The organism is Streptomyces sp. AN091965 (assembly GCF_022698285.1).
In the GTDB taxonomy this organism is placed as follows: Bacteria; Actinomycetota; Actinomycetes; order Streptomycetales; family Streptomycetaceae; genus Streptomyces.
This window is the reverse complement of the sequence record NZ_JALDMY010000001.1, coordinates 7,860,247-7,974,039: the sequence shown is the minus strand read 5'-3', so window position 1 is coordinate 7,974,039 and position 113,793 is coordinate 7,860,247. Positions and strand designations below refer to the sequence as shown.

Genomic DNA, 113,793 nt, shown 5'->3' with positions numbered 1-113,793 from the left:
GGCAGGATGGGCGGCCGTGTCATCGCGCGAAGAGGTACGCGCCACCGGACACGGAGCGAACCGGCCGACCACGGGAGCCCATTGATGGACCGAGCCCTCACCCTGCACGACCTGATGTTCGCCGGGATCGCCGTGGTCTGCGGCATCGCGGCCGCGCTGCTCTCGCGGACGACGCTGCGCTGGCTCGGCGTGCGCGCCACCCGCACCCGGTGGAGCGGCGACGACGTGATGGTCGACGCCGCGCGCGCCATCGTGCCGTGCGCCGCGATCGTCGCGGGCCTGGCCGCGGCGGCCGCCGCGCTGCCGCTGACGCCGCGTACCGGGCGCAACGTCACGCTCGTCCTGACGGCGCTGCTGATCCTCGCCGCCACGGTCACCGCGGCGCGGATCGTGGCGGGGCTCGTCAAGTCCCTGGCCCAGTCGCGCTCGGGCGTGGCGGGCTCGGCGACCATATTCGTCAACATCACGCGCGTCGTGGTGCTCGCGATCGGCTTCCTCGTCGTCCTGCAAACCCTCGGCGTGTCCATCGCGCCGCTGCTCACCGCCCTGGGCGTCGGCGGTCTCGCGGTGGCGCTCGCACTCCAGGACACTCTCGCGAACCTCTTCGCGGGCGTGCACATCCTCGCCGCGAAGACCGTGCAGCCCGGTGACTACATCCGGTTGACCAGCGGCGAGGAGGGCTACGTCGTCGACATCAACTGGCGCAACACGGTGGTGCGCAACCTCTCCAACAACCTCGTGATCATCCCGAACGGCAAGCTCGCCGGCACCAACATGACCAACTACAGCCAGCCGGAGCAGGAGCTGTCGATCCTGGTGCAGGCGGGCGTCGGCTACGAGAGCGACCTGGACCAGGTCGAGCGCGTCACCATCGAGGTCGTCGACGAGGTGATGACCGAGATCACCGGCGCCCTGCCGCACCACGAGGCCGCGATCCGCTTCCACACCTTCGGCGACTCCCGGATCGGCTTCACGGTGATCCTGGGCGTGGGCGAGTTCAGCGACCAGTACCGGATCAAGCACGAGTTCATCAAGCGGCTGCACCGCCGCTACCGGGCCGAGGGCATTCCGGTCCCCGCGCCGACGCGGACCGTGACCGTCCGCCAGGGCGAGCTGCCGGTGGCCATCCCCCACCAGCGGAGCTGACCGGACTTATCGAAAGCCCTTGCATAAGCGGCGCTTTAGGGGTCGCAAAAGGTTAGCAAGGGGGCATATTTGGCCGCATATGCCGAGTGCAGGTGTCCGGCCGGGCGAGCGGGGCAGGGCTTTGCCGCCGTACCGGGCCGGACCGGCCCGCCATCGGCTCCCAAGTTCGGCTTTTTCCAGCCGAACACCAAAAGTGATTGAAAAGTCACACCTTGTGGTCATGGGGCCACGAGAAGACGATCGGCCCTGCCCGATCCCGCTCTTCGTTTCCCTCCTGGGAGGTCCCCGTGAACGACCGCCTTTCGCTCGCACCGGATGCGGCACGGCAGCTCGCGACCGCGACCAAGACAGCACCGCAGATGCTCGGCACCACCCCGCGCTATCTGCTGCGCGCACTGCCGTGGGTGGACCTCAAGTCCGGTGTGTACCGCGTCAACCGGCGCCGCACCTTCGTGCTCGGCGACGACCGCATAGCCACCCACAGCGACGGCGGCTCGCCCCGCGTCGTCCCCGGCGACCTGCGCGAACTGCCCTATCTGCGCGAGGCCGACGAGTCCCTCCTGACCGAACTCGCCGACGCGTTCACCGAGGTGCGCTTCGAGTCCGGACAGGTCCTCGCGCAGGAGGGCGACCCCGCCGACCGCCTGTGGATCATCGTGCAGGGCCGCGCCGAGAAGCGCGTGACCGGGCGCTACGGCGAGGAACAGCTCATCGACGTGATCGGTGACGGCCAGTTCTTCGACCTCGGCGCCTGGACCCGCGAGGAGGCCACGCCCTACCGCGTGCAGGCCCTCACGCCCGGTCTCGCCCTGTGCGCCGAGCGCCGCGCGCTCGCCGCCCTCGCCGACCGCGACGAGAACGTACGGGGCTCCCTGGCCGCCTACGCCTCCGGCAACGGCCTGCGGCCCGGCTCCGAGGTGCCCGTCGACCTCACGTCGGGCCACGTCGGCGAGGTCGACCTGCCCGCCACGTACGTCGACTACGAGGACACCCCGCGCGAGTACCACATGACGCTCGCGCAGACGATCCTGCGCGTGCACACCCGCGTCCACGACGTGTACAGCGGCGACTTCGACCAGACGCGCCAGCAGGCGCTGCTCACCATCGAGGCGCTGCGCGAGCGGCAGGAGGCCGCGCTGCTCAACCACCCCGAGTTCGGCCTCTTCCACAACGTGGCACCCGGCCAGCGCGTGCAGACCCGCACCGGCTCGCCCACGCCCGACGACCTCGACGAGCTGCTCGCCCGGGTGTGGAAGCAGCCCGGCTACTTCCTCGCGCACCCCAAGGCCATCGCCGCGTTCGGGCGCGAGTGTACGCGGCGGGGCGTGCCCCCGGTCACCGACAACAGGTTCGGCAGCCCGCTGCTCACCTGGCGCGGCGTTCCGCTGATCCCCTCCGACAAGGTGCCCTTCAGCAACGGCGTACGCGCGGACGGCGCCAGCGGCTCGGCCGCGGCCGTCGGCACCACGGAGATCCTCCTGATGCGCCTGGGCGAGGCCGACCGCGGCGTCGTGGGCCTGCGTCCCGGGGAGGTCTCCGACGAGGTCGAGCCCGGTCTGTCCATGCGGAACATGGGCACCGACCAGAAGGGCATCACCTCGTACCTGATGACGGCGTACTTCAACACGGCGGTCCTGGTCGAGGACGCCATCGCCGTGCTCCAGAACGTCGAGGTGAACAACTACCATGACTACTCCTGACGTTCCCGACCTCAGGACCCTGCTGCGGGCACCCGCGCAGACCCCCGCGCAGACGCCCGTACCGGCGCCCGCGGCCGTGCCGACGCCCGTACCGGCCGACGTGCCCGCCGCCCCGGCGGAAGTGCCCGGCGTCCCGGCCCCGGTGCCCGCCGGAACGCCCGCCGCTCCGGCCCCGGTGCCCACGGCGGCCCCCGAGGACGCCCTCGCGGCCCTGCCCGCCACCGCGCCCGGCGGCTTCACCCCGGAGCAGGCCCGCAAGGACGTCCCGATCCTGCACCGGACGGTGAACGGACACCCCCTGGTCTGGCTCGACAACGGAGCCACCACCCAGAAGCCCCGCCAGGTCATCGAGGCACTCTCCGCGTACTACGGCGCGGCCAACTCCAACATCCACCGGGGCGCGCACACCATGGCGCGCGAGGCCACCGAGCTGTACGAGGCGGGCCGCACGGCGGTCGCGGAGTTCCTCGGCGCGGCGTCGCCGGAGAACATCGCCTTCGTCCGGGGCACCACCGAGGGCATCAACCTGGTGGCACAGAGCTGGGGCCGCTCCGTGCTGCAACCGGGCGACGAGATCCTCGTGCCGGTCCTGGAGCACCACTCCAACATCGTCCCGTGGCAGCTCCTGGCGAAGGAGACCCACGCGCGCGTGGTGCCGGTGCCGCTCACGCCCGAGGGGGAGATCGACCAGAAGGCGTACGCCGACCTGCTCTCCGCGCGCACCCAGCTCGTGGTGGTCAGCCAGGCGTCGAACGTCCTCGGCACCGTGCCGCCGGTCGCGGAGATGGCCGCGCTCGCCCACCGCTACGACGCGCGGGTCCTCGTGGACGGCGCGCAGGCGGTGGCCCACATGCCGGTGGACGTACGGCGGTTGGGCGCGGACTTCTACGTGTTCTCCGGGCACAAGCTGTTCGCCCCGACGGGCATCGGCGCGCTGTACATGACGCCCGAGATGATGGGGGCGATGCGCCCGTGGCAGGGCGGCGGCAACATGATCGAGTCGGTGAGCTTCGAGCGGACGACGTTCGCGCCGGTGCCGCACCTCCTGGAGGCGGGCACCGGGCACATCTCCGGTGTGGTCGGGCTCCTGGCGGCGATCGACTGGCTGCGGTCCTTCGACCGGGAGGCCGTCACCGCGTACGAGAACGCGCTCATGACGTACGCGACGCAGGCCATGGCGACGGTCCCCGGCCTTGAGGTGATCGGCTCCGCGGCCGAGCGGATCGCGGTGCTCACCTTCACGCTCGCGGGCCACGACCCGGCCTCGGTCGCGGACTGGCTCGACCGGGACGGGATCGCCGTGCGCGCGGGTCACCACTGCGCGCAGCCCGCGCTCGCGCACTACGGCCTGGAGTCCGCGGCCCGCGCGTCGTTCGCGCTCTACAACACCTCCGATGAGGTGGACCAGTTGGTGGCGTCCCTGCGCCGGTTGCAGGCCGGAGCCTGAGCGGCGCGGGGACGCCCGGGGCCCGGGCCGCCGTCACCGCGTGGGGCGGCGGCTGCGGGTCCTGAAGTGGAAGACGACCAGACCGACGAGGGCGAAGAACGCCGCCCATGCCAGGCCGAGACCGAGGTAGCGCCACAGGACGGTGTCGCCGAGCGCGCCGCCCGCGGAGAACTGCATCGGCCCGAACGACGGGAAGTACTGCAGGACCGGCTTGTTGGCGGCCGGGTTGCCGAGCGGGTTCTGCAGGAACGTGTCGGTGAGCCCGCCCATGATGATGAGGAAGAAGCCCTCCAGGTCGTTCTTGACCAGGACGCCGAGGACCAGGCCGAGCGAGCCGTAGGTGAGGGTCATGGCCAGGAACCCGGCGAGGATCGTGGCCCAGCCGGTGAACCCGGGGCGCCAGTAGAGCAGCAGGGCGAGCGCGGTGTAGAGCGCGATCGTGCCCGCGACGATGCCGATGGCCAGCATCTTGGCGCCGATCAGGGTGGACTGGCGGTATCCGGCGAAGGCCAGGCGCCGGTCGAAGGCGAGGGCCTTGCGCACCGCGTCGAAGACGACGAAGCCGGAGATCATCGTGAGCGAGTTGAGGCCCGCGGTGATCAGCGTGATGTGCCTGCCGTCGACGTGCAGCACCTCGCCCGTCGCGTACAGCTTGAAGTCCAGGGCCTTGTCCCCGGCGATCGAGGTCATCAGCAGGTACCAGACGGGCACGAAGAGCACGAGGAGCAGGGCCGCGAGGCGGTTGCGGCTCTGCTCGCGCACCGAGAACCGCAGGGCGGTCGGGAACTGCCCGTACAGCGGCCGGTCCGTGAAGACGTCAAGCTGCGGCATGGCGGCGCTCCCGTTCCTCCTCGGAGGTGCGCGGTGCGAGACGGCCGTCGACGAGGTCGGCGAGGACGTCGAACCGCTCCTGCTCGAAGACCAGATGGGTGATCACGACGACGGCCTTGTCGCGCTCGTGCAGCGTGTCGACCAGGTCCCAGAAGCGCAGGTACGTCTCCCAGTCGAAGCCCTGGTACGGCTCGTCGAGGAGCAGGACGTCCGGATCGTGGAGCAGGGCCAGGGTGAGGTTGAGCTTCTGCCGGGTGCCGCCGGACAGGTCGCCCGCGGGCGTGCCGCGGTACTTCTCGAAGCCGAGGAGCTCCACCAGTTCGTCGGCGCGGCCCAGGCCGCTCAGGCGGTGGGCGGCGGCGAAGTACTGCACGTGCTGGTCCACGGTGAGGTTGGCGTTGAGCACGGGGTCCTGCGGGCAGTAGCCGAGCTCCCCGCCGAGCCGGACCTCGCCCCGGTCCACGCGCAGGGTGCCCGCGATGGCCTTGAGGAAGGTGGACTTGCCCGCGCCGTTCTCACCGACCACGGCGACCAGTTGGCCCCGTTCGACCGTGAGGTCGGCGCCGCGCAGGACCTGGTGCTTGCCGAACGCCTTGTGGATGTCCCGGGCGGTGAGTGCGGGCTCTGGCCTTGCGGTCATGCCTGGCCTCCTTCTGCTTCCGGTGCTGTGGGCTCCGCGTTCAGCCCGCCCGCGTAGATGCTCAGGAGCTCGGGGCCCCAGCGGGCCAGGCCCATCGCGGAGAGCGGGTCGACGCCGAGGACCGCCGTGAGCTGCTCCCGCAGCAGGAACACCGAGAGGTCGTTGACGAGCAGCAGCGCGGCACGCACCTGCGGGTCCCTGCCCCGCGAGGCGGCGCCGGCCTCGGCGAGGCCGTCCAGGGTCTCCCTGCTCATCGCGTACAGGCGGTGGAACAGGCCGCGGCCCGCCTCCGTGTCGGACAGCAGGAGCCTGCGCAGATAGCCGGGCAGCGGTGAGCCGACGGGCAGATGGCGCAGGAAGACCTCGCCGAGCGAGCCCGCCGTGGCGGACGCCGACTCCTCGAACAGGTCCGGCCCCTCGCTCCCCGTCAGCTCGCCGAGCAGCTGCTCGAAGACGGTGAGGACGTATTGGTCGACCTCCTGGCGCAGGCCGTCCTTGGAGCGGAAGTGGTGGACGACGAGCCCCGGGGAGACGCCCGCCGCCGTGGCGATCTGGCGGACGGTGACGACGTCGGGGCCCTGTGCGGCGAACAGCCTCAGGGCCTCGTCTCGGATGACCGCCCGGGTCGTGCGGTCATCGGGCATTGAACGCATGTACAGCAGACTAAACGCTCGTTCAATGGCTTGTCCAGGGAGCCGGAGCCTCCGCCTCCGGAGGCCATCCGTTGAGAAGGCCCCGACCCGCATCAACGGATGACCGATCCGGCACTCCAAAAATCGACGCGGCATTCGGCGGGGAAACCCGTCAGGCGGTCGATGGCACCGACTTCCCGACCCTGGAAAACTCGTACGCGACCGAAAAGGAGCGGGGCCGGTGGTGCCCCTGAGCCTTCTACCGCCGTGCCGCCTTTCGCCGCCCGTCCGCGCCTTCTGCTGTCTCCTGGCACTTTTCGCTGTTCATCGGGGGAGGAACGACATGCACATCACTGTTCTGGGACCTGTTTCCGTGGCCACCGGGGGAAAACGCCACGGAATCCAGGCCAACAAGGTGCGGTCGATGCTCGCCGTCCTCGCCCTCGACGCGGGCCGGGCCGTCTCGCACGCGGACCTCGCGGACGAGCTGTGGGCGGGCCAGCCCCTCGGCAACACCCGCAACGCGCTCCAGGCGCACGCCACCCGGCTGCGCAAGGTGCTCGACAGCGGCGCGGAGCGCCCCCGGGGGACGACCGTGCTGCGCGCGGTGCGCGGCGGCTACCTGCTCGACGTGCCACCGGGCTGCGTCGACGGCAACACCTTCCTCGACCTGGCCTCGCGCGGTGCCGCGGCGCTCGACGTGCGCCCGGAGCGGGCGATCGAGCTGCTCAGGGCCGGGCTCGACCTGTGGCAGGGGCCCGCGCTGCTCGACGCCGGCGACGGGCTGCGCTGCCGGGGCGCCGCCGCGCTCTTCGACGAGCGGCGGCTCACGGTCCGGGAGGACCTGATCCGCGCCCGCCTCGCCGTCGGCGACGCCTCGCGGGCGGTGGCCGAGCTGCGCCGCCTGGTCGCCCAGCACCCGCTGCGCGAACGCTTCTGCGAGCTCCTCATGCTCGCCCTGTACCGCACCGGGCGGCAGGCGGAGGCCCTGGAGCTGTTCCACGTCACACGCCGCCGGCTCGACGAGGAACTGGGCGTACAGCCCGGAATCGTGCTCCAGCGCCGCCACACGGAAATCCTGTCGCAGGACCCGGCCCTTTCCCTGACCACCGTCCCCGCCGCCTCATAAAACGCACCCGCGACCGCCCGCACGCATTCCCGCCCTTTCCCTTTCTCCCATGACGCCTCATCCGCCACGGCGGTCACCACGCCACGGCCTTCCCCGGTGAGACGCACGGCGCCCGCCCCTATGCGGCCGCGCATTCCTTTCCCGCTCTCCGGCGGGGCCCCGACAACCGCAGGAGCAGCCGCGACATGACGTCCGATTGGCAAGCCCGCCGGGCCACTCCCGCGCGGCCCGGCGAGCCCCTCGCGATCGTGGGGCTCGCGGAACTCGACCCCGACGGGCTCGACGACGTCGTGGTCGACGTCGCCCGGTTCGGCATCCCCCCGATGCAGGCCAGGTCCATGAACCGCATGCAGCTCCTGATGCTGGAGGCCGCCCGGCGCTGTCTGGCGGACGCGGGCCACCCCGCGCGGCCGCTGCCCGCCGAGCGCACCGACGTCGTCACGGGCCTCTGCTTCGCCCTCGACCGCCAGCACGCCAACGCCGTACGGATCGAACTCCCCCGGTACGCCCGCGAGGTGGAGCGCGCCGCCCGCGTGGCGGGGGCGGCGCCGGACCGGGCCGCGCGGGCCGCCGCCGAGCTGCGCGAGCGGCTCGCGCCCCGCCTCGGCGGCTCGCCGCACGACCGCGTGGGCGAGATGGCGAGCACGATCCCGGCGCGGATCGCCGCCGCCTTCAAGCTGCGCGGCCGCACGCTCGCGGTGGAGTCCGCCGAGGCGACGTCGTTCGTGGCGCTCGCGCACGCGGTGGACCAGCTGCGCGCCGAGGCGTCGGACGCGGTGCTCGTCCTGGCCGGGCAGCGGCGCGAGAGCCCGTTCGTCGCCGGGGCGCTCGCGGCGAAGGGGGTGTACGGCCCCGGCGGCGGGCGCGCGTCCGCGGCGGAGCCGGACGGCGCGCGGGGTGCGGCCGACGCGCCGCGTTCGGGCTCGGCACCGCCGCCGGGCGAGACATCGGACCACCCCGTCGCCGAGGGCGTCGGCGCCGTGCTCCTGAAGCGGCTCTCCACGGCCGTACGCGACGGGGACCGCGTCTACGCCACCGTCCTGGACTGCACGCTGCGGCACGACCCGCGCCCCGGCACCTTCCGGCACTCGCACTCCGTCGCGCTGCGGCAGGAGGCGGCCGCCGACTCGCTGCGGGCCGCGGGCGCGGCGCCCGACACCGTCCAGTACGTCGTCCGCGCGGGCTCCGCGGCACCCCGGGAGGCCGCCGCCGAACGGGAGGCCCTCGCCCGGCTGCACGCGGGACGCGCGCCGGGGGCGGTGGTGCTCGGCATGGGCGAGGGCCGGGCGTTCGCCCACGCCGGGCTCGCGTCGGTGAGCCGGGTCGCCCGGGGGCTGCGCGAGGGGCGCTATCCGGGGCCGCCGGTGGAGAACGCCGGGCCGGTGGAGGGTACCGAGCCCGTGGAGGGCACCGAGCCCGTGGAGGGCACCGAGCCCGTGGAGGCGCCCTTTCGGCGGGCGCGGGCGGGTGAGGCGTGGGTCGCGCGCCCCGGGACGCCGCGCCGGGCCGTCGTGCACGGGTCCTCCCTGACGGGGACCTTCTGCCACCTCGTCCTCGAAGAGCACCGCGGCCCCGCCCCGGCCGGGCCCCGCGCCCGTTCCCGGAGCGGGCCGCGGGCGGTGCCGGTCGCGGTGGTCGGGCTCGGCGGGCGGTTCGCCGGAGCGCCCGACGCCGCCGCGTTCTGGCGGGTCGTCGGCTCGGGCCGGACCCGCATCGGTCCGGTGCCGGACCACGTCCTCGACCGGGACCTCTACCACTGCCCCGGCTCGCTCAGCCTGACCCACTCGTACACCGACCAGGGCGGCCACGTGCCGGTGCCCGACGAGCCGCCGGACGACCTGGCGGTCCTGCCGCTGCGGTACGCGGCGATGGACGGCGCGCAGCGGCTCGCCCTCGACGTCGCGGCGGAGCTGTTCGCCGGGCGGCGCGCCCTCGCCGGGCGCGGCGTGGTCGCCGTCGGCACCACGCTGGGCCTGACGAAGGAGCGGCGCGCCCACACCGACCTGTTCCTGGAAGGGCTTGAGGACACCGTCGCGGCGCTGCCCGCGCTCGACGGGCTCTCGGCACTGCGCAAGAAGAAGCTCCTGGAGCGGCTGCGCGAGCGGACCGCGCGCGACGCGGCCGAGCCGTCGCCCGCCCTGCTCGACGGCTGTCTGGCCAGCGGCGTCGCCGCGCTGCTCGCCAACGAGTACGGCCTCGGCGCGGTGCCGCTCGCGGTGGAGGCGGCCTGCGCGTCCTCCCTGGCCGCCCTCGACGTCGCCGTGGGCGCGCTGCGCTCGGGCACCGCCGACTTCGCCGTCGCGGGCGGCGTCGAACTGGCCTGCACCACACGGGACATGGTCCTGTGCTCCGCGCTCGGTCTGCTCTCGCACAGCAGGAACGCGCCGTTCGACGCGGCCGCCGACGGCTTCACACCGGGCGACGGCTGCGGGCTCTTCCTGCTGAAGCGGTACGAGGACGCGCGCCGCGACGGGGACACCGTGCACGGGGTGATCCGCGCCGTCGGCGCCTCGAACGACGCCAAGTCGCTGATCGCCCCGGACGTCGCGGGCCAGGTGCGGGCCATGCAACGCGCCTTCGCCCAGGTGGACTTCGAGCCCTGCACCGTGGACTATCTGGAGGCGCACGGCACCGGCACCAAGGTGGGCGACCGGGTCGAGATCGCCGCCGCGGCCCGGCTCTACGCGGGCGGCCCGCGCGCGGGCGCGCTGCGCATCGGCTCGGCGAAGTCGTTCTTCGGGCACACCTTCGCGGCGGCGGGCAGCGCGGGCCTGCTGCGCACGCTGCTCGCGCTCAGGGCGGGCACGCTGCCGCCCAACACCCTGTTGCGCACGCTGAATCCGGCGCTCGGGCTCGCCGCCATCCCGGCCGAGATCGCCACCCGGGCCGAGCCGTGGCCGCGCCCGCCCGGCAGGCCGCGGCGCGCGGCCGTCAGCTCTTTCGGCACCGGCGGCATCAACTACCACGTCCTCGTCGAGGAGGACCGGGCGCGCCACGAGAAGGGGTCAGGACCGCGATGAACTTCGCCTTCGACGACGACACCGAGGACATGCGCGAGGCCGTCGAGCGGTTCGCGCGCCGCGACCTGGGCGGGCCGCCGCCCGCGGCCGGGGCCCCGGACCCGGCGGAGTTCCGGCGGCGCTGGCAGCTCGCGGGCACACAGGGCCTGGTCGGCAGCGTCGTACCGGAGCGCTACGGCGGCAGCGGCCTCGACGCGGTGACGGCGGCAGCGGTGATGGAGGCGCTCGGCTACGGCTGCCCGGACACGGGCTTCGCCTTCTCCGTGGCGGCGCACCTGTTCGCGGCGGTGATGCCGGTCGTCGAGTTCGGCACCGAGGAGCAGAAGCGGGCCCTGCTGCCCGCGCTGTGCTCGGGCGAGCGGATCGCGGCGCACGGCATCACCGAGCCGGAGGCCGGTTCGGACACCCTCGCGCTGCGCACCCGCGCGGTGCGCGACGGCGACGCGTACGTGCTCGACGGGGCGAAGGCGTTCACGACGAACGCGCCGGTCGCCGACGTCTTCGTGGTGCAGGCGGCGACGGCGCCCGGCGGCGGGTACTTCGGCCTCACCGCCTTCGTCGTGGAGGCCGACACTCCGGGTCTCACGGTGGGACCCCCGTACGACAAGGTGGGCCTGTGCGGTTCACCGACCGCGGATGTGCGCCTGGACGGCTGCGTGGTGCCCGCGAGCGCCGTGCTCGGCGCCGAGGGCGCGGGCGCGAGCGTGTTCGCGGGCTCCATGAAGTGGGAGCGCACCTGTCTGTTCGCGGCCTACCTCGGCGCGATGCGGCGGGTCCTGGAGTCCACCGTCGCGTACGCGGGTCAGCGCGAGCAGTTCGGGGTGCCGATCGGCGGCTTCCAGGCGGTGAGCCACCGCGTCGTCGACATGACGCTCGCGGTGGAGTCGGCGCGGCTGCTGCTGTACAAGGCGGCGTGGGGGCTGGCACGGGGCAGTGAGGACGAGGTGGCGCCCGCGCTCGCGAAGCTCGCGGTGAGCGAGGCGGCCGTGCGCGTCGGCCTGGACGCCGTCCAACTCCGGGGCGCGCTCGGCGTGGTGAGCGGGGAGGCGGAGACGCTGCTGCGGGACGCGCTGCCCTCGCGCATCTTCTCCGGCACCAACGAGATCCAGAAGAACAACATCGCGCGGGCGCTCGGCCTGGGCGGCAGCCGCCGCGCGGGCACCCGCCGCCGAGCCGGGACACCGTGATCCCAGGACCGTGGTCCCAGGGCCGTGGTCCCGGGACACCGTGATCCCGGGACGCCGAGAATCGAGAGAGGACGCCTCACCATGGCGGTCATCGTTCACCGCATCCGGCTGCACGACGGCGTGGCGCCGGAGCGCTTCGAGTCCTGGGTGCGGGACGTGGACTATGCGACCTGTCCGGAACTGTCCGCTGTCCGCGCGTTCGGCGTGCAGCGCCGGGCCTCCGGCGAGGGCGGCGGCGCCGTCGAGTACTTCGAGATCATCGAGGTGACCAGCGCGGCGGAGTTCGAACGCAATATGCGGTCGGAGCCATTCCGCCGCCTTGTCGCCGATTTCGAGAAGATGGCCGCTGTGGTCGACGAGTGGTCCGGGGAACGGGTGGGAGCAGGTTACCGGGCCGAATGATGGGGCGGGCCCACGGCAGGGGGTCCGGGAACCAGGAACCGGGAAAGCAACCTCCGGTGAATATCGCTCGACTCCTGGATCCGCGACCGCCGTGTCCGGCACTCCCGGAGGCGAACACCCGGCCCGTTCATCCTTCTTGGCCGCGGAATTCAGCGGTCCGCCCAATTGCCGCCATCAATCCGGTTTCATAAGCAATGGCAACGGCCTGGGCGCGTGTGCCGACACCCAGCTTTCGGAGCACGTGGTGGACATGGGATCTGACGGTCGCCATGGACACCGAGAGCTTCTCGGCGACCTCGGCGTTCGACTTGCCCTGGGCGAGCAGCACCATCACCTCGGACTCGCGGGGGGTGAGGTCCGCCGCCATGCGCGCGGAGCGGCGGGACATCCCCTGCTGCGGCAGGCGCTCCAGGGTGCGCCGGGCGGCGGCGGGCATCACCATCGTGGCGCCCGCGCTGACCGTCCGCAGCACGTGGATCAGGTCGTCCGCGGAGGAGTCCGGGGCGAGGACCGCGCGTACGCCGATGCACAGGGCCTCGACGGAGCGGTGCGCGGCCTCGGCCTTGGTGATCAATATGATCTTGGTCAGGGCGGCCAGCTCCGCCAGCTCGCTCTTGTCCTCGAAGCCGAGCGCGGGGGCCACCACGATCATGACGTGGGGCGCCAGTTCGGCGACGGCCGCGGCGGATTCACGGCCGGTGGTGAAGCCCATGACCTCGATGTCGGGCTGCTGGTCGAGCAGCGCGCGCATCGCGGCGGACATGATCGACTCATCACAGCACACCAGGACGCGGATCTTCATGCCTCGCCGCCTCACCGCATCTCGTCCGGGCGCGGGCCGCGGCGGCGGGCGGGCCGGGCCGCACCCCTCGTCACGGTGTCACGTGTCACGGATGTCACGGCGTCACATGTCACGGCATCACGCCCGCGCGGGCCGGCCGCGCCGGCCTCGTGCCCGCGTCCGGCAGGTGCCCCCTGCAGCAGTGCCCCATCTCGCCGCCCCCTTTTTGAATGACACGACCATGTGCCTTCGGGTACCCCTCGTCGCTGCTGCGCGCTATCGGACCCGGCTGCTCTTCGATGGTGCGCTTCACCCCGGGCCGCCGCGTCTCCTCTCCGGAATCGGTGCAGGCACGTGGACGCGGAATATTCCGTCCGCACTGCAACAGTATGTGCGCGCAACTGGCATCAGGGGGAGCTTTATTGGAAGAAGCATGAAAATGGCTCGAAACCTCGCGGGGGAAATGTCAGATCGTCCGCAGGGGCGCGTGTGCGGGGCGGCGGTGCGAGCGCGGGAAGGCCGATACACCCGTGGTGGGGCGGCCCAGCCTGCTGAGGAATATCGCCTGTCCCGGAATGCGGAACCGATCCTCCAGGGCGCGCCGCAGGTCGTCGTGCTGAAGGACGGCGCTGATGGGGTGCAAGGCGAGTCCGGCCACCGTGGCGGCCAGCCAGTAATCGGCCACTCGTGCGCCGCCCTTGACGCCGTCCGCGAGCGTCGGCGGCCGCGTACCCGTGAGGCTCAGGACGGCGAGGGCAGGCGTGGGGCGCACGATGCGCGCGAGCTGCCGGGCGAGCAGACCGGGGTAGCCGACGTGCCGCAGCAGGCGCATCGTCGTGGGCGCGAGCGCGAGCCGCCGCGCCCGCTCGTGCGGCCGGGACAGCGGCCCGAACAACTCCTCCAGCGTGAAGCCGTCCCCGCGCGCGGCCGCGTCGGCGGCGCTGAACCGCAGGTAGGAGTGGGTCTCGCGCCAGGCAGGGCCGTGGCTGAAGTCCCGTCCGGCGTGCCGGGCCACGAAGGCGGCGAGTGCGGCGCGGTCGGCGTCCGACGTCAGATGGCGCACACTCACGTCCGCGTCCCGCGCGAGGGCGGTGTCCGTCGGCGCCGCCAGGCGGTCCAGGACCTCGGGCGCGACGGGCTCGCGGCGGTAGGGCGCGCGGTGGGTGCGCCGTGCCGCGGCGGTGGCCCGCAGGGCACGCGGGTCCTCGGCCGCTCCCCCGGCCTCGTGGCGCAGCCGTGCCACGCCCAGCGGCGCCCAGGTGCGGGGCCAGTCGGCGGGGCCCGGCCGCGCCCACGGCCAGTCGGCGACCAGGGGCCGCGTCAGGGCTCCGGGCGCGTACCGCAGGGCGTCCACGGTCCACCCCCGCGCGCCGAGGGCCCGGAGCAGGAGCTGCGCGTACGCGCCGCAGCTGATCAGCATCTCCACGTGCAGGGCGGGCAGCGCACGCAGTCGGCGCTCGCGGTCGAGGGCGAGGACGAGGTACTGGTCGGCGGCCTCCGCCGTCCCGCCCACGGCCCGTGCGGCGGCGGCGCGGGCGTCGCCCCCTCTGGCCCAGGCCACGGCCCAGGGCTGGCAGTTGTGGGAGGAGGGGCTGAGCGCGGCGACGCGCACGGCGTCGTCGAGGGCGGCCTCGAAGCCCGGCTCCGTGGGCACGGCGGGGGCGGCCGTGCGGGGCGCCCGGGTCCAGTCAGCGGTCATGGGTGTCGCACTCCTCGGGTTTCCCCAGGTCTCCTCGGCGGCGCGGGTCAGCGGTCCACGGGCGGCGGCAGCAGGAACGGGTACGTCCGGCGCCGGACCTTGCGGTGCCAGAACCGGTCGGCTGCGCGCAGCCGCTGGATCAGCTCCCACATCCGGGCGTCGGCGCGGTAGTAGGCGGCGACCTCGTCGGCGGTGAGCGGCGTGGCCAGGCGGGCGTTGGCCTCCTCCAGGAAGGCGGGGACGAGCGGGCCCAGGCGTTCCTTGTGGAGGTTGCCGAGGAAGTCCAGGAGCACCCCGCGGGTCTCGTAGAACTTGTCGAAGATCGACTTGGCCATGGCCAGGCGGACGGCGTCGCGCAGGATCCACGGCAGCGAGGTGAAGAACAGGCGTACGTCGAGCTCCTCGCGCCCCCGGGCGTCGCGCATCAGGGGCGTGGTGACGTCCAGGTAGGTCAGTTCGCCGTCGGTGTCGATCCAGTTGGAGGCCTGCGCGTCCAGGCCCGTGGTGGGGCCGACGGCGGCCTCGACGCGGTCGAGGAAGCGGACGAAGAAGCTCTTCGCCCAGGCCTCGCCCTCGGTGTGCAGCAGGCGGGAGCACAGCCGCTCGGGCGGCAGTTCGCGCTGGACGCAGTACGCGACGATCCGCCCGCCGGGGCCGGGGGTGTGCCACACCTCGGTGGGCGCGACGGTGAGCCCGCGGTCGGCGAGGCGGCGCAGATACGCGTCGAGGCCCTCCCGGTAGCGGTCGAAGCGGGCCCGGTCGGGGAAGGCGGGCAGGCGCTTGCAGGCGAAGGGGCCCGCGTCGGTGCGCAGCCGCAGGACGAGGGTGATCTCGCCGTGGCCGAGCACGTCGAGCGCGCTGTCGTCGGCGGTGCGCAGGGCGTGCCGCACCCGCCGCTCCAGGTCGTCGAGTTCGGCGCGCGGCAGCGGGAAGGCCGGGGGGTGCCGAAAGGTCATGGGGTGTCCTCACTCAGGTGTCCGGCGGGTGTGGACGCGCGCGTGGACCAGGAGGAGCCGCCCGCCCGCGGCGACGAAGGCGGCGTCGAAGAGGAGGATCTGCGGGACGCTGGTGACGAGGACCGCCACGAAGCAGGCCAGCATGGCCAGTTGGGCCCACAGGGCCGCGACGACCAGCCGCCGGTCGCAGTCCGCCACGAGGACGGCTCCGCTCGCGGCCATCGCCACGCCGACGAGGGCGGCGACGGCGCTCGGGTGCGCGGCGAGGCGGTCGCTGAGCGGCCCGAGGACGGCGAGCCCTTCGTTGGCGTCGGCCGCGGCGTCGAGGCGGCCTTCGACCGACTCGATCCCGGGGACGAACTTGGCGAGTCCCGCGAGGACGTAGAGGACGCCGAGGACACGCTGGAGCAGCAGGTTCCGGCCGGACACGAGGGTGAGTCTCCTCCGGCCGCGGCCGGGCGGCCCGCCCCTTTCCGGCCTTCGCGGGCGGCCCGGCTCATGCCGCCGTCACCACCAGGACCGCGTTCTGGCCGCCGAAGCCGAAGGAGTTGCTGACGGCGACCTCGACGGGGCGCTCGCGCGGCGCGCCGGTGACGACGTCCAGGTCGATGTCGGGGTCCTGGTGGCGCAGGTTGGCGGTCGGCGGGACTGTGCCGTGCTGCACGGCGAGGACGGTGAGCGCGGCCTCGATCGCCCCGGCCGCACCGAGGGTGTGGCCGAGGACGCCCTTGGTGGAGGTGACGGCGGGGCCCGTGCCGAGGAACTTGCGCAGCACGGCGGCCTCCGCGGCGTCGTTCAGGGGCGTGGACGTGCCGTGCGCGTTGACGTGGTCGACCTCGTCGGGCATCACGCCCGCGCGGGCTAGGGCCGTGCGCAGGGCGAGCAGGACGCCGGTGCCCTGCGGGTCGGGGGCCGTCAGGTGGTACGCGTCGGCCGACGCGCCGTACCCGGCGATGCGGGCCCGCACGGCCGCGCCGCGCGCGCGGGCGTCGGCGGCGCGCTCCAGGACGAGCATGCCGCTGCCCTCGCCGATGACGAAGCCGTCCCGGTCCCGGTCGAACGGCCGGGAGGCGGCCGCGGGTTCGTCGACGCGCCGGGACAGGGCGCCCATCTGCGCGAAGCCCGTCACCATCAGCGGGGACACCCCGGCCTCGCCGCCCCCGGCGACCACGACGTCGCAACTGCCGTCGCGCAGCAGCTGGAGCGCGGTGCCGATGGCGGTGGCGCCGGACGCGCAGGCCGTCGCGGTGACGAAGTTGGGCCCGGTGGCCCGCAGGTCCATCGCCAGGTGCCCGGCCACCATGTTCGGTACGAGCATGGGGATGAGCAGCGCCGACACGGCCTTGGGCCCGTCGTCGACGAGCCGCCGGTGCTGTGCCTCCCAGGTGGCGACGCCGCCGAGGCCGCAGCCGACGACGACCCCCACGCGGGCGCCGTCCCAGGTCGCCGGGTCGAGGCCGCTGTCCGCGACGGCCTCGCGCGCCGCCGCGACGGACAGCTGGCTGAACCGGTCCTGGGTCAGGGCGCTGCGCCGCCCCACGTGGCGCCGGGGCGAGAACCCGGGCACGGTGCAGGAGATGTCGACGGGCAGCCCCGCGAGCGCCGGGTCGCGCGCCGCCGCGGACTCGCCCGCGCACACCCCCGCCCAGGTGGCGGCCGCCCCGATCCCCGCGGCGGTGACGAGCCCCACCCCGGTCACCACCACGGCGTCGCCCTCGGGGGCCGCGGCGCCGGTGGCGGGACGCGGGGTGGGGTGCTCGGCGGGGGCGCCGGGCAGCGGGCGCGCGGGCCCGGCGGCCCCGGCGGCCCCGTCGTGTCCGCCGTGCCGGACGGCCGGTCCTGCGTGCGTCATGCCCATCGGATGCGCCCCACCTCTCGGTCGCTTGGGTCGAGTCTGCGGGCCGCGGCTGACCGGGGACCGCGTACGGCGCTGACGGACGGCTGACCGCGCGGGCACGCGGCCGCTGCGGCGCGCCCCGGGCGGGGTCGATCAGCGAGCGGTCAGCGCCCCGTCAGCACGGGTGGCCCCGTCCCGTCAGCCCGCCCCGCGAGACTCGACGTCAGCTTCAGCGTCCTGCCGTCGGCGTACCAGACGAGACCGAGGAGCACGCGTGACCGCACCGCCACCGAGCCACCCGCCGCCGCACCGGGCCGCGGTCCTCGCCGGAGTGGGCGGCTGTCTGCCGCCGACCGCCGTCACGAACGACGAGCTCGCCGAGCGCCTCGACAGCTCGGACGCGTGGATCCGCTCGCGCACGGGCATCCGGCAGCGCTACTTCGCCCCGGCCGGCACCGCCACCTCCGACCTCGCGGTCGGCGCGGGCGCCAAGGCCCTCAAGTCGTCGGGCCATCCCGACGCGGACGCCGTGCTGCTCGCCACCACCACCCCGGACCGGCCGTGTCCGGCGACGGCGCCGGTCGTGGCGGCGCGGCTCGGTCTGACCGGAGCCGCTGCCTTCGACGTGTCGGCGGTCTGCACGGGGTTCGTGTACGCCCTGGCGAGCGCGGCGGGCCTGATCGCGGCGGGCGCGGCCGACCGGGTCCTGGTGATCGGCGCGGAGACGTTCTCCACGCTGCTCGACCCGGACGACCGGTCCACGGCCGTCATCTTCGGCGACGGCGCGGGCGCGGTGCTCCTGCGCGCGGGCGAGGCGGCGGAGCCGGGCGCGCTCGGCCCGTTCGACCTGGGCAGCGACGGCGGCCGCGAGGACCTGATCACGGTGCCCGCGGGCGGCTCGCGCCAGCGCTTGTCCGGGGTGGCGGCCGCGGCGCGCGAGCACTACTTCGCGATGGACGGCAAGGAGGTGTTCCGGCACGCGGTGCGGCGGATGTCCGCGTCGGCGCGCGCCGTCCTCGGCCGGGCCGGCCTGCGGCCCGAGGACGTGGACCACCTGGTCGGCCACCAGGCCAACCTGCGCATCACCAACCACGTGGCCGACGAGGTCGGCATCCCCCGCCGGCGCTGCTTCAGCAACATCGCCGAGGTCGGCAACACGGCCGCCGCCTCCATTCCCCTGGCCCTGGACCAGGCGCACGCGGACGGCGTCCTGACGGTCGGCGGGCGGGTCCTGCTGACCGCCTTCGGCGGCGGGCTCACCTGGGGCTCGACGGTACTGACCTGGCCGCGGCTCGACCGCGCCTGACGGCCCGGGGCCCGCGCACGCACGGCCCGGGCACGTGAACACAGAGGGAGAACCGCATGAGCGCGATGTACGACAGGCTGGCCGACCTCCTGGTCGACCGTTTCGAGGTGGACCGCGCGGAGATCGGTCCCGACACCAAGTTCGAGGACCTCGACATGGACTCGCTGTTCCTGGTCGAGCTGCTCCTGGTGATCCAGTCCGAGTTCAAGGTCGACATCGCGGAGGACGCGGCGTCGCCCGGCGACACGATCGCCGCGGTCGCCGGTCTGATCGCGCGCGCGAGCGCCCCCGCGGCGACGGCGACCACCTCAGAGCGAGCCTAGGACGGCCATGAGCACCCAGCAGTCGATCATCAACTACATCGCCGACGTCTGGCTCGACGGCGACACCGAGGGGCTCGACGCGCAGCTCCCCCTCGCCGAGCTGAACATCATCGACTCGGCCGGGATCTTCGACCTCGTGCACCACCTCCAGACCGACTTCCGCATCACCGTGCCGCTGCGGGAGATCTCCCCGGCGAACTTCCGGACCGTCGACACCATCGCCGCGCTCGTCGACCGGCTGCGGGACACGGTCAGGCCCGAGGGGGAGGCCGTGCGATGAGCAGCGTGCACCGGCAGATCGTGGACATCGTGGCCTCGCGGACGCTGTACGACACGTCGTACCTGCTGCCCGAGAGCCACTTCGAGGCCGAACTCGGCATCGACTCCGTCATCTTCGAGTCGATCCTCGCGACGGTACGGGAGCGCTTCGCGCTCGCCACGGAGCTGCCCACCGGACTCGCGACCGTCCAAGAGCTCGTGGCGGCCGTCGAGGAGGCGCTCGCGGTGGCGGCGCCACCCGCCGCGCCGCCACCGGCCGACGCCACCGGCGACCCGCTCACCGAGGCCGTCGTGGGCGCCGCCATGCGCCACACCCAGTACAGCCGGGAACAGCTGCCCCTGGACGCCGACTTCGAGGGCGAGCTGGGCATCGACTCGGTGGTCCTCGTGTCCGTCGTCGCGGACAGCGCCCGCGACCTGGGGCTGCCCGACCATCTGGCGGGCACGGTCACGGCGCCCTCGCTGCGCGCCCTGATCGCCGAGCTGCGCCCCTTCCTCGACGGCACGGCGGCGGACGACGAACGAGTCGGCGACTGTAACGAACGTTCTACCCAGTGGGACGAACGCTCCATGAAGGACTTCGTGGAGGAGCGCGACCCCGACCTGTTCACCAAGGCCCGCAGCTTCCGCTCCCATCTGCGCGGCCGCGAGGCCGAGCACCTCTACTGGTACGGGATGCCGCTGCACTCCCGCTGCGGCAACCGGGCACTCATCCTGGACGAACACACCGGACACAAGCGCGAGTTCCTGATGTTCGCCTCCAACAACTACCTGGGGCTCGCCAACCACCCGCAGGTCATCGAGGCGGTGTGCGATGCCACCCGCACCTTCGGCGCGACCCACACCGGATCGCGCTTCATCGGCGGCACGAACATGCTCCACAAGGAGCTGGAGCGGCGCCTCGCCGCGTTCAAGGACCGCCCGGCGTGCATCGTCTATCCCGGCGGGTACGCCGCGAACCTCGGCGCCATCTCGGCGCTCGTGAAGAGCTACGACACGCTGGTCGTCGACAAGCTCAACCACATGAGCATCGTCGACGGCGCCCGGCTCTCCGGCGGCGTCCGCAAGATCTACCAGCACAACGACATGGCGGACCTGGAGCGCATCCTCAAGCGCCGCGACGACCGCTCGGGCGGCGCGCTCATCGTCGCCGACGGCGTGTTCAGCATGCACGGCGACCTCTGCGACCTGCCGCAGATCGTGCGTCTGGGCAAGGAGTACGGCGCCCGCGTCATGGTCGACGACGCGCACGCGACGGGCGTGCTCGGCGCGCGCGGCACCGGCACCGCCGAGCACTTCGGCCTCAAGGGCGAGGTGGACCTGGAACTCGGCACGATGAGCAAGGCCCTCGCGGGCATGGGCGGTTTCGTCGTCGGCGAGCACGAGGTCATCGAGTACTTGCGGTACTACTCCCATTCGTACGTGTTCGCCGCCAACATCCCCGCGGGCGTCGCCGCCGGGCTCATCGCCGCGCTCGACGTCATCGAGGCGGAGCCGGGGCGCGTCGGGCTGCTGTGGTCCAACATCCGCTTCCTGCACCGGCGGCTCGTCGCGGCGGGCTTCGACCTGGAGAACACCGAAAGCGCGATCCTGCCGCTGGTCATCGGCGACGAGCGCAAGGCCATGGAGATGGGCCGCGCGGTGCGGGCACGCGGTCTGTTCTGCCAGACGGTGGTCTTCCCCGGGGTGCCGCTCGGCGACGCGCGGCTGCGGATCAGCGTCACCTGCGAGCACACGCGCGAGGACCTCGCGGCGGCGGCGGACATCTTCGTCGAGGCCGCCCGCGAGGTCGGCGTGCTGCCGTCGGCGGGGTGAGCGCGATGCCGACCGGGACCGGGGCCGCGCACACCGCCGAGCCCCCGCCGACGCGCGACGGCGCGCTCTCCGACGTCGCCCTGATCCGCAAGCCGTGGCCGCTGGACGCCGAGCGGGCCGCGCGGCCCGCCTTCGTGGGCGCCCGGCCGCGTACGTACGGCGCGTTCGCGGCGCACGTCGCGGCCGTCGCCTCCGGCCTGCTCGGCCTCGGCGCGGTGGTCGGCGACCGGGTGGCGATCTGGCTGGACAAACAGCCGCGCTACGCGGAGGCCATCCTCGGCGCGCTGCACGCGGGCTGCGCGTACGTGCCGCTCGACGGCGGGCAGCCGGTGGCCCGCGTGGCGACGATCCTCGCGGACGCCGAGCCGGTGGCCCTCTTCACGGACCGCCGCCGCCTGGCCGCGCTGAGCGAGGGGCAACTCCCCTCCTCGGTACGGGCGATCGTGCTCGCCGACGAGGAGGAGGACACTGCGGCGGACGGGGCCGGCGAGGGCTCCGCGCACACCTGGACCGCCTTCACCTCGTCCGCAGCCGGGCGCGTCGTGCTGCTTCCGCCCCTGGAGCGCGACGACCTCGCCGCGCTCCTCTACACCTCCGGCTCGACCGGCACGCCCAAGGGGGTGCGGATCAGCTACCGGAACCTGGCGGCCTTCATCCGCTGGGCCCGCGAGGAGCTGGCCGTCGGCCCCGGGGACGTCTTCGCGGGCCACGCCTCGTTCAATTTCGACCTGTCCACGTTCGACCTGTTCACGGCCCTGTCCGTGGGCGCGGCCGTGTGGATCGTGCCGGACGGGCAGACCCGTGACGTGGGCGCGCTCGCCGCGGGCATCCGCGAGCACGGCGTCACCGTGTGGTACTCGGTGCCGTCGGTCCTGCACCTCCTCACGGTGTCGGGCGCGCTCACCCCCGAGACCGTACGGAGCCTGCGGTACGTCCTGTTCGCGGGCGAGGTGTTCCCCATCGCGCACCTGCGGGCACTGGCCGCGCTGTTGCCCGACGACGCGGCGCTCTACAACCTGTACGGGCCGACGGAGACGAACGTCTGCACCCGCCACCGCGTACGCCCCGGCGATCTGTCCCGGCAGGAGCCCGTGCCCATCGGCACCCCGCTGCCCGGCGCCGAGGTGTCCGTCGTCGACGCCGACGGGCGCGTCGTGACCGGCCCGGACGCGTTCGGCGAACTGATCGTCGAGGGCGACTGCGTCACGCCCGGCTACTGGCGCCGCGAGTCCGAGCCCGCCGCCGCCGGGCACCGCCGGGGCCACCACGCCACCGGCGACCTGGTCAGCTACGACGGCGCGAGCCTCGTCTACCGCGGCCGCAAGGACCGCATGGTCAAGCTCGCCGGCTACCGCGTGGAGCTGGGCGAGATCGAGGCCGCGGTGCTGCGCCACCCCGGCGTCGCCCAGGCCGCCGTCGTCGCCGAGACCCGCGCCGGCGAGACCGGTGTCGCCCTGTACTTCACGCTCACCGGCCGCACCCCGCGCCCCGGCCTCATCGAGCTGAAGCGGCACTGCGCCCAGCACCTGCCCCGCTACATGCTGCCGCGCACCGCCACCTGCCTCGACGAGCTGCCGCGCAACGCCAACGGCAAGACCGACTACCACCGCCTGGGCGGCGCCACGCCCGCGCCCGCCCGCGCCCGGCGGGCCGAGCCCGGCACCTGACCGGCGACCGACGGAGACGTACATGACCCACGGCCCGACCGAGACCCCCCGGCACGGCGGCGCGGCACGGGCGCCCCGGCACCTGGTGGCGCTGGTGCGCGACCACGCCGCCCGCCGCCCGGACGCGCTCGCCTACCGCTTCGTCGAGGGCGCCGACGCCACCGCGACGGCGTGGACGTACCGCGAACTCGACCTGCGCGCCCGCCGCGTCGCCGCCCTGCTCCAGGCCGAGGGCCTCACCGGCGCGCCGGTGCTGCTGCTCCGCCCGCCCGGCCTCGGCTATCTCGCGGGGTTCCTCGGCTGTCTGTACGCGGGGGCCCTCGCCGTGCCCGCCTATCCCCCGGACACGCGCCGCTTCGGCCAGACCACGGCGCGGCTCGCGGCCATCGCGCGGGACGCGCGGGCTGCGCACGCGCTGACCACGGGCGACCTCGCGCGCCTCGCCGACGAGCGCAAGGCCGACCTGACCGCGCTCGGGCTCGGCGGGCTGCGCTGGCTGCCCACGGGCGGGCCCGACACGGCGGAGGGCACGGACGGGGCGCCCGGCGCGGACGACTGGCGCGAGCCCGACCTCGGCGGCGACTCGCTGGCGTTCCTCCAGTACACCTCCGGTTCGACCTCCGCGCCCAAGGGCGTGATGGTCAGCCACGGCAATCTGCTGCACAACCTCGACGCCATCCACCGCAGGCTGGAGCACGACGAGCACTCGGCGATGGTGTCCTGGCTGCCGCCGTACCACGACATGGGTCTGATCGGCGGCATCCTGTCGCCGCTGTACGGCGGCTTCCCCGCGCATCTGATGGCGCCGATGTCCTTCGTGCGCAAGCCGCTGCTCTGGCTGCGGACGCTCTCCGACACGCGGGCGTCCACCAGCGTCGCGCCCAACTTCGGCTTCGAGGCGTGCGTCCGCCGCGTCACCGACGAGGAGCGCGCCGGGCTCGACCTGAGCCACTGGCGCCTGGCTCTGAACGGCGCGGAGCCGGTGCGCGCCGACACCCTCGACCGCTTCGCCGAGCGGTTCGCGCCGTGCGGGTTCCGGCGCGCCGCGCTGCTGCCCTGCTACGGGCTCGCCGAGGCCACCTTGATGGTGACCGGCGTACGCGCCCACGAGCCGCCCGCCGTCGGCACCTTCGACGCGGCGGCGCTCGGCGCGGGCACCGCCGTCCCCGCGGACGGCGGCCGCGTCACCCGGGTCGTCGGGTGCGGCCCCGCCGTCGACGGACTGGACGTGGCGGTCGTGGACGCCACGACGCGCCGCCGGATCACGGCCGACGGCACCGTCGGCGAGATCTGGATCGCGGGCGGCAGCGTGGCCCGCGGCTACTGGCGGCGCCCGGAGGCGACCGAGGAGACGTTCCGGGCGCGCCTCGCGGACGAGGGCGACACGCCGTACCTGCGCACCGGCGACCTCGGCTTCACGCGCGCCGGACAGCTGCACGTGGTCGGCCGCACCAAGGACGTGGTCATCGTGCAGGGCCGCAACCACTACCCGCACGACGTCGAACTCACCGTGGAGCGGACCGACCCGGCGATCCGCGCGGGCTGCGGCGCCGCGTTCGCCGTGGAGGTCGACGGCGCCGAGCAGCTCGTGGTGGCGTACGAGATCGACGGCAGGCGCGCCGAGGACGCGCCGGGGCTGCTCGCCCGGCTGCGGACCGCGATCGCCGAGGAGCACGAGGTCGCGCCGCACGCGGTGCTGCTGCTCAAGCGGTCGACCGTGCCCAGGACCACCAGCGGGAAGATCCAGCGGCAGGCGTGCCGGCGGGACTTCCTCGGGCTCGGCCTGAAGGTCGTGGCGGCGAGCGTGGCTCGCGACGCGCGCCCGAAGGGGCGCGGGGAACCGCGCGACCAGCCACCACGGACCCGCGGGCGGCAGGCGGTCCAGCACGTCCTGGAGATCCTGCACGACCACGTCGCCGACACGTCCGGCGCCCTGGAGCGCGAGTTCGCCGATGTCGACCTCGACTACCCCCGACTCCTCGACGTCGTAGGGGCCTTGGAGGCGCGCTACGACACCGTGCTGCCCGTCGGGGAGTTGCTGGCCCGGCCTCGGGTCGGCACGCTCGTCGAGCTGCTCGCGGGCGCGGCGCGCCCGGACGAGGTCTGGGCGTCCGACGCGGTCGAGGCGTGGCTGACCGCGCGGGTCGCCGAGCGCCTCGGCCTGGCCGCCACCGCCGTGGACCCCACGAAGCCCCTCGCCTCGCTCGGCCTCGACTCCAAGCGGGCCGTGGCCGTCCTCGCCGAGCTCGGCGCGCGCACGGGCCGGGAGATCCCCGCGTCCGTGGTCTTCGACCATCCGACGATCCGCGCGATCGCGGCCCACCTCGCGGCCACCCGGGCCACGGAGGCGGCCGACGGCGGCGCGCCCGAGGACCGGGACGCGCACGAGCCCGTCGCCGTCGTCGGCATCGGCTGCCGCTTCCCCGGCGCCCCCGACCCGGGCAGCTTCGGGCGGCTCCTGCGCGACGGCCGGGACGCCGTCACCGAGGTGCCGCCGGACCGCTGGGACGCCGAGCGGGTCGCCGCACCGGGGTTCGGCGGGTTCCTGGACGGCGTGGCGGAGTTCGACGCCCGCTTCTTCGGCGTGTCGGCGCGCGAGGCGGTCCGCATGGACCCCCAGCAGCGGCTCCTGCTCGAAGTGGCCTGGCAGACCCTGGAGGACGCGGGCCTCGACCCGACGTCGCTGGCGGGCAGCGCCACCGGTGTGTTCGCGGGCCTCTCCAGCCACGACTACAGCGAGCTCCAGATGGGCCGCCTGGACACCGTCGACGTGCACGGCGCCACCGGCAACGCGCACGCCGTCGCCGCCAACCGCCTGTCGTACGTCCTCGATCTGCGCGGCCCGAGCCTCGCCCTGGACACCGCGTGCTCGTCGTCCCTGACCGCGGTGCACCTGGCGTGCGACAGCCTGCGCAGGGGCGAGTGCTCCCTGGCACTCGCGGGCGGCGTGAACCTGATGCTCACGCCCGGCCTCTCGGTGGCGTTCGCGGACGGCGGCATGCTCGCCGCCGACGGCCGCTGCCGCACCTTCGACGACGCGGCGGACGGCTACGTGCGCGGCGAGGGCGCGGGCCTGGTGCTGCTCAAGCCGCTGTCCGCCGCCCTCGCGGACGGCGACCGGGTGCACGCGGTGATCAAGGGCTCGGCGACCGGGCACGGCGGCCGCAGCAACGGCCTGACCGCGCCCAAGGGCTCGGCACAGCGCGCGGTGATCGAACAGGCCCTGGCCCGCGCCGGGCTGAGCGGCAAGGAGGTCGACTACGTCGAGGCGCACGGCACCGGCACCCCGCTCGGCGACCCCGTGGAGTGGGAGGGCCTCGCGGGCGCGTACGGCATGGGCCGCCCGGACGGCGCGCGCTGTCTGGTCGGCTCGGTGAAGACCAACATCGGGCACCTGGAGGCGGCCGCGGGCGTCGCGGGCCTGATCAAGGCGGTGTTCGTGGTGCGCGACCGCGAGGTGCCGCCGACGCTGCACCTGCGCACGCCGAACCGGCAGCTGGACGGGGCGGGCGCGGGGCTGGACGTGCCGACGCGCCGGACGCCCCTCGCGGCCCGGGGTCCGGTGCGGGCCGCGGTCAGCTCCTTCGGGTTCGGCGGCGCGAACGCGCACGTGGTCCTGGAGTCACCGCCCGAGCCCGAGTCCGCTGCCGTCGCGCAGGCGCGGCCCGCGCGGCCGGTGCACGCCCTGTGTCTGTCCGGCCACACGCCGACCGCCCTGACGACGCTGGCCCGGGCGTGGCGCACCCATCTCGCCGCCCACCCCGACACGCCGGTGGGCGACCTGTGCCGGGCGGCGCACACCGGCCGCGCACGGCTGGCGCACCGCGCGGTCGTCCTCGGCGGCTCCGCCGCGGCCCTCGACTCCGGCCTCGACGCCCTGGCGCGGGGCGAGGCGGCCCGGGGCGTGGTGCGCGGGACGGCCCCGCACGGCCCGGCGCCCAAGGTCGCGTTCCTGTTCACCGGCCAGGGCACGCAGTATCCGGGCATGGGCAAGGGCCTCTACGACACGCACGCCGCCTTCGCCCGCGCCATCGACCGAGCGGACCGCGTGCTGCGGCCCGAACTGGGCGTGCCGCTCCAGGAGTTGCTGTTCGACACCGCCCCGGAAGCCGCCCCGGAGACGGAGACCGCCGCGGAAGCGGAGGCCGCCGCGGACTCCGCCGTGGCCCCGGCCGAGCGGCTGCGGTCCACCCGGCACTGTCAGCCCGCCCTGGTGGCCCTGGAGGTCGCGCTCGCCGAGCTGTGGATGTCGCTCGGCGTGCGGCCCGCCGCCGTCCTCGGGCACAGCGTCGGCGCGTACGCCGCCGCGTGCGTGTCCGGCGCGCTCTCCTTCGAGGACGCCCTCACACTGGCCGCCGTGCGCGGGCGCCTGATGGGCGGGCAGCCCGGGGACGGCGCGATGATCGCCTGCGTCGGCGACGCGGCCACGGTGCGGGCGGTGGCCGACGGCCTCGGCTCCGTGGCGGTGGCCGCCGTCAACTCGCCCACCCACCTCGTCCTGTCCGGCGAGCGCGAGCAGATCGAGCGGGCGGGCGCGGCCCTGCGGGAGCGGTCGGTCACGGTCAAACCGCTCGCCGTGTCGCACGCCTTCCACTCACCGCTGATGGCGGGCGCCGCCGAGCCGCTGCGGGCGGCCGCGCAGGGGGTGCGGCTCGCCGAGCCCGACATCCCCTGGGTGTCGGACGCCACCGGCGCGCCCGTGGGGCGGATCGACGCCGACGCCCTGGTGGCACACCTCCTGGGCACCGTGCGGTTCGCCGACGGCTGCGCGACGCTGCGCGGCCTCGGCTGCACCGCCTTCGTGGAGGTCGGCCCGCATCCGACGCTGCTCGGCCTGGCCCGGGCCGCGGCGCCCGCGGCCCCCGCCGACGGCGAGCGGCCCCCGCTGTGGCTGCCGTCGCTGCGCCGCCCGCCCTCCGGGACGGCGACGGGCGCGGGCGCAGGCCCAGCCGCGGCCTCGGACGACTGGGAGACCCTGCTCCAGTCCCTCGGCCGACTGCACTGCGCGGGCGGCGCGGTGGACTGGGCGGCGCTCGACGAGGGCTACCGCGGGCCCCGGGTGCCGGTGCCGCACGCGGTCCTGGAGCGGGAGACGTACTGGTTCACACCGCCGGTGGCCACGCCCGCGGCACCCGAGGCACCACCGGCCTCCGAGGCACCACCGGCCTCCGGGGCCGCGACGCCCGGGCCGGTGCCGACGCCCCGCTCGGAGACGGCAGCCGTGCCCGGTGCGGAGACGGCCCCCGTCCCCGTGCCCCGGCGCGCACCGTCCCTCCCGCACGCCGCCTCCTCCACCCGGCACGAAGTCGTCGCCCACGTGGCCCGCGTCTGCGGGTACGACGCCCGCCGGATCCCCGGCGACGCGCGGCTCGGCGCGGACCTCGGCTTCGACTCGCTGATGCGCCAGGAGCTGGAGCGCGCGCTCGCGCGGCGGTTCCCCGACCGGCTCAACGGCAACCGCGAGCGGCTCCCCGACGACCCGACCGTCGGGCAGCTGGTGGACCTGCTCGACGGGGCCGCGCCGCCGCCCGGCCCGCCGGAGCCCGCCGCCCGGACCGCTCCCGTCCCGGCGGTGCCCGAAGAAGCCGTGCCCGAAGAAGCGTCACCCGGCGCAGCCCCCGACCTCCGCCCCGCCCCCGTCCGCCAGGAGCGCGTCTTCGAGGAGTGGCCCGAGTACGCCGAACTCCAGGGCAGACTGCGGCAGGCCACCGCCGACGGAGCGAACCCGTACGGCCGTACGCACGAGGGGTACAACGGCGGCCGGGCGCGCGTGAACGGCGAGTCCGTCCTGAACTTCTCCGCCTTCAACTACCTCGCCCTGTCCCACCACCCCCGCGTCCGCGCCGCCGCGAAGGCCGCCGTCGACCGCTACGGCACGTCGTGCTCGGCGACGCCGCTGCTGTTCGGCGAGACGCCGCTGCACCACGCGCTCGACGCCGAGATCGCCTCGTTCCTCGGCACCGGGGCGGCCGTCGTCTTCGCGGGCGGACACGCCACGAACGTGGCGACGATCGGACACCTCCTCGGACCCGAGGACCTGATCCTGCACGACGAGTGGATCCACGACAGCGCGGTGCGCGGCAGCGTCCTGTCCGGCGCGCGGCGCAGGCCCTTCCCGCACAACGACTGGCGCGCCCTGGACCGCGCGCTCACCGCGGCGCGCGGCCGGGCCCGGCGCGCCCTGGTCCTGATCGAGGGCGCCTACAGCCAGGACGGCGACCTGCCGGACCTGCCGAAGTTCATCGACGTCAAGCGGCGGCACGGGGCCCTCCTGATGGTCGACGAGGCCCACTCGATCGGCGTGCTCGGCCGCACCGGCCGGGGCATCGGCGAGTACTTCGGCGTGGACCGCGCCGACGTCGACCTGTGGATGGGCACCCTCAGCAAGGCGATCGGCAGCCTCGGCGGCTATGTGGCGGCACGTCAGCCACTGGTGGAGTACCTGAAGTTCACGGCCCCGCTGCACATCTTCAGCACCGGCATCTCGCCCGCCAGCACGGCCGCCGCCCTGGAGGCGATCCGCGTCATCCGGGACGAGCCGGAGCGCGTGGCCCGCCTGCGGACGCTCGCCGAGCACTTCCGGGACTCGGCGCGCGCCCGCGGCCTCGACATCGGCGTGTCGCGCGCCTCGGCGGTGGTGCCGGTCGTCATCGGCGGCTGGGAGGAGACCATGGCGCTCTCCAACGCGCTGCTTCGCCTGGGCGTGAACGTCATGCCGATCGGCCATCCGGCTGTCCCGCGCGACGCCTGCCGTCTGCGCTTCTTCATCAACGCCGACCACACCCGGGACGAACTCGACCGCGCCCTCGACCTGTTGGGACGAGCCATGGCAGAGCAGCAGCACACCCCGGAGACCTCCCGCACCGGTGCGGGAGCGGCATCGGGGACGTCGTCGGCACCGGCCTCTCCGTCGGCGTCCCCCGCTGTCGTGGGCCCGGCCGCGCCGGGTCCGGCCGCACCCCCCGACGTGCTCGTCGCCGGGGCGAGCGGATTCATCGGCGGGCACCTCACGCGCCGCCTCGCCGAGCGCGGCCACCGGGTCCGGGCCCTGGTCCGCGAGGGCAGCGACCGCTCCGGGTTCGCCGGGGTGGACGCCGACGCGGTCGAGGTGGTCACCGGCGACCTCACCGACCCGGACAGCCTGCGCCGCGCGGCCGCCGGGGTCCGGCACGTCTACAACTGCACGGGCCTGTCGGCGGACTGGGGGCCGTGGGCGCACTTCCAGCGGGTCAACGTCGACGGCAGCCGCAACCTCGTCGAGGCCGCCGCGCACGCGGGCACCGTCGAGCGGTTCCTGCACGTCAGCACCACCGACGTGTACGGCTACCCGGTCCGGCCCGGCGACGAGAGCACGCCGCCGCGCGACATCGGCCTGCCGTACAACCGCAGCAAGCTCCTCGGCGAACAGGCCGTGCGCGAGGCCGCGGCGCGCGCCCTGCTGCCGCTGACCGTGGTGCGGCCGGTCAGCGTGTACGGGCCGCGGAGCAAGGACTTCGTCGTGGAGATCGCGACGCTGCTCCTGAGCCGCCAGATGGTCTACATCCGCGGCGGCGACGTCCCGGCGGGCCTGCTGTACGTGGGCAACGCCGCCGACGCGATGATCGCCGCCTGTGCCGCCGGCGCCGCGGCCGGGCGGACGTACAACCTGCGCGACCCCGACCGCACCACGTGGCGCGCCTACGTCGAGGCGCTCGCGCGCGGCCTCGGCGTCAAGCCGCCCGCGCTGAGCCTGCCCGCGCCGGTGGCGCGGGGCGTCGCGACCCTGTCGGAAGGGGTGTACGGGGCGCTGCGGCTGAAGTCACGGCCGGTGCTCACCCGGCACGCGGTGCACCTCTTCGACCGCGACCAGTCGTACGCGATCGACCGCGCCCGCGACGACTTCGGCTTCAAGAGCGAGGTGGGCTTCGAGGAGGGCGTGCGGCTCACGCTCGCCTGGCTCGACTCGCCCGAGGGCCGCGCCCACGTCACCCGCTGACCCACCGCCTTGCGAGAGGAGCCCGTTCCCGTGCATCCGACCGAGCGGCAGCGGCCCGCGGCCCACGCCTGGTTCCCCGGGCCCGGCCCCGACCCCGCCGCCGGGGCACCGCGGCTGATCTGCTTCCCGTACGCGGGCGGCACGGCCTCCGCGTACCGCGACTGGCGCGCGCTGCTGGGGGCGCCCGTGGCGGCGGTGCAGCCGCCCGGTCGCGGTCTGCGGCTCCGCGAGCCGCCGTACACGGACCTGGACGCGCTGGTGTCCGACGTGACGGACGCGCTGCTCACGGCCGGACTCGTGCGCGACTACGTCCTGTTCGGGCACAGCATGGGGGCCCTCGTCGCGTACGAGGTGGCGTGCGCGCTGCGCGAGCGCGGCGCGCCCGGGCCGCGCCACCTGTTCGTGTCCGGCAGCCGGGCCCCGCACCTGTACGCCGACCGCGCCGACCACGCCCTCGGCGACGAGGACCTGCGCCGGCTCGTCCACGACCTGGGCGCGCTCGCGCCCGGGGACCGGGTCGCGGGCGCCTATCTGGAGCGCAGGCTCCCGGTCCTGCGCGCCGACCTCACGGCCTGCGAGCGCTACCGGTGGCGGCCGCGCCGCCCGCTCGGCTGCCCGATGACCGCGTACTCCGCCGTCGGCGACGCGCTCGCGCCCGCGCCGCACGTCGAGGCGTGGCGCCCGTACACCAGTGGATCGCTGCTGCGCCGGCACGTGGCGGGCGGCCACTTCTTCCTCAACGGCCCCGGGCGCCGCACCCTCCTGCGCGACCTGCGCGCCGAACTCACCCGCACCACCGAGGAGAGGGAACCCCCATGGACCTACTGAGCCTGGCCAGGGCCGTCAAAGACCGGGCGCAGGAGCCCCTCACGGACGTGCTCGCGGCGGCGCGGATCGTCACGGACCCGCGGGTGCCGCTGCTGCTCGTGCTGAACCGCACGCTGTTCACGCCGCTGTACCGGGCGTCGTTCCTCGCGGCGGCCGCGGGCTCGGGCGTGCTCCAGTGCCTCGCCGTGCGCCCCTGCGACCTGGAGAGCATCGCCGAGCGCATCGGCTGCGGCACGGAGCCCGAGGACCGGCGGCGGCTGCGCGCGTGGCTGGAGATCGGCGTGCGCCTCGGCGAGCTGCGTACGAAGGAGGGCTGCTACCTGCTGCGCAGCCGCACCGCCAAGGCCCTCGCGCAGGTCGCCAACGACCCCGTGGCGGCGGCCCTTGAGGAGCTGTTGCGCTTCCACGTGCCCGCCCTGCGCGACGCGCCGCGCATGCTCGCCGACGGCAGCCGCTTCACCCTGTCCGACCAGGACGGCCTGGTCATCGCCCGCTCCTCGCTCGTGGTGCGCGGCTTCGTCGAGGAGGCCGTGCACCGCACGCTGCCGCGCACCGCCCCGGTGCGGCTGCTCGAAGTGGGCTGCGGCAGCGGCGCGTACGTCCGCCACGCGGCCGGGCTCAACCCGCGCCTGACCGCGCTCGCGGTCGACCTCCAGGTCGAGGTCGCCGAGCAGGCCGCGAAGAACATGGCGCAGTGGGGGCTCGCCGACCGCGTCGAGGTCCGCCAGGGCGACGTGCGCACCCTGGACCTCCAGCCGCAGTTCGACGTGGTGACCCTGCACAACAACATCTACTACTTCCCGCCCGGGGAACGCGCCGAGGTCCTCGCCCGGGTCCGCTCCTTCCTGGCCCCGGGCGGCACGCTGCTGCTCACCTCGTCCTGCCGGGGCAGCCGCACGCTCGGCATCGAGGTGCTCAACCTGTGGTTCGAGTACGCCTCGTTCGGCGGGCCGCTGCCGCGCGAGGACGAGCTGCTCGGCCAGCTGCGCGAGGCCGGGTTCGACGACGTGCGGGCCACGGGCGTGCTGCCGGGCCAGCCGTTCCGCGTGTTCACCGGCGTCAACGCGCACGCGGGCCCGGTCAGCACCCGCCCGGCCTCCCCCGCCCCGCTCCCGCCGACCGCCGAGGAGGCCGCGTCATGACCACGAAGGCCACGAAAGCCGCGAAGGAAGCGGCACAGGCAGCACCTCCCCGGGACGCCGCCACCGGACTCGTCGCCGTCATCGGCGGCCCGCACACCGCGGCCCCTCAGGAGCTCGGCGGCAAGGGCGCCCGGCTCGACGAGCTGACCCGGGCGGGTCTGCCGGTGCCGCCCGCGTTCTGCCTCACCACCGGCCTGTTCGACCTGTTCCTGCGCGAGAGCGGGCTCGGCGCCGCGCTGCGGGCGGCCGAGGCCAGGGGTGAACCCCCGGAGACAGTGAGGGAGTTGGTGCTGACGCGTGAGATCCCGGAGTCCCTCGCGCGCACCATCGTGGCCGCGTACGACGAGCTCGGCCGCCCGCGCGTCGCGGTGCGCTCGTCGGCGGTGCGCGAGGACTCCGCCGCGCGGTCCTTCGCGGGCCAGCACGACACGGTCCTCGACGTGGCGGGCGACGCGGCCCTGCTCGACGCCGTCAAGGTCTGCTGGGCCTCGCTGTGGTCGGACCGCGCGGCGGCCTACCGCTCGGGCGCCGGTCCTGTCGGCTCGATCGCCGTGGTCGTCCAGGAGATGGTGAACGCGGACGTCAGCGGCGTGCTCTTCACCGTCGACCCGGTCGGCGGCAGGCCGAACCGCCTGGTGGTGGAGGCCTGTTGCGGGCTCGGCGAGGGCCTGGTGTCGGGGCGGGTCTCCAGCGACTTCTTCGTGGTGGACGACCGCAGCCTCGACGTGGTCGAGGAACGGGTGCGCTACAAGGTCACCAAGTGCGCCCCCCTCGCGCCGGGCCGCATCGGCCTGACGAAGGTCGACGCCGCCGAGCGGGACGCGCCCTGTCTGACCCGCGAGCAGCTGACCTCCCTGGCCCGGCTCGCCCTGGAGGTGCGCGACCAGTACGGCAGCGAGCAGGACATCGAGTGGGCGCTGCGCGACGGCACCCTGCATCTGCTCCAGGCCCGGCCGATCACCACCCGGGCGCGGCCCGACGCGGCCGAGGGCGCCCGCAGCCCGTACCTGCCGCGGCACTGGCGGGAGCAGCCGGAGGAGGTCCGGCAGGGCACGCTGTGGTCGCGCATGGACATCGGCGAGATCTTCGTGGGCCTGATGTCCCCGCTCGGCCTGAGCTTCGCCCGCTACTACCAGGACCATGTGCACGGCGACTGCGCGCGGGCCCTCGGCGTGCGCGACATCGGCGACGTCGGCCTGCACATGGGCTACTTCCAGGGCCATGTGTATCTGAACATCTCCTACACCGCGTATCTGCTCGGCCAGGCCGTGCCGACGCGCGACCAGCGCCACTTCACCCGCCGCTTCGTCAGTGAGGAGGTCGACCTCGCGACGTACGCCAACCCCTTCGGGACCTTCCCCGGCGGCCTGGAGGACCTCCTTTCGACCGTGCACTGGCTGCGCGGGACGGCGCGCGAGATGGTGGTGATGAAGGGCCGCGCCCGCGCGATGGTGGACACGCGCCTGTACGAGTTCGACCGCGCCCGGCGCCTGGACCTGACCCGGATGTCCCGCCGCGAGCTGCACGCCGAACTCACCCGCTACCTGGACTACTTCCACGACGCGCACGTCGGCTACATGCCGTACTACATCAACGCGTTCGGGTTCTACGGCATCCTCACCGAGCTGTGCGCGAAGTGGCTCGGCGCGGCGGGCGACAACCTCCAGAACCGCATCAAGACCGATATGTCGAGCCTGCGCACGGTGGCGTCGGCGCAGGAGATCTGGGCCGTGGCGCAGGCCGCCAAGGCCAGGCCGCACGTCATGGAGATCATCGAGGGCGCTCCCCTGGAGGAGGTCGCGGACCGGCTGCGCGCGGACGCCGAGGGTCGGGTGTTCTGGGAGACGCAGATGGAGCCGTTCCTGCGCGCCAACGGCACCCGGGGGCGGCAGGAGATGGAGCTGACCCACCAGCGCTGGATCGACGACCCCTCGTACCTCTTCCAGATGATCCGCCGCTACGCCGCCGACGGCTTCACTGCCGACGACATCATGGGCCGCAGCCGGGCGCGCCAGGAGGGCGACGTCCGCGAGGTGCTCGGCGACCTGCCGCTGCCCCGGCGCAAGACGCTCGAAGGCCTGATCTCCATGTACGCGCTCTGCAGCGAGCTGCGCGAGACCACCCGCATGTCGATGATCACCTCGATCTGGCTGGTCAGGAACGTGGTGTACGAGGTGGGGCGGCGGCTCGTCGACGCGGGCGTGCTGCACTCCCTCGACGAGGTCGCCCAGCTGGACTTCGAGGACGTACGCCGGTACGTGGCGGGCGAGTTGTCGCAGGCCGAGGCGTTCTCGCGGGAGGCCGTCGAGGAGCGGCGGCGTGTGCACGAGTACCACAACCGGCTTCCGGAGCCGCCGCTGACGTTCGTCGGCGAGTACGACAGCACGCGGGCGGCGCGCCCGGTGAAGGACGGGGCGCGGCTGACGGGGCTCGGTTCGTCGCCGGGGCGGATCGTGGGCCGGGCCCGGATCGTGGAGGACCTGGTGTGGCAGGCCGACGAGTTCCAGGCGGGCGAGATCCTCGTGACCCGGCACACCGACGCCTCCTGGACGCCGCTGTTCGCCATCGCGGGCGGCGTGGTCACCGACATCGGCTCGATGCTCTCGCACAGCTCCATCGTGTCCCGCGAGTTCAACGTGCCCTCGGTGGTCAACACCAAGCACGCCACACAAGTGATCAACACCGGCGACATGGTCATGGTCGACGGCGACACCGGGGTCGTCGAGATCGTCGAGGGCTGAGCGGGCCGAGCGCCCACCGGCTCCGCACGGACGACGGGCCCGCGAGCAACCAGAGAGGAAAGCGAGAGGCGACCAGATGATCCCGAACCAGTGGTATCCGATCCTGCGGACCGAGGACGTGAAGCGCGACGCCCCGACGGGTGTGAAGCGCCTGGGCGAGGAGCTCGTGCTCTGGCGCGACCTCAGCGGCAAGCTGGTGTGCCAGTCGGCGCGCTGCCCGCACAAGGGGGCGAACCTGTCCGGCGGGCGCGTCGTCGGCAACTCCCTGGCCTGCCCCTACCACGGCTTCCGCTACGACGCGGGCGGTGCCTGCCGGCTCATCCCGGCCCTCGGCACGGAGGGCCGCATTCCGGCGTCCCTGCGGATCGACACCTACGAGGTGCGCGAGCAGCACGGCCTGGTGTGGCTGTGGTGGGGCGAGCAGCGGGAGGAGCTGCCGGACATCGAGCTGCCGCACGAACTCGCCGAGCACCCCAGGCCGTACCGGACGATCACCTGGAGCAGGCCGGTCCACTACACCCGCTACATCGAGAGCCTGCTGGAGTTCTACCACGTGACGTTCGTGCACCGGGACCACTGGGCGAACATCATCGACTACACGTTCATGTACGGCAGTTGGCGCAAGCTGTGGACCGACGGACGCGAGCGCTACATCGCGGCCAACAAGATCGTGAACCATCGCGTGGACGTGGACGGCACGACCATCCGCTCCACCTTCGACCAGTGCGAGGAGGGCAACCCCTCCAACATCTGGCACTTCGACCTCATCTACCAGGCGCCCTGTATGACCCACGTCCGCCAGGGCCTCCTCGAGGTCACCACCTGGCTCACGCCCATCGACGAGGAGAACACCCAGGCCATCATGCGTCTGTGGGAGTATCCGCTGCTCAAGCGGATGGTGCCGGTCAAGGCGCTGCGCACGTTGATCCTCAAGGCCTCGCTCCAGATGGAGAAGCACGTCCAGGACCAGCAGGACAACGCCATCATGGCGCGCCAGGAGCCGAAGGTCAGCGAGCGCGGCGTCAACAAGCTCATCGCGCCGGACGAGATGAACGCCAAGTACCTCCAGATGCGCGACCGGCTGAAGGCGGAGGCCCGCGCGGACGCCGAGGCCCGGGCGGCGGAGCGGGCCCGGGAGGCCGCGGCCGGGGACGCGACGGCGCCCGCCCCGGCGGACAGCGGCAACGGGGCCTCCCCCGCGAACGGATCCTCCCCCGCGAACGGGACCTCCGCAACGAACGCGGCCTCCGCCGCGAACGGGACCTCCCCCGGGCAGGCCCCGGCGGCCGCGCGGCCGGGTAAGGCGGCGGCGCGCGCGGGAGGCGTCAGCGAGAGCGCGCCCTGAGCCGGGCGGGCACCCGGCGCCCCGGCGCGGCGCACGCCCCGGGGCCCGGTGTCACGACGTGGCCACGCGCAGCGGCGCCACGTCGGCGGGGGCCTGCTCGCCGTCCTCGCCGAGGTCGTCCCACCACTGCGGGCCGTCCTCGATGTGGCGCAGCAGGACGCCCTCGCGCAGCGCCCAGGGGCACACGGCGGCCGACTTCAGGCCCATGAGCTTCATCGCCGTGTGCCCGACCACCGCACCGGCCAGGCTCTGCCCGGCCCGCGGCGCCGAGATGCCGGGCAGCTGCGCCCGCTCGGCGGCGGGCAGCACGGCGAGACGGTCGCGCGCCTGGCGCAGGCCCGAGCGGTACAGCGTCCTGCTCACGAACGGGCCGTGCCGCCCGGGGGCCTCGCCGGTCAGCCGGGCCAGCTGCTGGAACGTCCGCGACGTGGCCACGGCGGTGTGCGGCCCCTCCCAGCGGACCCGGGCCGCCACGTCCCGCAGCTGGTGGCGCACCCGGCGCCGCAGGGCCTTGACGGCCTCCTCGGTCGGCGGGGCTTCGGCGGGGAAGAACTCGTGGGTGAGCCGGAGCGCGCCGAGCGGCACCGACACCGCGAAGTCCGGCAGGCGCCCCCGGCCGAAGGCCACTTCGAGGGAGCCGCCGCCGATGTCGATGAGCACGAGGGGGCCGGCCCGCCAGCCCAGCCAGCGCCGGGCGCCGAGGAACGTCAGCTCGGCCTCCAGCTCGCCCGGCAGCGTGCGCAGCCACACGCCGGTGCGCGTGCCGACGGTCCGCAGCACCTCGCGGCGGTTCGGCGCGTCGCGCACGACGGCCGTCGCGAAGGCCAGGGGGCGTCCCGCGCCCCATCGTTCGGCGGTCGCCGACGCGGCCGTCACGGCTCTCGCCAGCCTCCGTACGCTCTCGTCGCCGAGTGGCCCGCCGGGCTCCACCTCCTCTCCGAGGCGCAGCTTCCACTTGGCGGTGTGCACGGGCAGCGGCGCACCGCTGCCCGTGTCCACGACCACGAGCCGCGCCGTGCGCGACCCCACATCCAGCACGCTCACTCGCATGAGCGCTCAGTACCCCGTGCGCACTGCCGCACGCTCACGGTTCCGGCCACACCTGGCATATGCCGCTCCCCCTTGTCGTCCGGTGCCTAGCGTAGGTCCATGACTCCAGCCACCCCACCGCCCGTTCCCGTGCACGATCTGGTGCTGCGCCGCGGCCGCGTCCTGGACCCGGAGAGCGGCTTCGACGCCGTGGCCGACGTCGGCGTGACGGGACGGTCCATCTCCGCCGTCTCCACCGAGCCGCTGACGGGGCATCAGGTCCTCGACGTGGCGGGCCTCGTCGTGGCGCCCGGCTTCATCGATCTGCACAGCCATTCGCACACGGTCGCGGGCCACCGCCTGCAGGCGCTCGACGGGGTGACCACGGCCCTGGAGCTGGAACTCGGCCTTTCGCCCGTCGGCGAAGCGTACCGCCTGGCCGCGACGGAAGGGCGGCCGCTCAACTACGGCTTCTCCGCGTCCTGGGCGCAGGCCCGCATGGCGGCCGTGGGCGGCCTCCCGCACGGCGGCGGCGCGCTCGCGGCCCTGGCGCACCTGGGGGCCGCGGCCTGGCAGCGCCAGGCGACCCGGGCCCAGGAGGACGCGCTGCTCGGCCTGTTGGAGCGGGATCTGGCCGACGGAGCCCTTGGCATCGGCCTCATCGTGGGGTATGCGCCGCGCGTGCGGCCCGAGGAGTACCTGGCCGTGTCCCGGCTCGCCGCGGCCGCCGGGGTGCCCACGTACACGCACGCGCGCGGCCTCGTGGAGCAGGATCCGCTGACGCCCGTCGACGGCGCCGAGGAGATCGCCCGGGCGGCGGGCGAGACGGGCGTGCACGCCCACTACTGCCATCTGCCGTCCACCTCGCACCGGCACGCGGACCGTGTCCTCGCCGTCCTGGAGCGCGCCAGGGCCGAGGGCGCGCGCGTGTCCACGGAGGCCTATCCGTACGGCGCGGGCATGACGGCCATCGGCGCCGCGTTCCTCGACCCGGGCGCGGTCGCGGCCTCCGGGCGCGAGGTGTCGGACATCGTGCACGCCGCCACCGGGGAGCGCCTGCGCGACCTCGACCGGCTCCGGGAGCTGCGGGCCGCCGACCCCGGAGCGCTGGCCTTCCTGCACTTCCTGGACGAGTCCGACGCCCACGACCGGGCGTTCCTCGACCGGGCCCTGCTGGACCCGCACACGGTGGTCGGCTCCGACGCGATGCCGCTGACCTGGACGGACCCGGCGGCCGACCCCCTGGCGTGGCCGCTGCCGCCCGGCGCCGTCACACATCCGCGCACCGCGGGCACCTTCTCCAAGACGCTGCGCCGGTACGTGCGCGAACTCGGGTCCCTGAGCCTGCCGGAGGCGGTCGCGCGGGCGAGCCTGCTGCCCGCGCGCGTCCTGGAGGAGGGGGTGCCCGCGCTGCGCAGGAAGGGCCGGGTCCGGGCCGGGTGCGACGCCGACCTCGTCGTCTTCGACCCCGCCACCGTCAGCGACCGGGCGACGTACGCCGACAGCACCCGGCCGTCGACGGGCCACGCCCACGTCCTGGTCGGCGGCACCCCCGTCGTCCGGAACGGCGAACTCCTCCCCGACGCGCTGCCGGGACGTCCGGTGCGCCGCTGACCGTACGCCGCGGCGCTCTAGCGACCGTGGCCGGTCAAGGACAGGAAGACGTCGTCCAGGTCGGGGGTGTGCACGGTGAGCGCCTCCGCCTGGATCCCGGAGCCCTCCAGGACGTCCAGGACCGCGCGCAGCACGGGAATCCGGCCGTCGCTCGACACCTGGAGCGTGAGCTGCTCGTCGTCCCGCGTGAGCGTGCTCAGGCCGAGCCGCTCGGTGGCGGCGTCCAGCTGCCGGACGTCGGTGAAGCGCAGCCGGATGTGCCCGCCGGGGATGCGGCGCTTGAGCTCCTCGGCGGTGCCCTCGGCGACGATCCTGCCGCCGTCGAGCACCGCGATGCGGTCGGCCAGCTGGTCGGCCTCTTCCAGGTACTGCGTGGTCAGGAAGACGGTGGTGCCGCCCGCGGCGAGATCGCGGATCAGGTCCCACAGCACGCGGCGGCCGCGCGGGTCGAGGCCGGTCGTCGGCTCGTCCAGGAAGACCACGCTCGGGCGGCCGACCAGCGCCATCGCCAGGTGCAGCGTGCGGCGCGTACGGCCGCAGAGCGACCCCGCGCGCTTCCGCCCGACCTCCGACAGGCCGAAGCGCTCCAGGAGCCCGGCGGTACGGCGTCGGCCCTCGGCCCGGTCGAGGTGCAGCAGGTCCGCCATGAGGAGCAGGTTCTCCTCGGCCGTCAGGAGCCGGTCCACCGCCGCGTACTGATCCGACACAGCGATCGCGGCGCGCACCGCGTGCGGGGCCCGCCGCAGGCAGTGCCCGGCGACCGTGGCCCGGCCCCCGTCGGCGCCGGTCAGGGTGGAGAGGATGCGCACGGTGGTGGTCTTGCCCGCACCGTTCGGACCGAGCAGGGCGAAGACCGTGCCGGGCATGACGTCCAGGTCGATCCCGTCGAGCACGACCTTCCCGCGGTACGCCTTGCGCAGCCCTTGAGCGGTGATTCCCCGGGGCTGCCCGGCCGTTCGCATGGTGGCGGTCATGGTGCCCCTGCTCGTTCCCTTCGGTGCCTCACGGTCGTTCCCCGCGCGCGACGGGCCACCGGACCGCCCCGCGGCGCTCTCCGCCCGCCCCGGCCGGGCGGGGCGGGCCTCTGAGGCCGCCGACCTGCTCGGCGGGCGCATGAGCTGCGGACGCATACCGGCATCATGCTACGGCGGTGGCGCCACGACGAGCCACCGTGGCGCCATCTTCGGTCCAGCCGTGGGCGCCGTCCGCGCCCGAGGGCGGGGGTGCAGGCCGACCACCGCTGTCCCGGCCACCAGCACCGCTGTCCCGGCCACCAGGACAAGATCACGTCGGTTCGCCCCGCGACCCTGCATCGCCTCAACGGAGCGGACTGCCCGGCGACTTGACTTCGGGGCCAGCACGAGGGCGCCGCGACCGGGGACGGGACCACAGGAGCCACTCGCACCCCCTGCGGAGCGCACCCCCTCCTTCGCGAGGAGCATTGGCGCCACACTGACGCCACCACCAACCGAACTGGCGCACGGAAGGTGCCATGTTCGCGCCAACCCGCCTCTCCATCGCCGCGGCCGGGCGGCACAGGACGCGACCGGACGACCCACCGAGCACGTCGCCACCTCGGGCGACACCGGGACGCCCTGCACTCGGAACAGAAACAGCAGGCACGACTCCGCCCTGATGATGCCCTTTCGTCGGCCATCAAACGGAGGGCAGCGTTCAGAATCAGCCACCCCAAAGGGCCCAGGCCGGGACACCACTTGAATGGCGCCACTCATGTGCCATCATGGCGTCATGAACTTCACGCCATACGTCGATGATTTTCGGCACGGGTTCGTCGTCGCAGCGGACGCGGGCGGGGAAGGAGGGTGGGCCCCCGGCGGAGAGCGCCGTGCGGCGCCGGACCCGTCCGCGCCGCACGCCGAGGACCTCGCCTGGCACCACCGCCCGTCCGAACCGCCGCCGGGCACACCGCCCCGCGGGATCCCCCTCGGCCTGCTCAGCGCGGCCCTCTCCGGCGGCTACATCCGGCTCCAGCTCTCCAGCCCGGGCGACCTGGACGCGGCCGCCGCCCTGTTCGACAGCGCCGTGCCCGACCACGAGGTGCTCGCCCTCCACGTGCCCGGCGACGGCACCGCGGCCACGCTGCGCGCCGCCCTCGGCGTGCTCGACGAGGCGGGCATCGAGATCACCGCGATCACCGTGCACACGCCCGGCCTCGGCGAGGTCGTCTCCACGTTCCTGGACCCCGAGGACCCGGGCCGCTAGCTCCGGCGCGGCGCTCGGACCGCCGTGAGCAGCGGCAGCGTCCGTGGCCCCACCACCTCCGGCGTCGTCTGGAAGACCGGCGGGCGGTGCGGGTCGGTGCGCAGCCCGGGGAAGCGCGCGAGCAGGATCTCCAGGGCGATCCGCGCCTCGAAGCGGGCCAGCGGCGCGCCCAGACAGAAGTGGATGCCGCGACCGAAGCCCAAGTGCGGGTTGGGGTCGCGTTCCGGCCGGAAGCCGTGCGGATCGGCGAAGACGCGCGCGTCCCGGTTCGCCGCGCCGAGCCACAGCGCGACGACCTGCCCCGCGGGCAGCCGCCGCCCGCCGAGTTCCACCGCGCGGGTCGTCGCCCGGTAGAAGATCGAGAAGGGCGGCAGCAGCCGCATCGCCTCCTCGATCACCCCCGGGACGAGGGCCCGGTCCGCCCGCACCCGCTCCCGGGCCCCGGCGTGGGCGTCCAGGCAGAGCACCGCGTTGCCCAGCAGTATCGTCGTCGTGATGTGCCCGGCGACGAGCAGCAGTTGGGCGAAGTTGCCGAGGGCCGCCGCGCTCAGCCGCTCCCCGTCCACCTCGGCCCGTACGAGCGCGGTCAGCAGGTCGTCCTGCGGGCGCCGCCTGCGCTCCTCGGCGTGCGTGCCGAAGTACGCGCTCATGCGCGCCGACAGGTCGAGGACGGCCGTGACCGTCTCCGCGGTCTCCGCCGTGCCGCCGGCCGCTGCCACCTCGGTGCGCGCGAGCAGCTCCTCGGCCCACTGCCGGAACAGCTCCCGGTCCTCGCCCGGCACCCCGAGGAGCTCGGCGATGACGGTCACCGGCAGCGGATGGGCGAGATCCGCCACGAGGTCCATCGCCGGGCCGCCCTCGACCCGGTCGAGCAGCTCGTGGGTGAGGGCGCCGATCCGCGGCCCGAGCCCGGCCACGAGCCGGGGCGTGAAGGCGCGGCTGACGATCCTGCGCAGCTTGCGGTGCTCGGGCGGGTCCAGCTGCGTGAGCATGCCGCCGCGCTCGTACTCCGGTGCGTCGGGCGCGAAGTGGCGTACGACGTCGGACGAGTAGGCGCCGGGGTCGGCGAAGACCTCGACGGCCTCCCGGTGGCCGTACACGTTCCAGACGCCGAGCCGCTCGTCGAACTCGACGGCCCGCGCGGGCTCCTGACCCCGCAGCCAGAAGTGCAGCGGGTGCGCTCCCCACTCGTCGACGAGCAGGGTGAGCGGCGAGGAGCACGTTGAGTGATACGTCATGAAAAATCACCTGTTTCAGATCGCGCGTTGTTCCAGAGCGCGCGGAGGCGGGGGCGCGGTCCTGCACCGCGGGACGCGAGGGGGCGGCAGCGAGGACGCGCAAGGCCGTCAGGCCGAGGGGGCGGGCCGGGCGGGCGCGGCGGAGGCCGCCGTCACCGTGGATGCCGTGGGCGTGAGCATGGATGCCGCAGGAACAGCACCGTCACGGGCGCCGCGCGGGCGTCACCAGGCGCGGTCCACCGGAGTCGGGGCCGCCGGGCGAGTGCCGTGGCCGGAGCCCGGCGCGGTGCTCAGACCCGGCGTATGACGATGTCGCCGCGGCTGGTGGCGGCGTGTATCTCCACGGCCTTGCCGGGCTCCTCCGGGGCGGCGGACGCGCCCAGGGAGTTGCGTATGTGGCCGACCTTGGTGTGGATGTCGAGCCAGGCGGCCGTGCCGCTCCTGACCCCTATCTCCAACTGGCCCGTCGCGGCCCGGAGTTCGACGCGGCCGCGGGACACCTCGCCGAGGCGGACGTCACCGGTCACGGAGCGCGCGGCGACGGCGTCGTGGACGCGGCCGATGGTGATGTCGCCGCGGTTCACGGTCGCCCGCAGCGGGCCCGTGACCTCTTCGATGGCGGAGTCCCCGCTGGAGTTCCTGAGGGTGAGCGGACCGTCGATGCGGCCGACCGAGATGTCACCGGAGGCGACGCGGATGTCGGCCTCGCCGATGGCGCTGCCGATCCTGACGTCGCCGTATCCGGTGTTGAGCTGGAGGCGTCCGGCGCGCTCCAGATGGATCTTGCCGACCTCCGTCTTGAACGCGCACTCCCCCAGCTCGCCCTCGACGTACAGGTCGGCCACGAGGGCGTCGCCCGACACGTCGGAGCCCGCGGGCAGGTCGACGGTCACGTCGACGGAGCCGCCGGAGCCGAAGAGGCTGCGCCGCTTGGGCGCCCTGATCAGGAGCCGGCCGTGGGCGAACTCGACCCGGGTCTGCTCGGCGGCGTTGCGGTCCGCCTGGCTGAAGCCGCTGCTCGGGCTCACCTCGACGACGGTGCGGGCGCCGGCGCCCGCGGTGAAGCGCAGGACCCCGGCGTTGAGCTGCAACGAGACCGAGATCGGCTCGGGGGTGTCGAAGGCTGGCATGGCTGCCCCGTCCTCATGGGTTCTGCCGGGCGTCCCCGGTGGGACGGCGAGGGAAGGCGGCGTGCCGACAGGCGGCACGCGCTCCGCGACGCCATGATGGCATCACTCTGGCGCCACGGCAAGCCAGAGCTGGCGCGCGCCGACGCCTGGCAGGTGCCAGTGGGTGCGGCGGGGGCCGTTCCGGATCGCCGGAAGGCCGCCCGCCGACGGCGAGCGGCCCTGGGTCGGCTGTCGGTCAGCGCGTGGCGCCGCGCCGCGCCCGCTCGAGGATGCCGGGCAGGGCGCGCAGGAACGCGGTCACCTCGTCCTCGCCCACGATCAGCGGCGGGGCGAGCCGGATCGTGTCGGTCCCGACCGCGTTCACCAGGAGACCCGCGTCCTGGGCCGCCTGCTGCACCTGCGCGGCGAGCGGCTCGGTCAGCACGATGCCGAGCAGCAGCCCGGCCCCGCGGACCCGGTCCACCAGCGGGTCGCCGAGCGCCTCGATGCCCTGGCGCAGCGCCTCGCCCTGGCGCTTCACGTGGTCGAGGAGGCCGTCGCCGTGGATCGTGTCGAGGACGGCGAGCGCGGCGGCGCACGCGACGGGGTTGCCGCCGAACGTGGTGCCGTGCGCGCCGGGCGCCAGCAGGTCCGCGGCCGGGCCGAAGGCGAGCGTCGCACCGATCGGCAGCCCCCCGCCGAGCCCCTTGGCGAGCGTGAGGACGTCCGGCTCGACGCCCTGCGCCTGGCACTCGAACCAGTGCCCGGTGCGGCCGATGCCGGTCTGCACCTCGTCGAGGACGAGCAGCGCCCCGGCGGCGCGGGTGATCTCGCGGGCCGCCGCGAGATAGCCGGGCGGCGGCACGACGACGCCGTTCTCGCCCTGGATCGGCTCGATGACGACGAGCGCGGTGTCGGCGTCGACGGCGGCGCGCAGCGCCTCGGCGTCACCGAAGGGCACATGGGTGACCTCGCCGGGCAGCGGCTCGAAGGCCGTGCGCTTGGCGGGCTGCCCGGTCAGGGCGAGCGCGCCCATGGTGCGGCCGTGGAAGCCGCCCTCGGTGGCGACCATCCGGCGGCGGCCGGTGAGCCTGCCGATCTTGAAGGCCGCCTCGTTGGCCTCGGCGCCGGAGTTCGAGAAGAACACCCGGCCGGAGCGCCCCGTGAGGCGAAGCAGCCGCTCGGCGAGCAGCACCGGCGGCTCGGCGATGAACAGGTTCGACACGTGGCCGAGCCGGGCGATCTGCTCACTGACGGCACGGACCACGGCCGGGTGCGCGGTGCCCAGGGAGTTCACGGCGATGCCGCCGAGGAAGTCCAGGTACTTCTTGCCGTCCGCGTCCCAGAACGCGGCGCCCTCGCCGCGCACCAGCGGCACCCGCGGCGTGCCGTAGTTGTCCATCAACGACGCCTGCCAGCGCTCGGTGAGCGCCGCTGCCTGCCCGCCCGTGCCGGTCCCGGCCGCGCGTCCGGCGTCGCTTATGTCCTCGCTCATCGCGTCCCCTCTTTTGCGGCCGCGCCCGTCGCGGCCCTCGTGCGGCGGCGCCCGTGGCCCCGGGTCGCGGGGGCGGGTCGCCGTCGTCCTTCGGACCCGATCATCGCAAGCCCTCCTCGATGTCCGGCATGACGAGGGTGCCGATCTCCTCGCGCGTGAACATCTCCAGGAGCACCGAGTGCTGGACGCGGCCGTCGATCACGCGCGCGCTGCCCACGCCGTTGCGGACCGCGTGCAGGCACCCGGCCATCTTCGGCACCATGCCGTCGTGCAGATCGGGCAGGACCTTCTCCAGCTCGCTCGCGCTGAGCCTGCTGATGACCTCGTCGCTGTCCGGCCAGTCCCGGTACAGGCCCTCGACGTCGGTGAGGAACACCAGCGTGTGCGCGTTGAGGGCGGCGGCGACCCCGGCGGCGGCGGTGTCGGCGTTCACGTTGTAGACGTACTCGTCGTCGACGCTGCGGGCGATGGGCGAGATCACCGGGATGCGGCCGTCGTCGAGCAGGGCCTCGACCGCGCCGGGGTTCACCCCGACGATCTCGCCGACCCGGCCGATGTCGACGCGCTCGCCGTCCTCGTTCTTCGGCCGGTGCTTGGTCGCCGTGATGGTGTCGGCGTCCTCGCCGGTCAGGCCGACGGCGAGCGGTCCGTGCTGGTTGATGAGCCCGACGAGCTCGCGCTGCACCTGTCCGGCGAGAACCATGCGGACGACGTCCATGGCCTCCGGCGAGGTGACCCGCAGGCCCTCCTTGAACTCGCTCGGAATGTCGTGCAGCCGCAGCGCGGCGCTGATCTGGGGGCCGCCGCCGTGGACGACGACGGGCTTGAGCCCGGCGTGCCGCAGGAAGACGACGTCGTGGGCGAAGGCGGTCTTCAGCTCGTCGTCGATCATGGCGTTGCCGCCGAACTTGATGACGCAGATCTTGCCTTGGTGGCGGTTCAGCCAGGGCAGCGCGTCCATCACGGACTGCGCCTTCACCAGTGCGGGGTGTTCGTGGGTGGCGATCCTCATGACGAGTACGCGCTGTTCTCGTGGACGTACTCGGCCGTGAGGTCGTTCGCCCACAGCGTGGCCCCCTCGGTGCCGGCCGCGAGGTCCGCGGTGATGACGACCTCACGGCCGCTCATGTCCACGCCGTCGCGGTCCGCGCCGATCGAACCGTCCTTGCAGACCCACACGCCGTTGATGGCGACGTTCAGCCGGTCGGGCTCGAAGGCGGCGCCGGTGGTGCCGATGGCCGACAGGACGCGGCCCCAGTTGGGGTCCTCGCCGTGGATGGCGCACTTGAGGAGGTTGTTGCGGGCGATGGACCGCCCGGCCTCCACCGCGTCGTCCTCGGTGGCCGCGTTGACCACGTCGATGCGGATGTCCTTGCTGGCACCCTCGGCGTCGCCGATCAGCTGCCTCGCCAGGTCCTCGCAGACCGCACGGACCGCCTCGGCGAACGCGGCGTAGCCGGGGGTCTTCCCGGAGGCACCGGACGCGAGCAGCAGCACGGTGTCGTTGGTGGACATGCAGCCGTCGGAGTCGACCCGGTCGAAGGTGAGCCGGGTCGCCTCGCGCAGCGCCCGGTCCAGGGTCTTGCGCTCCAGGTCGGCGTCCGTGGTGAGGACGACCAGCATGGTGGCGAGGCCGGGGGCGAGCATGCCCGCGCCCTTGGCCATGCCGCCGACGGTCCAGCCCGCGCCCTCGAAGACGGCCGTCTTGTGCACGCTGTCCGTCGTCTTGATGGCGATGGCGGCCTTCTCGCCGCCGTCCTCCGACAGGGCGGCCACCGCGGTGTCGACGCCCGGCAGCAGCCGGTCCATCGGAAGCCGGGTGCCGATGAGCCCGGTGGAGGCCACCGCGACCTCTCCGGCGCGGTGGCCTTCGAGGACCTCGGCGACCTTCTCGGCCGTGGCCCGCGTGTCCTGGAATCCGGGGGCGCCCGTGCAGGCGTTGGCCCCGCCGGAATTGAGGATGACGGCGCTCACGGTGCCGCCCCTGATGACCTGTTCGCTCCACACCACGGGGGCGGCCTTCACCCGGTTCGCGGTGAAGACACCGGCTGCGGCCCGGCACGGGCCGTTGTTCACGACGAGGGCCAGATCAGGATTTCCATTGCTTTTGATTCCGGCCGCGACGCCTGCGGCCGAAAAACCTCGTGGTGCCGTGACGCTCATGGCTCTGCTTCTCCTCAAGCGGAAGTTCCCGGCTTCCCGGGAAGGCCGAGGGGGGCCATTGGCAAGGGCGTCGACCACGGCCCTGACATTGCCTGGTCGACGCCGCCCCATTCCTCGATTCTGACGACTCCGACGGCTCGGCGTCGAAACTCAACAACGTGCTGCCGGTTCCTTTGCGTTGCCCGCCCGCTGACTGGCCGCGCGGCTCGCCGACGGGCTTCGGGGAAGTGCGCGGAACGTCGGGTGGGGCCGACCGGCAGCTCGCAACAAACTACCCGCGAATCCGGCGCGCGGCACCGGTGCGTTGTCCTGTCCACAGGACGTGCGGCGGGCGGCGGGCGCCATAGCGGCGGCGGCTCCGCCGGTCTCCGTAGTGGTGGGGGCCGGGGCGGTCCGGATTCGCACCTGACTTTTCACCCCGGCGTCGATACGGATTTCCCGTCGGCGCAGTATCGTCCCGGGACGGTCCCGGCAATTCCCCGGCGACGGGCGGATCTGGACGCCGGGGCCGCATCGAACGACAATGGCGGAGCCGGTACCCGGCCCGCGGACGGCTTGGCCGCGGCGGCGGGCCCCGGCCCGCCGGGGGGGTTTCTCCTTCGCCGGTGCACCGCGGCAGACGGATTCCGCGGGGCCCGAGGACCTGTCCGGCCGGTGACCAGACCTTTCGAATTGGAGTGACTATGAGCAGCAACCCGTTCGACGACGCGGACGGCCGGTTCTACATCCTGGTGAACGACGAGGAGCAGCACTCGCTGTGGCCGTCCTTCGCCGAGGTGCCCGCCGGCTGGCGGGTCACGTTCGGTGAGGCGAGCCGCCAGGAGTGCCTGGACTACGTGGAGCAGAACTGGACCGACCTGCGTCCCAAGAGCCTCCGCGACGCCATGGCAGCGGACAAGGCTGCGTGACGCGCTCCGCGCACCCCTGAGGGCCCCGACGCCGGAAACGGTGCCGGGGCCCTCTCGTCTGCCCCTCGTCCGCCCGTACCCGTACGCGTTCGGCCCGCCAGCCGGAGGGCTGACGGGCCGCGGTGCGGAGCGGGTGCGGAGAGCCGGTGCGGAGGGACCTGGTGGGCGCCTAGGCCTCGCTGCCGACCCGGGCGGGCTCCGCGCGGCGCTCGACGATGGAGTCGGCGATCTCACCGCTGCGGATGGCGAGGTTCGAAAGGAGCGACGAGGTCAGGCCGTGCGTGTGCTCGGTGCCGCCCTGGAGGTAGATGCCGCAGGACAGACCGGGCTCGGTGACCACGCGGTAGTCGCGCTCCACCTGGTGGCGGCCCTGCGCGTCGCGGCGGCAGAAGCGGTCGAGGTCGCCGAGCAGGTTCGTGGCGTCCATGCCCTCGTAGCCGGTGGCGAAGACGAGCGCGTCGACGTCGATCTCCTGCTGGGCCTCGCCGCCCAGCAGCGAGTGCAGCACGACACGGGTGTCGTCGCCGGAGCGCTTCACCTCCTTGACCCGGGTGAGGTTCAGGAAGTGCAGGCGCTTCTCGCCCGCGACCTCTTCCTCGTAGGAGCGCCGGAACAGCTCACGGATCACGTCGTCGTCGACGACGGAGTAGTTCGTGTTCTTGTGGTAGCGCCAGAACGCGTCACGCGTCGTCTCGCTGCCGAAGTAGTAGTGGTCGACCGCGTCCGGGTCGAACACCTGGTTGGCGAAGGGCGTGTCGTCGGCCACGGAGTAGCCGTACGACGGGAGGATCGCCGACACCTGCGCGTGCGGCAGCATGTCGTGCAGGTACTTGGTGATCTCGGCCGCGCTCTGCCCGGCGCCGACCACCGCCACGTTCCGCAGCTCCTGCGGGTCCATCCGGCCGTACTTCGCCAGGAACTCCGAGCTGTGCCAGACGCGTTCGTCGCGCTCCATGCCCTCGGGCATGCGCGGCACGAGGCCCGTCGAGACGGCGACGTTGCGGGCCCGCACGACGCGGGTCGCACCGCTCGCGGTGTCCCGGACCGTGATGTCGAGATGCTGCTCCGGGCCCGCCCCCGCGTCCTCGGGAAGCCGGATGTCCGTCACTTCCGAGTTGTAGGTGACGCGGTCGCTGAAGTTCGACTCGGCCCATTCCAGGTACTGGTGGAACTCCTGGCGGGTCGGGAAGAAGTCCTGGTTGTTCACGAACTGCACGAGGCGGTCCGAGGCGTGCAGGTACGACACGAAGCTGTACCGCGACACGGGATTACGGAAAGTGGCCAGGTCCTTCAGGAACGAAATCTGCATCGTCGCCTGGGGAAGCAGCATGTTGCGGTGCCAGCCGAAGGCCGCCTGGCGCTCGAAGAAGGCGGCCTTGACCGGCCGGCCCGACGCGTTGTTCTGGTGTTCCTCCAGGGCGATGGCCAGGGACAGGTTGGACGGGCCGAACCCGATGCCAACGATGTCGTATATCTCGTGTTCACGAGTACCCATAGATAATCTCCCGCTGGTGTAGCTTCGACAGGGACTTCCGCGTAATCGCTGAGGTTTCAGTGCTGCGGTTGCCCGAGAGGACCTCGGCCGGAAATGCTGTCAACTGTCGTTTCTGAAGTGCGGCTGATGGTCTCGAACATCTCGACCGGTGGTCCGGAAGAACACGCATTGAGTATTGCGCTGGAGAACACCGCCACGCCAACTTAGAGGGGCCGGGCGGACCTTTCAAGAGGCCCCGGCAGCCGCGGCTGGCCGGGCACCGCTGTCCCGTCGACAGGACAGCCGAGCCGCTCGTCCCCAATTCGGGTCGTGCCACGCGAAGCGTGGGTAACGTCGGCGACTTGGCGCGCCGCACCGTGAGTGATTTCAACGAAAGGTGAGCTCCGGATGTTTGTTCCGAGCCAGTACCGCCAACCGGACAGTTCATGGATGGTTGACCTGATCCACGGCAATCCCCTGGCGCTGTTCGTGAGCAACGGCACCGCGGAAGCGGGTCCGTTTGCCACGCATCTGCCGGTAATCCGGGACCCGGAGTGGAACGGGGAATGGTCCGAGGACCTCTCGGGCGGCCGGCTGCTCGGCCATATGAACCGGGCGAACCCGCACTGGAAGGCGCTCGAGTCGGGCACCGTGAACCTGCTGACGTTCACCGGACCGCACGGTTACGTTTCCCCGACGGTCTACGACGTGACGCCGGCCGCGCCGACGTGGAACTTCACCTCCGTCCATGTGCACGGCGTCGTCGAGAAGATCGAGGGCATCGAGAACACCCTGGACGTCGTGAAGGCGACGGTGCAGGCCTATGAAGGCGCCTTCGGTGACGGCTGGGACATGTCCGAATCGTTGGAGTACTTCCGGAAGATCGTGCCTGCCGTGGGCGCCTTCCAATTCAGGGTGACCAGCGCCGAGGGCATGTTCAAGCTCAGCCAGGAGCAGCCGGACGAGGTGCAGGAGCGGGTGCGCCGTTCGTTCGGCGGGCGCGAGTGCACCCGGCACCAGGCGACGGCGAGCCTCATGAGCAAGCTGCCCTGAGGTTCCACCCCCGGATACGGCCGACGGTACGGGCAGCGCCCGCCACACTCACGGGCCCGAGGGGCCCGTACCGTCGGCACCCACCGCCGCGCACATGAGGCGCGCGCACGACGTGAGACGTGCGCGCGACACGTACGACGCGGCCGTCGGCGCGCACGTGTAGGGCCCGCACCCTCCCGGGTGCGGGCCCTACACGTGTGGTGCGTCGGATCAGGCGCTGATGCCCGCCTTCTCCTGCTCCTCTTCCTCCTCCAGGGCGCGCTCGGCGGCGGTGTCGAGCGTCGCGAGCACCCACTGTTCGAAGTCGATGCCCGACTGCTCGGCGGCCTTGTGCCACCACTGGAGGCGACTGCCCGGAACCGCGAGGCGCCGCATCGTCTCAGGGGTCGGCGTGCCGTCGCGCACCTCGTCCTCGCGCGCCATGCGGATCGCGCTGCGCAGCTGCTTGGTGGTCCACTGAAGCTGCTCCGCGCGGTCGAGCCACAGCTCCTGCTCGTCGACCGGCAGGGACGCCAGTTCGGCATGGTGCTGGAAACTCAGCGCCGCGCGCCGACGGCTGAAGTCGAAACGCCGCGAAACCCACGCGTAGTTGCGCAGCGTCTGGTACTGGAGCCCCGCCGCGCGAATTCCCCGCTGATAGCGGTCGGTGTAGTGGTCCTTGCCGTATACCAGCCAGTCCCCCAGCCACCAGGAAGAGGAGTTCACAATTCCGGAGAGCTGGCGTCCGGCCCGCTCCCAGTCCTCGAAGGTCAGCCCGGCGGGCATTTGGAGGCCCACCTTCGTCGTCAGTACCTGGCCACGACGCTCGTCCACTCGGCGCTGCCGCGGGACGGAATTCGCGTTTCTACGGAACAGCACAACCTTCGAGCCCTCGAGGTCGCTGACCTGGTTCGTCATCATGCCTCCATGTGAATGAACTTCGAACGAACGCGGGCATAACGGACCGCGCTCGATCGGGAAAAAGCCATGCGGGCTTGGCAGCCGTGTCCAAGATCCCCTGGGGATCGGTCGCCGTCGCACAACGCGAGGCACAGGCATGCCAATCGATCACAGCCGATCGGCCGGATGAAAGCTCGTTCGAGCCGCTCTCCGCAGCAGGTCGTCACAGTTCCGTCAACGGACGGATGGACCTGTCGGAGTGGCCACGCGCGCATCCCGCCGTCAGGCAGCCTCTAGCCGAGGCGGCCTCCGGCGCTGAGCACGGGCAGGTCCGGCCGTTCGGCGCACCCGTCAAGGCTGCGCGGAAGGCATTCAGTCGGCATGTGTGTGGATACGTACATCAACTACTCGCCCCGTTCAACTACTCGCCCCGTTCGCCTGGACCACTCCGTTCCGTCCCGTCGGTCCCGACGTGTCCCCCGTCGGTCCCGACGACCCGGATTCGCAGTGGTCTCTTCCAAAGGCCTACCCGAGTAGAACCCGGCACCTGTTGGAGATTCAAGGAAGAGGCCGTCGCTCGTCGCGACTTTTCGAAGTCCGAACAAGCTAGCCCAACTTCGCTATCCCTGTCATGGGTGGCGTGGACCTCTCCGCAGCGCTCACGGGAACCGTATTGACGATTGCCTTCCGCCAGTCAAGGCAAGAATTAAGCCAAATCCACGACAGGGCAAACAGTTGCACACGAGAAGGGGGCACACGGGAGGGCGGGGCGGGTCCTCAAGTTTGCTGGCTCAGCCATGGCAAACAGTGCCGACCCTCACCACTTCTGCGCCATAGCGGAATCTCGGGCTCGTCAGGGAACACTAGCATTATCCATACGGATTCTTAACGCCCTTTACGCGCCCCCTGGCGCCACTGCGCCACCAGCTCCCGCCGAGAGCAACTACGAGAAGGGCCATGCGGAGTTCGAGTCCTCCGGCGACCCGGGAGGTGAAAAGGGAGGAAGCGGTGCGTGGCGGAGGCGCCCGGACGGTCGCCCGATGTCGGAATCATGAATTCCGCCGTGCGGGCGAGGGTGGCCAGGACCGGTGGAATCGGCAAGCGACATTCCGCCCGGCTCGTGACCGGGGCGGCCGTCGACCGCGCGACACGGCGGTGGAGGGCTCGGGCGCGGGCGGTCCGCCGACGTGCCGAGTGCCCCGAAGAGGCGTCTACGCCCCAATTTGCAGCCGTGGTTGTCACATCTGTCACGCCCGCAGCAAGATGGTGCGCGGCGCTCTCGGATCCTAGACTCAACGCTCGGCAGCCGCCGCTCAGGGATGTCCGGGAGGGATTGCAGCATGGTTGTGCCCTGCGCATTGCCAATATCGACTCCGGTCAGCGAGGTACCCGACCCCCATCTCGCGTCACCTTTCAGCGACTTCACCGACCAGGTCTTCCAGAACCTGCGCCGCGCGGACCAGCGTCGCTGGGCCGGCGCCTATCTGGCGGGGCTGCTCATCACTCCCGGCAAGAAGTCGGTGCGCCGCCTCGCCGGAGCCGTCTCGGCCTCTCCCACCGCGGTGCAGTCCCTGCGTCAGTTCGTGAGCCTCAGCCCCTGGGACTGGGACCCGGTGATGCACGAGCTGACCCGCTGGGCGGAGAGCCACGGACCCGCTCCCACCTGGGCGATCGGCCGTGCGGTGCTGCCCAAGCGCGGCGACCGCTCCGTGGGCGTGCACCGCTACTTCGACCCGGCCACCGGCCGCACCCTCAACTGCCAGCTCGGTCTCGGCGCGTTCCTCTGCATCGGGGCCCTCCAGGTCCCGGTGGACTGGCGACTGCTGCTGCCCGCGCCCTGGACCGAGGACCCGCAGCTGCGCCGTCGCGCGCGGATCCCCGACGAGGTGTGCCACCGCCCGCTGTGGGCGCAGGCCCTGGACCTGGTCGACACCCTGGAGGCCAGGACCGAGCCGACGACCGCGCCGGTCGTCGCCGACATGAGCGACGACCCCGACGCCGCGCTCTTCCTGCGCGGTCTCAGCCTGCGCGCCCGCGACTTCGTCGTCGCCGTCCCGCCGCACCTGAAGGTCCTGCCCGTCGGCGAGCGCATCCCCAGCGGCCCGGAGCCGGTCAGCGCGCGGACCCACGTCTCGCAGGGCAACACCGAGACCGTCCTGGTGACCTCCCCGGACGGCCGCCAGCAGGAGCTGATGGTCCAGTCGATCCTGGTACGGATGCCGGGAGCGCGGGCCGGGGCCACCCCGGAATACCCCTACAGGCTCTTCACCGAAGTACTCCCCGAAGGCGGCCAAGGCGTCATGTGGCTCACCAGCCTCACGCATCGCCGTCTCGACAACGTTGCCTCACTGGCCACCCGTCGACACGGCACCACCGCGGCCGTCGCGGGCATGGAGCGGCACTTCGGCCTCCTCGACTTCGAGGGCCGTTCGTTCCCCGGCTGGTATCACCACATGACCTTGGTTTCGGCCGCGTACACGTATCAGCGGCTGACGCATCGGCCCGCCCCGCGACACCTTCCGTGCTGTCCGACGCCCCTGCCGCAGAACGGCTGGGAGCGGTTGCACTTGGCGGAACGCTAGCCCTTCTCGCGGCCCGCTCGCCGCCTTTCCGTTTCCGTTCGTTAAGTGGAATTTCCCGTTGGCCACGTTGACAGCGCCGCCCCTCCGCCGCCATGTTCCGCTACGCAATTGAAGCCCCGCTCAAGGGCATATGCGCGTACGCCGAACACCGAACTCGGCACAAAGAAGCGGCATACGGCGGCGCCCCCATGGATATGTCTCAGTTGCGGGGTCTGGCCGAAAGGGGAGCACGGCGTCGGCAGTTCACGGGGAAGCCGCTCCGCGATGGCGCGGGACCGCCCGGGGGATTTCCCAACAAGGGCGCCGCGCGGCTGAGTTCACAGGAACGGCGTGCATAATCAATGCACCGGCCCGCGCCGGAAGGGTGCGGCCCTGGAAACCGCCGGGGGAGGTCGGTCTCCAGGGCCGCTGGATCGGTCCGCCGCGCGGCAGCACAGCGGGCCGAAGCTCTAAAAACGCGGCCCGCGCCGGGGTCGAACCAGGCGCGATACCGCTCGGCCGCGCGTCACCGGGTCAGTTCACCCAGCCCGTGAAGCGCTGGGCGCTCGCCGGAGCGCCCTGCGGGACGCGCTGGTCGGCCCGACGGCCACGGTCGTCGTACTCCAGCGTCGCGGACACCGCCCGGACCAGCCAGGCGTTGACCGACAGTTGTTCCCGGCCCGCGGCCTCCTCGATCCGGGCCTTGAGGTGCTCCGGCGGCCGGAAGTTGATGCGGGATGTCGCCCCCTCGTCCCCGCCCGCCGTCAGTGGCGCCAGTGACACCAAGGGTGGCACCACGCCCGTGTGCCCACGGTCATGGTCCCGGTCGTCCTCCCCACCGAAGAAACGGTCCTGCGGGGGCAGCTTGACCACGAACGTCGGATCGAGGCCGCGCAGGCGGATCTCGACCGACCCCGGCGCCATGTCGCGGGTGATCTCGTCCACGGCGGTCGACAAGGCATCGAGCAGCGTGAGTCGTACAGCGGAACCCAGCGGCGCGACCAGCCGTCCGGCGAGGTCGCGCGTCTCCTCGTCGCCCGCCTCGACCGCTGCGGCGAGCTCCTGCCACAGATGATCGACGTACCGCGTGAGTTCCATGGCGCCATCGTCGCACCATTGTGGCACCACGCGCAAGCTTTCGAATCATTGCGCCTGGAAGGCGGCCGCTGCCCGGCGGGCCACCGGTGGCCCGCCCCGGCCGTGTGCAGGGCACACACACCTCCTGGCCGTTGGCCGGTTGTCGCTCCTGGGCCTAGCGTGGAAGGGAGCGCGGGCTGCGGGTGCGGGGCGCACCGCCTCGCGCCCGGAGCGCGCTGTCCCATCCCAGGGGGGCGGGAGGTCGGAGCACCATGTCCACGAACCCTGAGGGCACCCCGTGCTGGGCGGACGCCATGTTCCCCGACATCGGGGCGGCCAAGGACTTCTACGGCGAACTGTTCGGCTGGACCTTCGCGGAGGGGTCGGCCGAGTTCGGCGGCTATACGCAGGCGTACAAGGACGGCAGGGCCGCGGCGGCGGTGATGCCGCAGATGCCGGACATGGCCGGGCAGCCGCCCGCCTGGAACCTGTACTTCGAGACGCCGGACATCGCCGCCGCCGCGAGCAGGATCCGCGACAACGGCGGCTCCCTCGTGATGGAGCCGATGCCCGTCGGCGACTTCGGCACCATGACCACGGCGCAGGACCCGAGCGGCGTGTACTTCAGCGTGTGGCAGCCGGGCAGCCACCGGGGCTTCGAGCTCGTGGGCGCCCCGGGCGCGTTCTGCTGGGCGGAGGTCACGACGCGGGAGGCGGAGAAGGCGGACGCCTTCTTCCCCGCGGTCTTCCCCTTCGAGGTCAAGCGCATGGAGGACGAGCACGTCGACTTCCACGTCTGGCAGCTCGACGGCCGGCCGGTCGTGGGGCGCATGAAGATGCCGCCGGAGGTGCCGGCCGAGGTGCCGCCGCACGTGAACGTGTACTTCGGCGTCGACGACTGCGACGCGGCCGCGGACCTGGTGAAGCGGAGCGGGGGCCGACTGCTCTTCGGGCCGATGTCCTCGCCGTTCGGCCGCTTCGCGACGGTGACCGATCCGCAGGGCGCGGCGTTCTCCGTCATCGACCTGGCGACGACCGAGGGCGAGATGCCGAAGATGACGTGACGCGCGCCACGCGCGGCGCCCGGTCGGGGCACGGCCGTCCCGGCGGGCCCTGACACGGGGCCGCGGGCACGACAAAAGGCCGCTTCCGCATCGCTGCGAAAACGGCCTTCGACCCGCTGTGAAGCTGGTCGGGACGACAGGATTTGAACCTGCGACCCCTTGACCCCCAGTCAAGTGCGCTACCAAGCTGCGCCACGTCCCGTTACCCGCTGACCTGGGGTTTCCCCTGGCCGAACGCGCACCGAAACCATACCGCACTCCGGCCGGTGATCGCTCCCGCCTTTCCCCCTTGACCTCAAGCAGGCTTGAGGTTGCAGGCTCGTCGGCATGACGACCACAACGGCACGCACCTTCACGTACGCGGACCTCCCCGGCCTGATGGGCCTGATGACGGGCGACGAGAAGCACGGCCCCGCGGCGACGTCCACGCTCGACGCCCTCTGGGTCCTCTACGACCGTGTGCTGCGGGTCACACCCGAGGGCGTGGACGACCCGGGGCGCGACCGCTTCCTGCTGTCCAAGGGGCACGGGCCGATGGCCTACTACGCGGTCCTCGCCGCCAAGGGCTTCCTCCCCGTGGACTGGCTGGAGGGCTTCGGCGCGTACGACTCGCCGCTCGGGCACCACCCGGACCGGGTGCTCGTGCCGGGCGCCGAGATCGGCAGCGGCTCCCTGGGGCACGGCCTGCCCCTCGCGGTCGGGACCGCCCTCGGCCTCACGGCGCGCGGCCTCACGGATCCGCACGTGTGGGTGCTCGTCGGGGACGCCGAGCTGGACGAGGGCAGCAACCACGAGGCCATCGCCTACGCCGGGCCCGCGGGCCTGGAGCGGCTGCACACGCTCGTGATCGACAACGCCTCCGCCTCCTACGCGCGCCCCGGCGGCATCGCCGCCCGCTTCGAGGCCGCGGGCTGGTCCGCCCTGACCGTCGACGGCCGTGACCACGACGCCCTGTACGCGGCCTTCACCGCGCCGCACCCGGGGCGCCCGCACGTGGTCGTGGCCCGCGTCGAGCCCAAGGAGTTCGCGGGCGAGCCCGAGTCCGCCTGAGCCCCGCGCCACCGTCCCGCACCCGCCTCCTCCCGGAAGGACCCCTCCCCCATGGACACCATGCGAGACCGTTTCGCCCCCGTCATGTCCCGGCTGCTCGACGAGGACCCGCGCGTCGCCGTCGTCCTCGCCGAGATCGGCGTCGACGCCTTCAAGGACGCGATGCGCGCGCACCCGGACCGGGTGATCAACGTCGGGATCCGCGAGCAGCTGCTCGTGGGCACCGGCGCGGGCCTGGCGCTCGCGGGCCTCAGGCCCGTCGTGCACACCTTCGCGAGCTTCCTCGTGGAGCGGCCCTTCGAACAGATCAAGCTCGACTTCGGGCACCAGGGCGTGGGCGGGGTGCTCGTCAGCGCGGCGGCGTCCTTCGACTGGCCCGAGGGCGGCTTCACGCACATGGCTCCGGGCGACGTCGGGGTCCTCGACACCCTGGACGGCTGGGCCGTGCACGTCCCGGGCCACCCGGACGAGGCCGAGGTGCTCCTGCGGCACGCCGTGGGCCCGGGGGCCGGGGCGGCGCCCGCGGACGACAAGGCCTACGTACGGCTGTCCACGCAGTCCAACGCGGCGCCGATGCCCGTCGACGGCAGGCGCTTCCTCACCGTGCGCGAGGGGCGCGGGGGCGTCGTCGTCGCCGTCGGCCCGCTGCTCGACCACGTCCTCGCGGCGACGGAGGGCCTCGACGTCACCGTCCTGTACGCGACGACGGTGCGGCCCTTCGACGGGGACGCGCTGCGCCGGGCCGTCGGGGCGGGCACCGCCGCCGATGTCGTCCTCGTCGAGCCCTACCTCGCCGGGACGTCCACGGCCGCCGCGAACGACGCGCTCGTCGACGTGCCGCACCGGGTCCTGGGGCTCGGCGTCGGCCGGGCGGAGCTGCGGCGCTACGGCCGCCAGGACGAGCACCTCCGCGCCCACGGCCTGGACCCGGCCTCCCTGCGCGAGCGCGTCACCGGCTTCCTCCGCGCGGGGGCCTGACCCGGGGGCCGCGCAGCCCCGGGCCCCGCTCTTCCGGCGCTCCGCCCCCAGGAACCGGGAAGGGGCGGGCCCGGGGACTCCCGGTAGGGCCTACTCGGCCGGCACGCCCAGACCCGGGTGGGCCTCAAGGAGGCGCGTGGTGGCGGCCTGCCGCCAGGAGTCGGCGAGGATGATCCCCAGCTCCTGCTCGTCGAGCGCGGCGAGCCGCACCCGCACCCACGCGAAGGACGCCTCGTGCTCGGCGATCCAGAACTTCTCGGGCTCCGCGAGCACCAGCTCGTCCCGCTCCACCTTCGGGCAGCGCACGGCGATGGACGTCTCGTCCTCGGGGAGCGTGGCGAACATCTTGCCCGCGACCCGGAAGGTCGGCATGCTCCAGGCGATCTTCTCCGTCGTGTCCGGCAGAGCGAGGGCGGTGCGGCGTACGTCGTCGGCGTTGACCATGGAACGAACGGTAGCCAACGCCACTGACAGCCACCCGCCGAGGCCTCCCTCACCCCACGCGCGCGTCCAGCCAGTCCGTGAGGTCCCGCTGCACCTCGTCCCGGTCGGTCTCGTTCAGGATCTCGTGCCGCGCGCCCTCGTACGCCTTCCAGCCGAGGTCGCGCACGCCCGCGTAGCGGAGGTCCTCCAGGAGCTCGTAGACGAGCGTCATGCCCTGGTTGCAGGGGTCCTCCGTGCCGACGGCGACGTGGACGGGGAGGTCCGCGGGGATGCGGGCGAGGTGCCGCGGATCGTTGATCTTGCGGACGGCGCGCACCCAGTCCAGCGAGAGCCCCGCCGAGAACGGGAAGCCGCAGCGCTCGTCGGCGGCGTACGCGTCGACCTCGGCTTCGTCCCGCGAGAGCCACTCGAAGCCGGTGCGGTGCGGGTAGGGGTCGTTGAACGCGGCGAACAGCTCCCGGACGAAGGACGAGCGGGCCGCCCGCCCGCCGGCGGCGACCTCGGCCCGCAGCCGCGCGAGCGCCGACTCGGTCTCCGCGCCGGGCAGCGAGCGGAACGTGCCGGACAGGATGAGGCCCGCGAGCCCGTCGGGGTACTCCTGGGCGTGGTCCCGGGCGAGCATCGAGCCGAGGCTGTGCCCGAACAGCACCACGGGGGTGCCGGGGTGGAGGCTGCGGACCTGGTCGCCGACGGCCTTGAGGTCGTCCACGATCGCCCGCCAGGCGTCGGGCCCGTCATCGGACGTCTCCCCCGCCGCCGCGCCGCCGGGGCCCGCCTCCGCGACCCCGTAGCCGCCCGTGGCCTGGGCCGTCGCCCCGTGGCCCCGGTGGTCGGAGGCCACCACGCCGTAGCCGTGCGCGGTGAGGTGGCGGGCGAACCGGTCGTAGCGCAGGGCGTGTTCGGCGGCTCCGTGGGCGATCTGGACGAAGGCGCGGGGCCTGCCGTCGCGGGGCTGCCAGGTGTAGGTGGCGACGGGTACGCCGTCCGACGCGGTCAGCAGCCCCGCGGTGTAGGTCACGGGTGTCACGCGCGCGTGGTCGTGGTCCGGCATCGAGGAGCTCCCTGTCAGGCTGCGACTGCGTCCTGCCCACGTCTCCCCCGCACGCGGGGCGCCAACCCTCCGCCTCCCCCGGGCGGCGGCACGCGCGGTCCGGGCGGGCCGCGAACTACGCGCCCGCGGCGAGGAGTTTGTAGAAGAAGGTGGTCGGGCTCAGCGCGCCCCGCGGGTCGGCCGCGTGGTCCGGCACGACGCCGAGCCGGGTCCAGCCGGACGAGGCGTACAGGGACTCGGCCGGGCTGTCCGTCCGGGTGTCCAGGAGCAGCAGCGTCACGCCGGAGCGGGCCGCCTCCCGCTCGGCGAGGCCGAGCAGGGTCCGGCCGAGGCCCCGGCCCCGGGCGTCGCGGCGCACGAGGAGCTTGACGAGTTCGGCGCGGTGGCGGGCGTTGGGCTTGTCGGCGAGGGCGAGGCCCACGGTGCCGGCGAGCCGTGGGCCGTCGTGGACCACCCAGGTCTCCAGACGGCCCGCGGCCAGCTCCGGGGCCCGGCCGCGCCACCAGCGGGCGGCCTCCTGCCGGTCGAGCCCGGCGAGGAAGCCGACGGAGGCGCCGCCCTCCACGGCGTCGACGAGCAGGCCGGCCAACTCCTCGGCGAGCGCGACCAGTCGCTCCGGCGTCAGCCGCTCCAGGGCGAGCTCCGCGGTCACGGCGCCACCACCAGGAGCGCGTACCGTACGGGCCGCTCGCCGAGGCAGCGGAAGCGCGTGCCGCCCCACACCCGGAAGCGCAGGCAGTCCCCCGCCGCGAGGGCGTGCGTGACCTCCCGCACGGTGACGGCGAGGCCGCCCTCCAGGACCCAGAGGTGCTGTTCGAGGCCGGGCACGGGCGGCCGGTCGTAGCTGAGGTCGGCGCCCGGCGCGAGGGTGGCGTCGACGACCTCGCCGCGCAGCCCGGTCTGCGGCGGCGAGACGGACCGGCGCGTGAAGCCCGAGGCGGTGTCCGTCCACACCGCCTGGTCGGCCGCGCGGACCAGTTGGGCGGGGGCCGCCTCGACCTCGCTGAGGAGCTGCGACATGGTGCGGCCGTAGACGGCGCACAGCCGGTTCAGGAGGGCCGCGGTCGGGCTGATCTCCGCGCGCTCGGCACGTGACAGGGTCGAGCGGCTCACACCGCTGCGGTCCGCGAGTTCGCCCAGGGACCAGCCGTGGTCGGCGCGCAGCTCGGCGAGGCGGGCGGCGAGCCGGGTGTCGACATCGGCGGCCCCCATGTCATCGTTTCCCATATTCGGGACCCTATCCCAGATATGAGAATCGCGGCTGTGCCGTCGGTGTTCCGGCGGTCGCGCGTCGCCGCCTCAGTCCTCGGCCGCCGCGTCCTTCAGGGCGCCGAGCACCGGCGCGATCAGCGGGTGCGCCTCCGCGCCGCAGCGCACGGCGGCGAACACCCGTCGCGTGGGCGCGATCCCGTCCACGGGCCGGACCGCCACCCCGGTCACGTCCATGCCCCGCAGGGCGGAACGGGGCACGAGGGCGACCCCCGCGCCCGCCGACGCCAGGGCGACGACCGCGCGGAAGTCATCCGATGAATGCTCCATGACCGGCTGGAACCCGGCCTGCTCACAGGCGAGAACCACCACGTCGTGGCAGGGGTTGCCGGGGAAGGGGCCGATCCACGCGTCCTTGGCGAGGTCGGCGAGCGGCACCCGGCCGCCGTCGGCGAGCCGGTGCGTCACGGGGAGCACCGCGTCGAAGGGCTCGGCGTACAGCGGTACGCGCGTCAGGCGCGGGTCGTCGGCGCCGGGCGCGCCGCGGTACTCCACGGCCACCGCCACGTCCACCTGCCGGTCGAGCACCATCGGCAGGCTGGCGTCGCCCTCGGCGTCCTGGACGCGCACCCGGATGCCGGGCGCCGTCTCGGCGAGGCGGGTCAGGGCGGGCGCCACGACCAGGCCGATGCCCGTCGCGAACGCCGCGAGCGTCACCGTCCCCGCCGCGCCCGAGCTGTACGCGGCCAACTCGGCCTCGGCCCGCTCCAGCTGGGCAAGGACGGCGTTGGTGTGCGTCAGCAGGATCTCGCCCGCGGGGGTGAGCCGCACCCCCCGGGCCGAGCGGTCCACGAGCCGGTGCCCCGTCTCCTGCTCAAGAGCCGTGAGCTGCTGCGACACGGCGGACGGGGTGAGGTAGAGGGCGGCGGCCGCGGCGGTGACGGTGCCGTGGTCGGCCACCGCGCGCAGGATGTGCAACCGCCGGGCTTCGATCATGCCCCGATTCTCCCACCCACCCGCCCGACGACGAACGCGCCAGCGGCCCAGCAAGCCCGTCCGGCGTGTGGGGACGAGCGCGCAGCGCGACGCAGGGGCGGGCGGGTGGGGAGATCAAGCCCCGGCAGGGCGGGGCAGGGCAGGGCGCTAGGCCCCAGCCGCATCCAGTTCGGCCCGCGCGGCGACGAACGCGTCGACGGCCCGCCCCACGTCCTCCGTGGAGTGCGCCGCGGACAGCTGCACGCGGATCCGGGCCTGGCCCTGCGGCACCACCGGGTAGGAGAAGCCGATGACGTACACGCCGCGCTCCAGGAGCAGCTCGGCCATGCGTCCGGCCTTCGCCGCGTCCCCGATCATGACGGGCGCGATGGCGTGGTCGCCGGGCAGCACGTCGAAGCCCTCGGCGGTCATCCGGGAGCGGAAGAGCTGGGTGTTCGCCGCCAGGCGCTCGCGCAGGTCACCGGCCGCCTCAAGGAGGTCGAGGACCTTCAGCGAGGCCGCGGCGATCACCGGGGCGAGCGTGTTGGAGAACAGGTAGGGGCGCGAGCGCTGGCGCAGCAGCGCGACGATCTCGGCGCGCGCGGCGACGTAGCCGCCGGAGGCGCCGCCGAGCGCCTTGCCGAGGGTGCCGGTGATGATGTCGACGCGGTCCATGACGCCGTGCAGCTCGGGGGTGCCCCGGCCGCCGGGGCCGACGAAGCCGACGGCGTGCGAGTCGTCGACCATGACCATGGCGTCGTACCGCTCGGCGAGGTCGCAGATGTCCGCCAGCGGGGCGACGTAGCCGTCCATGGAGAAGACGCCGTCGGTGACCACGAGCTTGCGCCGGGCGCCGGCCTCGGTGGCCTCCTTGAGCTGCTTCTCCAGGTCGGCCATGTCGCGGTTGGCGTAGCGGAAGCGGCGGGCCTTGGAGAGCCGGATGCCGTCGATGATCGAGGCGTGGTTGAGGGCGTCGGAGATCACCGCGTCCTCGGGCCCGAGCAGCGTCTCGAAGACACCGCCGTTGGCGTCGAAGCAGGAGGAGTACAGGATCGTGTCCTCCTGGCCGAGGAACGCGGACAGGCGCGCCTCCAGCTCCTTGTGGACCTCCTGGGTGCCGCAGATGAAGCGCACGGAGGCCATGCCGTAGCCCCAGCGGTCGAGCGCCTCGTGGGCGGCGGCGATCACCTCGGGGTGGTCAGCGAGGCCGAGGTAGTTGTTCGCGCAGAAGTTCAGCACCTCGCCGGGGCGGCCTCCCGCGGTGACGGCGACGGTCGCCGACTGCGGGGTGCCGATGACCCGCTCGGGCTTGTGCAGGCCTGCGGCGCGGATCTCGTCGAGGGTGGCGGCGAGGTCGGCGCGTACGGAGTCGAACATCGAGGAGTCCTTCGGGAGTTCGGAGGAGGTGGGCGGGCGGGGCCCGGGTCAGACGGTCCAGTCGAGGATGACCTTGCCGCCGCGGCCGCTCGCCGCGTCGTCGAAGGCTTCCTGGAAGTCGCGGTGGCCGTAGCGGCCGGTGATGACGGGCGTGAGGTCGAGGCCGCCCTCGAGGAGCACGGACATCGCGTACCACGTCTCGAACATCTCGCGGCCGTAGATGCCCTTGATCGTGATCATCGAGGTGACGATCCGCGCCCAGTCGACCGCGAACTCCTCGGACGGCAGGCCGAGCATGGCGATCTTGCCGCCGTGGGTCATGTTGGCGACCATGTCGCGCATCGCGCGCGGGTTCCCGGACATCTCCAGGCCCACGTCGAAGCCCTCGCGCAGGCCCAGCTCGCGCTGGCCGTCGGCGATGGCGGCGTCGGCGACGTTGAGGGCGAGGCTGACGCCGACCTTGCGAGCGAGCACCAGACGCTCCTCGCTGACGTCGGTGACGACGACGTTGCGGGCGCCCGCGTGGCGCGCGACGGCGGCGGCCATCAGACCGATCGGCCCGGCCCCGGTGATCAGTACGTCCTCGCCGACCAGCGGGAACGACAGGGCGGTGTGCACGGCGTTGCCGAACGGGTCGAAGATCGCGGCGATGTCGAGGTCCACCGGCACCCGGTGCACCCAGACGTTGCCCGCGGGCAGCGCGACGTACTCCGCGAACGCGCCGTCGCGCCCCACGCCGAGCCCGACCGTGGCCCGGCACAGATGGCGCCGCCCGGCCAGACAGTTGCGGCACTTGCCGCACACCAGGTGGCCCTCGCCGCTGACCAGGTCGCCCGCCTTGACGTCCGCCACGTCCCGGCCGGTCTCGACGACCTCGCCGACGAACTCGTGCCCGACGATCAGCGGCGCCGAGATCGCCTGCTGCGCCCAGCCGTCCCAGGCCCGGATGTGCAGATCGGTCCCGCAGATCCCGGTGCGCAGCACCTTGATCAGGACGTCGCCGGGCCCGATGACCGGCTCCGGTACCTCCATGAGACGGAGCCCGGGCTCCGCTTTCTCCTTGACCAGCGCCTTCACGCGACGGCTCCTGTCATGCGACCTAGGGAAGTGGCTGACCGGCATCCCACCGGCCACATCCGCACAGCAATCTTCCGTACGTCACGGCACGGGTCCATCGAGGTTTTCTTAACCGCGGCCGCAGCTTTCCTTCAGACCCCAGGCGCACCGGGCCCCGCGCCGGTCCCGGGGCGCGCGTCCGCTAGCGGATCTGCCCCCGTTCGAAGTACGCGATCAGCTCCGCGTCGAGCGGCGGCACCTCCCGCGGGCCGCCGCCGTCCCGCAGCGACCGGGTGGCCCCCACGCCCGCGGCGACGGCCATGCGCGCGGCCACCGGCGAGGTGTCGGTGCGCCCGCCCTCGCGGGCGAAGCGCAGGAACTCGTCGATGATCAGCGGGTCGGCGCCGCCGTGTCCCGACTCGTCGACGGAGCCCCCGATCGGGTACTCGGCGTCACCTTCGCCGCGGTGGAGCGAGCGCCCGCTGTTCCAGACCCGGACCACGCCGCCGGGGCCGTCGCCGAAGTTCTCCAGGCGGCCCGCGTCGCCGATGACGGTGTAGTTGCGCCAGTAGTCGGGGGTGAAGTGGCACTGCTGGTAGGCGGCGAGCACGCCGTTGTCCAGGCGCAGGTTGACCAGGGACACGTCCTCCACGTCGATCACCGGGTTCAGGTCCCGCTGGGCGCGCGGCGGCCAGGCGCCGTCCTCGACGGGGCCGCCGTCGGGCTTGGGCTCGCCCGGCGCGCGGCGGTGCGGGATGCCGCCGTAGACCATGAGGTCGCCGAGCGCCTGGACGTGCCGGGTGTAGCCGCCCGCGATCCAGTGCACGACGTCGAGGTCGTGGGCGGCCTTCTGGAGCAACAGGCCCGTGGTGTACTGCCGTTCGGCGTGCCAGTCCTTGAAGTACCAGTCGCCTCCGAAGCCCACGAAGTGCCGCACCCAGACCGTCTTGACGGTCCCGATCTCGCCGCGCGCCACGATGTCCCGCATCAGCCGTACGACCGGCATGTGACGCATGTTGTGCCCCACGTAGAGGCGCGTACCGGTCTCGTACGCGGTCCGCAGGATGGCGTCGCTCGCCTCGACGGTCACGTCCAGGGGCTTCTCGACGAAGACCGGCTTGCCCTGGTGCAGCACCGCGCGGGTGAGGGGCTCGTGGGTGTGGTCGGGGGTGAGGACGAGGACGGCGTCCACGTCCGGGGCCGTGATGACCTCTCGCGGGTCCGCGGTCGTGCGAAGGCCGGGGAAGTCGCGGGCCGCGCGGGTCCGCGCGGCCTCGTCGGGGTCGGCGAGCGCGGTGACGCGGGCGCCCGCGCCGGGGCGGTGGGCGGTGCGGGCGAGGGGGCCGCGCAGTCCATAGCCGAGGACGCCGAGCCGGAGGTCGCTCATGCGGTGTGCCTTTCGGTGGGGCCCCGCACGGGCGGCGGGGGTCTCCGTCAGGGGCCTCGCACCGTAGGGCCATGTCCTTGTATCGTCAACGTACCGCCCTGGAAGCCGACTTGACCGGCACGGGGAGCAGCACCGCGAAGGGGCGCGGCGCCGGGGCGCGTCACAGGGGAGCGCCCGGCTCCCCCTCGGCCTCGCGCAGGTGGATCCGGTCCACCAGCTCCGCCGCCATCGACTTGATCGTGTCGAGCCCGGTCCGGCCCCACGGCCGGGGCTCCACGTCGAGGACGCACACCGTGCCGAGCGCGATCCCGGTCCGGTCGATCAGGGGCGCGCCCAGATAGGACCTGACCCCGAACTCGTCGACGACCGGGTTGCCCGCGAACCGCGGGTAGTCGCGGACGTCCTCCAGGACCAGCGCCTTGCCCCGCACCACCACGTGCGGGCAGTAGCCGCGGTCCCGCGCAAGGCGGCGCTCGGCGAACGGTCGCGCCACGGGCTCGTCCGTCTCCTCGCCCATCCCGTTCGCCCCGAGCCCGAGCGCCCCGGGCTCGGGGGGCGGGCCCTCGGTCCGGTGCAGACCGGCGAAGAACTGCTGTTCCTCGCCGATGAAGTTGACCATGGCGTACGGGGCGTCCATGACCCGGGCGAGGCGGTCGGCGAACGTGTCGAGCCCGGGTTCGGGCCGCTCGCCGAGGTCCAGCTCCCGCAGCCTGCGCACCCGCGTGGCCGCCCCCTTGTCCACCGGGGTCACCAGCAGGCGGCCGGTCGCTTCGTACATCATGCGTGGGCTCCATGGGTCATGTGTGGGCTCCCGACGTGGGCGTGGCGGGGGCGTGGGCGAGCAGGTGGCGGACGAGCGTGAGCAGCGTCTGGATGCCGGAGCTGGAGATCCGCGCGTCACAGCGCACCACCGGCACCTGCGGGTCCAGGTCGATGGCGGTGCGGACCTCGTCGGGCTCGTAGCGGTAGGCGCCGTCGAACTCGTTGACGGCGACGATGAATCCCATGCCGCGCTGCTCGAAGAAGTCGACGGCGGCGAAGCAGTCCTCCAGGCGCCGGGTGTCGGCGAGCACCACCGCGCCGAGCGCCCCTTCGGACAGCTCGTCCCACATGAACCAGAACCGTTCCTGTCCCGGTGTGCCGAACAGGTACAGGACGTGTTCGGGGTCGAGCGTGATCCTTCCGAAGTCCATGGCGACGGTCGTCGTGGTCTTGTTCTCCACGCCCGACAGGTCGTCGGTGGCTTCGCTGACCGTCGTGAGCAACTCCTCCGTGCTGAGCGGCGCGATCTCGCTGACCGCGCCCACGAAGGTCGTCTTGCCGACCCCGAACCCGCCCGCCACGAGGATCTTCAGCGCGGTGGGGAAGGCGTCAGAGCTGTCGTCGTAGTCCATCGAGCACTGCCTCCAACAGGGACCGGTCAGTCGGGTTGTGGTAGAAGTCCGGGGCTCTGGTGGTGATCGCCCCGCAGTCGACGAGGTCGGACAGGAGCACCTTGGTCACCGCCACGGGCAGCTTCAGCTGGGCGGCGATCTCCGCCACCGACGTGGGTGCCTCGCACATGCCGAGGGCGAGGGCGTGCTCCGGGCCGAGGTAGCCGGCGGGGGTGGTGCCGGTCGCCCTCACCTGGGACAGCAGGTCGAGCCGCGTGGTCGGTCGGGTGCGACCGTTGCTGACCGTGTACGGGCGGATGAGCCGCCCTGCGGCGTCGTCGAGCCATGGCCCGTCGTGCGGGGCCCCCACGCTCAGCGCCTCATCGACGCGGGCTCACCGGCGTGCTGGCGCGGCGCTGTGACCAGGTACGGGCGCACGCTCTTGACCAGCATCGCCATCTCGTACCCGAGCACCGCGGCGTCCGCCTCACGCCCGGCGAGCACGGCGAGACAGGTGCCGGAACCGGCGGTGGACACGAAGAGCAGGGTGGAGTCCAGCTCCACGACCACCTGGCGCACGTCGCCCCCGTCGCCGAAGCGGACGCCCGCGCTGCGCCCGAGGGAGTAGAGCCCTGAGGCGAGCGCGGCCATGTGGTCGGCGCTGTCCGGGTCGAGGCCATGGACCGACTTCACGAGTCCGTCGCAGGAGAGCAGGACGGCGCTGTGGGTGTGCGGCACGCGCTGTACGAGGCCGCTCATCAGCCAGTCGAGATCGGATACCTGGCCGGTCGGCGCATCGCTCGCCATGGTGGATCGACTCCTTGGAAAGTACGGGTTCGAGAGAGGGTTCTCGACGTCCGCGGGGCGGACGGGGTGGGGGGTGGTGCGGTCAGCCGCCCTGGTCGCTCCGGCCGACGGGGCCGGTGCGGTCGGCTCTGTCGCCGGGCCCCGGGGACACGCTGACGTCGTGGTCGGGCAGGGCGTCCCTGGCCTGGGCCGCCTGGGCGAGGCCGATGCCGCGCTGGAAGGCGGCCATCAGGCCCGGGTCGTGACCGACGAGCTGGTCGTCGGCCGGGCGCGGGGCGCGGGCGTCGCGCAGCTGCGGCGCGAGGTGTTCCTGGGCGCGGCGGCGGGGCAGCTGGGGTTTGCCGACCCGGCCGCGGACGGCGCCGTTGCGGGGCACGGGCGGGGCCGCGGTGTGCTCGGCGGTGACGCTCCGGTCCTCGGGGCGGATGCCGGGCAGGGCTTCGGCGGGGGTGGGCCGGTCGCCGCGCGGGCCGCGGACGGGGAGCGGGGCGGGCGGGGTGGCGGTGGCCGCGGAGGGGTGCGGGGCGGCGGGCCGGTGGGACGGGGTGCCGTTCCGGTAGGGCGGGTGGGACGGCTGCTCGTGGGGTGCGGCGGCCGGGTGCGGGGTGGGCGCGGCGGCGGCTTCGCGGGCGGCGGTCGCGTGCGCGGCGCCGGGGGTGGGGGTGGGCGGCGCGGCGGACTGCGGGGAGGTGGGGGCGGAGGTGTGGGCCGAGGAGTGGGCGGCCGCGGGTGCGGCCCGGTGCGCGGCGGAGGTGGCGCCGCGGGGGGCGGAGGGGGCGTCCTGGTCGGCGCCGAGCAGCCCCTGGGGCAGGATCAGGACGGCCTGGACGCCGCCGTAGATGTTGGTCTGCAGGCGCACCGCGATGCCGTGGCGGCGGGCGAGGGCGGCGACCACGAACAGGCCGATGCGGCCGTCCTGGAGGAGGCTCGCGACGTTGACCTGGTCGGGGTCGGCGAGGAGTTGGTTCATCCGGGTCTGCTCGGCGACGGGCATGCCCAGGCCGCGGTCCTCGACCTCGACGGCGAGCCCGGACGTCACCCGGCCCGCGCGCAGCAGGACTTGGGTGTGCGGGGCGGAGAACACCGTGGCGTTCTCGACGAGTTCGGCGAGCAGGTGGATGACGTCGGCGACGGCGTGGCCGCGCAGGGTGCCGTCGACGGGCGGCACCAGCTTGACCCGCGAGTACTGCTCGACCTCGGCGATGGAGGAGCGGAGCACCTCCGTCATCGACACGGGCCTGCTCCACTGGCGCCGCGACACGGCGCCGCCGAGCACGGCGAGGTTCTCGGCGTGCCGCCGGATGCGGGTGGCCAGGTGGTCGATGTGGAAGAGGCCCTTGAGGAGTTCGGGGTCCTCGACGGAGTTCTCCAGCTCGTCCAGGAGCGAGATCTCGCGGTGGACCAGGGACTGCAGGCGGCGGGCGAGGTTCACGAAGACCTCGACCTTCTGCTCGTTGCCCGCCCGCCCGGACAGGCGGGACGCCTGCACGACGGCGGTGAGGGCGCCCTCGTGGGCGCGGGCCAGCTCGTCGGCGAGCAGGCCGAACTCGTCCTTGGCGGGGGCGGGAACCGCGCCGGGCTCGCGCACCACCGGGGTGTCTCCCTGGCGCAGCCGTTCGAGGAGTTCGCGCAGGTCGGCCTGGCCGCGCGCGGTGGCGCGGCGCAGCGCCACGACGCGGTCGCGCACGGACCGCGCGGTCCGGTCGGCGGCCACCGCGGCGACGACGATGCCGAGGACGCCGAGCCCGGCGGCGGCGCCGAGCAGGGCGAGCAGCGGCGGCTGCGGCCGGGCTCCGGCGGCCCGGATCATGAAGAGCACGGCGGCACAGCCGCACAGGCCGACGGCGACGGCGGGCAGTACGGCGATGCGCATCAGCTGGAGCCGTATGCGCGTCTCGGGAGGGGGCGGCGCGGCGCGGCTCCCGGAGCGTCCGTGCCGCCCGCCCTCACGGCGGTCTGCGCGTGCTGCCGGTGCGCGAAGGTGAGACATCAGCGTCCTCGGTACGTAGCGACGCGTGCCGCAGCGGTCCGCTGCGGCACCTCGTCGATGGCATCGCGGTGCCGGCCGGCAGGCCGTGATGTCATCCCTGCGTCGCCCGACGGCCACTCACGGTAGTCGTCACGACCTCACGTGCGGTGGGCAGTTGACAAAGTCCGGCGGACAGCGTCCCGCTCTGGTATGACGCGTCGTACGAGAGGACGAAATATGTCGTACGTCAGTACGGGCGCGGCGGTGTGCGCCGCACAGGGCGTATGAGGGACACCCGTTCCCCACGGGCGCACCGACCAGGGGCGCGCCCCCTTCACGGAGTCACGCGCCCCTTTCGTCCGTCACCCGCCATCAGCCGACGGGGGCGGTCTCCTGGTCGGCCGCGCCCAGCGCGGGCCCCGGGGCGTGGTCGCTCCAGCCGCCCGCCGGCGCGACGGCGATCTCGCGCCACCACGGGGCGTCGGGCACCGCCTCGGACGCCGGCTCGAACGGCTCGCCGGGGATGGGCAGCGCCACCGGGGCGCCCGCGGCGCGCGCGGCGGCGAGCGTGCCCTCGCCGGGCTCCGACCAGGCGTGCGGCGCGAGGTTGAACGTGCCCCAGTGGATCGGCAGGAGCACGCCGTGCGGCCGTCCGCCCTGGAGGTCCAGGTGGGCCCGCACGCCTTCCTCGGGCCGCATGTGGATGTCCGGCCAGAACTCCGAGTAGGCGCCGATCTGGATCATCGTGGCGTCGAACGGGCCGTGGGCGGCGCCGATGTCCGCGAAGCCCGGGAAGTACCCGGTGTCGCCGCTGTGGAAGACGCGGTGCTCGGGGCCCGCGACGCTCCAGGACGCCCACAGCGTGTGCTGCTGGTTGCGCAGCCCGCGGCCGCAGAAGTGCCGGGCGGGGGTGGCCGTCAGGGTCAGGCCCCCGACGGCCGTGGACTCGTGCCAGTCGAGCTCGCGGAGCCGGTCCGCGGGGACGCCCCAGTGCTCCAGGTGCGCACCGACGCCCAGCGGCACCGCGAACACCGTGTCCGTGCCCGCGAGGGCCTTGATGCTGGGCAGGTCCAGATGGTCGTAGTGGTCGTGCGAGATGACGACCGCGTCGACCGGGCCGAGCGCCGCGAGCGGCAGCGGCGCCGGGTGCAGGCGCTTGGGTCCGGCGAAGGCGAAGGGCGAGCAGCGCTCGCCCCACACCGGGTCGAAGAGCAACCGGCGCCCGTCGATCTCGACGAGGACGCTGGAGTGCCCCATCCAGGTGAGCCTGAGGCCGCTCGCCGGGGGCTTGGCGAGGTCCGCGAGGGTCGTGGCGTGCACCGGCACGTGGCCCGCCGGGACGCGCCGGGAGCGCTCCTCGCGACGGAAGTAGACCTTCGCGAACTCCAGGGCGGACCCGGAGGGCCTGGTGCGCGCCCCCACCGGGTTCTGGAACGAGCCGTCGGCGAAATTCGGCGATCTGCGGATGCGCGCGAGCCGGTCACCGGCCGGATCCGCACCGAACGCGGGCGTCCGCAGGGAGCGGAGCAAGGGGCTCAGGGACCGGGACACGGCGCACCTCCAGAAACAGGGCTGCTCAGGCCTCCCCATTATGTGCGCCACCGCTGACAACGACCGCCGGGGGCGGTCCGTACGGTCCGCACGGCCCGCCGCCTCCGCGCACCCCCGCCCCCGCTCCGCGAAGGACGCCCGACGCCACCACGCGGCGTGCTGTACTTGCTACTGAATGACCGGTCAGTAGTGAGTACAGGAGTCCGTATGCACGTGCCGTCCGCGCCCCTCATCTCGCTGACGTGGACCGATCACGTCACCGGCCGCCAGGGCTTCCTCGTCGTCGACCGCCTGGTGCGCGGCGTGTGCAGCGGCGGCCTGCGGATGCGGCCGGGCTGCACGCTCCAGGAGGTCACCGGGCTCGCCCGCGGCATGACCATGAAGGAGGCCCTGCACTACGACCCGGCGGCGCGGTACGTCCCGCTCGGCGGCGCCAAGGGCGGCATCGACTGCGATCCGCGCTCCCCCGAGGCGTACGGGCTGCTCGTGCGCTATCTGCGGGCGGTGCGGCCCTACGTCGAGGCCTTCTGGAACACCGGCGAGGACCTCGGTCTGACCCAGGACGTCGTCGACCGGGCGGCCGCCGAAGCGGGTCTTGCCTCCACCGTGCAGGCCGTCTACCCGCTGCTCGACGACGCGGCCGCGGCCCGGCGGCGGCTCGCGGACGCCTTCGCCGTCGAGGTCGACGGGATCGGCCTGGACGCGCTCGTCGGCGGCTGCGGCGTCGCCGAGTCCGTCCTCACCGCCCTGGACGCGGCGGGCACGGACCACGGCCACGCGCGCGTGGCCGTGCAGGGCCTCGGCACGATGGGCGCCGCCACCGCGCGCTTCCTCACGCGCGCGGGGCTCACGGTCGTGGCCGTCGCCGACATCAAGGGCACCATCGCCAACCCCGAGGGCCTCGACGTGGAGGCGCTGCTCGCCGCGCGCGACGCGTACGGCACCGTCGACCGCGCCGCGCTGCGCCCGGGCGACCGCGAGCTGCCGGGTGACGCCTGGCTCGCCGCCGACGTGGAGGTCCTGGTGCCCGCCGCCGTGTCGTACGCCATCGACGCGGCGAACCAGGAGCGGATCACGGCGCGCTGGATCGCCGAGGCCGCGAACATGCCGGTGCTCCCGGAGGCGGAGCGGCTCCTCGCCGCGCGCGGCACCACGGTCCTGCCGGACGTCGTCGTGAACTCCGGTACGAACGCCTGGTGGTGGTGGACCCTGTTCGGCGACATCGGCGAGGCTCCCGACAAGGCGGGCGAGGCCTTCGCCCACACGCGCCGCGCCCTGCGCGCGCTGGTCGCCGAGCTGCTCACGCGCGCGGAGCGCGACGGCACCACCCCGCGTGCCGCCGCCCACGCCCTGGTGGCCGACCGCCTGCCGCGGATCGCCGAGCGCGCCGGTCGGTAGGGTGCGGAGCGTGGCGAGAGTGCGGCTGAGCGTGGCGGAGCGGCGGGTGGAGCTGCTGACCGCCACCGTCGGGCAGATCGAGGCGCGGGGCGTGGCGGCCGTGCGCATCGCCGACGTCGCGGCCGCCCTCGGGGTGAGCAACGCGCTCGTGCTGTACCACTTCTCCACCAAGGACGAGCTGGTCGCCGCCGCGTTCGCGCACGCCGCCGAGGGCGACCTCGCCCGCCTCGACAAGCTGCTGCGCCGCCGTACGTCCGCGCTGCGCCGACTGCGGGCCGCCGTGCGCTGGTACGCGCCGACGGGGCAGGCCAAGGGCTGGCGGCTGTGGATCGAGGGCTGGGCGGCGGCCGGGCGCGAGCCCGCCCTGCGGGATGTGGCGCGCGCCCTTGACCAGCGCTGGAAGGCGGCGCTCGCCGAGGTCATCGCGGAGGGCGTGGCCGCGGGCGAGTTCCGCTGCCCGGACCCGCGGGGCGCGGCCCTGCGCCTGACCGCGCTCCTCGACGGCCTCGCCGTCCAGCTCACGGCGTACGGCGCGGTCTCCCGGGCCCGCGCCCGCAGCTGGGCCGACGAGGCGCTGGCCCGGGAGCTGGGCCTGTCCGTGGCGGACCTGCGGGCCTGAAGGCCCGCGGCCGGGCTCGTGCGCTAGTCCAGCTCGTACACCGCGACGAGCGTCACCTGATCCTCGATCTCCCCGGGCGCCACGGGGACGCCCTGGTCCTTGGTGACGGCCTCCACGGGCACCGCGAGGGGACGCGGGCCGCCGCTGTCGTTCTCGCTGAGCGAGACGAGGCGGCCGAGGCGGCGTCCGCTGAGCTGCGCGTACTGCTCCGCCTTGGCGCGCGCGTCGTCGTGGGCGGCCGCGCGGGCCTCGGCCCGCAGCTCCCGCTTGTCGGCGACGTCGAAGGCCACGCCGTGGACGCGGCCCGCGTCACCGGCGGCGTCCATCGCGGCCTGGAGGACCCGGCCCGTGGTGGCGAGCTTCCGCACGGTGACCGAGAACGACTGGGAGGCCCGGTAGCCGGTGAGCTTGGACGCGCCGTCCTCGTCCTTGTAGACGCCGGACAGCGACAGCCCCTCCGTACGGGCGTCCCGCTCGGCGACGCCCTGCTCCCGCACGGCGGTGAGCAGCGCCTGTGCCGCGGCGTTCTGTCCGGCGAGCGCCTTCTTGGCCGTCGGCGCGGTCACCTCGACGCCCAGGGTGAGCACGGCCAGGTCCGGCGCCGCGCTGGCGGAGCCGGTGCCGGTGACAGTCACGGTGGCGGGGTTTTGCGCGGACACGGCGGCGGGCGCCTCGGCGACCGGCGCGGCGGCCCCGGCGGGCGCGGCCCCGATCCCGAGCGCGGCGAGGGCGAGCAGGGCGGTGGCGAGAGGACGTACGGACGCGTTCGGGCGTGGCGGCATGGGCGGGAGTCCTTCCGGTGTGCCGGTCGTCCGCCCCGTGCGGGCGGCCCGCCGCCCCGTGCGGCCCGCCGCCCCACAGGGGGGACGGTCGGCCCACAGGGGACGGCTGTCCGCCATCCCAGCACTCGCGCGCACGCGCGCGCGGACGCCACTCCCGCGCTGTCACCTCACCGGTCCACCCCCGTCGCGGACCGGGTGGGTGCCTACAGCCGCATCAGGACGGCCGCGTCAGGTCCACCCCATCCGGGTCGGCGGCATCTAGGTCAGCGGCATGAGGTCGGGCCGCTTCGCCGCCACGTGGTCGCCCGACGACTCGCCCCGCAGCCGCCGCCCGATCCACGGGACCAGGTGCTCGCGCGCCCAGTGGATGTCGTCGCGGCGCACCTCGAGGGTGCCGCGCGGCGGCAGCGGCGGCCACGCCTGGTCGGGATCGGCGGGCACGGGGACGCCGAGCACCTGGGCCGCGCGCAGCGCCACGCGCGTGTGCCCGTCGGGCGACAGGTGCAGCCGGTCGGTGTCCCAGGCCCGCCGGTCCTGGACGGTCTTCAGCGACCACAGGTCGAGCACCGGGCAGCCGTAGCGGTCGGCGACCGCGCGGACGTGGCCGTTGTACGTGGCGATCTTGCCGCGCAGATGCTTGAGGAGGGCCACGCCGCGGGTGTCGAAGCCAGTGGTGATCACGACGGTGCCGACGGCCGACGAGAGGTCGGCGACGGCCCGCTCGAAGCGCTCGGCCACGTCGTCCGGGTCGGTGCCGGGCCGGATGATGTCGTTGCCGCCCGCGGCGAACGTCACCAGGTCCGGGGCCAGCTCCTTGGCCCGCGGCACCTGGTCCGCGACGATCTGGTCGAGCAGCTTGCCGCGCACCGCGAGGTTCGCGTAGCGGAAGGTGTGCTCCGGTGCCAGGTCGTCGAGCAGGACGGCGAGCCGGTCGGCCCAGCCGACGAAGGTCCCGTCGGGCCCGGGGTCCCCCACGCCCTCGGTGAAGCTGTCGCCGACCGCTGCGTAGGAGGTAATGGTCTCTGTGGGTACGTTTTTGACGAAAGGTGTCGACTCTGCTGTCACGTCGTCCCATCTTTCCTTCCGTCAAGTGACCTACGCCACCGTAATATGGGGTTGACGTGGCGTGAGATAAGCCATTGGTCAAGATTGCACCAACCCGGAATACCCAGGCCTACGGCCTCGACGGGGCAGTCGTGACCCGGCTCAGCCGGAAGACCGCCGCGTCCAGATCGCCGCTGAGGCCCGTGCGCAGGCCGTGGTGCAGCAGGACCGCGCCCCGGTGCACCGCGCCGGTGTCCCGGCACACGTACGCCGCCGCGGGGTCGAGCCCCCGCAGCCGCACCGGGGCGGGCTCCTCGCCGTACGCCTGCGCCCGCAGCCAGGCGAGCACCACGGCCTCGTCGCCCCGCACGTACTGCACCGCGCCGAGCCCCTCGCCGGGCGCCCGCAGGCGGTACAGCTCGCCGAGCTGCACGACGGGCCTGATCTCCTTGTAGAGCTCCACCCAGCCGCGCGCCTCGGCACGTTCCGCCGCGCTCCACCGCGCGAGGTCACCGCCGACGCCGAGCACCCCGGCCATGGCGCTGACGAACCGGAACCGCAGCGAGCTGACGCGCCCGTTGAGCTGGGTGTGGGGGCTGTCGGTGACCCAGGCGGCCATCACGCGCGCGGGGTGCACCTGGCTGAAACCGTGCTGGATGGCGAGGCGGTCCACCGGGTCGGTGTTGTCCGAGGTCCACACCTGGTCCGTACGGGCGAGGATGCCGAGGTCGACCCGGCCGCCGCCGCCCGAGCAGGACTCGAAGGCGACGGACGGGTGCGCGGTCCGCAGCCGGTCGATGAGGTCGTAGACGGCGTGCACGTGGGCGGACCACACGCGCTCGGGGTGGTCCTCGCCCGGCCAGCCGGGGTCCGTGAAGCAGCGGTTGAAGTCCCACTTCACATAGTCGATCGGGGCGCCGCAGAGGAGCGCGTCCAGCTGCTCCCACAGGTACTCCCGCACGTCCTCGCGCGCCACGTTGAGGACGAGCTGGTTGCGGAACTCCGTGCGGGTGCGGCCCGGCTGGTGCTGCACCCAGTCGGGGTGCGCGCGGTACAGGTCGCTGTCCGCGTTCACCATCTCCGGCTCCACCCAGATCCCGAACCCCATGCCCAGGCCGCGCACATGGTCCGCGAGCGGCTTCAGACCCCCCGGAAACCGCTCCGGGTTCGGCGTCCAGTCGCCGAGCCCGGACCGGTCGCTGACGCGGCGGCCGAACCACGCGTCGTCGACGACGAACAGCTCGACGCCCATCTCGGCGGCCCGCTCCGCGAGGCCCCGCTGCTGCTCCTCGGAGATGTCGAAGCCGGTGGCCTCCCAGGAGTTGTAGAGCACGGGCCGCACCTCGTCGGCGTCCGGGATGACGTGCGCGCGCTGGTAGGCGTGCCAGGCCCGGCTCGCCCCGCCGAAGCCGCCGTCGCTCCACAGGCCCGCGAACACGGGCGTGACGATCGCCGTGCCGGGCCCGAGCACCTGCTGCCCCGCGTCGTCGTGGCCGGAGCCGCCCGTGATCTGCACGGCGCCGTCCGGGAGCTGGTGCACCGCCACGCGCCACGACCCGGACCAGGCGAGCGCGCAGCCGTAGACCTCGCCGTGCTCCTCGGTGGCGCCGTCGGCGTCGAGCGCCACCCAGGGCAGGTGCTGGTGCCCGGTGTGCCCGCGACGGCTGCCGATGACCCGCTCCCCGTGCGTGAGCCCGGAGCGCACGAGGCGCGACTCCGCGGCCCAGCGGCCGTGCAGCTGGGACAGGCGCCAGTGCTCGCGGCGCGGCAGGGTCCAGGTCGCGGAGTCGGCGCGCAGCAGCTCCACCTCCGGCGACCCGGCGGGGCCCTGGTGCATGACGACCACGTACCGCTCGACCACGTCGCCGCGCAGCCGGTAGTCGAGCAGCACCGCCAGGTGGTGCACCGGGTCGGTGAAGTTCAGCTGGAGCTCGTCCTCGTCGTGCCAGGCGCCGGCGAACCGCCACTCCGTGCCCCGCACCCCGCCGCCGCGCACCGAGAACGCGGGCCGCACGAAGCGGGGGCCGCCCTCGACGGGATACTCCTCGTGTCCGTCGATGCGGGACTCGAAGGGCCGCTCGGGCGGCAGCGGCGCGGCGGCCAGGGCCTCGGCGTCGGCCAGGGCGATCCGCGGGCCCCAGTGCAGGTGCAGCAGCTCGTCCCTGCCGGTGAGGCGGAGCGCGTAGCTGCTGGTGGGCCCCGAGAGGAGCCACGTACGACCGTCCTCGCCGACCTCGATCATCAAACCCCCACAGGTCCTCTGACAGATCTCAACAGCCGCGCGGGCGTACGCACATCTTCGAGCCCGTGCGACCACCGGGGCAACGCCCGTGCGCGCTCCGCCGCCACTGATTGCCTGAGGAACCCGTGTCGTATCGTCGAAGGCGCAAGCACCGGCCGCCGACGTCACGCCGCGGCGAGCCGCGCGGTGCCCCGCTCCCGGCCGGTCCGACGAGCGCCGACAAGACCCGACCCAGAGGAGAGCCCGTGACGCAGCAGGTTCCGTCGACCGAACCCGAGCTCGCCGGTGTGCGCAACTTCCGTGACGTGGGCGGGCTCCCGACCGTCGACGGCCGCCGGGTCCGCCACGGCGTCCTCTTCCGCAGCGGCCACCTCGCGCACGCCACCGCCGCCGACGCCGCGTTCCTCTCCTCACTCGGCCTGCACACGGTCTTCGACTTCCGCAACGCCGCGGACCAGCGCCTCGAAGGCCCGGACGTGGAGCTGCCGGGCGTGCGCAACGTGAACCTGCCGCTGACCGACCCCGCCGACGGCGCCGCGTTCTGGAAGATGGTGCGCGACGGCGACCTGGACCAGCTGCGCACGGTCCTGTCCGACGGCAAGGCCGCCGAGCGCATGGCGTCCTCGTACCGCACGATCATCAGGGAGCGGACGGCGGAGCACGGCCGGGTGCTGCACGCGCTCGCCGAGGACAGCGTGCCCGCGCTGATGCACTGCGCCGCGGGCAAGGACCGCGCGGGCCTGTCGATCGCCGTGACGCTGCTGGCCGTCGGTGTGGAGCGCGAGGCGATCGAGGCGGACTACCTGGAGTCGAACGCGGCGCACCGCCGCTACAAGGTGCACCGCAGCGCCACCTCGCCGGACGCCATGTCGCCCGAGGTCATGGAGCTCCTGAGCCCCCTCTTCGACGCCCGCGCCGCGTACCTGGCGGCGGCCTTCGCCACCATCGAGCAGATCTGGGGCGGCACCGACACCTACCTCACCGAGGGCCTCGGCCTCGCGCCGGTGACGCGCGAGCGCCTGCGCGAGCGGCTCCTCGACTAGGCGAGGCGCTACTGGTTCTGTCCGCCGAGGACGAACAGCAGGTAGATGAAGCCCGCGAACAGGTGGCCCACGGCGACGTAGACGATCAGGCGGACCCACAGGGCGCGCGGGAACTTCTCCTCCATGGCCATGCGGCGCACGGGCTGCTGCTGCGGTTCAGATTCCGTCATGTCGGTCTCCCTTGTCGGGGCCGCCGAGACAGAGCGCGGCGGCGGGGCTCTGCAGCAAGGTGTGCACGAAGAGGAGGTCGGCGCCGCCGTGGTCCACGGCGGCGATCCGGTGCGGCGTCAGCGAGTCGAAGTGCGCGCTGTCGCCGGGCGCGAGGGTGTACGAGGTGTCGCCGAGGCGCAGGCGCAGGCGGCCCTGAAGGACGTACAGCCACTCCTCCCCCGGGTGCACGCGCACGATGTCGCCCTGCGCGCCGTGCGGCACGTGCACGCGCAGCGCCTGCATGCCGCGGCCCGGGGAGCCCGCCTGCCAGTACGTCCAGCCGCCGGCGGCGGTGGGCTCCATGTCCGGGGCGCGCACGACGGCGTCCCGGTCGGCGGGCGTCTCGCCGAGCAGCTCGGAGACCGTCGTACCGTAGGTACGAGCGAGTGCGAGCAGCATCGGCAGGGACGGCTGGCGCTGACCGGTCTCCAGGCGGGACAGGTGCGCGGGCGAGAGCCCGGCCGCGCGGGCGGCGGCCTCCAGGGTCAGTGCGGCACGGCGGCGCAGCTCACGCAGTTGCGGGGCGACGGCGGGCAGCGCGTCGGCCGCCTCACCGGCGTCCGGGGTGGCAGGGCTCATACCCTCGATTGAGCCAGAGCCTTACCCGAGAGGCAATTTTCTTGCCTCAGAGGCAAGAAGCGTCGGCCCTCCCGCCCCCGGGCCACCGGGCCACACGGGCCGTGAGCCGCCCGGCTACCGGTTCGCCACCGCCTGCTTCACCAGGGTCTTGCCGAAGTCCCAGATCAGCCCGCCGCCCCCGTGCGCCTCGTCCATGACGTCGGTGAAGGCCTCGACGAAGCGGTCGACCTCCTTCTCGCCGATGATCAGCGGCGGGATGAGCTTGATGACCTCCAGGTGGTCGCCGGAGACCTGGGTGAGGATCCGGTGCTTCTGGAGCAGCGGTACGACCACCATCTGCGCGAACAAGCCCTTGCGGGCGGCCTGGAGCATGGTCCAGCGGCTGCGCAGCTTCAGGGACTTCGGCCTGCCGAACTCGATGCCGATCATCAGGCCGCGACCACGGACGTCACTGAGCAGCTCGTACTTGTCGACGAGTGCCGCGAGCCGGGTCCTGAGCAGGTCGCCCGTCTCGCGGGCGTTCGCGACGGTCCGCTCGTCGTCCATGACGGCGAGGACGGCGAGCCCGGCCGCCATGGCCTGCGCGTTGGATCCGAAGCTCGCGGAGTGGACCAGGACCCGGTCCATGGACGAGTAGACCTTCTTGAAGATCCAGTCCTTGCCGAGGGTCGCGCCGACCGGGACGTAGCCGCCGGACAGCGCCTTGGCCACGCACACCAGGTCGGGCTCCACGCCCTCCTCGTGCTGGTGGGCGTAGAAGGCGCCGGTCCTGCCGAGCCCGGTCTGCACCTCGTCGGCGATCAGGAGCGCCTTGTGCTGGTGGAGGAGGTCCTGGGCGGCGCGCAGATAGCCGGGCGGGGGCTCGTGCACGCCCTTGCCCTGGACGGGCTCGACGATCAGGGCGGCCACGTCCCCGCGCCTGAGCTCCCGGCGCAGCGCGTCGAGGTCGCCGAGGGGCACGGCCGTGTCCGGCAGGAGCGGGGCGAAGCCGTCGCGGAAGCCGGTCTCGCCGTTCACGGAAAGGGAGCCGGTGGTCAGGCCGTGGAAGGCGTGCGCGCAGTACAGGATCCGCGGTCTGCCGGTGGCGTAGCGGGCGAACTTCAGGGCGGTCTCGACGGCCTCGGTGCCGCTGTTGCCGAAGAAGACCCGGTCCAGGTACGGGCTGTGCGCGAGCAGCCGCTCGGCGAGCAGTCCGGGCAGCGGCTGGCAGTCGAAGCGGGTCAGATCGGCGAGGGAGGCGTCGAGCACGTCGTGCAGGGCCTTGCGGACGACCGGGTGGTGGCGGCCGAGACCCATGACGCCGAACCCGGCGAGCATGTCCAGGTAGTCCTGTCCCTCGGCGTCCCAGAAGTAGGCGCCCTCCGCGCGTTCGTAGACCTTGTCGAAGCCGATGGTGTGCAGCATGCGCGGCAGCTGGTGGTTGAGGTGCCGGGTGTGCAGCTCGTACCGCTCGCCGCCGCGCTCGGCGAGCAGTCTGCCGAGGTCGAACTCCTTGCCGGTGCTTGTCATGCTCGGTTCTCCTCGCCGGGTGTCCCGGCTGTCTTCGGGCCGGACTCCCCGACCTCCTGCGGGCCGGGCACCCCGGCCGTCTCGCGGGCTCCGGCCCGCGCCGCGTCCTGGCGGGCCATCGTCGCGCTGACGCGGCCCGCGATCTCCACCGGGGTGAGGCCGACGTCGGCGAGGACCTCGCCGCGCTTGGCGTGCGCGAGGAACTGCTCCGGAATGCCGAAGCGCCTCACGGGGACGTCCACTTCGGCGTCGTCGAGGGCGAGGGCCACGGCCGAGCCGACGCCGCCCGCGCGGCTGTTGTCCTCCACGACCGCGACGAGCCGGTGCCGCGCGGCGAGCGGCGGCAGGGCGGCGTCGACGGGCTTGACCCAGCGCGGGTCGACGACCGTGCAGCCGATGCCCCGCTCCGCGAGGAGGTCGGCGGCCTGGAGGCACACCGGTGCCATCACGCCGACGGCGACGAGCAGCACGGCCGGGTCCGGGTCCTGACGCAGGACGTCCATGGCGCCCACCCGGTCCACGGCCGGGATCGCGGGCCCCACCGACTCCTTGGGGAAGCGCAGCAGGGTCGGCGCGTCGTCGACGTTCACGGCCTCGCGCAGCTGGACGCGGAGCTGGTCGGCGTCGCGGGGCGCGGCGATCCTGAGGCCCGGCACGACCTGGAGGACGGACATGTCCCACATGCCGTTGTGCGAGGGCCCGTCGGCGCCGGTGACCCCGGCCCGGTCGAGCACGAAGGTGACGCCGCACCGGTGCAGCGCCACGTCCATCAGGAGCTGGTCGAAGGCGCGGTTGAGGAAGGTGGCGTAGACGGCGACGACGGGGTGGAGCCCGCCGGTGGCCAGTCCCGCGGCGGCCACGGCCGCGTGCTGCTCGGCGATGCCGACGTCCCAGACGCGGTCGGGGTAGGCCGCCGCGAACCCGGTGAGCCCGACGGGGTGCAGCATGGCGGCGGTGAGGGCGACGACGTCCTCGCGCTCGGCCCCGATGCGGACGATCTCGTCACCGAACACGGAGGTCCAGGAGGGGCCGTTGGACGGGGCGAGCGGCTCGCAGGTGAGGGGGTCCATGACGCCGACGGTGTGGAAGCGGTCGGCCTCGTCGGCGAGCGCGGGTTCGTAGCCGCGGCCCTTCTCGGTGAGGCAGTGGATGAGGACGGGGCCGTGGAAGCGCTTCGCGCGGCGCAGCGCGGACTCGACGGCCTTGATGTCGTGGCCGTCGATGGGGCCGACGTACTTCAGACCGAGGTCCTCGAACATGCCCTGGGGCGCGAAGGCGTCCTTGAAGCCCTTCTTGGCGCCGTGCAGGGACTCGTACAGCGTCCGGCCGACCACGGGGGTGTGCTGGAGGACGTCCTTGCCCCAGGCGAGGACCTTCTCGTAGCTGTCGGTGGTGCGCAGGGTCGCGAGGTGGTTGGCGAGGCCGCCGATGGTGGGGGCGTAGGAGCGCTCGTTGTCGTTGACGACGATGATCAGCGGCTGGTCCTTGGCGGCCGCGATGTTGTTGAGCGCCTCCCAGGCCATGCCGCCGGTGAGGGCGCCGTCGCCGATGACGGCGACGACGTGGCCCCGCTCCCCCAGGACGCGGCGGGCCTTGGCGAGGCCGTCGGCCCAGCCGAGCGCGGTGGAGGCGTGGCTGTTCTCGACGATGTCGTGCGCGGACTCCTCGCGCGAGGGGTAGCCGGACAGACCGCCCTTGCCGCGCAGCTTCGAGAAGTCCTGACGCCCAGTCAGGAGCTTGTGCACGTAGCTCTGGTGGCCGGTGTCCCACACCAGGCGGTCCACGGGCGACTCGAAGACCCGGTGCAGGGCGATGGTCAGCTCGACCACCCCCAGATTGGGCCCGAGGTGTCCGCCGGTCCGCGCGACCGCGTGCACCAGGAACTCCCGGATCTCTTCGGCCAGTTCGGCCAGTTCGGACTCGGTCAGCGCCTTCAGGTCGCGCGGCCCTCGGATGGTTTCCAGGATGGTCATGCTCAGGCCCCCTAACTGGTTGTCCTCAGCTCACCGTGACGTCGGGCTCCCCGGACGGGACCCCGGCGGCCTCCATCCGCGCGGCGATCTTCATCGCCTCTTCGATCAGCGTCTCCACGATCTTCGACTCGGGCACCGTCTTGATGACCTCGCCCTTGACGAAGATCTGCCCCTTGCCATTGCCGGACGCCACCCCGAGATCAGCCTCACGCGCCTCACCCGGACCATTGACGACACAGCCCATCACCGCCACCCGCAGCGGCACCTCCATGCCCTCAAGCCCCGCGGTCACCTCGTCCGCCAGCTTGTACACATCCACCTGCGCCCGCCCGCACGACGGACACGACACGATCTCCAGACGCCGCTGCCGCAGGTTCAACGACTCCAGGATCTGGATACCCACCTTGACCTCCTCCGCCGGAGGAGCCGACAGCGAAACCCGGATCGTGTCCCCGATCCCCTCCGACAACAGCGCACCGAACGCCACCGCCGACTTGATCGTGCCCTGGAACGCCGGACCCGCCTCCGTCACACCCAGATGCAGCGGATAGTCACACGCCGCAGCCAGCTGCCGGTAAGCGTTGACCATCACCACCGGATCGTTGTGCTTCACCGAGATCTTGATGTCCCGGAAACCGTGCTCCTCGAACAGCGAGGCCTCCCACAGCGCCGACTCCACCAACGCCTCCGGCGTGGCCTTGCCGTACTTCGCCAGCAGACGCCGGTCGAGCGACCCGGCGTTCACCCCGATGCGGATCGGGACCGCGGCGGCGGACGCCGCCCGCGCGATCTCCCTGACCTTGTCGTCGAACTGCTTGATGTTCCCCGGGTTCACCCGCACCGCCGCACACCCCGCGTCGATCGCCGCGAACACGTACTTCGGCTGGAAGTGAATGTCCGCGATCACCGGAATCTGCGACTTCCGCGCGATCACCGCCAACGCGTCCGCGTCATCCTGCGTAGGACACGCCACCCGCACGATCTGACACCCGGACGCCGTCAGCTCCGCGATCTGCTGAAGCGTCGCCCCGATGTCCGACGTACGCGTCGTCGTCATCGACTGCACCGACACCGGAGCGCCGCCCCCGACGGCCACCGACCCGACCTGGATGCGCCGCGCAGTGCGGCGCTCCGCTATCGGGCGGGCCGGTGGCTCGGGCAGGCCCAGGGAGACAGGGCCTGAAGGGGTCATGACGTCACCGGTTCCCGGAGACGGTCTCACGCATGGCGCGCAGCGACTCCTTCAGCGACCCCATCGTGGCGAGCACGGCCGTCGGCTCGTACCCGCAGTGCGCCATGCAGTTGGCGCACCGGTCGTCCTTGCCACGGCCGTACTTGCTCCAGTCCGTCTCCTCGATCAGCTCCCGGTACGTCGGTACGTAGCCGTCGCTCATCAGATAGCAGGGGCGCTGCCAGCCGAAGAGCGAGTAGTTCGGGATGGCCCACGCCGTGCACTGGAAGTCGACCTTGCCCTCCAGGAAGTCCAGGAAGAGCGGCGAGTGGTTCAGGCGCCAGCGGAGCCTGTTGCCGCCGGCGAAGGCCTTCTTGAACAGCTCGCGGGTCTGCTCGACGCCGAGGAAGTGCTCCTGGTCCGGCGCCTTCTCGTAGGCGTAGGCGGGCGAGAGCATCATCTCGTCGACCTTCAGGTCGTCGTTGAGGAAGTTCAGGACCTCGATGATGGTCTGCGGGGTGTCCGTGTTGAAGAAGGTCGAGTTGGTGGTCACCCGGAAGCCGCGGCGCTGGGCCTCCTTGATGGCGGCCACGGCCTCGTCGAACACACCCTCCTTCGCCACGGACTCGTCGTGGCGCTCCCGCATGCCGTCGATGTGCACGGCGAACGCGAAGTACGGCGACGGCGTGAACTTGTCCATCTTCTTGCGCAGCAGCATGGCGTTCGTGCACAGGAAGACGAACTTCTTCCGGGCCACCAACTGGCGCACGATCTCATCGATCTGAGGGTGCATCAGCGGCTCGCCGCCCGCGATGGACACCATCGGAGCGCCGGACTCGAGCACGGCCCCCACGGCCTGGGCCACCGGCATGCGCTGCTTGAGCACACCGGCCGGGTGCTGGATCTTGCCGCAGCCCTCGCACTTCAGATTGCACGCGAACAGCGGCTCCAACTCGACGATCAAAGGAAACTTGTCACGCTTGCGCAGCTTCTGTTCAAAGAGATAGGTAGCGACCTTGATTGACTGACGCAGCGGCATAGCCATCTGGCTCACCTCCGGGGGAGCGGCGAAGATCGGTGCCATTCGAAAAAAGCGGGAAGCACGGCGCGGAGCACGCGGAAGGCCGATATTCCACCGCGGACCGTGCCGATGCGGACGAGTTCGTGCTGGGGGGCGTCGACGACCACCCGGACGGCCGCAACCGGCCGGGGTCCGGCCGTGACGGCAGTGCGCAGCGTGACGGCGGACTCCATGTCGACCGCGATCGCGCCGGTGGCGAGCAGGTCGCCGCGTTCGTGGCCGCGGACGACGTGGTCGGAGCCCGTGAGCGGGCCGGTGTGCACGGTGCGGCCCGGCACGGCCCGCACCAGCTCCTCGACCAGGAGCGCGGTGCCCACACACGGGGTGCGGCCACCGTCGTGCCGGGTCTCCTCGGCGACGACGAGGTCACCGGGGTGCATGCCGGGGGCGAGCCCGGCGCAGAACCCGGTCGCCACGACGGCCGCGTCGCGCAGGGAGCCCTTGCCGAGCGCCCGGGTGACGGCACGCTCGGCAGCCTTCGGGCCCATGCCCGTGCGCAGCACGGTCACGGGACCCCGGGCGCCGCCGCGGTCGGCGGTGCGCAGGGCGAGGCGCTCGATGCCGAGCGCACAGGCGACGAGCAGCGGAGCGGGCCCCGGGCGCGCCGGGTCCGTGCTCATCAGCTCCCCTTGCCCAAGCCGCCGACGGACGGCTCGCCGTGCACGTACCGGCCGAGGGCGGTCAGCGGGAAGACCTGCCGGTACAGGTGGTAGTTGATCGAGAAGTCCCAGGGGAAGCCGGTGCCGGTGAAGTACGGCTCGTCCCAGGAGCCGTCCTCGCGCTGGCTCTCGGCCAGCCAGGCGACGCCCCGCTCGACGGCCTTGGAGTCCCGCTCCCCGGCGGCGAGCAGCGCGATGAGCGCCCACGCGGTCTGTGACGCCGTGGACGCGCCGTGCCCGATCCACTGCTCGTCGCGGTACGAGCGCAGGTCCTCGCCCCAGCCGCCGTCGTCGTTCTGCACCGACTCCAGCCAGGCGACCGCGCGGCGGATCGCCCCGTGCGCGGCGGGCAGACCGGCCGCGACGAGGGCGGGCACCACGGAGCCCGTGCCGTAGACGTAGTTGACGCCCCAGCGGCCGAACCAGGCGCCGTTCGCCTCCTGTTCGGCGAGGAGCCACTCGATGCCGCGGCGGGTGCGCGGGTCGTGGGACTTGCCCTCGTAGGCGAGCATCTCCACGACGTGCGCGGTGACGTCGGCGGACGGCGGGTCGATGACCTCGCCGAAGTCGCAGAACGGCAGCTTGTTCGGCAGCGGGCTGGTGTTGTCGACGTCGAAGGCGGCCCAGGCGCCGTTCCTGGACTGCATGCCCAGGTTCCAGTCCACGCCCCGGGCGATGGCGCTGTCCATCCGGCGCGGGTCCGGGTGGGCGACGCGGCGCAGCGCGAGGACCACCTCGGCGGTGTCGTCGATGTCGGGGTAGTTGTCGTTGTGGAACTCGAACGCCCAGCCGCCCGGCGTGAGCCGGGGCTTGCGCACCGACCAGTCGCCGGGCCTGACGATCTGCTCGCCCAGCATCCAGTCCGCGGCCTTCACCAGCTGCGGGTGGTCGGCGGGCACCCCGGCGTCGGCGAGGGCGATCGTGGCCAGACAGGTGTCCCACACCGGGGACTGACAGGCCTCGATCATCCGCGCGCCGTCCTCGCGCCACACCGCGAACCGGTCGAGCGACTCGATGCCCGCCTTGAGTACGGGGTGGTCGAGGTCGTAGCCGAGCAGGTGCAGCGCGATGACGGAGTACACGGCGGGAGGCTGGATGCCGCCCCAGCAGCCGTCGTTCTCCTGCCGCTCGATGATCCAGCGCGCGGCGCTGTTCATCGCGGCCTTGCGCAGACCGCGCGGCGCGACCTTGTGGTAGACGTGCAGCGCCTTGTCGAGGCGCTGGAAGAGGCCGTCCCAACTCGCCACCGGGGCAAGGGGTTTGGGCGGGTTCGGCACGGCCGGGTCGGTGTGCAGCTCGTCGAGCGGGAAGGGCGCGGGGCGCACCGGACGCTTCGCGGAGACGATGGTCAGCGGCACGATGGTCTGCCGCGCCCAGCAGCCGAAGTCGTAGATGTTGAGCGGGAACCACTTCGGGAAGTAGAGGAGCTCCGGCGGGAGTTCGGGCAGGTCGTCCCACTTCCACCAGCCGAAGAGGGCGAGCCAGATCCGGGTGAAGACCCGGGCCGCGGCGATGCCGCCCTGCTCGCGGATCCAGGCGGAGGCCTTCGCCATGTGCGGCGCGTCCGGCGCGTCCCCGGCGAGGCGCAGGGCCACATAGGCCTCGATGGTGGCGGAGAGCTCGCCGGGGCCGCCGTAGAAGGTGGCCCAGGTGCCGTCGTCGCGCTGCTCGCCGCGGATGAAGAGCGCGGCGGCGCGGGTGGTGTTCTCGTCCCTGATGCCGAGGAACTGGCGAAGGAGCAGGTCCTCGGCGTCCATGGACACGTTCGTCTCCAGGTCGCCCTTCCACCAGCCCTGGGGGTCCTGGCGGGACAGCAGGAACTCCGTGGAGCGCTCCACGGCACGCTTGGCGGCTTCCGGCGCCCCGGCCGCCCCGGGGTTCGTGTCAGGTGTTTCGGTGGCCGAGGCCGCGCGGGGCGTCACCGCTCCGGTGGAACCGTCGGTCGTCGCTGTCATGGCTTCCCCTTCGACGCAGTGCTTCTTCTCTGCTGGGTCCGCCGTCGGACACCGCCCGCACCCGGGCGGTGTTCGGCGACTGCGAGTCAGGTGTGCCCGATAGTGATCATCTCTTCCGTACGACGACGAAGTCGGCGAGCGCGGTGAGCTGCGCCCGCACCAGGTCCGGCATCTGGACCGCGTCCAGGGCCTCGATGGCGACGGCGTGCTGCCGTCGCGCCTCCTCGGCGGTCCATTCGCGGCCGCCCGCCTGCTCGATGAGCGCGGCGCGCGCGGCGAACTCCGCCTCGGAGAAGCTGTCGAAGTCATTGCTCTTGGCGTCGGCGGCGAGCAGCTCGCCGAGCTGCTCGGAGGCGGGGCCGCCCGCGGCGAGGGCTGCGACGACCGGCAGCGACTTCTTGCGCTGGCGCAGGTCGCTCCAGGTCTGCTTGCCGGTGGCCTCCGGGTCGCCCCAGATGCCGAGCAGGTCGTCGACGGCCTGGAAGGCGAGTCCGAGGTGGTAGCCGTACTTCTCCAGGACGTCGGCGGTGGCGTCGTCCGCGCCGCCGAGGACCGCGCCGATGGAGACCGCGCAGGCGAGCAGGGCACCCGTCTTGTTGCCCTCCATCTCCAGGCACTCCTCGACGGTGACCCGCTCGCGGTGCTCGTAGGAGATGTCCTGCGCCTGACCGTCGATGAGGGCGCGCGTCGCGGTGGTCAGGCGGCGCGTGGCGCGGCCCGCCTCGACGGTGCCGATCTCCAGGAGGACCTCGTTGGCGAGGGCGAACAGGGCGTCGCCGACGAGGATCGCCTGGGCGGGGCCGTGCACCTTCCACACGGTGTCGCGGTGGCGGCGCTGCTCGTCGCCGTCCATCAGGTCGTCGTGCAGGAGCGAGAAGTTGTGGACCAGTTCGACGGCCACCGCGCCGGGCACGCCGACCTCCGGGAGCGCGCCCGCGGCCTCGGCGGACAGGAGCGCGAGCGCGGGGCGCACGGCCTTGCCGCCGTCGCCGTCGGCCGGGTTGCCCGCGGCGTCGATCCAGCCGAAGTGGTAGGCGGCGACGGTGTCCATGGGGGGCGCGAGGCGGTCCACGGCGGTCCGCAGCACCGGGGTGGACAGTGTCCGGCCCCGCTCCAACAGCGCGGTCACGTCCACAGCGGCCGGTTGGGCCGAGGGCACAGTCGGCACAGTCTCTCCTCTAGTTCCGGTGCGGGGGTTCTGGGACGGCCCCAGAAGGTCGAGCGTCACGCCGCCTCCTCGAAGAGGTGGTCGCGCGGGCGGTCGAGCGCGGTCAGCGCCGCCCTCGCGGCACTGATACCGCTGCGAACAGCACTTTCCATCGTCGCGGGCCAGCCGGTGGCGGTCCACGCGCCGGCCAGGTAGAGCCCGCGCGCCTTGGTGTGCGCGCCCGGTCGCAGGCGGCCGACGCCCGGCGTCGGCGCGAACGTCGCCGTGCGCTCCCGGGTCACGAAGAAGTCCAGGACCCGTGCGCCGTGCGCGGCGGGCAGCAGGCGCTCGAGCTCGGGCAGATAGCGCTCCCTGAGCGCGGCCACGGGGGCGTCGATCTCGTCCTGGGCGGCCGACTGGGACACCGCGAGGTACTGGCCCGAGCGCAGCCCGGAGGCCTCGGTCCGGTCGAAGACCCACTGGACGGGGGTGCCGAGTGCGGCAAAGAAGGGCCGCTTGAGGACCTTGCGGTCGTAGACCACGTGGACGTTGAGGATCGGCGCGGTGTCGATGCCGAGCAGCCGGTCCGGGTCGTCGAGGGCGCCCTCCGGGAGCAGGTCGTGCGTCTCGGCCTGGGGCACCGCCAACACGACGGTATCGGCCTCGATGCGCTCGCCGGGAACCTCGACGCGCCAACCACCGTTCTTAGTAGGCGAGATGGAGGTGACACGTGTTCGCACTTCGGTACGGACGCCCGCGGAGTCGAGCGCCTTGCGCGCCAGGCGGTCATGGAGTTCACCGAGGGGCACCCGCGCCCAGCCGATGTCGGCGGCGCCCGGGTCCGAGAGCAGCCCGGTCTTGAAGACCATCGCGGCGAGGCCGAGCGAGGCATCGCCCGCGACGGCGTTCAGAGTGGCGACGCCGACGAGGTCCCACAGGGCCTCGATGGCACGCGTCGACTGACCGTGCGCGGCCAGCCAGCTGCCGAAGTTCTGGCTGTCGAGCGCCGGATCGGCCGGGTCGAGCCCCTTGAGGGCGAGCGCCGCGCGGCCCACCTGGGCGCGCTCGGCGAGCGACAGATGCGGATAGGTGGCGAGGCTCGCGGCCAGATGCAGCGGCACGGGCAGCGCGGTGCGGCGCAGCCGCCCGAGGCGATTGCGCTCGGCGTCGAGCACGGGGACGTCGAGGCGCTCCTGCAGCGGCGCCAGGTGCGCGCCCTCGACGCGGTCGAGGAACCAGCGGTAGGCGGTGCAGCAGCGCAGATAGACGTGCTGGCCGTTGTCGACGGTCAGCTCGCCGCGCTGGAAGGAGAAGGCGAGCCCGCCGAGCCGGGGGCGCCCTTCGAGGAGGGTGACGTCGAGCCCGGCGTCGGCGAGGGCGAGGGCGCTGGTGATCCCGGCGAGTCCGCCGCCGACGACGACGGCGGAGGTCCCCGGGCGCCCGCCGGGCGCTTCGCCGGGGTGATCCGCGTCCGTGTCACCGCCTGGTTCGGGCCGGCTGTCGTCCTGCCTCATGCGTCCTCCCTTTCGGCGGTTGCAGTCTGGGACGCCAAGGTCATGCGGAGGGTTGCCCGCCGGTCGTGGCGGTCGGAGCCGCCGGTGTCACGGCCGGGCGTCACGTGCGCCTCCTGACGGCCTGACGTGCGACATTGCGCGCGTCGAGGCCGGAGAGACCACGCACGGCGACATACGCCTTCTCGCGCCCCGGAAGGGAGACGCGGCCCCGCAGGACCGCTTCCGGCTCACGCTCGATGCGGTCGAGCAGACGGCGGTAGATGCCCGCCATCGCGGCCACGCAGGCGCCGCTGCGCCGGTCGAGCAGGGGCAGGAGGCGGTATCCCTCGGCGAACAGCGCGCGGGCCCGGCGCACTTCGAAGTGGACGAGGCCCGCGAAGTCGGACCCGGCGGGCGGCTCGGGCCGCGCGAACCCGGCGGAGCAGCCGAATTTGGCCAGGTCGTCGGCCGGGAGATAGGTCCGGCCCTCCAGGGCGTCCTCGCGAACGTCCCTCAGGATGTTGGTGAGTTGCAGCGCGAGCCCGAGCGTGTCGGCGTACTCCGGCGCGCGCTCCGCGTGCGGCGCCCCCGGCTCCGTGCCGAACACGCCGAGCGAGAGCCGCCCGATGGCCCCGGCCACGCACCGGCAGTAGACCTTGAGGTCGTCCCAGGTCTCGTACGTCTCGCCGCGCACGTCCATCAGGACGCCGTCGATCAGCTCGTCGAGCCCGCCCAGCGGGATCGGGAAGTGCCGCGCGGCATGGCTGAGCGCCACGGCCACGGGGTCGGTGTCGTCCTCCTCCACCGAGCCGTCGTGGATGCGGCCGAGCAGGCTCCGCGTCTCGTCGAGACGGGTCTGCTTGACGTCCGGCGCGAGCGCGCCGTCCCCGATGTCGTCCACGCGCCGTGAGAACGCGTAGAGCGCCGACATCGCGCGCCGCTTCGGCGTCGGCAGCAACCTGATGCCGTACGCGAAATTTCGTGCCTGCTGCCCGGTCACGGCCTCGCAATAGCTGTATGCGGCGAGTACCGGTGCGGACACGCGAGGTTCTGACTCCACGGTCCGGCTCACCCCTCTCCTCGCAGAACCGCACCCACCTCGCGCAGCAAACGCGGTTTCGTGGGCTTCGGCGGCCTTGGAAGTACGTCGTATCCGGCGGCGGCGATCGCCGAGACGGCCGCCCTCCCCCCTGCCACGAACCCTGCCAGCAGCAGCTTCAGCCTGCCGTGGACGCTACCCACCAGGGGGGTGCCTTCATTCAGGAGGCAGTGGGCGCGTTCCGCTTCAAACGCAACCAGGGCGCGCACCGACGCGCCTGCGGTAGGAGCGGCCAGATCCCGTTCCTGGACGTGAAAGCGCTTCATGTCCTGGGCGGGCAGATAGATCCGGTCGCGCCCGAGGTCCTCGCGCACGTCCTGGAGGTGCTCCACGATCTGGAGCGCGGTGCAGACGGAGTCCGAGAGCCGGATCCGCTCGGGTGTCGCGGTGCCGGTGATGGCGAGCACGAGGCGCCCGACCGGGTTCGCCGACAGTTCGCAGTAGGCGACGAGGTCGTCGTACGTCTCGTAGCGCTTGACGAGCTGGTCCTGGCGGTTGGCGGCGATCAGGCCGAGGAACGGCTCGGGGGTGAGGTCGCGGCGCCGCACGGTGGGCCCGAGGGCGCGCAGCAGGGGGTGGCCCGGCTCGGGACCCGCGGTGAAGACCTTGCGCAGATCGGCCTCGAAGGCGTCCAGGAGGGCGAGCGGGTCGCCCGCGGCCCCGGGGTCCGCGCCCAGGTAGCGGGCGTGGGCGGCACCACTGGCCAGGTCGGAGTCGCCGATGTCGTCGACCAGGCGGGCGAAGCCGTACACGGCCATGAGGTCCTCGCGCCAGGCGCGCGGGAGGAAGAACGGGGCCACGGGGAAGTTCTCGTCCGCGGCTTTGGCGAGGACTGCGGACGCATCGCGGAGCTGGAGATCGTCCGTAGCCATTGCCGTCACATCTCCCGTTCTACACTGCCGACCCAATACATCCTATTTCGGACACGCCGCCAAGGCCGCCCAGCGGCGCAGCGCGCCCCGCGCCCATCCAGGGAGCGATATCGCCCCACTTGCCGCGAATCAGCACCGGTACAGCTTACGTTGTACAACGGACAGCGCTTCGTCGGGGTGTTCCGCACATCACAAGAACGCACCGATTGGCTTCAATCTTCCCTGAACTCCTGTGACTTGGGAGAAGCCTGATGTCTGAAAACGAGTCAGGGCCCGGCCGGGGGTGTCCGGCGGGGCCCTGCTCCATTCGGCCGCGACCAGACGGCGGCCATCCGGCTACTTACCGGTGAACTTCTCGTACTCCTTGATGACCTCGTCGGTGGGTCCGTCCATGCGCAGCTCGCCGCGCTCCAGCCACAGGACCCGGTCGCAGGTGTCACGGATCGACTTGTTGTTGTGGCTGACCAGGAAGACCGTGCCCGCCTCCTTGCGCAGCTCGCGGATGCGGGCCTCGGAGCGCTTCTGGAACTTGCGGTCCCCCGTGGCCAGGGCCTCGTCGATCATCAGCACGTCGTGGTCCTTGGCCGCCGCGATGGAGAACCGCAGCCGCGCCGCCATCCCCGAGGAATACGTCCGCATCGGCAGCGTGATGAAGTCACCCTTCTCATTGATCCCCGAGAAGTCCACGATCTGCTGGTAACGCTCCTTGATCTGCTCCCGGCTCATCCCCATCGCAAGGCCGCCCAGGATCACATTGCGCTCCCCGGTCAGATCGTTCATCAGCGCCGCGTTCACCCCGAGCAGCGAGGGCTGCCCGTCGGTGTAGACCTTGCCGCGCTCGGCGGGCAGCAGACCCGCGATCGCCCGCAGCAGCGTCGACTTGCCCGACCCGTTCGACCCGATCAACCCGATCGCCTCACCCCGGTACGCGGTGAAACTCACCCCCCGCACCGCGTGCACCTTGCGCACACCCGGCGACTCACCCCGCCGCACGATCCGGCTCAACGCCGCCGTCGCACTGCCCTTGCCCGTCTTCCCACCGTTCACCCGGTACACGATGTGCAGCTCGTCCGCGATCACCGTGGGGCGGCGCGTCCCCGCGCCCTTGTCGTCAGCCACGGCCGTACCGCTCCTCTGCCTTCCAGAAGTAGACGAAGCCGCCCACGGCGACGAGCACGGACCAGCCGAGCGCGACCGCCCACACGTGCGGGGGCAGGTTCTCCGAGCCGTAGCCGTCGATGAGGGCGAAACGCATCAGGTCCATGAAGATGGCCGCCGGGTTCCACTGGAGGACGTCGGCGATCCAGGCCGGCTTGTCCTTCAGCATCACCGGGATGGAGAACATCACGCCGGACGCGTACATCCACGTGCGCATCACGAACGGCATCAGCTGGGCCAGGTCCGGCGTCTTGCTGCCGAGCCGGGCCATGACCAGGGCGAGCCCCGTGTTGAACAGGAACTGCAGGGCCAGGACCGGGACGATCAGGAGCCAGGAGAGCCGCGGGTAGCTGCCGAAGCCGATCGCCACGGCGAACAGCACGAGCATCGAGAACAGCAGCTGCTGGAGCTGCTGGAGCGAGAACGAGACGGGCAGCGAGGCGCGCGGGAAGTGCAGCGCGCGCACCAGGCCGAGGTTGCCCGAGATCGCCCGTACGCCCGCCATCACCGAGCTCTGCGTGAAGGTGAACACGAACACGCCCGTGACCAGGAACGGGATGTACACCTCCCGCGACATGCCGCGGTCGGCCTTGAGGATCAGGCCGAAGATGAGGAAGTAGACGGCCGCGTTGAGCAGCGGCGTCGCGACCTGCCAGAGCTGGCCGAGCTTGGCCTGGCTGTACTGGGCGGTCAGCTTCGCCTGCGAGAAGGCGAGGATGAAGTGGCGCCGGCCCCAGAGCTGGCGGACGTACTCCATGAGGCCCGGACGGGCACCGCTGACGGACAGCCCGTACTTGGCGGCGAGCTCGGCCGGGGAAAGCCCGTCGTCGGGCGACGGTGGCGCGGTCACCGCGACCCCACCGTCCTGCGTTGTCTCACTCACGAGTGGAAACTTTCGTCTTCAGATGCGCGGCCGGTCGGGCGTAGGCGTGGGCCAGGTCGGGCAGAGGCCGGGCCAGGGACCGGGATACGGCCCGAATGTTCTCAGACCAGAGCTTGTCAGATGACAGGAGGTCGGCCCAGTCGGGTCAGGCGCCACACCGTGCGCCAGCTCATGGGCCTGCGGGGCCCGCACGGGCTGGTCCAGCCCTCCTTGAAGCCGCCGAACCAGGCCTTCAGGGCGGGCCGCGAGGGGCGCCGGGCCAGGGTCAGGAGCAGCCACACGCCCAGGTACACGGGGACCAGGAGCGCGGGCAGGTTGCGGCGGGCGAGCCAGACGCGGTTGCGGGCCACCATGCGGTGGTAGACCGCGTGCCGGGAGGGCGCCGTGGTCGGGTGGTACAGGACCATGTCGGCGCGGTAGTCGATCATCCAGCCCGCGTTCAGCGCCCGCCAGGCGAGGTCGGTCTCCTCGTGGGCGTAGAAGAACTCGTCGGGCAGGCCGCCGACCTGTTCCAGGACCTTGGTGCGGACGGCGTTGGCGCCGCCGAGGAACGTCGTCACGCGCGAGGAGCGCATCGGGTCGGACGCGCGCAGGCGCGGCACGTGCCGGCGCTGGGTGACGCCCGTGTCCGGGTCGGCGATGCGGAAGCTGATGATCCCGAGAGCCGGGTCGGCGGCGAAGGCCTCGCGGCACAGCCGAGCGGTGTCGGTGTGCGCCAGGAGGCCGTCGTCGTCGAGGAACAGCAGGATGTCGACGTCGGTGCCACCGGGCCCGAAGGCCTCGATGCCGACGTTGCGCCCGCCGGGGATGCCCAGGTTCTCGGGCAGTTCTATGGTGCGGACGCCCGGCGGGACGTCGGGCACGGGGGCGCCGTTGCCGACGACCACCACCTCGACCGGGTCGCCGTCCTGCTTGGCGACGGAGTCGAGCAGCGCCCGCAGCTCCTGCGGGCGGTTGCCCATGGTGATGATGACCGCGCCGACCTTCGGCGGCTGTGCCGGAGTGCTCACTTCAGCCTGCTCGAGGCGAGGATGGACACCAGGTGCAGCAGCGTCTGCAGGAGCGCGATCCCGGCGAGCACGGCGACGCCGAGGCGGGAGAAGAAGAGGTCGCCCCGGGCCGCGTCCACGATCGCCAGGACCAGGATGAGCAGGGACGCCTCGATGCCGAGGATCAGCCGGTGGAACTTGAGCGCGGCGGCGGCCTTGCGGGCGAGCGCCACGCCGGAGGCGCGCGGCACGGAGGCCGACTCCTGCACGGGCGGCAGCCCCTGCTGGTGCCGGGCGACGCCCACGAGGTCGGTCTCGGCCTTGATCAGGATGGCGCCGAGCGCGGCGAGGGTGCCGAGGAAGGCCCACAGCCAGTCGATGCGCCCCGAGCCCCACAGGTCGGCGGCGCGCAGGCCGAAGCCGACCAGGACCGCGGCGTCGCACAGATAGGCGCCGACCCGGTCCAGGTACACGCCGGACATCGAGTACTGCTTGCGCCAGCGGGCGATCTCGCCGTCGACGCAGTCGAGCAGCAGGTAGAGCTGCACCGCGACGACGCCGAGCACGGCGCCCGTGATGCCCGGCACGAGGAGGGCCGGGGCCGCGAGCACGCCCGCGACGGTCATCAGGTAGGTCAGCTGATTGGGCGTGATCCTGGTGTTCACCAGGTACCGGTCGCAGCGCAGCGAGATCTCTCGCATGTACAGGCGTCCCGCCCAGTGCTCACCGCTGCGCCGGTCCTTCACCCCCGCGGGGTGAACGACGGGCCGGAGTTCAGCTACCGATGGCCTTGGCATAGTCGGCGTATGCGTCCTTGATCTGGTCGGTGTTCAGATTGAGGTGCTCGAGGATCGTGTAGCGGCCCGGCCGGGTCTGCGGCGCGTACTCCACGACCTGGACGAACTCGTCCACGGTGAAGCCGATCTCCTCCGGCAGGACGGGCAGGCCGTGGCGGCGAAGGACCTCGGCCATGAACGCCGCCTCCTCGCGGGCACCGCGCAGGTGCATCGCGAAGGCGGCGCCGAGGCCGCACTGCTCGCCGTGGCTGGCCGCGCGCTTCGGGAACAGCAGGTCGAAGGCGTGGTTGATCTCGTGGCAGGCGCCCGAGGCCGGGCGGGAGTCGCCCGAGACGGACATCGCGATGCCGGTGAGGACGAGGCCCTCGGCGAGCACCTGGAGGAAGCCGTCGTCGCCGACGCCGCCGGGGTGGCGCAGGACCGCCTCGCCGGCCTGGCGCGCCATCGCGGCGGCGAGGCCGTCGATGTCCTCGCCGCGCTCGCGGGCGGCGAGTTCCCAGTCCCGGATCGCGGAGATGTTGGACAGGGCGTCGCCGATGCCGGAGCGCACGAAGCGGACCGGGGCCTCGCGGATGACGTCGAGGTCGATGACCACCGCGATCGGGTTCGGCACGCCGTACGAGCCGCGGCCCGCGTCGTTGTCGAGGGTCGCGACGGGCGAGCACAGGCCGTCGTGCGACAGGTTCGTCGCGACGGCGACCAGCGGCAGGCCGACGCGCGCCGCGGCGAACTTGGCGCAGTCGATGATCTTGCCACCGCCGAGGCCGACGACCGCGTCGTAGCGGCCCTTCTTCATGGCGTCGGCGAGCTTGATGGCGTCGTCGAGCGTGCCACCGCCCACCTCGAACCACTCGGCACCCGGCAGCGACGGAGAGAGTCTCTTGCGCAGGACCGCGCCGGAGCCGCCGCTGATCGCGATGGCGAGCTTGCCGGTCGACGAGCAGATCCTCTGGTCGGCGAGGACACCGGCCAGGTCGTTCAACGCCCCCGGCCGGATGTCCACGACGACCGGCGAGGGGATGAGCCTCGTCAGTACTGGCACGCGATCTCACGTCCCTTGGCGAGGTCGTCGTGGTTGTCGATCTCGACCCACGAGACGTCGCCGATCGGCGCGACATCGATCTTGAAGCCGCGGTTGACGAGCTCCTGGTAGCCGTCCTCGTAGTAGAGGTCGGGGTCGCGCTCGAAGGTGGCCTTCAGGGCGTCGGCGAGCTCCTCGGCGGCCTCGCCCTCGATGAGGGTGACGCCGATGTACTCTCCGGTGGCCGTCGCCGGGTCCATCAGCTTCGTGATCTTCTGGACGCCCTTCTCGGGGTCCACGATGACCTTCATCTCCTCGTCGGCGAGGTTCTTCACCGTGTCGAGGGCGAGGATGATCTTCTTGCCGTCGCCGCGGGCGGCGAGCAGCGTCTTCTCGACGGAGACCGGGTGCACGGTGTCGCCGTTGGCGAGGATCACGCTGTGCTTGAGGGCGTCACGGCCGCACCACAGGGAGTAGGCGTTGTTCCACTCCTCGGCCTTGTCGTTGTCGATCAGGGTGAGCTTGAGGTTGTACTTCGCCTCGAGCGCGGCCTTGCGGTCGTAGACGGCCTCCTTGCGGTAGCCGACGATGATCGCGACGTCGGTCAGGCCGATCTCGGCGAAGTTCTTCAGGGTGAGGTCGAGGACGGCCAGCTCATTCTCGGTACCCTCGCCCACCACGGGCACCAGCGCCTTGGGCAGCGTTTCGGTGTAGGGGCGCAGACGCCGGCCGGCGCCGGCGGCCAGGACGAGGCCGATCATGCGGGTTCTCCTTCATCGTGTACGGCGGGTGCGCCGCGGTTGTGCGCGGTCACCCAGAAGCGGATGCTCTCGGCGAGCACCACGAGTGCCACGGCCACGGCGAGCGCCGTGAGCGCGACGGTGAAATCTGTGTTTGTCAGCAGGGCGGCGGCGACGGTGACCGCGAAGGTCCTGCCCTCGTGCCCGCCGATCACCCGCACCAGCCAGCGCGGCGGCGCGACGACACCGCGAATGCGGTACACGGTGTCGTAGTGATGGTAGGCGACCGCGGCCACCAGGCCGAAAGCCGCGGGAAGGGCTCCGTTCACGTCCGCTTTGGCCGCCAGGACAAGGACGGTGCCGTATTCGGCGGCGCGCAGGAAGGGCGGGACCAGCCAGTCGAGGGCGCCCTTGAGGGGCCGCGCGACGGCGAGGCCCGAGGTGATCACGTACCCGGCGGCGGCGATGACCGGCCAGGGGCTGCCGAAGGAGGTGAGGGCGGAGGTGGCGACGACGGCCGCGCCGCCCGCCAGGGCGAGGGCCGGGGCCAGCCCCGGGATCCCCCGGAGCGTGGCGAGCGCGCCCGCGAAGGGCCCGGTGTCGGCGAGGTCGGCCAGGGCCGTGGCGGCCCGGTCGGTGCGCCGGGCCTTGCGGGTCAGGGAGCGCAGGACGCGGCCCGCGGTGGTGTAGCAGGCGGCGAGGCCGCAGCCGATCAGGAGCACGACGAACGTGACGCGCGGGGTGGTGAGCGCGGTCAGGACGGCGATCAGGGCCCAGCGCTCCCCGATGGGCAGGACGATCATCCGGCGCGCCCACACCGTCCAGCCGCGGCTGTCGAGCTTGTCCGAGAGCGCGGCGGTGGGGCTGGTGTTGGCGGTCGCGTCGTGGTTGGCCTCGTTGAACGAGAAGTCCACGACGTGGCGGCAGGTCTGGAGGATCATCGCGCCGAGCGCGAGGGCCCAGACGTCATCGCCGCCGCGGGCGGCGCCGAGGGCGAGGCCCGCGTAGTACGCGTACTCCTTGGCCCGGTCGAAGGTCGCGTCCAGCCAGGCGCCGAGCGTCGAGTACTGCAGGGAGTAGCGCGCGAGCTGGCCGTCCGTGCAGTCCAGGACGAAGGAGAAGAGCAGCAGGAGGCCGGCGGCGACGAAACCGCCGCGGGTGCCGGTGGCCGCGCAGCCCGCCGCGATCAGGGCGACGAGCAGCGAGGCGGTCGTGACCTGGTTCGGGGTGAGGCCGCGTCGGGCGCACCAGCGCGCGAGGTAGCGGGAGTACGGGCTGATGCAGTACGTGGTGAAGAAGCCGTCCCGGGCCTTGACCGCGCTGCGCAGGCGTACGGCCTCGTCGTCGACGGCGGCGACGGCCTGGCGGGCGGTGTTGCGGGCCTCGGGGTCGGCGGGCACGGCCGCGACGAGGGTGCCGAGCTCGGGCCGGTACACGTCGACGTCGGCCGCTTCGAGGGTCTCGGCGAGCCGGTCGGGCACGGTGTCCGGCGCGACGGTGACGGCTCCGGCGCCGCCCGCGCCGACGGCCGTGCGCAGCGCGCCGGTGAGCGCGCCGCGGGCCTCGGGCTTGACGGTGACGGCGCCGGGCACGGCGGCCGCGGCGAAGCGCGGGTCGGTCAGGCCGAGGCGCAGGGCGTGGACGTGACCGACGAAGCGGGTGTCGACGACGGCGACGCGCTGGTCCGCGGGGACGGTCCGCACGAGCGTCTCGGCGTCGGCCGCGTCCCGGGCGGTCCGCACGTCGAAGCCCAGGGACCGCAGATCGCCTTCGAGGGGCGAGCCGGGCACCGGCTGGCCGGTGAGGATGGCGGTCGACAGGACGAACTCACTCCTTGATTCCCGGCGCGGCGCGCGCGGGCACATGCGTGACGGGGGGCGCCCTCGCCGGGATGCGGCCGGGCGGCATGTCGGCAGAGGCTATCGGATGCCGGGAAGCGGGCGTTCACCGCCCGTTCACGCCCCGATCAGCCCGATCTGCAGGGGTCGGCACGGGCTGCGCCGCCCTTGATCGCCACGATCATCATCGTCGATGGCGGCCCGCGGCCACAAACCGCGTGGTACCGAACCACGCAAGCCCGCCTAAGGTGGACGCCCATGACATGGCTGATCACAGGTGGGGCGGGATATATCGGGGCACATGTGGCGGGGGTCATGGCCGCCGCCGGGGAGCGGGTGGTCGCCCTCGACGACGTGTCGTCCGGGGTGCCGGAGCGACTGCCCGCCGGCATTCCCCTCGTACGGGGCTCGTCGCTCGACGGCGCCCTCGTCGAGCGGGTGCTCGCGGAGCACGCGGTGACGGGCGTGGTGCATCTGGCGGCGCGCAAGCAGGTCGGCGAGTCCGTGGAGCAGCCACTGCGTTACTACCGGGAGAACGTCGGGGGCCTGGTGACGCTCCTGGACGCGGTCGCCGCGGCCGGGGTCCGGCGGTTCGTCTTCTCGTCGTCGGCCGCGGTGTACGGCGAGCCCCCGGCGGCCGGGCTGATCACCGAGGACACCCCGTGCGCGCCGGTCAGCCCCTACGGCGAGACGAAGCTGGCCGGGGAGTGGCTGGTCCGGGCCGCCGGGCGGGCGCACGGGATCACCACGACCTGTCTGCGGTACTTCAACGTGGCGGGGGCCGCGGCGCCCGAGCTCGCGGACACCGGGGTCTTCAACGTGGTCCCGATGGTCTTCGACCGGCTCACGCGCGGCGAGGCCCCGCGCGTCTTCGGCACCGACCACCCCACGCCGGACGGCACCTGCGTGCGCGACTACGTGCACGTGAGCGACCTGGCCGGGGCGCATCTGGCGGCCGCCCGCAGGTCCGCCGCCCCCGGCACCGATCTGACGGTGAACATCGGCCGCGGCGAAGGTGTTTCCGTACGCGAACTCCTGACCGTGATCGGCGAGGTCACCGGGGACACGCGCGCGCCGGTGGTGGAGCCGCGCCGCGCGGGGGACGCCCCGAGCGCGGTGGCGGACGTCGGCCTCGCGGCGCGGGAGCTGGGCTTCAGGGCGGGGCTCGGGGTGCGCGAGATGGTGGCTTCGGCCTGGGCGGGCTGGTGTCTGCGCCATCCGGAGGCCGGGGGAGCCCGGCCCGTCTGACGCGGGCCGCTTCCGTGGGCTCCTGCCGCGGACCGCAGACCGTTTCCGCAGGCCAGCGCATATGACAACGGTGTTCACGATCGCGTTGCCATATACCCCCCACCCGTAGTTCACTGTGATCGTCGCCGCGGACGGCGATCCCGCTACGGATCCGGAGGACCACGCGATGGGGGCTGGACACGACCACGGCCACGCGCCGCCGACGAACGGCACCGTGACGGCCGCGTACAAGGGGCGGCTGCGGATCGCGCTGTCCCTCACGGTCACCGTGATGGTGGTGGAGATCGTCGGCGGTCTCGTCGCGGATTCGCTCGCGCTGATCGCGGATGCGACGCACATGGCCACCGACGCCCTCGGGCTCGGCATGGCGCTGCTCGCGATCCACTTCGCGGGCCGCCCCGCGAGCGAGAGCCGCACCTTCGGCTACGCCCGCGCGGAGATCCTCGCCGCGCTCGCCAACTGTCTGCTCCTGCTCGGCGTCGGCGGCTATGTGCTGTACGAGGCGATCCAGCGGTTCGTCACGCCGTCCGAGACCGAGGGCGGTCTCACCATCGTCTTCGGCCTCATCGGCCTGGCGGCGAACCTCGTCTCGCTGCTCCTGCTGATGCGCGGGCAGAAGGACAGCCTCAATGTGCGCGGCGCCTTCCTGGAGGTCCTCGCGGACGCGCTCGGCTCGGTGGCGGTCCTGGTGTCGGCCACCGTCATCCTGCTGACCGGCTGGCAGGCGGCCGACCCGATCGCCTCCCTCGTGATCGGCCTCATGATCGTGCCGCGCACCTGGAAGCTGCTGCGGGACACCCTGAACGTCCTGCTCGAAGCGGCCCCCAAGGGCGTCGACATGGCCGAGGTGCGGGCCCACATGCTGGCCCTGCCCGGCGTCGAGGACGTCCACGACCTGCACGCCTGGACCATCACCTCGGGCATGCCCGTGCTCTCCGCGCACGTCGTGGTGAGCCCCGAGACGCTCAGTGCCGTCGGCCACGAGAAGGTGCTGCACGACCTCCAGGGCTGCCTGGGCGACCACTTCGACGTCGAGCACTGCACGTTCCAGCTGGAGCCGAGCGGTCACGCCGAGCACGAGCCGAAGCTCTGTCACTGACGGTGTTATAGTGGCCAAGGCCTTGAGTGGGCACCCGAGCAGCCAGGGGACGCGAGTCCCCGCGGACACAGAAGGAGGTGGGTTGATGACTGTCGCGGTCCTCGCCGCACTGCGTGGCGACGCGTTCATCCCCACTTCCCGGGCTCACGGCTGACCTTCTCCGTACGTTCCGCACCGCGCGCGTACCCCACGGCGGCCGGGCCCTCTACTCAAGGGTTTCCCGTTGTCTCACGACAAGATCCAGAACTCCGTCCACGACGCCTTCTTCGCCCTGCACCACGGCCTGCCCCGGCAGGGCCCCGGCTCCGACGCCACCACCCGGCGCCTGCTCGCCCTCGCCGGTGAGCTGCCCGAGCGTCCGCGCGTCCTCGACCTGGGCTGCGGTCCCGGCAGGGCCGCGCTCCTGCTCGCCGCCGAGGCGGGCGCTTCCGGTGCCGAGGTGACGGCCGTCGACCTGCACGAGCCCTTCCTCGACGAGCTCCGCGCCGCCGCGCGGAGCCGCGGGCTCGCCGACTCCGTCCACGCCGTCGCCGCCGACATGGGCGCACTCCCCTACCCCGACGGGTCCTTCGACCTCGTCTGGGCCGAGAGTTCGGCCTACAGCATCGGCTTCGACACCGCCCTGCGCTCCTGGCGGCGGCTGCTCGCGCCGGGCGGCACGCTCGTCGTCACCGAGTGCGAGTGGACCACCGGGACGCCGTCCACAGCCGCCCGCGCCTTCTGGGACCGGCACTACGCGCTGCGGACCGCAGAGGAGAACACCCGGGCCGCGCTCGCCGCCGGATACTCCGTCCTCGGCGTCGTACGCCAGCCTGAGTCGGACTGGGAGGCGTACTACGCCCCGCTGCGGGCGCGCGCCGACGCGGCCGACCCCGGGGCGCCGGGCATGGCCGAGGCGCTCGCCGCCACCCGCGAGGAACTCGCGCTGCGGCGCGACCACGCGGCCGAGTACGGCTACACCGGGTACGTCCTGCGCCCCGCGGGCGACGCCTGGCGCACCCGGCCCGAGGCGGCGTCCGGCGCCGACCGGGCGGCCGTGCACGCCGTGAACGCGGCGGCCTTCCCCACCGAGGCGGAGGCCGACCTGGTGGACGCGCTGCGCGCGGACGCCGGTGCCTGGCTCGACGGCATGTCGTACGTCGCCGAGACCCCCGCGGGCGAGGTGGTGGCGCACGCCCTCATCACCCGCTGCCACGTGGACGGCGCTCCGGCGCTGTGCCTGGCGCCCGTGGCCGTGCTCCCCTCCTACCAGCGCACGGGCGCCGGTAGTGCGGTGGTGCGCGCCGTCCTGAGCGCCGCGCGCGCCCGGGGCGAGCATCTGGTCCTCGTCCTCGGCCACCCCGACTACTACCCGCGGTTCGGCTTCGCTCCGGCGTCGCGGTACGGGATCAAGCCAAGTTTCGAGGTGCCGGACGAGACGATGATGGCGCTGGTCCTCGACGGGCCCGGCGAACAGGCCGGTCCGGCGGGCGTCCCGCGCGGGACGATCAGCTATCCGGCGGCGTTCGGCGTCTGATCGCGCCGTTCCCGCGTGTCCCGTTCGCAGCGTTGCGGACGGGACATGCGGGGCCCCCGGAGTGCCGGGCGCACCGGTGTCGTACGGCAGACTTGAGCTCCGAGACCGAAGCGAAGGATGGGTATGCCGATCACACCTGCCACCGCGGCGCACAGCTCGTCGGACGGCACCGAGGAGACAATCCTGCTTGAGCTCGTCGACGAGGACGGCAGGACCATCGGCACGGCGGAGAAGCTGGCCGCGCACCAGGCACCCGGCCGGCTGCACCGGGCGTTCTCCGTCTTCCTCTTCGACGAGCAGGGCCGCCTGCTGCTCCAGCAGCGGGCGCTCGGCAAGTACCACTCCCCCGGCGTGTGGTCCAACACCTGCTGCGGCCACCCCTACCCCGGCGAGGCGCCGTTCGCGGCGGCGGCCCGGCGCACCTTCGAGGAGCTCGGCGTCTCGCCGTCGCTGCTCGCCGAGGCGGGCACCGTGCGCTACAACCACCCGGATCCGGAGTCCGGCCTGGTGGAGCAGGAGTACAACCACCTGTTCGTCGGCATGGTGCAGGCCGAGCTGCGACCCGACCCGTCCGAGGTGGGCGAGACGGTGTTCGTGACGGCCGGCGAGCTGGCCGAGCGGCACGCGCAGGGCCCGTTCTCCGCGTGGTTCATGACGGTCCTGGACGCGGCGCGGCCCGCCATCAAGGAGCTGACGGGCGCGGGCGCGGGCTGGTAGACCGCCGCGCCCGCCGCCGGGGCCCGTCCGGCGGGCCCTATAGGCGCCGTTCGGCGGGCCCTAGGCTCCGTTCGGCTTCAGGGGCAGGGCGGCCCAGATCACCTTGCCCCCGCTCGCCGTGTGCTCGACGTCGCAGGCGCCGCCCGCCTCGCGGGTGATCTCCCGCACCAGGAGCAGGCCGCGCCCGCCGGTCTGGCCGTGGTCGGCCACCAGGGCGGTCGGGCGGTAGGGGTGGTTGTCCTCGACGGACACCCGTACCCACTCGGCGCCGACCGCGACCTCCACGGCGAGCGTCGGCGACAGGAGCGCCGCGTGCCGCACCGCGTTGGTGACCAGCTCGGAGACGATCAACAGCAGGCCCTGCACCAGGTCGTCGGGGGCCGGTACGCCTTGGCGCGCGAGCAGGTCGCGCACCGCGTGCCGTGCCTGGGGCACGGACGCGTCGACGGCGGGCGCGGTGAACCGCCACACCCCTTCGTACGGCACGGGCCCACTGCCCCGCGGGAGCGGGCCCGGCCCCCTCCCGTCGTTCCCCATCGCCCGGTCGCCGCCCTCGCGCTCGATTGTCACCACACGTCGAGTGTTGGGAACGCACTGGTCCGGACCGCACTACTGACCAGAAGTCAGCGAGTATCGACGGGATTTGACCGGGGCCGCATGGCCGCGTCAGTTGCGCGACTGGTCCTGCCCTTCTTGTGCTGCCTTCACAGGTTCTTCAGGTTGTACGGCTTCCTGGGGCCCGCCCCCGCCGTCCCCCACGCGGTCCGACACCAGGCTGATGATGCGCCGGGCGCCGATGCCCGTGGCGAGGAGCCCGAGGCCGTCGAAGAGCAGCGCGAGCGAGAAGAAGGTGCCGATGACGTACTGGCTGCTGCTCGGCCACCCGGCGAGCACAAGGACGCCGAGCAGGACGCCGAAGGCGCCTTGCAGCAGCGTCACGGCCATCTGCGGGCCGCGTACCACCAGGCTGCCCACCAGGCGGAACACACCGCCGGTGAGGAACAGCAGCGCCGCGAACATCGTCAGCGCCTCGGCGGCCACGTCCGGCCTGCGGATCACGACGAAGCCCGCCGCGAGGTTCAGCGCGGCGACCACCACGCCGAGCCAGAAGAAGCTGGTGCCCCGCGACTGCACCGCGTGCAACAGCGCGACGATGCCGCCGACGAGCAGCAGCCAGCCGAACAGGAGCATCGAGGTGAGCGTGGCGACACCGGCATAGACCAGGCCGACGAGCCCGCCGACGGCCAGAACGGCGCCGAGCAGTGCCAGCCAGCCGAAGCTGCGGCTGAGGGACCGGGGGTCCGCGCCGCCGGCCCCCTCCGGGTCACCAGCCGTGTCGCGCGCCGTGGCGCGCGCCTTGCCGCGTCCGAACATGAGCGCCTCCGTCCGCTGTGCGAAGCCGCCCCTTCTTGATCGTACGTTCGTACGGTGCGGATAGCATCCGGCGCATGGAGCCGCAGCTGAGGCAGGCCGTCGCAGACGGCGTCGCCACCGTCGTCATCGACCATCCGGCCAAACGCAACGCCATGACGGCGGACATGTGGCGCGCGCTGCCGCCGCTGCTCGACGCGCTGGCCGCCGACCCCGCGGTGCGCGCGCTCGTCCTCACCGGTGCGGGCGACACCTTCTGCGCGGGCGCCGACATCTCCTCGCTGCGCGCCGAGCCCGGTCGCCCGCAGGAGCTCGCGGTCCTCGCGGAGGAGGCCCTGGCGGCCTTTCCGAAGCCGACGCTCGCGGCGGTGCGCGGGTACTGCGTGGGCGGCGGCTGCCAGCTCGCGGCGGCCTGTGACCTGCGGTTCGCGGACGAGGGCGCCTCGTTCGCGGTCACTCCCGCGAAGCTGGGCATCGTCTACCCGGCCTCGTCGACGCGCCGCCTGGCCACCCTGGTCGGCCCGGCCACGGCGAAGTACCTGCTGTTCTCGGGCGAGGCGATCAGCGCGGCGCGGGCGCTGCGGACGGGCCTGGCGGACGAGGTCCTGCCCGGCGGTGAACTGGACGCGCGCGTGAAGGAGTTCACGCGGGTCCTCGCCTCCCGCTCGCTCCTGACGCAGGCGGCGGCCAAGGAGTTCGCGGCGGGCCGCGCCGACCGGGACGCCCACTGGGCGGACCAGGCGCGCGGCAGCGGCGACACCGCCGAGGGCGTCGCCGCCTTCCTGGAGCGCAGGCAGCCGCGCTTCACCTGGACCGTGCCGGAGGGTGCGGCTACGCCGGGGCGTCCTTGAACCGGGTCTGCTCGCGGAACATCGCGACGAGGTGGGCGGGCGCCTTCTTCGGCGAGCCCGCGTCGTAGGGCGGCTGCGGGTCGTACTCGGTGATGAGCTGGACGGTCTGGGCGCGCTCGTCCCCGGCGATCCTGCCGACGAGCGCGAGGCCCATGTCGATGCCGGAGGAGACACCGGCGGCCGTCACGTACTTGCCGTCGAAGACCACCCGCTCCTCGGAGGGGGTGACGCCGAGCTTCGCCAGTTCGCCCAGGGCGAGCCAGTGGGAGGTCGCGGTGCGGCCTTCGAGGAGTCCGGCGGCGGCGAGCGCGAGGGAGCCGGTGCACACGGACGTCGTCCAGGTGCTGGTCGTGTCCGCGGTGCGCAGCCAGTCGAGGAGCGGTCCGTTGTCCATCTGGTCGCTCTGGCCGGGGCCGCCGGGGACGACGAGCACGTCCGGGTGCGGGACCTCGTCGAAGGTCTTGTCGGCGACGACGGCGAGCTGCCCGCTGTCGTCGCGCACCGGCCCGGTGCGCTCGGCCACGAAGACGACCTGGGCGTCCGGGATGCCGCTGAGCGTCTGGTAGGGACCGATGGCGTCCAGGGCGGTGAAGCGCTCGTAGAGGGCGATGGCTATCTGCATGCGGACTCCTGGAGGGTGATGGGGTGGGTCTCGGGCAGGGGTGCGTGGAAGCGGCGGCGGTACTCCGCGGGTGAGGTGCCGAGCGCCTTGAGGAAGGCGCGGCGCATCGCCTCCGGGGTGCCGTAGCCGCAGGCGCGGGAGACCTCCTCGACGCCGCGCGAGGTGTCCTCCAGGAGCCGGCGCGCGTGCTCGACGCGGACGCGGTCGACGTACTTGCCGGGCGTCGTGCCGGTCTCCGCCTGGAAGGCACGGGCGAAGTGGCGCGGCGAGAGCCGGGCGCGCTCGGCCAGCCTCTCGACGCAGAGGTCGTCGTCGGGGTGCTCGGTGATCCACTGCTGGACCTCGCGCAGCGGCTCGCGGCGGGCGGTCTGCGCGGCGAGCTGGGCGCTGAACTGCGCCTGGTTGCCGGGCCTGCGCAGGAACACGACCAGGTGGCGGGCGATGGTGAGCGCCATGGCCCGGCCCAGGTCCTCCTCGACCAGGGCGAGCGCGAGGTCGATGCCCGCCGTGACGCCCGCCGAGGTCGCCACGTGTCCGTCGCGTACGTAAATCGGGTCCGGCTCCACGTGGACGGCCGGGTGGTCGCGGGCCAGCGTGTCGCAGTACGCCCAGTGGGTCGTCGCCCGGCGGCCGTCGAGCAGGCCCGCGCGGGCGAGCACGATCGCCCCGGTGCACACCGAGACGAGCCGCTGGGCGCGGGGGCCGTGGGTGCGCACCCAGTCGACCAGGTCGGGGCCGTCCGGGCGGGTGCCGATGCCGCCGGGCACGAGCAGGGTGTGCGGCGCGGGGGCGTCCGCGAGGGCGTGGTCCGGGACCAGGGTGAGGCCGCTGGACGTGCGCACGGGCGCGCCGTCCAGGGAGGCGGTGCACACCCGGTACGCGGGGTCGCCCGTGGGCCCGGTGGCCCCGCCGAAGACCTCCACGGGGCCGGTGACGTCGAGACTCTGTACGCCTTCGAAGAGGACGACCAGGACGGTTCGCTGCGCCATGCCCTCGATTCTTGGGGCAGCGCGGGACGGCCGCAATGACGGGTACCCCACCCTTCCTGCCACGCGGGTCCGGCCGGTCCGCGGGGCGCGGGGTGCGGCGGCCCCGCCCTTCACGTCATACCAACCAGTCGGTAGCGTACGGGCATGACCTCTCCCACGGCCTCCCCCACGGGCCCCACGGCCACTTCCACGGGCCCGTCCGCGACCGGTGCGGCGCTCCACCCGCGCGCGGGACGACGCTGTCACAGCGTGCTCAACGCCCTGCACTCCACCCACTACTTCTCCCCCGACCTGGGACGGGAGCTGGGCGCCCTGGGGATCACCCACCCCAGGGCCGTCAACTTCGCCGCGCGCGCGGCGGCGATGGGCGCCGTCGGCGCCGGGACGGTGACGGCGGCCTTCTTCAACTACAAGCCGGAGGCCGTCGCCGCGCACGTCCCCGCGGTGTGGCGCGCCGCCGCTCCCGAGGACGTCCTCGCGGCGCGGCTGCGGGCCGTCGACACGACGCTGCGGCGGCTGCTCGGTGACGAGGCCGTCGCATCACCGGAGATGGCCGAGGCGGCGCGGCTCGCGCTGCGCGCCACGGAGGCCTGCGTCCGCAGCGCGCGCCCGCTGTACGCGGCCCACGCCGACCTGCCCGTGCCCGACGCGCCGCACCTGGCGTACTGGCACGCCGCGACGCTGCTGCGCGAACACCGGGGCGACGGACACCTGGCCGCCCTCCTGGACGCCGAACTCGACGCCGTGGAGGCCCTGGTGAGCCACACCGCGACCGGCAAGGGCATGACACCGGGGCGGAACCTGGTCACGCGCGGCTGGACCCAGGAGGACTGGGACGGGGCCGTGGAGCGGCTGCGGGAGCGCGGACTCCTGGACGCCGAGGGCGAGTTGACGCAGGCGGGCGTGGAGCTGCGGCAGGCCGTCGAGGAGCGTACCGACCGCCTGGACCGGGCGCCGTACGCACACCTGGGCGAGGCCGGGGTCGAGCGGCTCACCGAGCTGGGCGGCGCCTTCGCCGGGGCGGCGCTGCGCGCGGGGGCGTTCCCCGCGGACCTGCTCGGCAAGGCGTAGCGCCACCGGGAGGGCCCGGGGTGCGGGCATGGCACGCGGTTTCCGCGGTACTCGTCCGGCCCCGGCCCGCCGACCGTCGCGGGCCGCGTGCCGAAAGGAGATCCACGTGTTCCGTGCGATCGCGGACGTGCTGCGACAGATCGGGGCTGCCATCGCGACGGTGGTGACGCTGCCGTTCAGGGCACTGGCCCGGCTCTTCGGCGGAGCCTCTCGTTCCGGGCGCGGCGGCGCCGGACGCACGCGACGGCCGGGGCGGACCCGCCGGGTCTGACTGCCCCGCTGTCCGTGCCACCTGCCACAATTGCCGGGCAACCTCAGTGAGAAGGCGGTACCGGAACGTGGCACCTTTGCAGACGTCCACTCCAGCGTCCATCGAAAGCAGGATCGCCGAGGAACTCGGCGTGCGGGAGCGGCAGGTCAAGGCCGCCGTCGACCTGCTCGACGGCGGGTCGACGGTGCCCTTCATCGCGCGCTACCGCAAGGAGGCGACCGAGTCGCTCGACGACGCGCAGCTGCGCACGCTCGAGGAGCGCCTGCGCTATCTGCGCGAGCTGGAGGAGCGGCGCGCCGCCATCCTCGAATCGGTGCGCGAGCAGGGCAAGCTCACCGACGACCTGGAGGCGCGCATCCGCGAGGCCGACACCAAGGCCCGCCTCGAGGACATCTATCTGCCGTACAAGCCCAAGCGGCGCACCAAGGCGCAGATCGCCCGCGAGGCGGGCCTGGAGCCGCTGGCCGACGGCCTGCTCGGGGACCCGGGTGTGGAGCCGCTCGCGGCCGCCGCCGCGTTCGTCGACGCCGACAAGGGCGTCGCGGACGCGCAGGCCGCGCTCGACGGCGCCCGGGCCATCCTCACGGAGCGGTTCTCCGAGGACGCCGACCTGATCGGCGAGCTGCGCGAGCGCATGTGGGTGCGCGGGCGGCTCGCCGCCAAGGTGCGGGCGGGCAAGGAGGAGGCGGGGGCGAAGTTCGCCGACTACTTCGACTTCGCCGAGCCGTTCACGGAGCTGCCCTCGCACCGGATCCTCGCCATGCTGCGCGGCGAGAAGGAAGACGTCCTCGACCTCGTCCTGGAGCCGGAGGAGGCCCCGGAGGGCCCCGCCGTGCCGTCGTCGTACGAGGGGACGGTGGCCCAGCGCTTCGGCATCGCCGACCGCGGCCGCCCCGGCGACAAGTGGCTGACGGACACGGTCCGCTGGGCCTGGCGCACCCGCATCCTGGTGCACCTCGGCATCGACCTGCGGCTGCGCCTGCGCACCGCGGCCGAGGACGAGGCCGTGCGCGTCTTCGCGTCGAACCTGCGCGACCTGCTGCTCGCCGCCCCCGCGGGCACGCGCGCGACGCTCGGCCTCGACCCGGGTTTCCGTACGGGTGTGAAGGTCGCCGTCGTGGACGCGACCGGCAAGGTCGTGGCGACCGACACGATCTACCCGCACGTCCCGGCGAACAAGTGGGACGAGTCCCTCGCCAAGCTCGCGCGCCTCGCTCAGGAGCACTCGGTCGACCTGGTCGCGATCGGCAACGGCACGGCGTCGCGTGAGACCGACAAGCTCGCCGCCGACCTGATCGGCAGGCACCCGGAGCTGAAGCTCACCAAGGTGATGGTCTCCGAGGCGGGCGCCTCGGTGTACTCGGCCTCCGCCTTCGCCTCCCAGGAGCTGCCCGACCTGGACGTGTCGCTGCGCGGCGCCGTCTCCATCGCGCGCCGCCTGCAGGACCCGCTCGCCGAGCTGGTGAAGATCGACCCGAAGTCCATCGGCGTCGGCCAGTACCAGCACGACCTGTCCGAGGTGAAGCTCTCCCGCTCCCTCGACGCGGTCGTCGAGGACTGTGTGAACGGCGTGGGCGTGGACGTGAACACGGCCTCCGCCCCGCTGCTCGCCCGCGTCTCCGGCATCGGCTCCGGCCTCGCCGAGAACATCGTGGCGCACCGCGACGCGAACGGCCCCTTCCGGAACCGCAAGGCCCTCAAGGACGTCGCGCGCCTCGGCCCGAAGGCGTACGAGCAGTGCGCGGGCTTCCTGCGCATCCGCGGCGGCGACGACCCGCTGGACGCCTCCAGCGTGCACCCCGAGGCGTACCCGGTGGTGCGGCGGATGGTGAAGGAGGCGGGCGTCGACGTGCCGTCCCTCATCGGCAGCACGGCGACGCTGCGCGCCCTGAAGCCCACCGCCTTCGTGGACGACGTCTTCGGTCTGCCGACCGTCACGGACATCCTCAAGGAGCTGGAGAAGCCCGGTCGCGACCCGCGGCCCGCCTTCAAGACGGCCACGTTCAAGGAAGGCGTCGAGAAGATCGGCGACCTGTCCTCGGGGATGGTGCTGGAGGGCGTGGTCACGAACGTCGCGGCGTTCGGCGCGTTCGTCGACGTCGGCGTCCACCAGGACGGCCTGGTGCACGTCTCCGCGATGTCCAAGACCTTCGTCAAGGACCCGCGGGACGTGGTGAAGCCGGGCGACATCGTGAAGGTGAAGGTCCTGGACGTCGACGTGCCGCGCAAGCGCGTGTCGCTGACGCTGCGTCTGGACGACGAGCCCGCCAAGGGCTCCGCCCCGGGTGAGCGCAGGGAGCGTGGCGGGCGGCCGCCGCAGCCCCGCGGGGGGCAGCAGAACCGGGGTGGCCGTGCCAAGGGGAGCACCCCTCGGCAGGGGCCGCCGCCTGCGAACGACGCGATGGCGGAGGCGCTGCGCCGGGCCGGGTTGGTCGACCCCAAGCGCCGTTAGGTGCATCGCGTGTGGGGTGTCTGCGGGCCGTTTGTGGCTGGTCGCGCAGTTCCCCGCGCCCCTACGGGGCGCGCCGTTCGGTCACCTTGCCGTCTGTTACCTCCAGGCGGCGGGTGACGCGTACGGCGTCCAGCATGCGGCGGTCGTGCGTCACCAGGAGCAGCGTGCCCTCGTAGGTGTCGAGCGCGGACTCCAGCTGTTCGATGGCGGGCAGGTCGAGGTGGTTCGTCGGCTCGTCGAGGACCAGGAGGTTCACGCCCCGGCCCTGGAGCAGCGCGAGCGCGGCGCGGGTGCGCTCGCCCGGGGAGAGCGTCGCCGCGGAGCGCAGCACGTGCTCGGCCTTCAGGCCGAACTTGGCGAGGAGCGTGCGGATCTCGGCCGGTTCGGTGTCGGGCACGGCCGCGCGGAAGGCGTCGAGCAGCGTCTCCTCGCCGTGGAAGAGGGCCCGCGCCTGGTCGACCTCGCCCACCACGACGCCGGAGCCGAGCGTGGCGTGCCCCTCGTCCACGGGGGTACGGCCGAGCAGGGCGCGCAGCAGCGTCGTCTTGCCGGAGCCGTTCGCGCCGGTGATGGCGACGCGGTCGGCCCAGTCGAGCTGGAGGTGCACCGGGCCGAGCGTGAACGGGCCGCGGCGCACCATCGCGTCGCGCAACGTGGCGACCACGGCGCCCGAGCGCGGGGCCGCGGCGATCTCCATGCGCAGCTGCCACTCCTTGCGCGGCTCCTCCACGACGTCGAGCCGCTCCAGCATCCGCTGCGTCTGACGGGCCTTCGCGGCCTGCTTCTCGCTGGCCTCGCTGCGGAACTTGCGGCCCAGCTTGTCGCTGTCGGTGGCCTTGCGGCGGGCGTTCTTCACGCCCTTGTCCATCCAGGTCCGCTGCATCTGGGCCCGGTCCTGGAGGGCCGACTTCTTGTCGGCGTACTCCTCGTAGTCCTCGCGGGCGTGGCGGCGGGCGACCTCGCGCTCCTCCAGATAGGCGTCGTAGCCGCCGCCGTAGAGGTTGATCTGCTGCTGCGCCAGGTCGAGTTCGAGGACCTTGGTGACGGTGCGGGACAGGAACTCGCGGTCGTGGCTGATGACCACGGTGCCCGCGCGCAGGCCGCGCACGAACTCCTCCAGGCGCTCCAGGCCCGCGAGGTCCAGGTCGTTGGTGGGCTCGTCGAGGAGAAAGATGTCGTAGCGGGAGAGCAGCAGCGAGGCCAGGCCCGCGCGGGCGGCCTGGCCGCCGGACAGCGAGGTCATCGTCTGGTCGAGGCCCACGGCGAGCCCGAGGGACTGCGCGACGTCCTCCGCGCGCTCGTCCAGGTCGGCGCCGCCGAGGGCCAGCCAGCGCTCCAGGCT

The 113,793-nt window shown here is 73.2% G+C and carries 95 protein-coding genes and 1 tRNA gene (1 of these 96 only partly in view); 36 read left to right on the top strand and 60 right to left on the bottom strand.

Translation table 11 applies throughout. From position 1 onward, the window contains the following. The first annotated feature begins 84 nt into the window (after positions 1-84). The 3 genes from MQV74_RS33805 to MQV74_RS33795 all read left to right on the top strand — a co-directional run bounded on the left by MQV74_RS33805 (position 85) and on the right by MQV74_RS33795 (position 4,293). A complete protein-coding gene (locus MQV74_RS33805) occupies positions 85-1,146 on the top strand; it encodes a mechanosensitive ion channel family protein (RefSeq protein ID WP_242726562.1) in 1,062 nt (353 codons plus the stop codon). 287 nt (positions 1,147-1,433) lie between these two features. Then, entirely contained in the window at positions 1,434-2,846 is a 1,413-nt protein-coding gene (locus MQV74_RS33800) for a family 2B encapsulin nanocompartment shell protein (RefSeq protein ID WP_242726559.1), read from the top strand. Further along, the gene (locus MQV74_RS33795) at positions 2,833-4,293 is read left to right on the top strand and encodes a cysteine desulfurase (RefSeq protein WP_242726557.1); all 1,461 of its coding nucleotides are present in this window, start codon (positions 2,833-2,835) and stop codon (positions 4,291-4,293) included. The genes MQV74_RS33800 and MQV74_RS33795 overlap by 14 nt, the downstream gene beginning before the upstream one ends. Before the next feature lie 33 nt (positions 4,294-4,326). On the opposite strand, the gene MQV74_RS33790 is transcribed toward MQV74_RS33795, so the two are convergent. Genes MQV74_RS33790 through MQV74_RS33780 form a run of 3 tightly spaced genes read right to left on the bottom strand, consistent with a single transcriptional unit; the run spans position 4,327 to position 6,417 of the window. Beyond that, positions 4,327-5,124: an ABC transporter permease gene (locus MQV74_RS33790; RefSeq protein ID WP_242726554.1), complete on the bottom strand. Its 798-nt coding sequence runs from the start codon at positions 5,122-5,124 to the stop codon at positions 4,327-4,329. Further along, complete coding sequence (locus tag MQV74_RS33785) at positions 5,111-5,764, bottom strand: ABC transporter ATP-binding protein (protein ID WP_242726552.1); 654 nt, start codon at positions 5,762-5,764, stop codon at positions 5,111-5,113. Before MQV74_RS33785 ends, MQV74_RS33790 begins: the two co-directional genes overlap by 14 nt. Beyond that, entirely contained in the window at positions 5,761-6,417 is a 657-nt protein-coding gene (locus tag MQV74_RS33780; protein WP_242726549.1) for a TetR/AcrR family transcriptional regulator, read from the bottom strand. The genes MQV74_RS33785 and MQV74_RS33780 overlap by 4 nt, the downstream gene beginning before the upstream one ends. 322 nt (positions 6,418-6,739) lie before the next feature. On the opposite strand from MQV74_RS33780, the gene MQV74_RS33775 reads away from it, so the two are divergent. The 4 genes from MQV74_RS33775 (at position 6,740) to MQV74_RS33760 (ending at position 12,134) form a co-directional block, all read left to right on the top strand. Beyond that, positions 6,740-7,525, top strand: coding sequence for an AfsR/SARP family transcriptional regulator (locus MQV74_RS33775; protein ID WP_242726547.1), 786 nt, complete (start codon positions 6,740-6,742; stop codon positions 7,523-7,525). A 185-nt stretch (positions 7,526-7,710) separates the two neighbouring features. Further along, positions 7,711-10,545: a polyketide synthase gene (locus MQV74_RS33770; RefSeq protein WP_242726544.1), complete on the top strand. Its 2,835-nt coding sequence runs from the start codon at positions 7,711-7,713 to the stop codon at positions 10,543-10,545. After that, complete coding sequence (gene redW, locus MQV74_RS33765) at positions 10,542-11,732, top strand: L-prolyl-[peptidyl-carrier protein] dehydrogenase (RefSeq protein WP_242726542.1); 1,191 nt, start codon at positions 10,542-10,544, stop codon at positions 11,730-11,732. Before MQV74_RS33770 ends, redW begins: the two co-directional genes overlap by 4 nt. An 81-nt stretch (positions 11,733-11,813) precedes the next feature. Further along, the gene (locus tag MQV74_RS33760) at positions 11,814-12,134 is read left to right on the top strand and encodes a RedY protein (RefSeq protein WP_242726540.1); all 321 of its coding nucleotides are present in this window, start codon (positions 11,814-11,816) and stop codon (positions 12,132-12,134) included. A gap of 127 nt (positions 12,135-12,261) precedes the next feature. On the opposite strand, the gene MQV74_RS33755 is transcribed toward MQV74_RS33760, so the two are convergent. From MQV74_RS33755 to MQV74_RS33735, 5 genes are all read right to left on the bottom strand, one after another. Next, on the bottom strand, positions 12,262-12,936 hold the full coding sequence (locus MQV74_RS33755; protein ID WP_242726538.1) for a response regulator transcription factor: 675 nt from the start codon (positions 12,934-12,936) through the stop codon (positions 12,262-12,264). Between the two features lie 445 nt (positions 12,937-13,381). Further along, positions 13,382-14,614 (bottom strand): RedV protein, encoded by a 1,233-nt coding sequence (locus MQV74_RS33750; RefSeq protein WP_242726536.1) that lies wholly within the window; start codon positions 14,612-14,614, stop codon positions 13,382-13,384. Positions 14,615-14,661: 47 nt separating this feature from the next. Then, positions 14,662-15,570 (bottom strand): DUF6206 family protein, encoded by a 909-nt coding sequence (locus MQV74_RS33745; protein ID WP_242726534.1) that lies wholly within the window; start codon positions 15,568-15,570, stop codon positions 14,662-14,664. 9 nt (positions 15,571-15,579) lie between these two features. Beyond that, the gene (locus tag MQV74_RS33740) at positions 15,580-15,999 is read right to left on the bottom strand and encodes a DUF6041 domain-containing protein (RefSeq protein ID WP_242726531.1); all 420 of its coding nucleotides are present in this window, start codon (positions 15,997-15,999) and stop codon (positions 15,580-15,582) included. A 67-nt stretch (positions 16,000-16,066) separates the two neighbouring features. Continuing rightward, entirely contained in the window at positions 16,067-17,422 is a 1,356-nt protein-coding gene (locus MQV74_RS33735) for a beta-ketoacyl-[acyl-carrier-protein] synthase family protein (RefSeq protein ID WP_242726528.1), read from the bottom strand. Between the two features lie 259 nt (positions 17,423-17,681). Between MQV74_RS33735 and MQV74_RS33730 the strand changes: the two genes are divergently transcribed. The 10 genes from MQV74_RS33730 (at position 17,682) to MQV74_RS33685 (ending at position 36,828) form a co-directional block, all read left to right on the top strand. Beyond that, positions 17,682-18,713 (top strand): beta-ketoacyl-ACP synthase III, encoded by a 1,032-nt coding sequence (locus tag MQV74_RS33730; RefSeq protein ID WP_242726525.1) that lies wholly within the window; start codon positions 17,682-17,684, stop codon positions 18,711-18,713. A gap of 56 nt (positions 18,714-18,769) precedes the next feature. After that, complete coding sequence (locus MQV74_RS33725; protein ID WP_242726523.1) at positions 18,770-19,036, top strand: acyl carrier protein; 267 nt, start codon at positions 18,770-18,772, stop codon at positions 19,034-19,036. A gap of 7 nt (positions 19,037-19,043) precedes the next feature. Further along, the gene (locus MQV74_RS33720) at positions 19,044-19,316 is read left to right on the top strand and encodes an acyl carrier protein (protein WP_242726521.1); all 273 of its coding nucleotides are present in this window, start codon (positions 19,044-19,046) and stop codon (positions 19,314-19,316) included. Beyond that, positions 19,313-21,130, top strand: a complete 1,818-nt coding sequence (locus MQV74_RS33715) for an aminotransferase class I/II-fold pyridoxal phosphate-dependent enzyme (protein WP_242726519.1) — start codon at positions 19,313-19,315, stop codon at positions 21,128-21,130. The genes MQV74_RS33720 and MQV74_RS33715 overlap by 4 nt, the downstream gene beginning before the upstream one ends. Positions 21,131-21,135: 5 nt before the next feature. After that, positions 21,136-22,797, top strand: a complete 1,662-nt coding sequence (locus tag MQV74_RS33710; protein ID WP_242726517.1) for an amino acid adenylation domain-containing protein — start codon at positions 21,136-21,138, stop codon at positions 22,795-22,797. 22 nt (positions 22,798-22,819) lie between these two features. Beyond that, positions 22,820-30,772: a type I polyketide synthase gene (locus tag MQV74_RS33705; protein WP_242726515.1), complete on the top strand. Its 7,953-nt coding sequence runs from the start codon at positions 22,820-22,822 to the stop codon at positions 30,770-30,772. 30 nt (positions 30,773-30,802) lie between these two features. Continuing rightward, positions 30,803-31,600: a thioesterase II family protein gene (locus MQV74_RS33700; RefSeq protein WP_242726513.1), complete on the top strand. Its 798-nt coding sequence runs from the start codon at positions 30,803-30,805 to the stop codon at positions 31,598-31,600. Next, positions 31,588-32,742, top strand: a complete 1,155-nt coding sequence (locus tag MQV74_RS33695) for an SAM-dependent methyltransferase (protein ID WP_242726511.1) — start codon at positions 31,588-31,590, stop codon at positions 32,740-32,742. Before MQV74_RS33700 ends, MQV74_RS33695 begins: the two co-directional genes overlap by 13 nt. Next, positions 32,739-35,483: a PEP/pyruvate-binding domain-containing protein gene (locus MQV74_RS33690; RefSeq protein WP_242726509.1), complete on the top strand. Its 2,745-nt coding sequence runs from the start codon at positions 32,739-32,741 to the stop codon at positions 35,481-35,483. The genes MQV74_RS33695 and MQV74_RS33690 overlap by 4 nt, the downstream gene beginning before the upstream one ends. 76 nt (positions 35,484-35,559) lie before the next feature. Beyond that, entirely contained in the window at positions 35,560-36,828 is a 1,269-nt protein-coding gene (locus tag MQV74_RS33685; RefSeq protein ID WP_242726507.1) for an aromatic ring-hydroxylating oxygenase subunit alpha, read from the top strand. 51 nt (positions 36,829-36,879) lie between these two features. Here MQV74_RS33685 and MQV74_RS33680 read toward each other — a convergent pair whose 3' ends face one another. After that, on the bottom strand, positions 36,880-37,878 hold the full coding sequence (locus MQV74_RS33680) for a Ppx/GppA phosphatase family protein (protein ID WP_242726505.1): 999 nt from the start codon (positions 37,876-37,878) through the stop codon (positions 36,880-36,882). A gap of 99 nt (positions 37,879-37,977) precedes the next feature. Here MQV74_RS33680 and MQV74_RS33675 point away from each other — a divergent pair, with 99 nt between their 5' ends. After that, positions 37,978-39,471 carry an amidohydrolase family protein gene (locus MQV74_RS33675; protein WP_242726503.1) on the top strand — a complete coding sequence of 498 codons (1,494 nt, stop codon included), beginning with the start codon at positions 37,978-37,980 and terminating at the stop codon, positions 39,469-39,471. A gap of 17 nt (positions 39,472-39,488) precedes the next feature. Here MQV74_RS33675 and MQV74_RS33670 read toward each other — a convergent pair whose 3' ends face one another. Then, positions 39,489-40,445, bottom strand: coding sequence for an ATP-binding cassette domain-containing protein (locus MQV74_RS33670; protein WP_242726501.1), 957 nt, complete (start codon positions 40,443-40,445; stop codon positions 39,489-39,491). Positions 40,446-41,220: 775 nt separating this feature from the next. Here MQV74_RS33670 and MQV74_RS33665 point away from each other — a divergent pair. Further along, a complete protein-coding gene (locus MQV74_RS33665; RefSeq protein WP_242726499.1) occupies positions 41,221-41,694 on the top strand; it encodes a hypothetical protein in 474 nt (157 codons plus the stop codon). On the opposite strand, the gene MQV74_RS33660 is transcribed toward MQV74_RS33665, so the two are convergent. The 5 genes from MQV74_RS33660 to argJ all read right to left on the bottom strand — a co-directional run bounded on the left by MQV74_RS33660 (position 41,691) and on the right by argJ (position 47,699). Continuing rightward, positions 41,691-42,932, bottom strand: coding sequence for a cytochrome P450 (locus tag MQV74_RS33660; protein ID WP_242726497.1), 1,242 nt, complete (start codon positions 42,930-42,932; stop codon positions 41,691-41,693). The genes MQV74_RS33665 and MQV74_RS33660 overlap by 4 nt on opposite strands. A gap of 290 nt (positions 42,933-43,222) precedes the next feature. Further along, positions 43,223-44,062 (bottom strand): DUF4097 family beta strand repeat-containing protein, encoded by an 840-nt coding sequence (locus tag MQV74_RS33655; RefSeq protein WP_242726495.1) that lies wholly within the window; start codon positions 44,060-44,062, stop codon positions 43,223-43,225. A gap of 235 nt (positions 44,063-44,297) precedes the next feature. Then, positions 44,298-45,536 (bottom strand): acetylornithine transaminase, encoded by a 1,239-nt coding sequence (locus MQV74_RS33650; RefSeq protein ID WP_242726493.1) that lies wholly within the window; start codon positions 45,534-45,536, stop codon positions 44,298-44,300. Positions 45,537-45,636: 100 nt separating this feature from the next. Continuing rightward, on the bottom strand, positions 45,637-46,548 hold the full coding sequence (gene argB / locus MQV74_RS33645; protein WP_242726492.1) for an acetylglutamate kinase: 912 nt from the start codon (positions 46,546-46,548) through the stop codon (positions 45,637-45,639). Beyond that, complete coding sequence (gene argJ / locus MQV74_RS33640; RefSeq protein ID WP_242726490.1) at positions 46,545-47,699, bottom strand: bifunctional glutamate N-acetyltransferase/amino-acid acetyltransferase ArgJ; 1,155 nt, start codon at positions 47,697-47,699, stop codon at positions 46,545-46,547. Before argJ ends, argB begins: the two co-directional genes overlap by 4 nt. A gap of 683 nt (positions 47,700-48,382) precedes the next feature. Here argJ and MQV74_RS33635 point away from each other — a divergent pair. After that, complete coding sequence (locus tag MQV74_RS33635) at positions 48,383-48,607, top strand: MbtH family protein (protein WP_138962850.1); 225 nt, start codon at positions 48,383-48,385, stop codon at positions 48,605-48,607. Between the two features lie 169 nt (positions 48,608-48,776). Here MQV74_RS33635 and MQV74_RS33630 read toward each other — a convergent pair whose 3' ends face one another. Then, entirely contained in the window at positions 48,777-50,102 is a 1,326-nt protein-coding gene (locus tag MQV74_RS33630) for a lysine N(6)-hydroxylase/L-ornithine N(5)-oxygenase family protein (RefSeq protein ID WP_242726488.1), read from the bottom strand. A 387-nt stretch (positions 50,103-50,489) separates the two neighbouring features. Between MQV74_RS33630 and MQV74_RS33625 the strand changes: the two genes are divergently transcribed. Then, complete coding sequence (locus tag MQV74_RS33625; protein WP_138962846.1) at positions 50,490-51,134, top strand: FMN-binding negative transcriptional regulator; 645 nt, start codon at positions 50,490-50,492, stop codon at positions 51,132-51,134. Between the two features lie 210 nt (positions 51,135-51,344). Here the strand turns inward: MQV74_RS33625 and MQV74_RS33620 are convergent, their stop codons facing one another. After that, positions 51,345-52,034 carry an LmbU family transcriptional regulator gene (locus MQV74_RS33620; RefSeq protein WP_242726484.1) on the bottom strand — a complete coding sequence of 230 codons (690 nt, stop codon included), beginning with the start codon at positions 52,032-52,034 and terminating at the stop codon, positions 51,345-51,347. A gap of 1,319 nt (positions 52,035-53,353) precedes the next feature. Between MQV74_RS33620 and MQV74_RS33615 the strand changes: the two genes are divergently transcribed. Next, positions 53,354-54,595: an IS701 family transposase gene (locus tag MQV74_RS33615; RefSeq protein WP_441349347.1), complete on the top strand. Its 1,242-nt coding sequence runs from the start codon at positions 53,354-53,356 to the stop codon at positions 54,593-54,595. A gap of 513 nt (positions 54,596-55,108) precedes the next feature. Here MQV74_RS33615 and MQV74_RS33610 read toward each other — a convergent pair. Next, a complete protein-coding gene (locus MQV74_RS33610) occupies positions 55,109-55,672 on the bottom strand; it encodes a hypothetical protein (RefSeq protein ID WP_242726481.1) in 564 nt (187 codons plus the stop codon). Between the two features lie 251 nt (positions 55,673-55,923). Here MQV74_RS33610 and MQV74_RS33605 point away from each other — a divergent pair, with 251 nt between their 5' ends. Continuing rightward, positions 55,924-56,715 (top strand): VOC family protein, encoded by a 792-nt coding sequence (locus MQV74_RS33605; protein WP_242726479.1) that lies wholly within the window; start codon positions 55,924-55,926, stop codon positions 56,713-56,715. 125 nt (positions 56,716-56,840) lie between these two features. Here the strand turns inward: MQV74_RS33605 and MQV74_RS33600 are convergent. Then, a tRNA-Pro gene (locus MQV74_RS33600) sits at positions 56,841-56,917 on the bottom strand. Between the two features lie 125 nt (positions 56,918-57,042). On the opposite strand from MQV74_RS33600, the gene MQV74_RS33595 reads away from it, so the two are divergent. Next, positions 57,043-57,765: a transketolase gene (locus tag MQV74_RS33595; protein ID WP_242726477.1), complete on the top strand. Its 723-nt coding sequence runs from the start codon at positions 57,043-57,045 to the stop codon at positions 57,763-57,765. Between the two features lie 51 nt (positions 57,766-57,816). Next, positions 57,817-58,743 (top strand): transketolase family protein, encoded by a 927-nt coding sequence (locus MQV74_RS33590; RefSeq protein WP_242726475.1) that lies wholly within the window; start codon positions 57,817-57,819, stop codon positions 58,741-58,743. Positions 58,744-58,833: 90 nt separating this feature from the next. Here MQV74_RS33590 and MQV74_RS33585 read toward each other — a convergent pair whose 3' ends face one another. The 14 genes from MQV74_RS33585 to MQV74_RS33520 all read right to left on the bottom strand — a co-directional run bounded on the left by MQV74_RS33585 (position 58,834) and on the right by MQV74_RS33520 (position 71,981). Beyond that, on the bottom strand, positions 58,834-59,187 hold the full coding sequence (locus tag MQV74_RS33585; protein ID WP_242726473.1) for an MmcQ/YjbR family DNA-binding protein: 354 nt from the start codon (positions 59,185-59,187) through the stop codon (positions 58,834-58,836). Positions 59,188-59,236: 49 nt separating this feature from the next. Beyond that, on the bottom strand, positions 59,237-60,238 hold the full coding sequence (locus MQV74_RS33580) for an alpha/beta fold hydrolase (protein WP_242726471.1): 1,002 nt from the start codon (positions 60,236-60,238) through the stop codon (positions 59,237-59,239). A 115-nt stretch (positions 60,239-60,353) separates the two neighbouring features. Beyond that, positions 60,354-60,890, bottom strand: a complete 537-nt coding sequence (locus MQV74_RS33575) for a GNAT family N-acetyltransferase (RefSeq protein ID WP_242726469.1) — start codon at positions 60,888-60,890, stop codon at positions 60,354-60,356. After that, entirely contained in the window at positions 60,887-61,465 is a 579-nt protein-coding gene (locus MQV74_RS33570) for a helix-turn-helix domain-containing protein (RefSeq protein ID WP_242726467.1), read from the bottom strand. Before MQV74_RS33570 ends, MQV74_RS33575 begins: the two co-directional genes overlap by 4 nt. A gap of 72 nt (positions 61,466-61,537) precedes the next feature. Then, positions 61,538-62,443, bottom strand: coding sequence for a LysR family transcriptional regulator (locus MQV74_RS33565; RefSeq protein ID WP_242726464.1), 906 nt, complete (start codon positions 62,441-62,443; stop codon positions 61,538-61,540). 147 nt (positions 62,444-62,590) lie between these two features. Continuing rightward, entirely contained in the window at positions 62,591-63,799 is a 1,209-nt protein-coding gene (locus MQV74_RS33560; protein WP_242726462.1) for a glycine C-acetyltransferase, read from the bottom strand. Between the two features lie 48 nt (positions 63,800-63,847). Then, the gene (tdh, locus tag MQV74_RS33555) at positions 63,848-64,876 is read right to left on the bottom strand and encodes an L-threonine 3-dehydrogenase (RefSeq protein ID WP_242726460.1); all 1,029 of its coding nucleotides are present in this window, start codon (positions 64,874-64,876) and stop codon (positions 63,848-63,850) included. 181 nt (positions 64,877-65,057) lie between these two features. Continuing rightward, a complete protein-coding gene (locus MQV74_RS33550) occupies positions 65,058-66,242 on the bottom strand; it encodes a Gfo/Idh/MocA family protein (protein ID WP_242726458.1) in 1,185 nt (394 codons plus the stop codon). Between the two features lie 160 nt (positions 66,243-66,402). Then, a complete protein-coding gene (locus MQV74_RS33545; RefSeq protein WP_242726456.1) occupies positions 66,403-67,023 on the bottom strand; it encodes a GAF domain-containing protein in 621 nt (206 codons plus the stop codon). A gap of 16 nt (positions 67,024-67,039) precedes the next feature. Continuing rightward, positions 67,040-67,636, bottom strand: a complete 597-nt coding sequence (locus tag MQV74_RS33540; protein ID WP_138962818.1) for a GTP-binding protein — start codon at positions 67,634-67,636, stop codon at positions 67,040-67,042. Next, entirely contained in the window at positions 67,614-67,985 is a 372-nt protein-coding gene (locus tag MQV74_RS33535) for a DUF742 domain-containing protein (RefSeq protein WP_138962816.1), read from the bottom strand. Before MQV74_RS33535 ends, MQV74_RS33540 begins: the two co-directional genes overlap by 23 nt. Positions 67,986-67,987: 2 nt before the next feature. Beyond that, complete coding sequence (locus tag MQV74_RS33530; protein ID WP_242726433.1) at positions 67,988-68,422, bottom strand: roadblock/LC7 domain-containing protein; 435 nt, start codon at positions 68,420-68,422, stop codon at positions 67,988-67,990. A gap of 82 nt (positions 68,423-68,504) precedes the next feature. After that, positions 68,505-70,412, bottom strand: a complete 1,908-nt coding sequence (locus MQV74_RS33525; RefSeq protein ID WP_242726426.1) for a sensor histidine kinase — start codon at positions 70,410-70,412, stop codon at positions 68,505-68,507. Between the two features lie 351 nt (positions 70,413-70,763). Next, positions 70,764-71,981 (bottom strand): MBL fold metallo-hydrolase, encoded by a 1,218-nt coding sequence (locus MQV74_RS33520; protein WP_374120730.1) that lies wholly within the window; start codon positions 71,979-71,981, stop codon positions 70,764-70,766. Between the two features lie 168 nt (positions 71,982-72,149). On the opposite strand from MQV74_RS33520, the gene MQV74_RS33515 reads away from it, so the two are divergent. Together MQV74_RS33515 and MQV74_RS33510 are read left to right on the top strand one after the other, a co-directional pair. Then, positions 72,150-73,340, top strand: coding sequence for a Glu/Leu/Phe/Val dehydrogenase dimerization domain-containing protein (locus tag MQV74_RS33515; RefSeq protein ID WP_242726421.1), 1,191 nt, complete (start codon positions 72,150-72,152; stop codon positions 73,338-73,340). A gap of 10 nt (positions 73,341-73,350) precedes the next feature. Next, positions 73,351-73,959 carry a TetR/AcrR family transcriptional regulator gene (locus tag MQV74_RS33510; protein WP_242726419.1) on the top strand — a complete coding sequence of 203 codons (609 nt, stop codon included), beginning with the start codon at positions 73,351-73,353 and terminating at the stop codon, positions 73,957-73,959. Positions 73,960-73,982: 23 nt separating this feature from the next. On the opposite strand, the gene MQV74_RS33505 is transcribed toward MQV74_RS33510, so the two are convergent. From MQV74_RS33505 to MQV74_RS33495, 3 genes are all read right to left on the bottom strand, one after another. After that, a complete protein-coding gene (locus tag MQV74_RS33505; protein ID WP_242726417.1) occupies positions 73,983-74,741 on the bottom strand; it encodes an SIMPL domain-containing protein in 759 nt (252 codons plus the stop codon). 258 nt (positions 74,742-74,999) lie between these two features. Beyond that, positions 75,000-75,806, bottom strand: coding sequence for an SGNH/GDSL hydrolase family protein (locus MQV74_RS33500; RefSeq protein ID WP_242726409.1), 807 nt, complete (start codon positions 75,804-75,806; stop codon positions 75,000-75,002). A 109-nt stretch (positions 75,807-75,915) separates the two neighbouring features. Further along, a complete protein-coding gene (locus MQV74_RS33495) occupies positions 75,916-78,027 on the bottom strand; it encodes an alpha-galactosidase (RefSeq protein WP_242726407.1) in 2,112 nt (703 codons plus the stop codon). Between the two features lie 245 nt (positions 78,028-78,272). On the opposite strand from MQV74_RS33495, the gene MQV74_RS33490 reads away from it, so the two are divergent. Continuing rightward, the gene (locus tag MQV74_RS33490) at positions 78,273-79,070 is read left to right on the top strand and encodes a tyrosine-protein phosphatase (RefSeq protein ID WP_242726405.1); all 798 of its coding nucleotides are present in this window, start codon (positions 78,273-78,275) and stop codon (positions 79,068-79,070) included. Positions 79,071-79,078: 8 nt separating this feature from the next. Here the strand turns inward: MQV74_RS33490 and MQV74_RS33485 are convergent, their stop codons facing one another. The 19 genes from MQV74_RS33485 to MQV74_RS33395 all read right to left on the bottom strand — a co-directional run bounded on the left by MQV74_RS33485 (position 79,079) and on the right by MQV74_RS33395 (position 100,226). Next, positions 79,079-79,195 carry a DUF6126 family protein gene (locus tag MQV74_RS33485; RefSeq protein ID WP_037827059.1) on the bottom strand — a complete coding sequence of 39 codons (117 nt, stop codon included), beginning with the start codon at positions 79,193-79,195 and terminating at the stop codon, positions 79,079-79,081. A gap of 31 nt (positions 79,196-79,226) precedes the next feature. After that, complete coding sequence (locus tag MQV74_RS33480) at positions 79,227-79,859, bottom strand: helix-turn-helix domain-containing protein (RefSeq protein WP_242726403.1); 633 nt, start codon at positions 79,857-79,859, stop codon at positions 79,227-79,229. Between the two features lie 114 nt (positions 79,860-79,973). Continuing rightward, the gene (locus tag MQV74_RS33475) at positions 79,974-81,368 is read right to left on the bottom strand and encodes an aspartate aminotransferase family protein (protein ID WP_242726401.1); all 1,395 of its coding nucleotides are present in this window, start codon (positions 81,366-81,368) and stop codon (positions 79,974-79,976) included. Beyond that, positions 81,365-83,341 (bottom strand): 1-deoxy-D-xylulose-5-phosphate synthase, encoded by a 1,977-nt coding sequence (gene dxs / locus MQV74_RS33470; RefSeq protein ID WP_242726398.1) that lies wholly within the window; start codon positions 83,339-83,341, stop codon positions 81,365-81,367. Before dxs ends, MQV74_RS33475 begins: the two co-directional genes overlap by 4 nt. Positions 83,342-83,366: 25 nt before the next feature. Next, on the bottom strand, positions 83,367-84,533 hold the full coding sequence (gene ispG / locus MQV74_RS33465; protein WP_242726396.1) for a flavodoxin-dependent (E)-4-hydroxy-3-methylbut-2-enyl-diphosphate synthase: 1,167 nt from the start codon (positions 84,531-84,533) through the stop codon (positions 83,367-83,369). 4 nt (positions 84,534-84,537) lie between these two features. Next, a complete protein-coding gene (gene hpnH / locus MQV74_RS33460) occupies positions 84,538-85,557 on the bottom strand; it encodes an adenosyl-hopene transferase HpnH (protein ID WP_138962791.1) in 1,020 nt (339 codons plus the stop codon). Positions 85,558-85,562: 5 nt separating this feature from the next. Beyond that, entirely contained in the window at positions 85,563-86,213 is a 651-nt protein-coding gene (locus MQV74_RS33455; protein ID WP_242726394.1) for a phosphorylase family protein, read from the bottom strand. Beyond that, positions 86,213-88,207 carry a squalene--hopene cyclase gene (gene shc / locus MQV74_RS33450; RefSeq protein WP_242726392.1) on the bottom strand — a complete coding sequence of 665 codons (1,995 nt, stop codon included), beginning with the start codon at positions 88,205-88,207 and terminating at the stop codon, positions 86,213-86,215. Before shc ends, MQV74_RS33455 begins: the two co-directional genes overlap by 1 nt. Positions 88,208-88,313: 106 nt before the next feature. After that, positions 88,314-89,435 carry a polyprenyl synthetase family protein gene (locus MQV74_RS33445; protein WP_242726390.1) on the bottom strand — a complete coding sequence of 374 codons (1,122 nt, stop codon included), beginning with the start codon at positions 89,433-89,435 and terminating at the stop codon, positions 88,314-88,316. Next, positions 89,432-90,868 (bottom strand): hydroxysqualene dehydroxylase HpnE, encoded by a 1,437-nt coding sequence (hpnE, locus tag MQV74_RS33440; protein WP_242726388.1) that lies wholly within the window; start codon positions 90,866-90,868, stop codon positions 89,432-89,434. The genes MQV74_RS33445 and hpnE overlap by 4 nt, the downstream gene beginning before the upstream one ends. A 100-nt stretch (positions 90,869-90,968) precedes the next feature. Next, a complete protein-coding gene (gene hpnD / locus MQV74_RS33435; RefSeq protein WP_172387452.1) occupies positions 90,969-91,919 on the bottom strand; it encodes a presqualene diphosphate synthase HpnD in 951 nt (316 codons plus the stop codon). Next, positions 91,916-92,818 carry a squalene synthase HpnC gene (gene hpnC / locus MQV74_RS33430; protein ID WP_242726377.1) on the bottom strand — a complete coding sequence of 301 codons (903 nt, stop codon included), beginning with the start codon at positions 92,816-92,818 and terminating at the stop codon, positions 91,916-91,918. Before hpnC ends, hpnD begins: the two co-directional genes overlap by 4 nt. A 336-nt stretch (positions 92,819-93,154) precedes the next feature. Further along, on the bottom strand, positions 93,155-93,937 hold the full coding sequence (locus tag MQV74_RS33425; protein ID WP_242726375.1) for an ABC transporter ATP-binding protein: 783 nt from the start codon (positions 93,935-93,937) through the stop codon (positions 93,155-93,157). Continuing rightward, the gene (locus MQV74_RS33420) at positions 93,930-94,859 is read right to left on the bottom strand and encodes an ABC transporter permease (RefSeq protein WP_242726373.1); all 930 of its coding nucleotides are present in this window, start codon (positions 94,857-94,859) and stop codon (positions 93,930-93,932) included. The genes MQV74_RS33425 and MQV74_RS33420 overlap by 8 nt, the downstream gene beginning before the upstream one ends. A 116-nt stretch (positions 94,860-94,975) precedes the next feature. Next, positions 94,976-95,821, bottom strand: coding sequence for a glycosyltransferase family 2 protein (locus MQV74_RS33415; protein WP_051855813.1), 846 nt, complete (start codon positions 95,819-95,821; stop codon positions 94,976-94,978). Between the two features lie 44 nt (positions 95,822-95,865). Continuing rightward, complete coding sequence (locus MQV74_RS33410) at positions 95,866-96,645, bottom strand: CDP-alcohol phosphatidyltransferase family protein (RefSeq protein ID WP_242726371.1); 780 nt, start codon at positions 96,643-96,645, stop codon at positions 95,866-95,868. Next, a complete protein-coding gene (locus MQV74_RS33405; protein ID WP_242726368.1) occupies positions 96,623-97,687 on the bottom strand; it encodes an iron-containing alcohol dehydrogenase family protein in 1,065 nt (354 codons plus the stop codon). Before MQV74_RS33405 ends, MQV74_RS33410 begins: the two co-directional genes overlap by 23 nt. After that, positions 97,675-98,427 carry a phosphocholine cytidylyltransferase family protein gene (locus MQV74_RS33400; protein WP_138962769.1) on the bottom strand — a complete coding sequence of 251 codons (753 nt, stop codon included), beginning with the start codon at positions 98,425-98,427 and terminating at the stop codon, positions 97,675-97,677. Before MQV74_RS33400 ends, MQV74_RS33405 begins: the two co-directional genes overlap by 13 nt. Beyond that, positions 98,424-100,226 carry a DUF5941 domain-containing protein gene (locus MQV74_RS33395; RefSeq protein WP_242729288.1) on the bottom strand — a complete coding sequence of 601 codons (1,803 nt, stop codon included), beginning with the start codon at positions 100,224-100,226 and terminating at the stop codon, positions 98,424-98,426. The genes MQV74_RS33400 and MQV74_RS33395 overlap by 4 nt, the downstream gene beginning before the upstream one ends. Positions 100,227-100,502: 276 nt before the next feature. On the opposite strand from MQV74_RS33395, the gene galE reads away from it, so the two are divergent. The 4 genes from galE (at position 100,503) to idi (ending at position 104,824) form a co-directional block, all read left to right on the top strand. Continuing rightward, complete coding sequence (gene galE / locus MQV74_RS33390) at positions 100,503-101,492, top strand: UDP-glucose 4-epimerase GalE (RefSeq protein ID WP_242726366.1); 990 nt, start codon at positions 100,503-100,505, stop codon at positions 101,490-101,492. Positions 101,493-101,658: 166 nt separating this feature from the next. Further along, a complete protein-coding gene (locus MQV74_RS33385; RefSeq protein ID WP_242726364.1) occupies positions 101,659-102,591 on the top strand; it encodes a cation diffusion facilitator family transporter in 933 nt (310 codons plus the stop codon). Between the two features lie 223 nt (positions 102,592-102,814). Next, the gene (locus MQV74_RS33380) at positions 102,815-104,107 is read left to right on the top strand and encodes a bifunctional class I SAM-dependent methyltransferase/N-acetyltransferase (protein ID WP_242726362.1); all 1,293 of its coding nucleotides are present in this window, start codon (positions 102,815-102,817) and stop codon (positions 104,105-104,107) included. A gap of 123 nt (positions 104,108-104,230) precedes the next feature. Then, positions 104,231-104,824, top strand: a complete 594-nt coding sequence (gene idi / locus MQV74_RS33375) for an isopentenyl-diphosphate Delta-isomerase (RefSeq protein WP_242726360.1) — start codon at positions 104,231-104,233, stop codon at positions 104,822-104,824. Between the two features lie 60 nt (positions 104,825-104,884). Here the strand turns inward: idi and MQV74_RS33370 are convergent, their stop codons facing one another. After that, entirely contained in the window at positions 104,885-105,397 is a 513-nt protein-coding gene (locus MQV74_RS33370) for an ATP-binding protein (RefSeq protein WP_242726358.1), read from the bottom strand. A gap of 93 nt (positions 105,398-105,490) precedes the next feature. Then, positions 105,491-106,198 carry an HdeD family acid-resistance protein gene (locus MQV74_RS33365; RefSeq protein ID WP_242726356.1) on the bottom strand — a complete coding sequence of 236 codons (708 nt, stop codon included), beginning with the start codon at positions 106,196-106,198 and terminating at the stop codon, positions 105,491-105,493. A 74-nt stretch (positions 106,199-106,272) separates the two neighbouring features. Here MQV74_RS33365 and MQV74_RS33360 point away from each other — a divergent pair, with 74 nt between their 5' ends. Next, entirely contained in the window at positions 106,273-107,046 is a 774-nt protein-coding gene (locus MQV74_RS33360) for an enoyl-CoA hydratase/isomerase family protein (protein ID WP_242726353.1), read from the top strand. Here the strand turns inward: MQV74_RS33360 and MQV74_RS33355 are convergent. Both MQV74_RS33355 and MQV74_RS33350 read right to left on the bottom strand, forming a co-directional pair. Further along, on the bottom strand, positions 107,027-107,668 hold the full coding sequence (locus MQV74_RS33355; RefSeq protein ID WP_242726352.1) for a DJ-1/PfpI family protein: 642 nt from the start codon (positions 107,666-107,668) through the stop codon (positions 107,027-107,029). The two genes, MQV74_RS33360 and MQV74_RS33355, sit on opposite strands and share 20 nt — an antisense overlap. Beyond that, complete coding sequence (locus MQV74_RS33350) at positions 107,659-108,657, bottom strand: GlxA family transcriptional regulator (RefSeq protein ID WP_242726350.1); 999 nt, start codon at positions 108,655-108,657, stop codon at positions 107,659-107,661. Before MQV74_RS33350 ends, MQV74_RS33355 begins: the two co-directional genes overlap by 10 nt. A 144-nt stretch (positions 108,658-108,801) precedes the next feature. Here MQV74_RS33350 and MQV74_RS33345 point away from each other — a divergent pair, with 144 nt between their 5' ends. The 3 genes from MQV74_RS33345 to MQV74_RS33335 all read left to right on the top strand — a co-directional run bounded on the left by MQV74_RS33345 (position 108,802) and on the right by MQV74_RS33335 (position 112,451). Continuing rightward, positions 108,802-109,728 (top strand): SCO6745 family protein, encoded by a 927-nt coding sequence (locus MQV74_RS33345; protein WP_242726348.1) that lies wholly within the window; start codon positions 108,802-108,804, stop codon positions 109,726-109,728. 106 nt (positions 109,729-109,834) lie between these two features. Further along, positions 109,835-109,999 (top strand): LPFR motif small protein, encoded by a 165-nt coding sequence (locus MQV74_RS33340; protein WP_242726346.1) that lies wholly within the window; start codon positions 109,835-109,837, stop codon positions 109,997-109,999. 67 nt (positions 110,000-110,066) lie between these two features. Then, positions 110,067-112,451 (top strand): Tex family protein, encoded by a 2,385-nt coding sequence (locus tag MQV74_RS33335; RefSeq protein ID WP_242726345.1) that lies wholly within the window; start codon positions 110,067-110,069, stop codon positions 112,449-112,451. Positions 112,452-112,512: 61 nt separating this feature from the next. On the opposite strand, the gene MQV74_RS33330 is transcribed toward MQV74_RS33335, so the two are convergent. Then, positions 112,513-113,793, bottom strand: partial view of an ABC-F family ATP-binding cassette domain-containing protein gene (locus MQV74_RS33330; protein ID WP_242726342.1) — the 3' portion only. It continues 366 nt past the right edge of the window; the window shows 1,281 of its 1,647 coding nt (coding positions 367-1,647); its start codon lies off the right edge, out of view; the stop codon is at positions 112,513-112,515.

What these genes read in the sequence shown, in the direction of transcription:
- MQV74_RS33805 (WP_242726562.1), top strand. Translation starts at nt 85, where the DNA reads ATGGACCGAGCCCTCACCCTGCACGACCTGATGTTCGCCGGGATCGCC.
- MQV74_RS33795 (WP_242726557.1), top strand. Translation starts at nt 2,833, where the DNA reads ATGACTACTCCTGACGTTCCCGACCTCAGGACCCTGCTGCGGGCACCC.
- MQV74_RS33790 (WP_242726554.1), bottom strand. Translation starts at nt 5,124, where the DNA reads ATGCCGCAGCTTGACGTCTTCACGGACCGGCCGCTGTACGGGCAGTTC.
- MQV74_RS33785 (WP_242726552.1), bottom strand. Translation starts at nt 5,764, where the DNA reads ATGACCGCAAGGCCAGAGCCCGCACTCACCGCCCGGGACATCCACAAG.
- MQV74_RS33780 (WP_242726549.1), bottom strand. Translation starts at nt 6,417, where the DNA reads ATGCGTTCAATGCCCGATGACCGCACGACCCGGGCGGTCATCCGAGAC.
- MQV74_RS33775 (WP_242726547.1), top strand. Translation starts at nt 6,740, where the DNA reads ATGCACATCACTGTTCTGGGACCTGTTTCCGTGGCCACCGGGGGAAAA.
- MQV74_RS33770 (WP_242726544.1), top strand. Translation starts at nt 7,711, where the DNA reads ATGACGTCCGATTGGCAAGCCCGCCGGGCCACTCCCGCGCGGCCCGGC.
- redW (WP_242726542.1), top strand. Translation starts at nt 10,542, where the DNA reads ATGAACTTCGCCTTCGACGACGACACCGAGGACATGCGCGAGGCCGTC.
- MQV74_RS33760 (WP_242726540.1), top strand. Translation starts at nt 11,814, where the DNA reads ATGGCGGTCATCGTTCACCGCATCCGGCTGCACGACGGCGTGGCGCCG.
- MQV74_RS33755 (WP_242726538.1), bottom strand. Translation starts at nt 12,936, where the DNA reads ATGAAGATCCGCGTCCTGGTGTGCTGTGATGAGTCGATCATGTCCGCC.
- MQV74_RS33750 (WP_242726536.1), bottom strand. Translation starts at nt 14,614, where the DNA reads ATGACCGCTGACTGGACCCGGGCGCCCCGCACGGCCGCCCCCGCCGTG.
- MQV74_RS33745 (WP_242726534.1), bottom strand. Translation starts at nt 15,570, where the DNA reads ATGACCTTTCGGCACCCCCCGGCCTTCCCGCTGCCGCGCGCCGAACTC.
- MQV74_RS33735 (WP_242726528.1), bottom strand. Translation starts at nt 17,422, where the DNA reads ATGACGCACGCAGGACCGGCCGTCCGGCACGGCGGACACGACGGGGCC.
- MQV74_RS33725 (WP_242726523.1), top strand. Translation starts at nt 18,770, where the DNA reads ATGAGCGCGATGTACGACAGGCTGGCCGACCTCCTGGTCGACCGTTTC.
- MQV74_RS33720 (WP_242726521.1), top strand. Translation starts at nt 19,044, where the DNA reads ATGAGCACCCAGCAGTCGATCATCAACTACATCGCCGACGTCTGGCTC.
- MQV74_RS33715 (WP_242726519.1), top strand. Translation starts at nt 19,313, where the DNA reads ATGAGCAGCGTGCACCGGCAGATCGTGGACATCGTGGCCTCGCGGACG.
- MQV74_RS33710 (WP_242726517.1), top strand. Translation starts at nt 21,136, where the DNA reads ATGCCGACCGGGACCGGGGCCGCGCACACCGCCGAGCCCCCGCCGACG.
- MQV74_RS33705 (WP_242726515.1), top strand. Translation starts at nt 22,820, where the DNA reads ATGACCCACGGCCCGACCGAGACCCCCCGGCACGGCGGCGCGGCACGG.
- MQV74_RS33695 (WP_242726511.1), top strand. Translation starts at nt 31,588, where the DNA reads ATGGACCTACTGAGCCTGGCCAGGGCCGTCAAAGACCGGGCGCAGGAG.
- MQV74_RS33690 (WP_242726509.1), top strand. Translation starts at nt 32,739, where the DNA reads ATGACCACGAAGGCCACGAAAGCCGCGAAGGAAGCGGCACAGGCAGCA.
- MQV74_RS33685 (WP_242726507.1), top strand. Translation starts at nt 35,560, where the DNA reads ATGATCCCGAACCAGTGGTATCCGATCCTGCGGACCGAGGACGTGAAG.
- MQV74_RS33680 (WP_242726505.1), bottom strand. Translation starts at nt 37,878, where the DNA reads ATGCGAGTGAGCGTGCTGGATGTGGGGTCGCGCACGGCGCGGCTCGTG.
- MQV74_RS33675 (WP_242726503.1), top strand. Translation starts at nt 37,978, where the DNA reads ATGACTCCAGCCACCCCACCGCCCGTTCCCGTGCACGATCTGGTGCTG.
- MQV74_RS33670 (WP_242726501.1), bottom strand. Translation starts at nt 40,445, where the DNA reads ATGACCGCCACCATGCGAACGGCCGGGCAGCCCCGGGGAATCACCGCT.
- MQV74_RS33665 (WP_242726499.1), top strand. Translation starts at nt 41,221, where the DNA reads ATGAACTTCACGCCATACGTCGATGATTTTCGGCACGGGTTCGTCGTC.
- MQV74_RS33660 (WP_242726497.1), bottom strand. Translation starts at nt 42,932, where the DNA reads ATGACGTATCACTCAACGTGCTCCTCGCCGCTCACCCTGCTCGTCGAC.
- MQV74_RS33655 (WP_242726495.1), bottom strand. Translation starts at nt 44,062, where the DNA reads ATGCCAGCCTTCGACACCCCCGAGCCGATCTCGGTCTCGTTGCAGCTC.
- MQV74_RS33650 (WP_242726493.1), bottom strand. Translation starts at nt 45,536, where the DNA reads ATGAGCGAGGACATAAGCGACGCCGGACGCGCGGCCGGGACCGGCACG.
- argB (WP_242726492.1), bottom strand. Translation starts at nt 46,548, where the DNA reads ATGAGGATCGCCACCCACGAACACCCCGCACTGGTGAAGGCGCAGTCC.
- argJ (WP_242726490.1), bottom strand. Translation starts at nt 47,699, where the DNA reads ATGAGCGTCACGGCACCACGAGGTTTTTCGGCCGCAGGCGTCGCGGCC.
- MQV74_RS33635 (WP_138962850.1), top strand. Translation starts at nt 48,383, where the DNA reads ATGAGCAGCAACCCGTTCGACGACGCGGACGGCCGGTTCTACATCCTG.
- MQV74_RS33630 (WP_242726488.1), bottom strand. Translation starts at nt 50,102, where the DNA reads ATGGGTACTCGTGAACACGAGATATACGACATCGTTGGCATCGGGTTC.
- MQV74_RS33625 (WP_138962846.1), top strand. Translation starts at nt 50,490, where the DNA reads ATGTTTGTTCCGAGCCAGTACCGCCAACCGGACAGTTCATGGATGGTT.
- MQV74_RS33620 (WP_242726484.1), bottom strand. Translation starts at nt 52,034, where the DNA reads ATGATGACGAACCAGGTCAGCGACCTCGAGGGCTCGAAGGTTGTGCTG.
- MQV74_RS33615 (WP_441349347.1), top strand. Translation starts at nt 53,354, where the DNA reads ATGGTTGTGCCCTGCGCATTGCCAATATCGACTCCGGTCAGCGAGGTA.
- MQV74_RS33610 (WP_242726481.1), bottom strand. Translation starts at nt 55,672, where the DNA reads ATGGAACTCACGCGGTACGTCGATCATCTGTGGCAGGAGCTCGCCGCA.
- MQV74_RS33605 (WP_242726479.1), top strand. Translation starts at nt 55,924, where the DNA reads ATGTCCACGAACCCTGAGGGCACCCCGTGCTGGGCGGACGCCATGTTC.
- MQV74_RS33595 (WP_242726477.1), top strand. Translation starts at nt 57,043, where the DNA reads ATGACGACCACAACGGCACGCACCTTCACGTACGCGGACCTCCCCGGC.
- MQV74_RS33590 (WP_242726475.1), top strand. Translation starts at nt 57,817, where the DNA reads ATGGACACCATGCGAGACCGTTTCGCCCCCGTCATGTCCCGGCTGCTC.
- MQV74_RS33585 (WP_242726473.1), bottom strand. Translation starts at nt 59,187, where the DNA reads ATGGTCAACGCCGACGACGTACGCCGCACCGCCCTCGCTCTGCCGGAC.
- MQV74_RS33580 (WP_242726471.1), bottom strand. Translation starts at nt 60,238, where the DNA reads ATGCCGGACCACGACCACGCGCGCGTGACACCCGTGACCTACACCGCG.
- MQV74_RS33570 (WP_242726467.1), bottom strand. Translation starts at nt 61,465, where the DNA reads ATGGGAAACGATGACATGGGGGCCGCCGATGTCGACACCCGGCTCGCC.
- MQV74_RS33565 (WP_242726464.1), bottom strand. Translation starts at nt 62,443, where the DNA reads ATGATCGAAGCCCGGCGGTTGCACATCCTGCGCGCGGTGGCCGACCAC.
- MQV74_RS33560 (WP_242726462.1), bottom strand. Translation starts at nt 63,799, where the DNA reads ATGTTCGACTCCGTACGCGCCGACCTCGCCGCCACCCTCGACGAGATC.
- MQV74_RS33550 (WP_242726458.1), bottom strand. Translation starts at nt 66,242, where the DNA reads ATGAGCGACCTCCGGCTCGGCGTCCTCGGCTATGGACTGCGCGGCCCC.
- MQV74_RS33545 (WP_242726456.1), bottom strand. Translation starts at nt 67,023, where the DNA reads ATGATGTACGAAGCGACCGGCCGCCTGCTGGTGACCCCGGTGGACAAG.
- MQV74_RS33540 (WP_138962818.1), bottom strand. Translation starts at nt 67,636, where the DNA reads ATGGACTACGACGACAGCTCTGACGCCTTCCCCACCGCGCTGAAGATC.
- MQV74_RS33530 (WP_242726433.1), bottom strand. Translation starts at nt 68,422, where the DNA reads ATGGCGAGCGATGCGCCGACCGGCCAGGTATCCGATCTCGACTGGCTG.
- MQV74_RS33525 (WP_242726426.1), bottom strand. Translation starts at nt 70,412, where the DNA reads ATGTCTCACCTTCGCGCACCGGCAGCACGCGCAGACCGCCGTGAGGGC.
- MQV74_RS33520 (WP_374120730.1), bottom strand. Translation starts at nt 71,981, where the DNA reads ATGGGGAGGCCTGAGCAGCCCTGTTTCTGGAGGTGCGCCGTGTCCCGG.
- MQV74_RS33515 (WP_242726421.1), top strand. Translation starts at nt 72,150, where the DNA reads ATGCACGTGCCGTCCGCGCCCCTCATCTCGCTGACGTGGACCGATCAC.
- MQV74_RS33505 (WP_242726417.1), bottom strand. Translation starts at nt 74,741, where the DNA reads ATGCCGCCACGCCCGAACGCGTCCGTACGTCCTCTCGCCACCGCCCTG.
- MQV74_RS33495 (WP_242726407.1), bottom strand. Translation starts at nt 78,027, where the DNA reads ATGATCGAGGTCGGCGAGGACGGTCGTACGTGGCTCCTCTCGGGGCCC.
- MQV74_RS33485 (WP_037827059.1), bottom strand. Translation starts at nt 79,195, where the DNA reads ATGGAGGAGAAGTTCCCGCGCGCCCTGTGGGTCCGCCTGATCGTCTAC.
- MQV74_RS33480 (WP_242726403.1), bottom strand. Translation starts at nt 79,859, where the DNA reads ATGAGCCCTGCCACCCCGGACGCCGGTGAGGCGGCCGACGCGCTGCCC.
- MQV74_RS33475 (WP_242726401.1), bottom strand. Translation starts at nt 81,368, where the DNA reads ATGACAAGCACCGGCAAGGAGTTCGACCTCGGCAGACTGCTCGCCGAG.
- dxs (WP_242726398.1), bottom strand. Translation starts at nt 83,341, where the DNA reads ATGACCATCCTGGAAACCATCCGAGGGCCGCGCGACCTGAAGGCGCTG.
- ispG (WP_242726396.1), bottom strand. Translation starts at nt 84,533, where the DNA reads ATGACCCCTTCAGGCCCTGTCTCCCTGGGCCTGCCCGAGCCACCGGCC.
- hpnH (WP_138962791.1), bottom strand. Translation starts at nt 85,557, where the DNA reads ATGGCTATGCCGCTGCGTCAGTCAATCAAGGTCGCTACCTATCTCTTT.
- MQV74_RS33455 (WP_242726394.1), bottom strand. Translation starts at nt 86,213, where the DNA reads ATGAGCACGGACCCGGCGCGCCCGGGGCCCGCTCCGCTGCTCGTCGCC.
- shc (WP_242726392.1), bottom strand. Translation starts at nt 88,207, where the DNA reads ATGACAGCGACGACCGACGGTTCCACCGGAGCGGTGACGCCCCGCGCG.
- hpnE (WP_242726388.1), bottom strand. Translation starts at nt 90,868, where the DNA reads ATGAGGCAGGACGACAGCCGGCCCGAACCAGGCGGTGACACGGACGCG.
- hpnC (WP_242726377.1), bottom strand. Translation starts at nt 92,818, where the DNA reads ATGGCTACGGACGATCTCCAGCTCCGCGATGCGTCCGCAGTCCTCGCC.
- MQV74_RS33415 (WP_051855813.1), bottom strand. Translation starts at nt 95,821, where the DNA reads ATGGGCAACCGCCCGCAGGAGCTGCGGGCGCTGCTCGACTCCGTCGCC.
- MQV74_RS33410 (WP_242726371.1), bottom strand. Translation starts at nt 96,645, where the DNA reads ATGCCAAGGCCATCGGTAGCTGAACTCCGGCCCGTCGTTCACCCCGCG.
- MQV74_RS33400 (WP_138962769.1), bottom strand. Translation starts at nt 98,427, where the DNA reads ATGATCGGCCTCGTCCTGGCCGCCGGCGCCGGCCGGCGTCTGCGCCCC.
- galE (WP_242726366.1), top strand. Translation starts at nt 100,503, where the DNA reads ATGACATGGCTGATCACAGGTGGGGCGGGATATATCGGGGCACATGTG.
- MQV74_RS33385 (WP_242726364.1), top strand. Translation starts at nt 101,659, where the DNA reads ATGGGGGCTGGACACGACCACGGCCACGCGCCGCCGACGAACGGCACC.
- idi (WP_242726360.1), top strand. Translation starts at nt 104,231, where the DNA reads ATGCCGATCACACCTGCCACCGCGGCGCACAGCTCGTCGGACGGCACC.
- MQV74_RS33365 (WP_242726356.1), bottom strand. Translation starts at nt 106,198, where the DNA reads ATGTTCGGACGCGGCAAGGCGCGCGCCACGGCGCGCGACACGGCTGGT.
- MQV74_RS33360 (WP_242726353.1), top strand. Translation starts at nt 106,273, where the DNA reads ATGGAGCCGCAGCTGAGGCAGGCCGTCGCAGACGGCGTCGCCACCGTC.
- MQV74_RS33355 (WP_242726352.1), bottom strand. Translation starts at nt 107,668, where the DNA reads ATGCAGATAGCCATCGCCCTCTACGAGCGCTTCACCGCCCTGGACGCC.
- MQV74_RS33350 (WP_242726350.1), bottom strand. Translation starts at nt 108,657, where the DNA reads ATGGCGCAGCGAACCGTCCTGGTCGTCCTCTTCGAAGGCGTACAGAGT.
- MQV74_RS33345 (WP_242726348.1), top strand. Translation starts at nt 108,802, where the DNA reads ATGACCTCTCCCACGGCCTCCCCCACGGGCCCCACGGCCACTTCCACG.